The following is a 112,197-nucleotide window of genomic DNA, read 5'->3' as shown; positions in this document are numbered from 1 at the left end:
CTTCGCGGTCCACCGCTTGATGGGGTTATCGTCGCTCATCCTGTCCTCCTGATGACTGCACTATAGCCTGTGCAGCTCTGGAGGGGGTCACTTCACAAGAGCAGAGGCTTCACTCAGAAAAGGATTTTTATGATAACCCTTAAACAAAACTGTACTGCTCTTAATTTCAAAAATATGGAGAAGACGAAAGAGAATTTCACTCTTCTCATGTACGGGACTATCGAGAAAGAAAGGATCGATCAAGAGATTCAGAATAACCAAGAAATGGTTGATGGCGGTCATAATTCTACCGGTCACGCACAAAGCCAGCTGGATTACTTAAAAAGGCTTAAATCTGATCAAAGCTATCAAAATGGAAGCCTTCCAAGAGGCATCGAGAAAATCATCCTTCAAATTATGGAGAGCTATACATTTTGGCACTCTATAAACGAAATTGATTCTAATTTCTTCTTAGTCCAAGATAATTACATTCACAACCTTATAAATGCCAGCCTTACATTCATGGTTAGTTGTGAGCTGGCAAAACTATTCAATAACAAGCCTGATGATTTTTCTCTAAATAATATTTGGCAACATGATGCTGAATCAATCAAGAATGCCAATATAGCAAGCGCAGATGAAATAGATTATATAACCGACCAGTTTTCGCGAAATGAATCTACAAGAGATCAAGCAATTAAGCGGTTCTTGGACTTTCGCAATAAGTCGGTCGCGCATAATACAAACAACACTGGCATGCAGTGGTCTGATTTTGTCAGTACTATGAATTTCATTATCAGGGTTTGGGGGATTATCGATGAGTTTTACAGCCCAAACTGTTTTCCAAGATCTATTCAGTTATCTGATCAGCTCTATACGCCTTTGCAGCCTCATTTTACTTCTTTACAAATTAGAGAAATGAAAGAAGCTAGACTAAAGCTCATGCAAGATATTTTTGTAGCAGCCTCAACCAATCTGGTTACTGGAGACAAGGATGCAATCAAACCATTTGGAGACTTGAAAGTTACAGTAAAAATAGAGTCTGTTACCGGAGTGGGTGGTTGATTACATGCAGTCGAGAAAAACACATAGCAAGGCGCTTCTGTCGGACAAATTTTCCGCAGCGCTCCAAATTTGCCGCAGAGCGCGGCGTTAGTTGCAAAATAAATGGATTGTTCGGAGAGAATAAATCGTGTCTAGAAAGGATGTGACAGAAGTTTTTACACCGCGCATGAGTGAGGTCAATAGTACTATGTATGTGCATAGACCCGCTCATGAAAAATCTTTAAATAGAGCCATTAAGAGGAATTCTCACACTCTGATTTTTGGTGATAGCGGGAACGGTAAGTCTTGGCTTTATAAAAGTTTACTTGACGAGATGAAAGTTCCCTATGTAATCGCAAATTGCGCAAATGCATCGAGAATGGGGTCTCTCACGAATGAAATTTGCAATACTTTGATTGAGCCTGGAACAGTAAAGAAGCTTGGTTTTAGTGAAGAAAAGGCTGCTGAGATAGGAGCGTATTTTGCAAAAGGAGGTTTGAAACATACTGGAAACTACGAAGTTGCTTCCGACGAACCCCTGCTCGAAGCATTTAAGTTATTCAATGATGCCCGTCCGGATAAGAAGATTCTGGTACTTGATAATCTAGAGTCAATTTTTCAATCAGACGATCTTATGACTGAGTTGGCTGATATTATAATTCTGCTAGATGACTCAAGGTATGCCGCTTGTAATATAAATATATTAATCGTAGGTATTCCTAATGGCGTTCTTCAGTATTTTCGAGAAACAAAAAACGCTGAATCAGTTGCCAACAGAATAACAGAGATAAATAAAGTTTCAGGGTTGGATTCTGGACAAGTTAAATCTATTGTGTCCAAGGGGTTTTCCCAACTTAAGGTTCCATTGACAGGGTCTTCTATTACGGAAATAGCTGATCATGTCTGGCATGTCACTTTGGGGACTGCTCAAAGAGTACATGAATATTGTGAGTTGCTTGCTTATGAGATTGAAGATAATGGCTGGAAATACGAGGCCAGGCTTCTAAAAAAAGCTGACAAAGAATGGCTTTTACAAGGGTTGCGACATAGTTACCAAGTGGTAGAGGGGCATCTCAACAGTAGAGAGACGTCTGTGGCGAGAAGGAATCAGGTTATCTTTTGTATTTCAAAGATTAGAGTTCATCAATTTGATTCTAATATCATCGATAAGCAAATACAAAAAGATTTTCCGGATACCATTCCGGAAACGAATATGGGTGTTGGAGCTATCTTGAATGATTTGTCAAAAGGTGAGCCTCCTTTGCTAAACAAGAACTCTAAGGCAAATACATTTTCAGTCAGAGATCCACGTTACTTAATGTGCATCAGGTTGATGTTGTATCGCGACCCAGATACATCAAAGGTTGTTAAGAAAAACTTCACGCGGTGACGCAACTAACCAGCGGCTCTACGGCGACCGTCTTTACGGCGCTGCGCGCCTCCAAGCCGGCGCGTAAGCCTTATCGTTATACATCAAGAGGGGTTCATAGTGTTCCTTGTGTTTAGCGATGGAGAACAGGTGAAATTTGCGGATGCTGAATTTTCCTATCTCAAAGAATTGCTTGATTCCATTGATGTGACTCTGGCTAGAACAAATGCACAAATAATTAAATTGGATGTGTGGGATAGGGGCACCCTGTGTGACAAGGGTGAATATTTTATCGGCGTAGGGTTCTGCGCCATGCAGCAATACCTATTCAATACTCTTCGTGATGTGGAAATTGATCCCGGGCTCGCAAGAGAGTTGGGCCCTAAAAGTAAAAAAGGGGACGCAGTAGCAAAATTGATCCACTCTGCGGCCAATTATTGGAAACATGAACCTGAGTGGCATTACTGGCTTTCAGAACTTCAGGCTAGGTCCCAAAAAACAGTAGACACCATTCTCCATGGTAGGGATTCGGCTGATCACCCACTATCAGATCTGCTTGCTGACTTGTGTGGCGAAAATGAGTTCTTGCTGGTTAATTGTCTGCCTTACTTGAGCGAATGGCGTTTAGCAGTTTGGGAGAAAGTTTCAAAAAATTTATAATACCTGTCATGCACTAGGGAGGAAGTCTGTTGAAAGGCGTAAGTTTTATGGTTTTTGTAGCACCAATAATTGTGCTGTTCATCGCTATCGTTTGGATTGGTGTTGCTATCGTTGGAAAAAATTTTAATGCCAAAGACTTGGTGTTTTCTTACACAGCACTAGCTGCGGCATTCGTGATGTTTTCTCTCAACCTAGGGTTTTCGTTAAAAAATGAAGAGAGCACCCATGTGGTTCAGCCACATTTGATACTTACTCAGAATTGCGTTGATGTCTACTCGGAGTTGAAGACGAAATCCGACTTTGTTGTATTTAATCGAAAAAAACTGAGTTCATCACTGAATCTTAAGGAAGCTAGTGACAAAGCCGGCCTCCCTCAATTTTTTGACGATGAAAGCGCGATCTTCAACAAGAAACTCGTTGAATTCTTGAGAGTGTCGGTGGTTGGACATTTGCTGTCCGAATACTCCGACTGGAATCCAGATGTAAAGACTTTCAGGGGAAAGAAGCAAGTCCAGTTCAATAACTCTGAGGAAGGCGCTGGACAAAACTCTTATTACTCTTTTCCGCAGCTGGAAAACGCTCTGAGTATAGAAGTAGAGGATTTCGATATCTCTAAAGTTGTCGGCATTACTAATGGCCTAACATTACCGCCGAATACAGTGATTTCGAGTAGCGGTGAAAATCTAATTTTTGAGAACCCCCATGCCCGAATAGAAATAGATTTTGAGGTTGAAGATGGAATGATTTTTGCTGTTCCATCTTATACTGGCTCTACCCTGAGATTAGATCAGAGAGATCCGAGCCAAGTTGTTGTGAACATCCAAAGCAACATAAGAGTTTTGGTTTCTCAAAAAAAGCAAAGATCAGGTAGCCCTGAGCGTCCCAAGTACGAAGCATGGGCATCACAGATTGTGGACACCATTCGAGCGGGATTTTCGCCGGAAATTGCTCAAAATGCATAACCATCGCAGGCACGGCGACGCCCTTCTGTTGCGGCTTCGCCTCCACTACAAAGCCGCGCGTGCTGGCGGCGCTATAGCTTTAAGGAGTGGCAATGAAGGTATTTGGAATTTTTATATTAGGGATATTCTTGGTTGGATGTGCCACTACGACACCTAAAGTAGCTTGGGTTTCTACAACTAATACTGATGAATTTACAGATGTAAAAACATGCTCTGTGACAGTAGGGAGCTTGTACACAAGAAAGTCTGTTTTCACCTATAGCAACCATTACTACCCTTATATAGAAGTAGTGGACGGGGATCTCAGGGTTGGAATAAAAAGCGGAGGAAAACACTCAATACCTGTCGGGGATGTCCAGATGCGTATTGATGACAACAAAGCCTGGACTATCAGCTCGAGTGAAACACCGCTAGACTATATTCCAAAAGGCACTATCAACAACATGGAAGAATACACAAAAAATCTACCTGAAAAAAACCGGCAGCTAGTCGAAGCTACATACAAAAGATCTATGAAAACCGCAGCAAGAGCGATGTCCCCATTTACAGCGACTACAGGAAAAAAGGCAAAAAATATCCTCAGAGAGATGCTATCCGGAACAAAAATCAAATACCGAACTTTAGGATTAAACCAAGCTGCATCAACAACCGGCGAATATAGTCTTGACTCATCCTTAGAAGAATCTTTGGTGAAGTGCGGCATTCAGCTATAATAAAGCTCTGTTGCCGAACAGTTTCCACCGCTTTGCAGCCCCAACATTGCCGCAAAACTTCGCGTTAACACCTCTCCCCTAACGAATGCCATTCACATCATTCGCAAGCCAAGCCTTGGTCAGGGATTGGTACGTGGGTTCCTCAGAACTCCCGTTCTTCCGCGCAGACATCCACACACCTCCTCGGTATGCCACGCGACGCTAGGCATGGCGGCGGTGCTTCGATATGCTGCAAGACGTGAAACTCAGGGCTGCTCACGAGGCGGCTCCATAACAACACACTGCAAATTCCGTAGAGAGCTTTCCATGAAAAAACTGCTGACCATCACCCTTCTCGGTAGCGCCCTGCTGGCAGGCAGCGCCTTCGCTCAGGACACCTTGCGTATCGGTGTCGACGTGCCTTACGAGCCGATGGAATACCGCACGGCCGACGGTGAGCTCACCGGCTTCGACATCGAGCTGGGCAATGCACTATGTGCCGAGATCGACAGGAAGTGCGAGTGGGTCGTGCAAGCGTGGGACGGCATCATTCCGGGCCTGATGGCGCGCAAGTACGATGCGATCATGTCGTCGATGACCATCAACGAAGCGCGCGAGAAGACCGTGCTCTTCTCCAACCCGTACTTCAAGCCGCCCTCCGCGTGGTTCGCGCCGAGCAGCAGCAATATCGACTTCCCGGCCAAGCAGACACTCGAAGGCAAGACCATCGGCGTGCAACGCGGCACCTTGCAGGACAATTACGCCACCGACATGTTCGGCGATGTCGCGGACATCAATCGCTATACCACGGCGGATGATCTCGTGCTCGACATGGACGCCGGACGCGTGGATATCGCCTTCCTCGACTTCCCGGTGGGCAAGTCCACCCTTCTGGACAGCGAAGAAGGGAACTACAAGGTGGTCGGCAGCATGATCACCAAGCCTGAAAAGTACTTTGGCGAAGGCTTCGGCATTGCCTTCCGCAAGCGTGACGAGGAACTCGCGAAGCAGTTCAACGAGGCGCTGGCGACCTTGAAGGAAAATGGTACTTACCAGAAGCTCTACAACAAGTATTTCGCTGAAGGCTCCAAGTAAGACAACGTCGGGTAAACCGACGCTAGACGCCATGGGGGCGGCCTTCGGGCCGCCCCTTTGCGTGACGGCAAGTACTCAAAACGTCTCTTTCACGGGCGGGGCAAAGCGTGCGATGAAGCGTGCCATCGCCGGCCCCACCAGTACCACCGTGAACAAACGCAACGTTTGAAGGGCCACCACTAGCCCCACGTCGGCATGGGTGTCGATGGCGATGATGGTCATCGAATCCAATCCGCCGGGGCTGGTTGCCAAATACGCGGTGATAAAGCTCGTGTCCATGAGCCCCACCATCAATAGCGCGGACAACGCGCAGAGGGCGATCAGCACCAGCGAGGCGAGGACCATCTTGCCCAGCGAGCGCGCGACGGTCGCCAAGGCGGCGCGGTCGAAGCGCAGCCCCACATACACACCGATGAAGCCATAAGCCAGCATCAGCAACGGCGCGGGCATCGACAACGTCGCCCAACCGGCGAGATGCAGCACTGTGCCGATGAGCATCGGCCCCAGCAAGGCCCCTGCGGGCATGCGGCGATCGCACAACCACACCCCACCGCCGACGACCGCCAAGGTGATGGCCAGATCGATCGCCGCGGCCAGATCCTCGGGAAAGCCACTCCCGCCCCGCGCTGGCGCACCGCTCACCCCCAGCCAATGGCTCACCAGGGCCCCCACGAGCACCACGCAGACCACCCGCACGTATTGCATCGCCGCCACGATACGCGGGTCGGTATCTTCGCGCTCCTCGGCCATCGCGACCATCGCCGCCGCTGCGCCCGGTGTGGTGCCCCAAGCCGCGGTACTGCCGGGCAGCCCGCCGTAACGTACCAGTACGATCCCCACCAGCAGGCTGAGCAGCAGGGTAATGGCCGTGGCCAGCACCATCACCAGCCAGCCGTCGAGGATCGTCATCAGCACGCTCATCGTCATGGTGTGCGCGATCAACACGCCGACCGTGCCCTGGCCAAGCTTGAAGCAGCGTCTCGGCAGACGCAGACCGCTGCCGCTGATGCCGAACGCAATGCCCACCAGCATCGGACCGATGAAGCCACCCGCCGGCATGTGCCAATGATTGAGCACGCCACTCGCTACGCAGCACGCCGCGAACAGCGCCAGCCACAGCCCGGCACGATGTAGGCGGGGAGACGACGGTCGAGAAGACTCGGGGGGCAAGGAAGGGGCCAAGAAAATGCTCCACAAAAGAGACGCATTATAGCAGGCTAAGGACTTTCCGCAGTATTTCTCGCTGCAGCTACCGCGAGCGCATCGCCGCGTATATCACTACCGAATCCGGCGAGTCCGGCGCCGCGAGCACGTTACACTGATAGCGTTATCGCTTCGAGGAATCCCCATCATGCTGCTCGACCCCGACCGCTGCCGCGTGGCCCGTCTGTCGCGGGATGCTCGCTTCGATGGGCGCTTCTTCGTTGGCGTGACCACGACCGGCATCTACTGCCGGCCGATCTGTCCCGCCCGGCCGCCGCGTGATGACAATGTGCGTTATTTCCCCAGCGCTGTAAGCGCCGCCCAGGCGGGATTTCGCCCTTGTCTGCGCTGCCGCCCCGACAGCGCGCCCGAATCGCCCGCTTGGCATGGCAACCACACCACGCTACGCCGCGCCGTGCGGCTGATCGACGAAGGCGCTTTGAGCCACGCCTCCCTGGGCGCGCTCTGCGAGCGCCTCGGCATCGGCGAGCGCTACCTGCGCCTGCTTTTTCAGCAGCACCTGGGCGTCTCGCCCAAGGCCTACGCCCTGCATCGCCAGTGCCTGTTCGCCAAGCAGTTGCTGCACCAGAGCACGTTGCCGGTGGCCGATATCGCCTACGCCAGCGGCTTCACCAGCCTGCGGCGCTTCAACGATGCGTTCCGTCGCCAAGTGGGACACGCACCGCGCGAGTTGCGGCGCACGCCTCGGCCACCCAGCGAGAATCTCACGCTGACGCTGGCCTATCGCCCGCCGTACGCCTGGGAATGGCTGCGCGACTTCCTCGCCACGCGTCGCGTCGACAAGCTGGAGTGGGGAGACGCGCATCGCTACGGTCGTTACATTCAGTGGGGGTCGGCACGTGGCCATTTCACGGCCGAACACCTGCCCGACCAGCATTGTTTTCGTGTCACGCTGAATCTCGATGACCTCGGGGCACTCTCGCCGGTGGTACGCAACATCCGCCGTGTGCTCGACCTGGACGCCGACACGGCCCTGATCGAGGCCCAACTGCAAAAGATGCTCCCGGAGACGTTTTCGCTCGTCGAGGGGCTGCGCCTGCCCGGTCTGTGGAGTCCTTTTGAGGCCGGCATTCGCGCGGTTCTCGGCCAGCAAGTTTCTGTCTCGGCGGCGCGCGGACATACGACTCGTCTGGTCGAGGCGCTCGGCGAACCCACCGCCGAGGACGGTCGCTACTTCCCCACGGCCACGCGCATCGCCGCCAGCGATCTCACGTTTCTGCGCATGCCTCAGGCGCGCCGCGACTGTCTTCGCGGCCTGGCGCACGCCGCATGCGAGCAGCGCCTCGACGACGACCCTCGCTGCTGGACCACACTCAAAGGCATCGGCCCCTGGAGTGCCGATTACGCCGCTCTGCGGGGCACCAGCCATCCTGATATCTGGCTGGGCGGCGACCTGGGCGTCAAGCGGGCCCTGACGTCTCTGGACGCGATCGAGCCGGATCTTGCCGCGCCGTGGCGCAGTTATCTCACCCTACAACTCTGGAGTCGCTGATATGGCATCCCACGCCTACGCTCTCGATTACCTCACGCCCGAACCGACCTCGCCGCTGGGCATGCTACGCATCCTCGCCAGCGAGCACGGGATTCGCGAGATCGCCTTCGTCGACAGTGCCGAGACACCGGCAGCGCCCTCGCCGCTCACCGATATCTGCCGCGAACAGCTAAGCGCCTACCTCAAGGGAGAATTGCGCGATTTCGACGTGCCGCTCGACCCCCAAGGCACGCCCTTTCAGCAGCGCGTATGGCAGGCACTAGCACGTATTCCATTCGGGGAGACGCGCAGCTACGCGGAGATCGCCCGAGACATCGACAACCTCAAGGCGGTGCGCGCGGTGGGTGCCGCCAACGGCCGCAATCCATTGCCCATCGTGGTGCCTTGTCACCGCGTGATCGGGCGTGATGGTACGCTCACCGGGTACGCTGGCGGGCTCGAGCGCAAGGCCTGGTTGCTCGAGCTCGAGCGCACGCACATCAGACACCATCCAATGCGTTAATCGCATCCAATCAACGGGGGTGAGCCATGACGCAAGATTTCGAACAGGCCCGGCAAGTGCTGGATTTCTGGTTCGTGGAAGCAGGGCCCAAGCAGTGGTTCAACAAGAGCGCGTCGTTCGATCAGGCGCTCACCGAACGTTTCGGGGCACTCCATGATGCGGCGTGTCGCTGCGAGCTTTATGCCTGGCGGCAAAGCAGCCACGGCGCCTTGGCGGAAATACTGCTGCTGGATCAGTTCTCGCGCAATATCTACCGCGATCAGGCCTCGGCCTTCGCTCAGGACCCGCTGGCGCTGAGCCTCGCCCAGCATCTGGTCGCTCAAGGGGGCGACCAGGAACTGCCGCCGGAACAGCGTGCGTTCGTCTACATGCCGTACATGCACAGCGAATCGCCGCTGATTCACCAGGAAGCGCTACGGCTTTTCGATCAGCCGGGGCTGGAGCGCCATCTGGACTTCGAACAGCGCCATTGGGCGATCATCGAGCGCTTCGGCCGTTATCCGCATCGCAATGCGATTCTGGGCCGGGAGTCGACGCCGGAAGAACGCGACTTTTTACGCCAGCCAGGTTCGTCCTTTTAAGACTGATGACGCTGTACGTGCGATCAGGCGCCGCGAGCAACCGGATAACGCCCCGCCAGCGGGGCCGTCAGCGTGCCGAGCAGGCGCCAGCTCAAATAGAGAAAGCCCAGCGGAAATAGAATCGTCTGGACGATGAACACCGCCGACAAGGCCACCACGTTCTCGGTCATGCTATCCAGACGTGTCAGCAAATCGCGCACCGGATGGCCCACGGCGCTTTCCCATTTATCCTTGAGCTGTTGCCATACGCCTTCGTCTTCTTCTTCACGAATGCCGGCCTGCGTCTCGGCGACGTCCTGGAACACCGCGCGATCCTGATCCAGCGCCGTGTAAAGCCCCTCACGTTGGTCGCCGATCAGCGCATCGCCCATCCAGGTGCTGGCCAGCGCCGCGATGAGCACCGCGAAACGTAGAAATGCCATCAGCAAGAACGCCCGGCGGGCCCATTCATGCCAGACGCCACGCCCCCAGACGAGCGACACCGCCAGCAACAGGCAACTCAACGAAAACAGCGCCTTGATGACCGCGTGGCCGGCCATCTGGATCAACACCTTCTGCATGGCCAGCGAGGCCGTGGAGGCGAACATGATCCACGAGAAACGCTCGACGAGATCGTTGGCAGGGTCCAGCGCCTGACCGAACTGCACCTGAAAGATCATGGCATCGGCGGTGGCGCTCTGCATCACCGAAATGGCCGCGTTGAGCGCCTTGGCCAAGGCAAAGCTCTGGAACGCCGTGGACAGAGCGTCATCCAGCGTGGCCATCGCCACGTCGTGCGTGACACTGAGCCACGACACCAGCGCCAATATGAGTAATGCCGCCACCGCCCAACGGTGGTGCGGCATGCGAGAAGACAGCGACATGACGAAAGCTCCCGGGACAATGCCCAGACCCTACCTCCTCGGCAGACGGAGCGCCATCGTCATCAAGCCATCAGTTGATAACTCAACGCCGAGACCAGCAAGGTGGCGGAGCCCATCGCGGAGACGATAAGGGCATGGCGCAGGATATCCAGCTTCAAGATGCGCATGGGGCGACCTCGCGTGACAGTGACTCGGACCCTCTTGATAAGCAATTGTGCCGGCGTGCTCAATACGCCTTTGGACTAAGACATCAAGCCAAGCCACTCGATAGCCCGCGATGCGTCTTCAAGCTACCGATCCCGGACACCAAGATGGTATCGTCTGCTCGTTCATTCGCATGCATTCAAGAGGTCATCCATGTCCAGCAAGGTCTATTGCACCGCCCAGTTCAAGCCCAAGCCCGGCAAAGAAGAGAGCGTCTTCCAGGCGTTGCAGGCGCTCGAACCCAACGCGCATCGCGAAGACGCCTGCATCCAGTACACCGTGACCCGGAAGATCGACAACCCGTTCGCCGATGGCACCAGCTATCCCATCGTTTTCCATGAGATCTGGGCCGACCGTGCCTCCTTCGAAGCCCATTGCCAGCGCCGTGAAGTGCAGGCCTTCTTCGCCGAATACGTCGAAGCCGAGGACGGCGATGTCGAAGACGCCAATGTCTGCGTGTACACCGATGAGCCGGTCGATTTCGACGCGCCCAAGCTGTAACGCGCCGCACCGACGGATGAGCGCCCCCGCCATTGCCCCCGCACCTCGCGAGGCATCATGAAAAGCCGCTGGGACGATCTCGAGGCACTGCTCGCCGTGGTCGATGCCGGTGGCTTCACCGCCGCCGCCGAACGCCTGGGCACCAGCACCGCGCGGCTCTCGCGGGCCGTCTCGCGCCTTGAGCAGCGGCTCGAGACGACCCTCGTGCACCGCACCACGCGACGCCTGGACATCACCGAGGAAGGCGAGGCGTTCATCGCCCAGGCCCGCCAGGCATTGGGCACCCTGGAAACCGCCGAGGAAGCGCTCACCGTGCGTCGTCGCGAGCCGGCCGGGCGCCTGCGCGTGGATGCCGCCACCCCGTTTCTGCTGCATCAGATCGTGCCCCACCTCGCCGACTTCCATGCCGCCTATCCCAAGGTCCGCCTGGAATTGACCACCCACGAGACCAATATCGATCTGATCGAGCAACGCACCGATGTCGCCATTCGCATCGGGCGCCTGGAAGACTCCACCCTGCATGCGCGACCACTCGGTCATAGTAGGCGTCGCCTGGTGGCGAGCCCCGCCTACCTGGAGCGCTACGGTACGCCGCGCCATGTCGAGGAGCTCGCGCATCACGTGCTGCTGGGCTTCACGCATCTGACACAGCTCAACCGCTGGCCCATCGGCGACGGGCGTACCATCCAGCCCACCCTCGCCTCGAGCAGCGGCGAAGCGTTGCTGCAAATGGCCGAGGCCGACGTGGGCATCGCCTGCCTGGCGGATTTCCTGACGCGCGGCGCCCGCCAAGCTGGACGCCTGAGGGTAGTGCTCGACGACGCTACCCACGAGCGCCACGAACCCATTCAAGCGGTCTACTATCGCAATACGGCGCTCCATGGCCGCATCAATGCCTTCCTGGATTTTTTCGCTGGCCGCCTGACGCTCTGACTCCACCACGCCGTCACATGTGCGCGGCATCTTTTGCGTTTATCGCAAGAATGTTTTGCAATTAGGTGCCTTTATCGCAAGGCCGCGACTCGGCAGACTGCCCCACCTTTTGCATTCACATGCCTACGAAAGTGGTAACGACACCATGAAGATTCTGCTGATCAACGGCGCCAAGGCCTTCGCGCATTCCGGCGGCCGTTATAACGACACCCTGCACGAGGTGGCACGCGGCGAACTCGCCGAAATGGGCCACGAGATCCGCGAGACCCGCGTCGACGACGGTTACGATACCGACGCCGAAGTCGAGAAATTCCTGTGGGCCGATGTCATCGTCTACCAGATGCCTGGCTGGTGGATGGGTACCCCGTGGACGGTCAAGCGCTATATCGACGAAGTCTTCACCGCCGGCCACGGATCGCTATACGCCAGCGACGGACGCTCACGCAAGGACCCCAGCCTTCAGTACGGCAGCGGCGGCTTGCTGCAGGGACGGCGCTACATGCTCTCGCTGACCTGGAATGCTCCGGTCGAGGCCTTCGACGAGCCCGGCAACTTCTTCGAGGGGCACGGCGTCGACGGGGTGTACTTCCCGTTCCACAAATCCCAAGAATTCATCGGCCTGGACGCCATGCCGACCTACATCGCCAACGACGTCATCAAGGCGCCCGACATCGAAGGCCATACCGACGCCTATCGCGCCCACCTGCGCGAACACTTTTCCAACACCTGAACGAGGCCAACGCCTGAAACGGCCTACGGGCGGCCGCCGCGTCACGGCGGCGGCCCCTGCGAGACCTGCCCCGTCCTCCTCCCGGCCTTTCATCTTTCAGTCACGGCAGGCTTTTCAACGAGATGCTAAGATAGCGCGCCCGTTCGAGAGGAAGACTTTGTCCATGTCCGCGCGTTCCGTTTCCCCCACCGCTCCCCTGCCTGCTGCCTTATGGCTCGTCGCCTTCGCGCTGGCGGCGATCAATTTGCGCGCCCCCATCGTGGTGGTGGGACCGGTACTGGAATCGATCATGCAGACACTGGCTATCGGCGCCGGCGTCGCCAGCCTGTTCACCACCGGGATGATCCTGTGCTTCGGTGTGCTCTCGCCGCTGGCGCCTAGCGTTGCCGCACGTCTGGGGCTGGATCGCGCCATCGCCCTGGCACTCGGCGCCATCGCGCTCGGTGGGCTGCTGCGGGGCATCGAAAGCCTGCCGGTGATGCTCATCGGAACATTCTTCGCCGGCCTTGGAATCGCTTTCGGCAACGTCTTCATGCCCAGCCTGGTCAAACGCGACCGTCCCGAGCGCATCGGTCAGACCATGGGGCTCTACACCGTGGTAATGGGGATCGGCGCCACCCTCGGTGCGGGGACTGCCGTGCCGTTGATGAATCTCAGCGGCTCCTGGTCGGTGCCCATCCTGATGTGGTCGGGCATTGGCGTAGCGACGACGGCACTCTGGATCTGGATGGCCTGGCGGCGGCCCAAGGCAAGCGACGACGGACAATCGACACGGATCACGCGGCTGTTCAAGAGCCGCACCGCCTGGACCCTGACGCTGTTCATGGGCATGCAGTCGCTGGGCTTCTACACCCTGCAGACCTGGGTGCCCGCCGTGGCCTCGGCCGCAGGCGTTCCCAGCGCCGCCGCAGGGGGCATGCTATCGATCATCAATTTGACCACCATTCCCGCGAGTTACGTGATCGCGCGCCTCGCCGCGCGGCTGCATCACCACAGCCTGCTGGTACTGGGACTTTGCACGTTGATCGCGCTGGGGCTTGTCGGCTTGTGGCTGGCGCCCACAGTGTCGCCCACGCTATGGGCGATCCTGCTCGGCGCCGGCCAGGGCGGCTGCTTCAGCTTCGCCCTGACCATGATCGTGATGCGCACCCGACGCGCCAACCACGCCGCCATGCTCTCCGGCATGGCCCAGAGCCTCGGCTACCTCATGGCCGCCGGCGGTCCGCTGGTATTCGGCGCCCTGCACGGCGTCACCGGCGATTGGCGGCTCTCGCTATGGCTGCTGATGGCCCTGCTCAGCGTGCAGACCGTCGCCGGGGTGATGATCGGCCGGCCCAAACTGGTCACGGTGCGCGAGGGTTGACTCGCTACGCTTGTGACTAATCTGCGTCTATAGCAGCCTATACTTGCTCTTCAAGAAGAAAGGCATCGATTATACGGGACACGGTAGTTAGCCCATGGGAGGCGCCATGTTACTTGAGGACCTACATCATCAGAAGGCAGCCATCGATAACATGGCCCGTCAGTACGGGGCTCGCCGAATCCGGGTGTTCGGGTCGGTCGCCCGCAAGCAGGAAAAGCCGGAAAGTGATGTCGACTTTCTCGTCGACTTTCCGCCGGGATACGATCTGTTCACCCAGCGCCTGCCTTTGGCGGAACGCTTGGCGGCCTTGGTCGGGCGCCGGGTCGATCTTGTGCCCGAGCATGAACTGAACCGTCATTTCCGCCAGCAGATACTGAACGAGGCGGTAGAGCTATGAACAAGCCTTGGCAGTCCTATGCCCAGCATATCCTCGATAACATTGTCAAGCTAAGGCGTATCCAGTCACGCGGCAACCTGGCGCACGACGAAATTCTGTACGACGCCGCACTGCGAAACCTGCAGACATTATCCGAAGCCACCCAAATGCTGCCCGATGATTTAAAGCAGGAATACCCGCAGATACCTTGGCGAGAAATTAGCGGCTTCCGCAATATTCTGGTGCATAACTATCTGGGTAACATCGATCCGTTAACGGTCATCAAGGTTATGGACCAGCACTTGTATCCTCTGGAGGACTGCCTCAAGGACATGCTCGACAAAAGGTCGGAGTCTTGAACTACCGGGCCGATACCTTGCGGCATGGTCGGCGGCGCGGCTAGCAGTAGCTAACTCAGGCTGTGGTGGCATCCAACCGCCGGCTCATGACGGTCACAGACTCACCACGGTAGCTCAGCATTTCGCGATCCTCCCATCCTAGGCGGCGATACAGCGCCTGTTGATCGGGCGTGTAGAGGTGGAAGTGGCGGATGCCGTGGGCCAGGGCTTCCGCCTCGACCCGTCGCACCAGAGACGAGGCGATACCATAACCGCGCCATCCCGGCGTCACGAAGACCGAGGCCAGCCAAGGCGTCAGCTCGCGGCGAATATCCATGTCCTCGGCGACCAGACTGGCCGTGCCCACCGGCGACGCCCCGTGCATCGCCACGAACACCGAGGGCACGCCACCCTCGCCGCACTGCGCATAGAATGCCCGACGATACTCCACCGCCGAGGTACCGGGATGCAGATGCCCCCAGGCGTCATGGGTCCAGCCCGCCACAGTTCTGGCGTGAGGTGAGTCGGCTTGAAGCCTGACGATAGCGATACTCTCGATCACGCACATGCTCCTAATCGTTATCAGCGAGACTCAGCCCTACCTGGCATCGCCCGCGTAGACTCATCCCAACTGAAACGGGTACACCGCGCCGATGCCCAGTAGCTGCGTCAGCTCGTCGAGGGCGGTCAGCGATTCCTGGGCGAGTTGCGGGTCGGCGAGATCCTCGGGGGCCAGGCGATCACGATAATGTCGCTCGACCCAGGCCGTCAGGTCGCCATGCACCGCCTCGTCGAGCAACACGCGGCCGCCGAGTGCTTGGCGTTCGGCTGACGAGAGTGCTACCCGCAGGCGCAGACACGCCGGGCCACCGCCGTTGCGCATGCTCTGCTTGACATCCTTGACCAGTACCTCGCTGATCGGGTTGTACCCCGCCAGCAGCAGATCCTGAATCGTACGCCATACGGTCTCGTTCTCCTGACACTCGCCGGGCACGACCAGCGTCATGCTGCCGTCGGGGTTGGAGAGCAACTGCGAGTTGAAGAGATACGTCGACACCGCCTCCTCGAGGCTGACCGCCTCGCTCGGCACGCGCACCGGGATCAATGGCGTCGACATGCGGGCGCGCAGGGCGTCCAGTGTGGCGTCTTCATCGCGAAACGCCATGTCGTGATAAAGCAGCACCGGGCCATTGCCGACGGCGATGACGTCGTTATGGAAGACCCCGGCGTCGATGGCGTCGGGGTTTTGCTGAGCGAACACCGTCTGCGCGTCGCTCAAGCCATGCTGTCGGGCGATCGCCTGACTCGCCTCCAGCGTCTGACGTGCGGGATAACGCGTGGGGCCGTGTTGCCCACCGAATGCCTGACGGCCGTAGACGAATAGGTGCACGCCGGGCTCACCATGCGCGCCGCTCAGTCGGGTGTGATTGGCCGCACCCTCGTCGGAGAAGGCGGGCGTCGCCGGCAGCACCGGATGATGCGCGAAGCGCGCTGAATCATGGAACATCGCCGCCAGCACGCGCGCGGTAGTACGCGGTTCGAGATAGCGATGAAAGCTCGATTGCAGGTTCGCGGCAGTGAAATGGACGCGGCCATCCGGGGCGTCCGCACTCGGCGTCACGGTCGCGGCGTTGGCCGTCCACATCGATGAGGCCGAGCACACCGCGCGCAAGAGCTGCGGTGCCTCCTCGGCCGCCCGCGCCAGCACGTTCGCGTCGTCGCCAGTGAAGCCGAGATCGCGCAGCGCGCCCAGGTCGGGGCGTTGCTGGGGCGGCAACACGCCTTGTGCGTAGCCGGCCTCCATCAACGACTTCATCTTGTCGAGCCCTTGCAACGCCGCCTCGCGCGGGTTGGCCGTGAGCCCGCCGTGGCGCATCGAGGCCACGTTGCCATGCGCCAGTCCGGCATAGTTGTGGGTCGGCCCCACCAGGCCGTCGAAATTGACCTCGCGTACCGCTTCGCTCATAGCACCACCCCCGGCGGCAGCGTATCGGGCAAACTGAGCGTCTCGGTTTCCATCGAGGCCACCGGATACGCGCAGTAATCGGCGGCGTAATAGGCGCTCGGGCGATGGTTGCCGCTGTCGCCGATGCCACCGAAGGGCGCGTCGCTGGAGGCGCCGGTGGTCTGGCGGTTCCAGTTGACGATGCCGGCACGGATGCGCAGCAGAAAGTCGTCCCAGTCGGCTTGCTCACCGCCGATCAGGCCCGCCGACAGTCCATAACGCGTGTCGTTGGCCAGGGCAATGGCCTCGTCCCAGTCGTGATAACGATGCACCTTGAGCAACGGCCCGAAATGCTCCTCGTCGGGCACCTCGCAGCCGGTAACGTCGATCAGCCCCGGGGACAACAGGCTGGTGCCCTCTTCCAGGCGGCGCATACGGCTCAATATCCGGCCGCCGCGTGCAACGAAATCGTCCTGGGCGGCCAGCAGGCCATCCGCCGCCTCGACGCTGGCCAATCCGGCATAGAACGGCGCGGGCTCGCTGAACGGCCCCGCGACACGCAGCGCGCCAATGGCACGCACCAAGGCGTCGAGCAGCGCATCGCCCGCCGCGCCATGCGGCACGATCAGGCGGCGCGCACAGGTGCAACGCTGCCCGCCGGAGGCGAACACCGACTGCAGGATCGACAATACCGCCGCGTCTTGATCCGGCACATCCTTGACCACCAGCGGATTGTTGCCGCCCAGTTCCAGCGCCAGGATCTTGTCGACCTGACCGCCGAACTGGCGATGCAGCAGCCCGCCGACCTTGGCGCTGCCGGTGAACAGCAAGCCGTCGATGTCGGCGTTGCCGGCCAATGCCTGGCCGACCTCGGCCGCGCCCTGCACCAGATTGATCACGCCGGCGGGCAGGCCCGCCTCGAGCCAGCATTGCAACGTCAGATCGGCGGTCATCGGTGTCTGCTCGCTGGGCTTGAAGACCACCGCGTTGCCGGCCAGCAGTGCCGGGACGATATGCCCGTTGGGCAGATGCCCGGGGAAATTGTACGGGCCGTACACCACCAGCACGCCGTGCGGGCGATGGCGCAACACCGCGCGGCTGCCACCGACATCCCGCGAACGTTCGCCGGTGCGCTCGTGATACGCGGTAATCGAGATGGCGACCTTGCCGATCATCGCGCCGATCTCGGTACGCGCTTCCCAGAGCGGCTTGCCGGTTTCATGCGCAATGCTCGTCGCCAGTGCCTCACGGTTGGCTTCCAGGCGCTCGCGGAAACGCTCGACCACGGCCTGACGTTCCTCGAAGCTGTGACGCGCCCAGGCCGGGAACGCCCGCCGTGCGCTGGCTACCGCCGCGTCGACCTGGGCCGCGCTGGCCGCGCTGGCACTCCATAGCGTCTCGCCGGAAACGGGGTCGGTCTTATCGAAACGCGCGGCGTCACCCTCGACCCAGGCGCCGTCGATCAGCAATTGCTGTTTGGCGTGCATAGTTCGCTCCTGATTCATTTGTAAGCTACGAGCTACGAGCTACGAGCTACGAAAAGCAGTATTCGGCTACGCTGAAAGTTCGCCATCCTTTTCCCGAAGCCCAAAGCCCGATGCCCGTCGCTTACAGCTTATGACTTCCCACTACCGGCGCAGCCGGGTTACGTCTCGAGCAGGCGCAGGCGGTCGCCCGCAGCGACGCCGAGACGCCGGGCTTCATCCACGGTCAATGTGAGCACGCCGTCTGCGCTGGGCCCACGCCCGATCCAGGCCGCACGAAAGTCGCTCATATTCGCCGTCGCCACCAGCCAGGTCGGGCGTTCAACGCTGGCGGCCTCGTCCACGATTTCCACGGCATAGGACACCGAGTCGCGGACCGCACGCACATCGTCGATATAAGCCTCCACCGTGGGGCCACCGTCGAAGATGTCGATGTAGCCTTCCCAGCGCAGCCCTTCCTTCTTGAGCATTTCCAGCGCCGGGCGCGTGTGTTCGTGGACCGCGCCGATGCAGGCCCGCGCTTCTTCGGAAAGAAACGGCGTGTAGATCGGGAACTTGGGCATCAACTCGCCGATGAAGCTCTTCTGCCCGAGGCCGGTGAGACGGTCGGCTTCGTTGAAATTCATGGGGAAGAAGTGGCTGCCCAGGCACTCCCAGAACGCGCTGGTGCCGTTCTCGTCGAAGCGCCCGCGCATCTCGGCGAGTACCTTGTCAGGGAAACGATCGCGAAACTCGGCGATGAACAGCCAGCGCGCCTTGGACAACAAGGCGCCGTTGCGATCGCACCGGTATTCGGGACGCAGATACAGCGAGCAGACTTCGGCATCGCCGGTATGATCGGAACTGAGAAACAGCGTATCGATGGTGCGATGCAGGTCGAGCTGGACCGACGAATGGGCCAGGGTGCCCAGACGGTAATTATAGAACGGCACCTCGCGGCCGACCTGCGCCTCGATGGCGCAACATCCGGCCAGCTCGCCGTTGGTATCGTCTTCGAGCACGAAGAAATACAGCCGATCATCGATGGCGCTGCGCTCCTCGAAGGCACTGACCGCATGTTCGATCTTGGCGGCTAGAAAGTCGCGATTGTCGGGCAGCGACGTGAACCCCACGCCGGTCTGCCACGCCAAGGACTGCAGACTATCGATATCACGGCGTTCGATGGGTCGAATGCGCATCAGGTTTCTCCCTCGTCGAACTCATCCAGGACGCTGGGCAACGCCAATGGTGCAGCCAGGACCGCGCGGCCTTCCTCGACCCCCAGCAACGCGGCATGCTCGGGCGTGAGCATCAACTGCCCGGTGGGCGACAGCGCGTAGCGCGCCACCAGGCAGCGAAAGCCGCCCAGTTGCTGATTGGCGATCAATGCCGGTTCGGCATCCGGCAGCACGTTGCCCGGACGCAAGCGCACCGGATGCCAACTGGCCTGGGATACGCTCTGCAGGCGGTCGCGCTCACCACGCACTACCGGCCCACCATCGAAGATGTCCACATGCCGTGAGCGCACGAAACCTTCGCCCAGCATCTCCTCGAGCGCCCCTTCGTGATCGGGGTGCTCGCGACCGATGGCGGCGCGCGCCTGGGGCGTGAGCAAGGGCAGATAGAGCGGGAACTGCGGCATGACCTCGGCGATGAAGCTCTTCGAGCGCACCCCGGCCAGCAGGTTGATCTCCTGAAAGCCCCGCGCGAAGAAGTGCCGCCCGACGCTGTTCCAGAACGGCGATTCTCCCTCGGCGTCGAGGTAACCGGGAAAGGCCACGGCCAGAATCGACGCGAAGCGCTCGGGATACTGCGCGATGAACATCAACCGTGCGCGACGCAACAGGCTCTCGGCGCTGGTGCCCTTGTAACGGGCATCCAGCGACAGCGCGCACAGCAGCGTGGTCTCGGAGGTCTCGTGGGACAGCGACAAGGTCTGCACCTCGCGGCGCACATTGAGCTGCTGCGAGGCGTGAATCAGCGTTTCCTGACGATAAGTGTAATACGCATCCATGGCGCCCGCCTGGGCGCGAATGCTGGCGGTCCCCACCACCTCGCCAAGCTCGAGATCTTCGAGCACGAAGGTATAGGCCTCGTCGTCGGGAAAATCGACCTCGCGCGCCAGGGCCCGTGTGGAGCGCGCGATACGCTCCTCGAGGCGGTCGCGATGCGCCGGCAGATTGGTCAGGCGCGGCGTGGCACTCCCCGCCAGGCGTTCCAGGGCCGGCAAGTCGCGGGGTTGAACGGGGCGAACGACAAGCATGGCAATGTCTCTCGGTTGCGGGTTCATGCGCCCTGCACGAAGCGCGCCACGGCGCGTTCCAGGCGGGCCATCCCTTCACGCACTTCCGCGTCGGAGATCACCAGCGACGGCGCCATGCGCAGCACATTGGGGCCGGCGACCAGTGCCATCAGCCCTTCGTCCATCGCCAGCGGCAGAATCTCCTTGGCACGCCCTTCGTAGGCCGGTGCCATCTCGGCCCCCAGCAACAGCCCCAAGCCGCGAACTTCCTTGAAGATGCCGTACTCGCGATTGATCGCCTCGAGGTGCTCCTTGAACAGCGCATGGCGATGCATGACGCCTTCCAGCACCTCGGGCGTGTCGATGGTTTCCAACGCCGCCAGCGCCACCGCGCAGGCCAGCGGATTGCCACCATAGGTGGAGCCATGGGTGCCCACCGCCAACGACGGTGCCACACGATCGGTGGTCAGCATGGCGCCAACCGGGAAACCACCGCCGAGCGCCTTGGCGCTGGTCAGGATGTCGGGGGTCACGCCGTAATGCATGTACGCATAGAGGTGCCCACTGCGGCCCACGCCGCATTGCACTTCGTCGAACACCAACAGCGCCTGATGCTCATCGCATAGCGTGCGCAAGCCGCTCAGGAAGTCGGAATCGGCCGGCACCACACCGCCCTCGCCCTGCATTGGCTCGACCACCACCGCACAGGTCTCGTCGTCGATCAGCGCGCGGACACTGTCGAGGTCGTTGTACACGGCATGCTCGATACGCCCGGGGATCGGCCCGAAGCCTTCGGAATATTTGGGCTGGCCACCGACGCTGACCGTGAAAAGAGTGCGCCCATGGAACGACTGGCGGAAAGAGACGATCTTGTCCTTGTGCGCACCAACGTTGTCGTACGCCCAGCGCCGGGCCAGCTTGAAGGCGGCCTCGTTGGCTTCACCGCCGGACGAACAGAAGTACGCCTTGTCGGCGAAGGTACGCTCGACCAGCGACTTGGCCAGCGCCAGCGCCGGCTCGTTGGTGTAGACGTTGGACAGATGCCAGAGCTTGTCGGCCTGCGCCTTGAGCGCCGAGACCAGCGCGGGATGACAATGCCCCAGCGCGTTGACCGCGATGCCGCCGGCGAAATCGATGTATTCGCGTCCGTCCTGGTCCCACAGACGGCTACCCTCGCCGCGCACCGGAATCGTCCGCTGCGGGGAATAATTGGGCACCATGTAGCGGTCGAAATCATCGCGGGTCGGTGACTGGGACATCGTGTCGGTCCTCCTGGTGGGTCAACGAATACGGCAGGTTGGCATTGAGTATACGAGGCGGAACGGTCTCGGGTCTTTCAGCGATGTGACGACGAATTATGAAAAGAGGTTGAGTTTTGTCGTCTGCGCCCCGACTCATTTCTTTGCAGGCTCATGGTCGCATTACCACGACGCAAAGAGCCACTTCGGACATATGAGGCGCTACAAGGAGACGCATCATGCAGATCGATCTCAGCGGTAAATCCGCCATCGTCACCGGCTCCACTGCCGGCATTGGCTTCGCCATCGCCCAAGGATTGGCCGAGGCCGGCGCCGAGGTCACGCTCACTGGCCGTACCCAGGCCCGCGTCGACGGCGCGGTGCAATCGCTGAAGGCCGATGTCCCGGGGGCTCAGGTTTCCGGCGTCGCCGCTGACCTGGGCACCCCCGGAGGCTGCCAGGCGCTGATCGACGCACGCGCGGACACCGATATCCTGATCAACAACGTGGGGATTTTCGGGCCGCAGGATTTTTTCGATACCGACGACGAAACCTGGGAGCAGTTTTTCCAGGTCAATGTGATGAGCGGCGTGCGGCTATCGCGCCATTACGCCCAGGGCATGAAGTCGCGCGGCTGGGGACGCATTCAGTTTCTGTCCAGTGAATCGGCGCTCAACATTCCCGCCGAGATGGTTCACTACGGCATGACCAAGTCCGCCGTGCAGTCGATCTCGCGCGGGCTGGCCAAGGTGCTGGCCGGCACCGGTGTCACCGTCAACGCGGTACTGCCGGGCCCGACGCGCTCCGAAGGGGTGGTCGACATGATCGCCAAGATGGCCGAGCAGGAAGGCGTGTCTCAGGAAGAAATGGAAGCGCGCTTCGTCAAGGAGAACCGCCCCAGCTCGATCATCGGCCGTCTCGCTACGCCCGAGGAAGTCGCCCACATGTGCGTCTACGCCGCCTCGCCGCAGGCCAGCGCCACCACCGGCGCGCCCCTGCGCGTGGAAGGCGGTATCGTCGACAGCATGGCCTGAGCACCGACGCGTCAGAGGGCCCGGCCGGACGCCGGACCCTCGTCCCACCTTGCCACAACGTCACATGGACGCCCCGCCGGCAACGTGCTAAGACGACGTTATGCCCTTGCCGGAGCGCCATGTCATGCTCAACACGACCGCCTGGAACCGTCTGCGCTATTCGCTTTACGCGCCGGTCTACGACTTGGTGGCCGCGCGTACGTTCCGACGCGCGCGCCGCCTCGCGCTGGAGGCCGTGCATTGGCGCCAGGGCCAGCGCGTTCTGTTGGTGGGCGCCGGCACGGGGCTCGATTTGCCATGCCTGCCACGCGACATCGAAGTGCATGCCATCGATATCTCGCCGGTGATGATTGCGCGTCTCGAGGCGCGTGCCGAGCGCTACGGCCTGGACGTCATCGCCGCAACGATGGACGCCGCACGACTGGCCTATCCCGATGCGCATTTTGATGTCGTCGTGATGCACTTGGTCGTCGCCGTCATGCCCGACCCCGAGGCCGGACTACGCGAGGCACATCGCGTGTTGGGGGAAGACGGCCAACTATGCGTGATGGACAAGTTCCAGAGCGATGCTCACCCCGCCGGCTGGGGCAGACGCCTGGCGAACATGGTGACCTCTTTCCTGGCCACCGACATTACACGCCAGGCGCGGCCGCTTCTGGAGGGCAGCGGCTTCGTCATCGAGCACGACACGCCGGTGATGATGGGCGCGCTGTTTCGCGCGCTGCTGGCTCGCAAGGCGTGATCAGAACACACGCCCGCTTGTCATGTGCGGCGTTCAAAGCGCCTTGCTGAGGCGAACGCGAGGAATGCGCTCGCCGGCGCGGTCGACCCAGTCTTCTCCCTCGTGGCGCCAGTCACGGCGTACCAGGGCATCCGCCAGCACCAGACTGGCCTCGATCCGCATGCACGTCACGCCGCGTTGGTGCATCTCGTCCTCGGCGAGCTCCAGTAAGCGACTCCCCAATCCCCGCCCGACCAGCGAAGGCCACACGTAAAGCGTTTCGATGCGCCCTGCGCCGGGGTCGAGCTCGCAGAACCCCACGCAGCGCCCATCGCAGACCGCCACCAGCGTCGGATAGAGTACTTGGCGCGCCGCCCAGGCCTCGGCATCGCGTGGCAGCGCCATGACCCATGCCTCGCGTTGCGCCAGCGTGTAATAACCGGCGGCCCCCTGCATCACGGCATGGTGAAACACTTCCGCCTGATCGGCGGCATCGCGCGGCGTTGCGCCGCGATAGACGATTCGTTCAGTCACCGTTGCCTCCTGAAAATGGCATGCCTGGCGGGCCATTCCGCAAGCGCCCAGATCCGACATGGTGAGGGGCAGCGCGCCACCACACAAGGCTCACCAGCATGTCTCGTCGTACAGGCCGGTCTTGGGCATAATAGCGTCATGACCGATTGCGACTTCTCTTCTTCCCAGGCACCGAGCGCGTTCACGCTCACGCCCATCGGGCGTATCGCCAGCGACTACCCCGACAAATTTGGCATTCCCCGCCAACCGGGGCTGGCCAGTGCCGCGCGGGCGACGCTCACGCTAACGCCGCCGTTCGATGATCCGCTCAGCGTGCGTGGCCTGGATACGTTCAGTCATCTTTGGCTGACCTTCGTCTTCCACCACAGCCCCGCGCGCTGGACGCCGCTGGTGCGCCCACCGCGCCTGGGGGGCAATGCCAAACAGGGTGTCTTCGCCACGCGCAGCACGCACCGTCCCAACCGTCTGGGGCTGTCGCTGGTCGAACTGGTCGAGGTCGATACCCGCCGGGGCGTGACACTGCACCTGCGCAGTCACGACCTCGTCGACGGCACCCCCGTGCTCGACATCAAGCCGTACCTGGCCTGGGCGGAGTCGCGTCCCGAGGCCCGCAGCGGCTTCGCACCAGCCCCGCCCGCGTCATTGCCGGTGACGTTTTCCGCCGCCGCCGAGGCGACCCTGCTCACGCGCGAGGATGGGGACTCGCTGCGCGATCTAATCCGCCAGGTGCTGGCCCAGGACCCGCGCCCCGCCTACCACAAGAACGCGCCGGGCACATCCGAGCGCCGTTACGGCGTGCACCTGCGTGACGTCGACGTGCGCTTCTACCCGCGCACGACCGACGCCATCGACGCGATGCACGTGGAAGACATCGTCGCGGCGTCTGCGCCCGCGTGAACGACTGCGGGGCGCTCTTGAGCGCCCCGCTGGAGTAGGCCGACGATGCGCAGCGATCAGAACGTGATGCCGATCCGCCGTCCGACTTCTTCATACGCTTCGATGACGCCACCCAAGCCCTGACGGAAGCGGTCCTTGTCCATCTTCTCGCGGGTGTTGGCATCCCACAGGCGGCAGCCGTCCGGCGAAAACTCGTCGCCCAGCGTCACCTGGCCGTCGAAGAGGCCGAACTCGAGCTTGTAATCGACCAGCAGCATGTCACCGTCGAGAAACAGCTGCTTGAGGACGTCGTTGACCTGGAAGGTCAGCGTCTTCATGGTCGCCAATTGCTCAGGCGTCGCCCAGCCGAACGTCTCGGCCAGCGACTCATTGATCATCGGGTCGCCGTTGGCATCGTCCTTGAGGAACAGCTCGAAGGTCGGCGGCGTCAGCGCCTGGCCTTCCTCGACGCCGAGACGGCGTACCAGCCCACCGGCCGCGACATTGCGTACCACGCACTCGACGGGAATCATCTCGAGATTCTTGACCACGCATTCATCGTCGGAGAGCAGCGTCTCGAAGTGCGTCGGAATGCCCGCGGCCTGGAGCTTTTCCATGATGAAGGCATTGAACTTGTTGTTGACCATGCCCTTGCGCGCCAGCGATTCCTTCTTCTTGCCGTCGAAGGCACTGGTATCGTCGCGAAAATGCAGGATCAAACGCTGCGGATCATCGGTGCGGTAGACGGACTTGGCCTTGCCCGCGTACAGCTCATCACGTTTTTGCATGGGATCTCCACAATGGCCCCACCGGGCCGGCTGGCTCTTGTCTGAGCGCGGATCGCAGGATCCGCGACGTTTTCATGGACTACTAAGGTGTCTCTACGCTGCCCACGACGCGCGCGCCTTCGACTCAAGCAATGCTCTGCCAGGCGAAGCCGTGGTCCTGCGCCGATACCAGCAATCGCGATGCATCGCCGGACAACAGAGGCGTCAACGCCTCCAGCGCCAATTCGGGATGATTGTTCTCCATTGAAATGTGCGAACACACGATACGCTGCAGCCGATCCAGCCCCAGCCGTGGCAGAAGCTCGGCGGCCTGGACATTGGCCAGGTGCCCCCAGTGACCGCCTACGCGCCGCTTGAGATTGCGTGGATAGGGGCCGACATCGAGCATGTGGCGATCGTGATTGCACTCCAGAATCAACGCATCACAGCCGCGGAACGCATCGATGACGTGCTCACTGGGATGGCCGAGATCGGTAAGCACGCCCAGATGGCGGCCATGCGCTCGAAACCGGAACTGCACCGGCTCGCGCGCATCGTGCGGCACCGTCACCGCGTCGATCTCCAACCCCTTGATCGCGAAGCGTGACTGGGGCACCACCCACTCGTGACGTGGCACTTCGCCCAGGCGCCCCGAGAGCCAGGTCCCGACGGTCAGGTAGACGGGCAGAGCGTAGCGTCGCGCCAGGGGGCCCACGCCGCGAATGTGATCGCCATGCTCGTGGGTGAGCAGAACGGCATCGAGCTGGCGGGGATGCAACCCGAACTGCGCAAGACGACGCTCCGCCTCGCGCATGCCGAAGCCGCAATCCACCAGCACATGCGTTTCCCCATCGCTGACCAACGTCGCGTTGCCCTTGCTGCCGCTGCCCAGCGATGCAAAACGCAGCGCCAGCGACGCCTGAGGCCGATCCGTCATGCTACCCAGCATCTCAGCGCAAGGTCGCCGCCACGGCGTCGAGCACTTCACGGGCGTCGCCGGCATCCACCGGACCACCGTCTTCGCCACTGACACGCACCTGCGTGGCATTGTCGCCATTGGCACTGACATTCAGGCGATAGCGCTGGGTCGCAGCGTCGTCGCCGAACCAGTCGAGCCAATCGAACCACCCGGCATCGTCATCGCGGACGGCGTAGTCGATCACGAACTGACCGGCGCTACGATTCTGGTCGACCAGTGTGCCGCGTTCGCTCTCGAAGTCGTTTTCCAACTGATAGCGCAGTTCAGGCCAGGCACGCTCGAGGTTCAGCGCCAGCTCGAGCTGCCACTCGCCACTCTGGTTCACCAACTGCACACGGTCGTCGCGGGCAAGCGGCTGCGCCGCTAATGAAACACCGACCTGATCGCCAGCATTAGCGGCCAGATAGCGCTGCAAGGCGTCGAGGCAGCGAACCTGATTGACACTGTCCATACAGCGCACCTCACTGGTACCGCTACGCAACCCTTGGCGAACGCGCAACGTTCCCATATCAGTCTCGAGACGCCCGCTATCGACATCGGCGCGCTCGACATTCAGCCCCTGCGCAGCGGCGAAGCCCTGCAGCATCGGCCAGACAGCCCCCGGCGCCGCATTGACGACCAACCAACGCTCATCACCGGCTTCGCGGGACTCAACGAATGTCGCATCGGCTGCCTGGCTAGCCACCAGAGGACGGGGCCGCGGGACGTTGAAATCGCCTTCCGTGGATGCGAAATCACTTTCGGCGTCGGGCACCGGCATGGCGTTCTGGTAACGTGATGGATCGCGCGATTCCGGCAGCGTTAGCGGTTCGACCATCTCGGCATCGACATACTCAGTGTTACGGTCGTAATAAAAACCGGAACGACTACAGCCACTTACGACCAGAGTAGCGCCAATGATCAGCGGCATCCATTTAAGGACGGGTTTCATGCATCCACCTTATTTATGCGTTGGTCGACGTCGCAGAGGGCCGTCAACGCCGAACAGCGCTCAGGCTCCCTTGACGCCTCTCGACGGTTTGTCAGCCTTCGGTCACACCCGCGAGCTGCAATGCTTCGCTCACCGTGGAGTGATACTTATCGGATAGCCAGGTCATCGGTAGACGAATGCCCTGCTCCGCCAGCCCCATGCGATGCAGCGCCCATTTCACGGGGATCGGATTGGCTTCGACGCCCAGCACGGTATGCAATGGCATCAACCGCGTGTTGATCTGATGCGCGCGCTCGTCGTCCCCGGCCACGGCGGCCTTGCACAGCTCATGCATGGCGCGGGGCGCGACGTTGGCACACACCGAGATGTCGCCATGGCCACCCATCAGCATGAAATCGCACGCCGTGGGGTCGTCGCCGGAATACAAGGCGAAACCGGTGCCTTTCAAGCGCTCGACCAATTCCTCGGCGCGCTCCAGATTGCCGGTGGCATCCTTGAGTCCCACGATGTTCTCGAGCTCGGCGAGACGGAACACGGTCTCGTTGTAGATATCCGAGCACGTGCGCCCTGGCACGTTATAGAGAATGACGGGCAGCCCGCCGCCTTCGGCGACGGCTTTGAAATGCTGATAAAGCCCTTCCTGGGTGGGCTTGTTGTAGTAAGGGGCCACCGACAAGCAGAGGTCCGCGCCTACTTCACGTGCGTAACGCGCCAGCTCGACCGCCTCCGAGGTGGCGTTGGCGCCAGTACCGGCGATGACCGGGATACGGCCGTCGACCTCCTCGACGACACAGCGAATGACGTCGAAATGTTCGGCGAACGACATGGTGGTCGGCTCACCAGTGGTTCCCGCCGCGACGATGGCATCGGTACCGTTGTCGAGATGGAACCCCACCAGGCGACGCAGCGCGTCCCAGTCGATATCGCCACTGACCTTCATCGGTGTCGCCAAGGCGACGATGCTGCCTGTGATCATGCTGCAGTGCTCTCCTGTGAATCGGGCCAGCGTGCCACCGGCATGCGCGGGCGATAAAAATGAACGTATCGCCAACCGGGCGTTTCAAGCGCCGGACCGGCCTATTTCGTCATGATGTCGATCAGCATCAAATGGTACTCAGCCAGCTTCATCCTGTACAGAAGCGGCATGCTTTGACACGCGCGCATGGCTGACATGTAATCTTGTCCATCCGCGTTCAGACAACCACAGCGTTCGCATCATCACTCGAGGAGATCATCATGAGCGTCAGCATCGGCCAACACGTACCCGACTTCACCGCCACGGCAACGGGCGATACGCAGATCACGCTGTCCGACCTTCGAGGTCGCCAGGTCGTGATCTATTTCTACCCCAAGGATAGTACGCCGGGATGCACCACCGAAGGCGGCGATTTTCGTGACCATAAGCCCGACTTCGATGCTGCCAACACCGTTATCCTGGGGGTTTCGCGAGACGGGTTGCGTGCTCATGAGAACTTCAAGGCCAAGCAGGGGTTCAATTTCGAGCTGATTTCCGACAAGGACGAGTCGCTGTGCCGCCAGTTCGACGTCATCAAGCTCAAGAAGCTCTACGGCAAGGAGCACTTGGGGATAGAACGCAGCACTTTCCTGATCGATGCCGAGGGCAAGCTGGCCCGCGAATGGCGCAAGGTGAAGGTCAAGGGCCACGTCGAGGCAGTGCTCGACGCCGCCCGCGAACTCAATGCGGCCTCCTGATCACTGCACCGCTGGCGGAGAGTGCAGGTCCGGGTCGCGCACACCGCGCGGCCAGGCATATACCAGCGCCTTGAGCAAAGTGGCCAACGGAATCGCGAAGAACACGCCCCAGAACCCCCAGATGCCGCCGAAGAACAACACCGCAAGGATGATCGACACCGGATGCAGGTTGACCGCTTCGGAGAACAGGATCGGCACCAGCACGTTGCCATCCAATGCCTGCAGGATGGCGTAGGCGATCAGGACATAGGCCAATTGCTCGCTGATACCGAAGTGAAAGCCCGCCACCGCCGCTACCGGCAGAGTCGCCACCGCCGCGCCGATGTAAGGCACCAGCACTGACAAACCGACGATCAGCGCCAGCAAGGTGGAGTAGGGCAAGCCGAACGACCAGAAGGTAATGAATGCCACCACGCCCACGATCAGTATCTCGATCGCCTTGCCGCGAATGTAGTTGGCAATCTGGTCGTCCATTTCATGCCAGATGCGCGTCATCAGGATGCGCTTCCTGGGCAATAGGGAAAGCAGGTACTGGGTCAAGCGTTCACGGTCCTTGAGGAGGAAGAACACCAGGATCGGTACCAGCACCAGGTAAACGATCATGCCCAGTAAATTACCCAGCGATGCCAGCGACAGTGTCAAGGCTCGTTGCCCGAGCTGGGTCGCCTCGCGTCCGGCAGTGGCGATCCAGTCTTCGATCTGATTCGGCGTGATCAGGGTCGGATAGCGTGACTGCAAGCCATCCAGCCACGCCTGGCTACTCGCGAACATGCGTGGCGCCTCCTGCACTAGCTCTACCATCTGGTTCCAGACCAGCGGCATGATGATCAACGCCAGAGCCAATAACGCGCCCAGAAAGAACAGGAAGACGACCAGCACCGACAGAAGGCGTGGCAGGCCGCGCCGTTCCAGCCACGACACCACGCCCTCCAGGAGAAAGGCCAACACCAGTGCGGTGAAGAACGGTGCCAGCATCCGGCCCAGGCAGATGACGGCGGCGAAGCCCAGCACCAGCACGATGAGCAAGACAACCGCTTCCTCGTCCGAGAAATAGCGCTCCACCCACCCCTTGAAGAGGCTTTTCATCGTCATGCAGTGCTTCCCCGTTCACCCTTGCGTAGCCAATAATGGTAGATACCGCCTTTTTCTTCACGCGCTTCTAGCTGGTGAACGCCCTGTGCGGCAAAGCTCTCGAAGTCCTGCCACGAGCCCGCATCGGTCGCCTGAACCTCGAGCAGCGCGCCTACTTCGAGCGTCGACAAGGCCTGCTTGGCCTTGAGCAGCGGCAACGGACAATGCAGGCCACACGCATCGAGCACGTGATCGGGTTGCAACGCCATCTGCGTCTCCCAGTGGTTCGATAGTTGAAAACGCCACGATTTAAAGGCACTTTGCCAGTCAGTTCAATGTCTAAGATGACGATAGCATGGCGTGCATCACGCCGTCGGCCTACCTCCTCCGTCACGCCATTCAAGAGGAAGCCCATGCCACGTCGCTGGATGCTTTTTCCTGTTTTATGCCTGGCTCTGACCTTCTGCGCGCCTGCGTCGAATGTCCTGGCACAAGACGATTACGATCTTCCCGAACTGGGGGGCGCCAGCGCTACCGTCTCCAGCGGTGAGGAACACCGCCTGGGACGCGCCTGGCTACGCCAGTTCCGCGCCCAGACCGACGTGTGGCAAGACCCCATCGCCAAGGATTACATGCATGGCCTGGTGGCGCGCCTGTTGCCTTATACCGGGGTCAACGATGACATCGTCATCACGCTGGTGGACAGCCGATTGCTCAATGCCTTCGCCGTACCGGGCGGCATCGTCGGCGTCAACAGCGGCCTGTTCAGTTTCACCGCGAGTGAGGATGCCCTGGCGTCGGTGATCGCCCACGAACTCGGCCACCTGTCCCAGCACCACTTCGCCCGCCGCATGCAGCGTGTGGAAGAAACCCAGCTCCCCACCATGGGGGCCATGTTGATTGGCATGGTGCTGGCCGCCGGCGGCGCGGGCGATGCCGGCCTGGCGACCATGGTCGGGTCCCAGGCGGCCTTCATTCAGGACCAGCTCGCTTACTCGCGCCGCTTCGAACAGGAGGCCGACCGCATCGGCCTGGACGCACTGGCCGATGCCGGCTTCGACCCGCAGGCCATGCCGGACATGTTTCGCGCCATGCAGCGTCGGGCCAGTCTACAAGGCGGCAATCCACCGGAGTTCCTGCTCACGCACCCGGTCACCGAATCGCGTATCAGCGATACCCAGGCACGCGCCAACCAGTTGCCCTCGCCCGAGCCGCACGCCAGCTTGGCCTTCTCCCTGGTTCGCGCACGCGCCCTGCTGGCGCTCCACCGCGACAACCCCGAGCAGGCCATGACCCAGCTGCGCCAGGACGCCCCGCCTGACGCTGCCGTACGCTATCTGCAGGCGCTGACCAATGCCCAGACCGGCCATACCGACCAGGCACTCGCGACGCTCGACCAATTGAGCGCAGCACACCCCAATATGTCGATGCTGCCGGCCAGCGCCGCCGAGATCGCCCTTGACGCCGGTCAACGCGACGACGCCCTGCGCCGTGCCCGGCGCATTCTCCGCCTGCAACCGGACTACCGTCCGGCGCAACTTGTCGAGGCCAAGGTGCTGCTGCAGCAAGCACCGCGCCAGGCTTTTGATGTCCTGCGTCGCATGAGCGATCAATACCCCGAGGATCCACAAGTCTTCACCCTTCTCGCGGAAGCCGCCGGTCGCAGCGGCCACAATCTGTGGGGAATGCTCGCCCGCGCCGAGCAATTGCAACTGACCGGTCACATCGATCGCGCCATCAAGCAGCTCGACATCGCCGAAGAGACAGCACGCGAGCAAGGCGACTTCGTCATGGCCAACCGCTTGGCTGAACGCCGCAAGGCCTACCTGGGGTACCGACGGGCACTCCAGGACTTCTAGCGCGTGTGCGCAGGCGACCGTCAATGACGCGGAATGCGCTCATCGCGCGGGCTGATACCGAAATGATTGCGATAGGCCGTGGAGAAGTGTGCCCCGGAGGAAAACCCCGTGGATAGGGCGATGTCGCCGACCGCCTGCTCGCTATCACGCAGCAGTTGGCGGGCTTTTTGAAGACGCAACTCCAAGTAGTAACGGCTCGGCACCGCTTGCAGGTACTTCTTGAACAGCCGCTCCAGCTGCCGCCGTGAGATCCCCAGATGTTCCGCCAGCTCGTGAGTGGTCAACGGCTCTTCGATGTTGGCCTCCATCAGCGTCACCGCGTCGACCAGGCTTTGCGGGGCGTGGGCAAGTCGCGCGCGCAACGGTACGTGCTGAGGCTCGTCGGCCATGCGGATACGCTCGCAGACGAAATGCTCGGAAACGCGCTCGGCCAGCCGATTGCCGTGCTGCTGGGCGATCAGCGTCATCATCATGTCCATCGACGCCGTGCCGCCACCGCAGGTCAACCGGTCACGATCGATCTCGAACAACTGATGCGAGACATGCACGCCGGGAAAGTCCCGCATGAACGCTTCGGCCCCGGCGACGTGCAACGTGACGCGATAGCCCTCCAGCACGCCGGCGCGCGCCAGCACCTGAGTCCCCCCTGCGATGCCGCCCAGCATGACCCCGCGTGACGCCAGCCGTTGCAGCCAGTCGTGCAGTTCCGGACATTCACTCGCCGGCGACGGGCTGACGCCGCACACCACGAGCATATCCAGCGGCTGGGCATCATTGCCGGCCACGCTTTCCGGCGTCAGCACCAACTCCGCAGCACTTTTCACTGCGCGCCCATCCAACCCGAAGGTCCGGGGCACATAGAGACGACGTTCGGCGAGCAGATTGGCGACGTGCAACGGCTCCATGGCGCAGGCCTGCGCCAGCAGCGAAAATCCCGGCAACAGCAAAAACCCCACCTGGCGTGGTGCGTCGCGGCGCTCTTCACTCCCTGGCATCAAGCAGCGCCTCCACCAACGCGTTCGTCGGTCGACCGACGCCAGCCATGCGGCTCACAACTGCACGACGTCGAACTCCGCCACGGGATCGACGTCCGCCTCGTAATCGACATCCTCACGTTCGAAGCCGAACAGCTTGAGAAAGTCGTGCTTGTAACCGGCGTAATCGGTCAGCGTGAAGAGATTGTCGGTGGTCACCTGCGACCATAGCTCCTTGCACGGTTGCTGCACGTCGTCGCGTAGCTCCCAATCGTCGAGACGCAGGCGCCCCGCTTCGTCGGTATCCTGCTCTTGTGATGAATACAGACGCTCGGCATACAAGCGGTTGAGCTGATCGATGGTGCCCTCATGCAGGCCCTTCTCCTTCATGACCTTGTAGACCATCGAGATATAAAGCGGCATCACCGGGATCGCCGCGCTGGCCTGGGTCACCACTGACTTGAGTACTGCCACATTGGCACTGCCGCCCTCTTGGGACAGACGCGCGTCGATCTCGCCGGCAGCGCGGTCCAAGTCTTCCTTGGCCTTGCCCAGCGCGCCATGCCAATAGATCGGCCAGGTGATCTCGGTGCCGATGTAGCTGAACGCCACGCTGCGTGCGCCCGGCGCCAACACACCCGCCTCGTCCAGCGCGTCGATCCACAGCTCCCAGTCCTCGCCACCCATGACGGTGATGGTATCGGCGATTTCCTGCTCGGTGGCCGGCTCCACGGACGCCTCGGTGATGGCATCCTTGTTGGTGTCGATGGCCGTGGCGGTATAGGTCTCGCCGATGGGCTTGAGGGCGGAGCGCTTGAGTTCGCCGCTGTCAGGCATCTTGCGTACCGGCGAAGCCAGCGAGTACACCACCAGATCGACCTGGCCCAGGTCCTGCTTGATCAACTCGATGGCCTTGGTGCGCGCTTCATGCGAGAACGCATCGCCATTGATTGCCTTGCTGTAAAGGCCTTCTTCCTTGGCGAACTTGTCGAACGCCGCCGCGTTATACCAGCCCGCCGTGCCTGGCTTCTTCTCGGTGCCCGGCTTCTCGAAGAACACCCCCAGGGTCGACGCGCCGTAACCGAAGGCCGCTGTAATACGCGCGGCCAAGCCATAGCCGCTGGAGGCACCGATCACCAAGACCTTCTTGGGGCCTTTTTCTTGCTCGCTTTGCGGAATATTCGCACGCGTGGTGGCGATCTGCTCGGCAACGTTGCGCTCGCAGCCCTTGGGATGCGTCGTGGTGCAGATGAAGCCACGAACCTTGGGTTTGATGATCACAGAGGGAACCTCTTTGCTGACGTCATTCATTGATCGCGGTGGAAACCGCCACGGGGAAACACGCGCCAATGCACGGCTTCACTATTGTGGGGCATTCTAGCGGGAGATGGCGTCCATGTCCGCACCCCCTTGCTCGCCATGGCCGAGTGTCCGAAGATGCCCCCTCACAGCGAAGGCCCAAAAACATGCACGACCCTACTGATCTCGAAGCCCTGCTGGAACGCCGTGGCGCCTTGTGGCTAGCGCTTTCGCCGCTGTGGCTCGAGCGCGAACCCCGTGAACATGAATACGCCCGCATGCTCGAGGTCATCGAGGCACAAGGCCACACCCCTCAGGAGCTGGAAATGATCTATCGGCTGGAGATGGCACCGGTCATGGCGCGCCATCAGATGTCAGTGGCCGGGGAATGGCGCGCTTTCGACGAGGACCGGCTGCTGCTTGATTTGGCACGCCACACACGTCGCCTGCAAGGCTGGCGAAAAGGCTTCTGGTTGCTGTTTTCAGGCCTGACCACGATGATGAGTCGGCCGCGCTTCAATGTCTTGATCGAGCGCCTGCAAGTCACCGCGTCATGAGTGGCACAGGTGTCATGCCGAAAATGGAATATCCAGCGCCCGCTCGATATCCGCCGTCAATCGGCGTGGCGAGACACGTGGCGCAAAGCGCCGAATCACATGGCCATCTCGCCCCACCAGGAACTTGGTGAAATTCCATTTGATGGGCGTGCTGCCCAATATGCCCGGCGCTTGGCGGCGCAACAGCACGAACAGCGGGTGGGCATCGCGCCCGTTGACGTGCACCTTCTCCATCACCGGAAAGCTGACCCGGTACTCTCGCGCACAGAAGTCACCAAACCTCTCGGCCGACTCCGGGGCCTGACGACCGAACTGGTTGCAGGGAAACGCCAGCACGGTAAACCCCTGATCGTGGTAACGGCGATACAGCCATTCGAGTTCCTTGAGCTGTGGCGTATAACCGCAGCGGCTGGCGACATTGACGATGAGCAACACCTGCCCGCGCAAGGCACGCAGGTTGAAAGGCTCCATTCGGTTGGTGTGACAATCCTGACTATATAACGTCATCGCCATCACGCATCGTCCTCAACACTTCCGTATTGTCATCCGCCCGGTACGGGGCTTCAATCGTCTTGCGCCCTCAACCAGCCTTGGGCAAGCATGTGCGTCAGTGCGATGCGGCTATCCGGCGTGGCATCCTGCAGAGAAAGCGCCGCCTCCACGGTCAACCAATGAGCGTCGGCCACCTCGTCCTGCTGCAGGACCAGCGGCCCGTCATAGTCGGTCATGAAGGCACTACCATGAATGAAGTTACCGCCATCGGTGTAACGAAACGTGAAACACGGCGTCAACGTGACGCCCTCGATACCCAACTCCTCCGCCAATTCTCGGCGTGCGGCAACGTGCTCCGCCTCACCCGCACCGACCACGCCGCCGGTAGCCAAATCATGATAGCCGGGAAAGACTTCCTTGGTCAGCGTGCGACGCTGCACGCATAGCTCACCCCGGCCATTGCGCACGAACACATACGTCGCGCGATGCCAGAAGCGAAAGCGTCGCATCAACCTGCGCGAGGCACTGCCGCAAGGCCGATTACGCGCGTCCACCAGTTGAATGCGTTCATCCTTGATGAACGGCTGCGGCAGCGCCCCAGGCGCTGCGGAAGACGACGGCGTGGCCATGGCGGGTCCTGTGCGAGTCGATGCGCGAAAATGTCAGCATGCCAGAGCCGGGGCATCGCGTCATGTCGAATACACTAATGGACATGCAGAAGGTCTCCACCAGGGCGCGTGGAGACACGCCTCAAGCCGGGCTATCGCAGGCATGGCCACGACGTGGGCGCGGGCGCTGGATCGCCCAGACGCTAGCGCGCGGCGACGCAAGCGACTAACCCCACCAGGGTCTCATTGACCTCATGGCAGGCGCTGACCATGCTCCAGAGACGCTATTGCGCCCACTGGCCACGGGAGTCACGTCATGCCGGATCATGCCGCTCGCACGCATCTCGTCACGCACGAGGTCATCAACCAGCCCCTGCCCGGTGGTGACCGCGACCTTCTGGACGAAGACAAGGCCCTGCGCGAGGCGCTGGCCCGCGAGGCGCCGGCCTGGGTAGCCGAGCGTCTCGCCCCACTCGCCCGTGACGCCGGCAGGGAATGCTGGCAAGCCATCGCCGACGAGGCCAACCGTCATTCTCCCGAGCTACGCTTGTTCGATCGCCACGGGCGCCGTCTCGACGAGGTGCACTACACTGAGTCGTATCACCGCTTGATGCATCTGGCTTGCGACGGCGGCTGGCAGGCCGTGGCCTGGGAAGAGGAAGGCAACGGCGGTCATCAAGCGCATGTCGCCGCGCTGTATCTATTGACTCAGGTCGAGCCGGGGTTCTGCTGCCCCATCACCATGACGCACGCCGCCTATCCCGTGCTACGTCACGACAACACCATCCTCGAGACCTGGGGGCCGCGTCTGCTGGCGCATGACTATGACTCGCGCGCCCTGCCCGCCGGGGACAAGCGTGCGGCAACCTTCGGCATGGCGATGACCGAGAAACAAGGCGGCAGCGATGTGCGCCGCAACACCACTCAGGCGACACGCCAAGCGGATGGCAGCGTGCGGCTGACCGGCCACAAATGGTTCTGCAGCGCCCCGATGTCGGATGCCTTCCTGACCCTCGCCCAGGATGACGACGGCATCGGTTGCTTCCTGGTGCCACGCTTTCGTCCCGATGGCGAACGCAACGGCATTCAATTGCAGCGCCTCAAGGACAAGTGTGGCAATCGCGCCAACGCCTCGGCGGAAATCGAGTATACCGATGCCTGGGCGCACCCCATCGGCGAGCCTGGACGCGGCGTCGCCACCATTCTCGAGATGGTTCAACAGACGCGGCTCGATGCCGCCACCGCCCCCGCCGGCATGATGCGCCAGGCAACGCTGGAGGCCTGGCGCCATGTCAAGGGGCGCGAAGCGTTCGGCAAACGCCTCGCCGATCAGCCCCTGATGCGCCGGGTAATCGCCGACCTGACCCTGGAAACCGAGGCGAGCCTGGCCTTGTGCCTGCGCACGGCCCGTGCCTTCGACGGCGCCGCCAACGATGATCACGAACGCGCCCTGGCGCGGCTGCTTCCGGCACTGGCCAAGTTCTGGCACAACAAGCGCGGGCCAGCGTTCATGGCCGAAGCCATGGAATGTCTCGGCGGTATCGGCTACGTCGAGGAAGCACCGCTCGCGCGGCTTTACCGCGAGGCGCCGGTGAACTCGATCTGGGAAGGCTCGGGCAATGTCATGTGTCTGGACGTGATACGAGTACTGGCCCGTCATCCGGAAAGCATCGCCGCCCTGCGTCGGGAGCTCGCGCTGGCACGCGGCGCTCACCCCGATTTCGACCGGGCGCTCGAGACCCTCGAACGCCGCCTCAAGGCCACGCCGGACGTACTGGAAGCGCAGGCACGCTGGCTGACCCAACGCCTCGCGCAATGCCTGCAAGCCGCGCTGCTGTTGCGCCATGCGCCCGCCGCCATCGGCGAGACCTTCTGTGCGGCGCGTCTCGGCGAAGAGGCCTCACCGCTGTTCGGCGTCTTGCCGTCACACGCACCGCTGGACGCTATCCTTGAGCGAATCGCGCCCTGACGGTGGTTGCTACGCCCCCCATCAACCGATGACGATGCGCAGCGCCAACCCCAGCAGCAAGAGCCCTGTTGCCCGGTTGATCCAATGCGCACGCGCCTGAAGCCAGGGCAACACCACCGAATGCGAGAGCGCCAGGGCCACCAGCACGTACCAGCCGGCGTCGATCAACGACGCCGTCGCCACGATCGTCGCCTTGGCGGCTGCGCTCATGTCAGCGCTGACGAACTGGCTCAACAAGGCCACGAAGAATAGAATCAGCTTGGGATTGGCCAGCGCCACCAGTACGCCGTCTCGCGCAGCCGCGCCAGGGCGGCTCGCCACCCCGCCTGTCTCCAGGGCACCGCCTCGGCCGGCGCGCAGCGCCTTCACGCCAAGCCACGCCAGATAAGCAGCCCCACCCCAGGTGACCGCCTTGAACACGACCGGCTGATGAACGATGACGGCGCCCAACCCCCACACGGTCAACGCTGCGTAGAAGCCCACGCCCGCCGCATGACAAACGCTTGCGAGAACACCCGCGATGCGCCCGCCACCTAGCGTGTGGCGCAGCACCATCGCCAGGCTCGGCCCCGGCGACATTGCGCCCATGGCACAGACCGCCGCCAGCGACAGCCACAAGCTAAGCGACATCACACAAACCCCGTCATGAAATGAGCACCGCACCCACCCATGACTTGGCAGATGCGACTACAAAGGCTGCAGCGACAAAAAAGAGAAAGAGCGTCGCTTACTTATCCACCTGACAATCACGCGCGAGGATGTCGCGCTCGGCCTCACCGTTCTCACGGTACAACATGCCCTCGCCCTCCTGAGCATGCCAGACGTAAGCGAGCTGTTCGTCGTCGCTAACATAGCGTGCTCCAGAGCCCGAGGCCACCTGGTGCATGGGAATGGAATCGTGCTCGTAGCCCAGCATGGCACGATCGATATCACCAGCGTACCGAAAATAAGTCACCGACAGCGAGGTTTCGCCCGCACACTGGTAGATTTGGGTATGCTGCTCGGCACGATCCTTGTCGCCGCCTTGCAGGGCACACCCGCTCATCAACGTGGCAAGCGCCAACAGGGTAAGATTCGCGGTTTTCATCGGAACTCCTTTCCAGACACGTCAGGGTGAAAGCACGAATACGCCGCGCTGTTTTCAAGAGCGCATCGATGCTGTTTTATGATCATATAACACTGTTACCGACACTTTATCTTAAACGACGCGTGCCGCGCTCAGCACGCACCGGAATATCGGGCATCATGATGGTGCTCTCAGCCCATCACACGGAGATCAGGCATGACGACGCATTGCGCGCGAACCGACCATCACTGTCAACGTTGCGAAGGTCCCTTGCCGTTCGACTTCAGCATGGCGTTCCAGCCCATCGTCAACGTCGCGACACAACGCATCATCGCCCACGAAGCCCTGGTTCGCGGCGTCAATGGCGAATCGGCCTATCAGATATTGTCACAGGTCTCGGACACGCTTCTCTACCGTTTCGATCAGGCCTGTCGCGTCAAGGCCATCGAACTGGCCGCACAACTCGAGATACCAAGCGCGCTCTCGATCAACTTCCTGCCCAATGCCGTCTATGAACCCGAGGCCTGCATACAGGCGACGCTCGCGATCTCAAAGCAGGTCGGATGGCCCGCCGAGCGACTGGTGTTCGAGATCACCGAAACCGAAAGCGTCACCGACCGGTCCCACCTGCGCTCGATCATCGACGCCTACCGCCAGATGGGTTTTACCACCGCCCTGGACGATTTCGGCACGGGTTACGCCAACCTCGACCTGCTCACCGAGTTGCGCCCGGACAAGCTCAAGATCGACCGTGATCTGGTAATGAACTGCCATCGCGATACGCGTCGCCAGATCCTGCTCAAGTCGGTGGCAGACATCGCCTCCCAGCTCGACATCGAGACGGTCGCCGAAGGCATCGAGTGCCGGGAGGAAGCGCGCTGGCTGCATGAAGAAGCCGGTATCGTGCAACATCAGGGCTTCTATTACGCGCGCCCCGCGTTCGAAGCGTTGCCGGTGGTCGCGGATTTTTCAGATACCGCCGACATCTTGAGCGACTGATCGAACGTGACGTGGTCAAGCATCTTGGCCACGGGCAGTCGAACATTCAAGTACGGCAGAGAGTGCCACCTACCCACGAGACCGCGATGCACCCTCAGGCGGATCGCGATGACACATGGCTGACATGACCATCAGGGAAAAGCAGACAAAACCAAGCGAGGAAGGGACATGCTGAGTGCTTGATCTTGAGTTGGTGCCCGGGGTCGGACTCGAACCGACACGGTGTCGCCACCGGCGGATTTTGAATCCGCTGCGTCTACCAATTTCGCCACCCGGGCAGCGGAGACGTATTATACGGAGCAGATTGGCGACGTCAATCATTCGGGCCTGACTTCGTCGTGCGTCTCGATTATCATGGGCCACTTTCGTCGAGCGCACGCCGCGCGTGCCTCATTTCCGATGTCCGTTTTCCGATCCTAGGTCGTTCTCTCCAACGCCATGCAGCGCGCCGATTTCCATTTCGATCTTCCCGATGAGTTGATCGCCCGTTACCCGTCCGAGAAGCGCAGCGACTGTCGTCTGCTGTGTGTGGACGACACCAGCGGCGAGATTCAACATCGCCGTTTCACCGACTTGCTGACGCACCTCGAGCCCGGCGATCTGCTCGTTTTCAACGACACTCGCGTGATTCCTGCTCGGCTATTCGGCCAAAAGGCCAGCGGCGGACGCATAGAGATGCTCCTCGAACGTCCGCTGGATGCACACCGCGGCCTGGCGCACTTGCGCGCCAGCAAGGCACCCCGGCCCGGGACCGAGTTGATCTTCGAAGGCGACATCCACGCAGTGGTCGAGGAACGCCACGAGGCCTTGTTCGAGCTTCGCTTTTTAGGTGAGACGCCGATGATCGAATTGCTCGAACGCCACGGGCATATGCCGTTGCCGCCTTACATCGACCGCGACGACGAACTCGACGACCGCGAGCGCTACCAGACCGTTTACGCACGACGCGAAGGGGCGGTCGCCGCGCCCACTGCAGGCCTGCACTTCGATACGCCATTGCTCGAAGCGTTGCGCGAGCGTGGTGTGGAAATGGGCTATGTCACCCTGCATGTGGGCGCGGGCACCTTTCAGCCGGTGCGCGTGGACGATATTCGCGAGCACCACATGCACAGCGAATGGCTTGAAGTCGACGAGACGCTATGTCGCCAGGTCGAGGCCACCCAGGCACGCGGCAAACGCGTCATCGCCGTGGGCACGACCAGCGTGCGCTGCCTGGAAACCGCCAGCCAGGGCCGCGATGACGGCTGCATCACACCTTACCGCGGCGATACCGATATCTTCATCTATCCCGGGTATGCCTGGCGTTGCGTCGATGCGTTGATCACCAACTTCCACTTGCCCGAATCGACCCTGCTGATGCTGGTCTCGGCGTTTGCCGGCTATCGCCAGGTAATGCATGCCTACCGCGAAGCCGTCGCCGAGCGCTACGCCTTCTTCAGTTATGGCGATGCCATGTTCCTCAGCCGAGCTGAGACGTCACACCCCTTCCCCGAGACTTCCCATGCGTAACGACAGTTTCATGCGCTTCGAGCGCCTCGCCGAGGATGGCATGGCACGACGCGGCCGTTTGAGCTTCCCTCGCGGCACCGTGGAAACGCCCGCCTTCATGCCTGTCGGCACCTACGGCACGGTCAAGGGCATGACGCCCGAGTCGGTCGAGCAGATCGGCGCCGACATCATCCTCGGCAACACCTTTCACCTCTGGTTGCGGCCGGGTACCGAGGTCATCGAGACGCACGGCGACCTGCATGACTTCGCCCAATGGCAAAAGCCGATCCTCACCGACTCCGGCGGCTTTCAGGTCTTTTCGCTGGGCGACATGCGCAAGATCACCGAAGAAGGCGTGCATTTCCGCTCGCCCGTGGATGGCGCCAAGGTCTTCATGGGCCCCGAGGAATCGATGGCCGTGCAGCGCTCGCTGGGCTCGGACATCGTGATGATCTTCGATGAATGCACTCCCTATCCCGCCACCGAAGAAGAAGCCAAGCGTTCGATGGAGATGTCGCTGCGCTGGGCCCAACGCTCGCGCATCGCGCATGGCGACTCGCCCTCGGCGCTGTTCGGCATCATCCAAGGTGGCATGCATCCCGCGCTTCGCGAGCGCTCCCTGAAGGGGCTGCTGGACATCGGCTTCGACGGGCTCGCCATCGGCGGTTTGTCGGTGGGCGAACCCAAGGACGAGATGCTCAAGGTGCTCGACTATTTGCCGGGCTGGATGCCGGACGACAAACCCCGCTACCTGATGGGCGTCGGCAAGCCGGAGGATCTGGTCGAGGGCGTGCGGCGCGGAGTGGACATGTTCGACTGCGTGATGCCCACGCGCAACGCGCGCAATGGCCATTTGTTCATCGCTGCAGGCACCGTCAAGATCCGTAATGCCCAGCATCGCCACTCCACGCAGGCACTCGAAGCAGGGTGCGATTGTCATACGTGTCGGCACTTCACGCGCAGCTATCTGCATCATCTCGATCGTTGCGGTGAAATGCTCGGCGCGATGCTCAACACCATACACAATCTGCGCTATTACCAACGGGTCATGGCTGGTTTGCGCACGGCCATTGAAGCGGGTACATTGACTGCCTTTGTCGAGGATTTCTACGCTCGGCGCGGCATGCCGGTGCCACCGCTGTCTGCGTAATCAAATGCCAGCCGGGTCACGCGCCCGGCCATAGATTCACCCCACTACCATCCGGAGATAACAATCCATGCTGGAGTTTTTCATTCCCGCAGCTCATGCGCAGGATGCTTCATCCGCGGGCGGCGGCATTGCCCAAATCGTCATGCTGGTCGGCTTCGTACTGATCTTCTACTTCCTGCTCTGGCGCCCGCAATCCAAGCGTGCCAAGCAGCACAAACAATTGATCAGCAACCTTGCCAAGGGCGATGAGATTGTCATCGGGGGCGGCCTGATGGGACGCGTCACCAAAGTGGGCGACGATTTCATCAGCCTGGAGATCGCCGAAGGCACCGAGGTGAACGTGCAGAAGAACTCCGTCGCCGCGGTACTGCCCAAGGGCACCCTGAAGTCCATCTGATCCCCTATCAGGAGGGGCGTAACCGCTCCTCCTCATCGCCACCGGCCTCGGGTCGGTGGTTGTCTTCTGCGTCAGCAACAAGGACAGGGCTTCCATGCTCAACCGTTATCCCCTGTGGAAGTATCTGCTGATACTCATCGTACTCATCGTCGGCGTCATCTACGCATTACCCAATCTTTACCCCGCCGACCCTGCCGTTCAGATCAGCAGTACCGCCAGCGGTTCCGCACTCGATCAAGAGCGTCTCGATCGCTTGACCCAAGCGCTCAGGGACGAAGGCATCGACATCAAGAGCAGCGAACTGAATGGCAATAGTGCGCTGATTCGCCTCGAAGAGGCCGGTCAGCAAATCCCCGCGCGCGACATCATCGATCAGCGTCTCGGCGATGACTACACGGTGGCACTCAATCTGGCCGACGCGACACCCGACTGGCTGGCCGCCCTTTCCGCCACGCCCATGAAGCTGGGCCTCGATCTCCAGGGCGGGATACACTTCCTGCTGCAGGTCGACATGCAAGCCGCGATCCAGCAGCGCCTGGAGGCCAATGCCAGCGCTGTTCGCGATACGCTGCGCGAGGAACGCATACGCTATCGCGATACCACGATCAACGATCGGACGATCACCTTCCAGTTCGCCAACGAGCAGGAACGCAATGCTGCACGCGAGGTCATCAGCGGCCAGTTCCCGGATTTCGAGTACAGCACGCCCGACATTCAGAGCGGCGCGGCCCTGGCGATGACCTTCACCGAGCAAGCCGTTCAGGACTTGCAGGACTATGCCGTCAATCAAAACCTGACGACCATTCGCAACCGCGTCAACGAGCTCGGTGTTTCGGAGCCGCTGGTACAGCGCCAAGGTCCCGACCGCATCGTGGTCGAACTGCCCGGTGTACAGGATACCGCTGCCGCCAAGCGCATCGTGGGATCTACGGCCAACCTGGAATTTCGCCTGGAAGCGCGTCCGGACACACCCGAGCGCGAGATCGAAACCTTCCACTTCCGCAACAACGAAAACCGCACCGCCGACCTGATGCGTGACGTCATCGTCACCGGTGACCATGTTTCCAGCGCCAGCCGTAGCTTCGATCAAAACAACCGTCCGCAGGTCAACATCAGCCTCGATGGCACAGGGGGCTCGATGATGAACCGCGCCACACGTTCCAATATCGGACGTAACATGGCGGTCGTCTTCATCGAACACAAGACGCGTACCTATACCGTGATGGAAGACGGCAAGCAGGTCGAAAAGCGCGACACTTACACCAAACGCGGCATCATCAGCCTGGCGACCATCCAAAGCGCCTTGAGCAACCGTTTCCGTATCACCGGCCTCGACTCCTCGGCCGAGGCAGCGGACCTGGCATTGCTGCTGCGCTCCGGGTCCCTGGCGGCACCGATCTATTTTGCCCAGGAGCGTACCATCGGGCCCAGCTTGGGCGCCCAAAACATCAACCAAGGCATCATGTCGGTGGTAGTCGGCCTGTTGCTCGTGGTGCTGTTCATGCTGGCGCGCTACAAGGCGTTCGGGATAGTCGCCAACGTCGCATTGGGGCTGAATCTGGTGCTGCTGGTCGCCGCCATGTCGATGCTCGGCGCCACGCTGACACTCCCCGGGATCGCCGGGATCGTGCTGACCCTGGGCATGGCGGTGGATGCCAACGTCTTGATATTCGAACGAATACGTGAAGAGATCCGAGCCAAGATGCCTGTACAGCAGGCCATACACGCGGGTTTCGAGCGCGCTTTCACCTCGATCGTCGACGCCAATATCACCACGCTGCTGGTGGCGGTCATCCTGTTCTCGATCGGCACCGGGCCGGTCAAAGGCTTCGCCGTCACGCTGTCGCTGGGCATTCTGACCTCGATGTTTACCGCCATCATGGTCTCGCGTGCCCTGATCAACCTCACCATCGGCGGACGCCCGCTGAAGAAAATCTGGATCTGAGGAGAGCGAGCGATGCGACAGTTAGACTTCATGGGCAAGCGCCGCATAGCCTTCGCCGTTTCCGTGCTGCTCACGGTCATTGCGATTGGCGCCCTGGCGTTCAAAGGTCTCAATCTGGGCCTGGACTTCACCGGCGGCACACTGGTGGAGGTTCGCTATGAGCAAGCACCAGAGCTTGACGAGCTGCGTGGTAAACTCGAGGCCCAAGGCTTCGAGGATGCCCAGGTGCAAACCTTCGGCACCGCCAGCGACATCCTCGTACGCCTGCAGAAAACGTTCGACAACGACGTCGGTCAGCAGGTCGTCGACATCCTGAATAGCGATGCGAATCAGGTGAACCTGGTGCGCGCCGAATTCGTCGGCGCACAGGTCGGCGACCAACTGCGCGATCAGAGCGGTATGGGCATGTTGCTGGCCTTGGCGGTCGTCATGGTATATGTAGCGTTCCGCTTCCAGTACAAGTTCGCGCTCGGCGCCCTGATCTCCCTGGGTCATGACGTGGTGATCATACTCGGCATCTTCGCGCTGTTCGGGCTGGATTTCGACTTGACGGTACTCGCCGCCATCCTGGCGGTGATCGGTTACTCACTCAACGACACCATCATCGTCTATGACCGAATACGCGAGAATATCCGCAAGTCTCAAATCGACGACATGCCGAAGATATTCAACGAGGCAATCAACCAGACCCTCGCGCGTACCATGGCAACCTCGGGGACCACACTCCTGGTGCTGCTGGCACTGTTCTTCCTCGGTGGAGACATGATCCACAACTTCTCGATCGCCTTGATCCTGGGCGTCGTCGCAGGGACGTTCTCGTCAGTCTACGTCGCCGCGGCGTTGCTGCTCGTGGTCAAGCTGGAGCGCCAGGACCTGATCCCGACGCAGAAGGAAGGCGATGAGGAAGAGGAACTGCCCTGAGCCAGCGTCGGCCTAGCCTTCGATATCCGATACGCCTCCCCTCGGGAGGCGTATCGCGTTGAGGCATGGCACTATCTTCAACCCATGACGCTGCCCCGAACGGCTCTGTTATTCTCAAGCTTTTCCATCTTCATCAGGCGGCATGTTTCCATGACTGGTAGCTCCCACAAACGACGCCCCTACCAGGTGGCAGAAACCATCAAGCGCTGGATCGTCGAAAGGCAGCTCAAGCCTGGTGATCGACTGCCCGGCGAGTCGGAACTGATGGAGCGGCTGGAGGTGTCGAAAGGTACCGTACGGGAGAGCACCCGAGTACTAGAGGCTCAAGGGCTGGTGGAGACGCGTACCGGCCCCGGTGGCGGCGCCTTCGTACGTGCCATGAGCGAATCCAGGGCGATCTCGTTGCTGAGTCATTACCTGTTCTTTCAGGATATCTCTATACGCGATATCTATCAGATCCGTCAGGCACTGGAACCGGAGCTAGCTGCATCGTTGGCCGGCCAAGTCGGTCCGGCGGACATGGCAAGGCTTCGCGCCAGCCTGGAAAGCTATGCTGATACCGCCCGCGATGATGAGGAGGAGCGTCAGCAGCACCTCGACTCACTGAACTTCCACTTGATGCTCGCCGAATTGTCAGGCGATAACCCCCTACTCTGCTTCATCATCCGCTTTACCATTCAAGTGCTGTCGGATCTTACCATCTATCGACGGCTCTACGAGCACGCCACACATGACCTCGGCCAGACTGGGTGCCGCTTTCATGCCGAGTTGCTCGATGCCATCGAAGCCAGCGACGCCGAGCGGGCCAGACAGATCATGCACGAGCATATGCTATCCGCCCAAGCAGTGATGAATGCTCAGGAAGCCCAAGTTCGTCGTGACTTCCTATCCGAAGCCTGAGTCACGCTAGCTCCGCTCGTCGAACCCGCGCAGGAAGGCCATCATTACCCGCGTGGCCGCCTCGGCATCCTCGGCAGTGATGGCTTCGTCGGGATGGTGGCTCAAGCCACCGCGACAGCGCACGAACAGCATGCCGATGTCGGTCACGTCATGCATCGCAAGCCCATCGTGACCGGCACCGCTGAACAATCGTTCAGCAGGCTGGCCACATTCCTCGCTAGCCGCTTCAAGTGCCTCTATCATCCAGTCGGCGCAGTCCACTGCCTCGGCGCTATAGGTCTGCTGCATGTCGAGTACCAGGCCGCGGGCTTCGGCGATATTGGCAAAAGCGCTGAGCAGTTGCTCGCGTCCGACTCGGCGCCCCCGAGGGTCGGGCGAGCGAAGCTCCAGAGTGAAGGTCGCTTCGGCAGGAATCACATTCACGGCATTGGGTCGCACGTCCAGCTTGCCGATCACACCGACCAGTTCTTGGGTGGCATTGAGCACTCGGTCGGCTTCCATCACCATTTCCGCGGCACCGACCAGGGCATCGTGACGCCCCGGCATCGGAGTGGTACCGGCATGCCCTGCCTTGCCTGTGAGCGTGATCCGATGCCGCTCGATGCCAGTCAGCGCCGTCACCACGCCCACGGCGTGGTCCCGATGCTCTAGCACGGGCCCCTGCTCGATATGTACCTCGCAGAAACCCAGCACCTGCTCGGGCGCGCGTGCCAGGGAGGAAATGGCGCCGGGGTCACCGCCGAAGTCGCGTAACGCTTCGCCAAGGCTCACGCCATCGGCATCGCGCGCCTCCAGGCTGGCGGGATCGAAGGTCCCGGCCAGCGCGCGACTGCCGATCAGGGTCGACTGGAAGCGAGTGCCTTCCTCGTCGCCGAAGGCCACCACCTCGATCCCGTAGGGCAGTTCGATGCCCTCGTCCTTAAGCGCCTGCAGGGCCTGCAGCGGCAGCGCCACGCCCAGCATGCCGTCATACTTGCCGCCCTCGACCACGGTGTCCTGATGGGAGCCGAGAATCAGCGTTCTTTCGCCGGCCAGCGCCCGGTCGTTGCGGCCCACCAGGTTGCCCGAGGCATCGAGTTCGGGGGTCAGGCCGGCCTGGCGCATCCAGTCGCCGATCAACGTCAGTACCCGGCGATGTTCCTCGGAACAGAACAGTCGCGTGACGCCTCCGCCGGGCAGTGAACATCGCGCGGCCTCGTCCAGACGCGTCATCAGTTGCTGGCCCAAACTTAACGGGTGCTTGGAATCGTTCATGGTGCCTCCTGGCATCATCGGCGGGGCAGCGAGGCGAGGAATTCGGCGAAGTCCAGTGCGCGCACGCGTCCCGCGAGTGAGCGAAGCGCCTCGACGGGACGTTCGTCCCAGTCCACGCGCAGGTCGATGGGCGCGGCGTCGAAGGATTCGATCCGCAGGGCGACCGAGCGCGTGCCGCGCCGGTCGCCACCGGCGTCTAGCGCGGCGTCCAGGGCCTCGATCAGGGTCTCGAGAAGCCGCGATTCGTAGTCGTCGCGGTAGCGCGGCGCGGCGTTGCGCGCCCAGGCTTCGTGGGGGTTGTCGCAGGTCAGGGTCAGAAAGCGCTGCAGCAGCGTCGCGACGACCCGGTCGCCGGCCAGCATGTTGCCGGCCGCGGCGACCGTCGGGCGCAGCTCGGCGGCGACCACCGGCAGGTTGGCCTCGCCGCTATGCACTTCGGCCCGGCCGCCGGCGTCCATCACCAGGCACTGGCGTCGCGCCGCGCCGTCGTCCTGGCTCGTTACCTGGTCAAGGGCCTGGCGGGCGGTGCGTCCCTGGGTCAGCGCGTGACGAACGTCTTCCGGGTACCAGGGGTTGGTCGCCAGCCCCTGGGTGGCGCAGGCGCCCAGGCCGCGCCAGGCATGATGGACGTAACCGCCCACCGCCACGCCAGCGGTGGCGGTCAGCGCGGCGACCGTCCCGCTGGCCGGTTGCACGTGGATCAGCGACAAGGTCATGGCGGGGCTCAGTAACCGACGTAGTGGCCGATCGTCAGACCGACCCAGGCGAGCATGTAGACCAGTACCATGAAGGGCAGGATGGCCTTCAGCCACTTCTCGTAGGAGACCCGCCCCAACGCCAGCATGGCCAGGGTGCCGCCTGAGGTGGGCACGATCAGGTTGGTCAGGCCATCGCCGACCTGGAAGGCGGTGATCATCAGCTGGCGGCTCATGCCGATCAGGTCGGCCACCGGGATCAGGATCGGCATGGTAACCAACGCCTGGCCCGAGCCCGAGGGCACGAAGAGGTTGATCGCGCCCTGCACCACGCTCGCCATGATCGCCGCCAGCGCGCTCGGGATGCCCTGGATGAGGCCGCTGAGCGCATGCACGATGGTATCGATGATCTGGGCCTGTTCGAGCAGCACTTGGATGGAGGCGGCCAGCCCGATCACCAGCGCCCCGGCAGTGACCCTGGAAGCGCCCTCCATCATCTGCCTGACGATCTCGTTGGCCGAGAGCCGGTTGACGACGCCGATCACGATGGCAATCAGCAGGAACATCCCGGCGATCTCGTTGATGTACCAACCGAGCGTGAAAACGCCCACCAACATCGCTGCCAAGCCCAAGACAAACACCGCCAGGGTCATCTTGTCACGCCGGGAGATTCGGTACTCGTGCAGTGCCTTGCTCATCATCTTGGTGTCATCGGGCTCCTCGAAGTCCATCTTGACCACCCACTTGCAGATATAGAGCGACAGCAGTGCCAGCGACGAAACCACCATCAGGGTACGCAGCCAAGCACCCGAAAACGTCGGCAAGTCGGCGATGCCCTGGGCCACGCCCACGGTATAAGGGTTGATGGGCGAGAGCGCAAAACCGATCCCGATACCGCCCACGGCCATGGTGGTACCGACCAGGCTGGAACAGCCGATCGCGCCGGCGATCAGCACCGCGATCGGCACCAAGGCAATGTTGTTCTCGAAGCCCACGGCCACGCCAAAGAAGCCGTAGATGAAAGTGCCTAGGGTAATGATGAGATTGCGCCGTTCGACCCCGACCCGGTTGACCGCCACCCCGATGGCGTTCTCGAGTGCTCCGGTGCGCTGCAGGATGTGGAACAGTCCGCCGGCGATGAACACGATGAACAGATAAAGCGACGCCTCGTTGAGGCCACGTGGCACGGCGACAAAGATATCGAAGGGCGAGATGGGGCTTACGTCGCTGAGGTATTCGAAGGAGCCAGGAACGACCCGTGTGCGGCCATCCGCCTCGACCCGCTGATACTCGCCGGCGGGCACCACGAAGGTGAGCGCATAGGTGGCCAGCAGGATCATGAAGATCAGCACCATGGGGTCGGGGACCGTTCGGTACCACTTCTTTTTGCGCTGTACCGGCGCCTGTTGATGAGTACTCATGGCATTGTCCTTGTTATGGTCATGGATCAAGTATCATCGTCAATTTATCATTATAAATTGGCAGGTCAAGACACGCTCTCTTGCGAAGCCCCTTTCGGGAGACGGACAGGAATTGCCGATCAGGCGAGCGTCCCAAAACACAAGACGCCGAGCTGATCGGGGGCGGGGCATGCACTCCACTGTATGCCGGCTTTGCGTCCGGCGGTGGCATAGAGCATTTTAGGATGATGGCTTGATGGTCAGACCATGCCGGCGTAGCTTGCGCACCACGCTGGGCTGGCTGATGCCCAGGCGCTCCGCGATCGCGTAGGTGCTCGGCAGGCGTGCGGCCAGGTCGGCGAGGATCTCGGCCTCGACGGACGCCAGCGCCTCGCGGAGGGTGCGCCCTTCCACCAGCGGACTCCCCGCACCATGAGCCGTCGCCGCCGTGCTTGCGGGGGCCGACAGGCCGGTATCGCCTTCATGGCTCTCGTCGACCGGGGCGCCGATCACGCCGCCCTCGGCCGAGAGCCAGGCGCGCTCGAGCCAGTTCTCCAGCTCGCGCACGTTGCCCTGCCAATCGCCGCCCATCAGTTCCGGCCAGACACGCGGGTGCAGGACCTTGTCCATGCCATAACGCTGATTGAGCCGGGCCAGCTGGCGCTCCGCCAGGCCGGGAATATCCTCGCGGCGCTCGCGCAGCGGCGGCAGGGTCACGGGGATCACGTTCAGGCGATAGTAGAGATCGAGACGGAAACGCCCCTCCTCCACGCAGCGTGCGAGATCCTGATTGGTGGCGACCACCAGGCGAAAGTCGACGCGCCGCGAACGGGTATCGCCCAGCCGCGTCAGATAGCCGTCCTGAATGACGTTGAGCAGCTTGCTCTGCATGGCCAGGGGCAGCTCGCCGATCTCATCGAGAAACAGCGTGCCCTTGTGGGCCTGTTCGAGCAACCCCGCCTTGCCCATGCGCGCGGCGCCGCTGAAGGCCCCGGGCTGATACCCGAACATCTCGGATTCGAACAGCGATTCGGGAATGGCCGCGCAGTTGACGTCCACGAAAGCGCCCTCGCAACGGCGACTCCAGCGGTGCAGTTGGCGCGCGAAGGCCGTCTTGCCGACCCCCGACTCGCCGAGCATCAGTACCGTGGCGTCGGTCGGCGCCACACGCTTGAGCAGTTGGGCCACCTCGTGCATGACCTGACTGCGCACCTCGAGGGACTCCAGCTCCAGCGCCTCTCCCGCCGTGGGACTGCCGCCGCGCTTGAGGTGCTCGTTGAAGCGCCGCTGGAGCAGCGCATACTCGTCCTGCAGCAACCGCAGATCGGTCATGTCCATCGAGCGGCTGATGACCCGCACCAGCCGGCCCCCCGCATAGACTGGGTGCGCCTCGGCGATCACCTGGCGCCCCGTCCCGGTACGTTGCATGACCTGCGCCGGCTGTCCCGTGCGTATCACTTCCAGCGATACCGACGGCGACAGCACGCCGCGCGCTTCCAGCTCGTACACCGTGGTCTCGCACAGCGCCTCGCGGCTCATGCCGTACACCGCGGCACTGCCAGGGCTGACATCCAGCACCTGGCCGTCGGCATCGACGATGAACACATGGTCGTGTCCGGTATGCACCAGCGCCTTTAGAGTCTGGGCTTCGATATCGTGGTCAGGCATGCCGCTCCTTGATTCACTATTGCATCGCAATTCAATTCTGAATCACCCAAGGCACGATAACAATACATCTTTGCATCACCTTCTGCGCTAACCCATTGATTTTTCGTTGGAGAGACTTGGCATGTTTCGTGCAACTTCAAGATGGAGTACAGGCAAGTGCCACAAAAAACCGCGCTGACTGCCAGGAGAGATGCATGAGCGAGCACGACACCCCACGTTTCAACCAACCGCTAGGTGGCAACGAGATGCCCCGTTTCGGCGGCCCCGCCTCCATGATGCGCCTCCCCACCCAGGCAAGTGCCGAAGGGCTCGATGCCGCCTTCGTGGGCATCCCCATGGACATCGGCACCTCGAACCGGCCCGGCACCCGCCTGGGACCGCGTCAGATCCGCGACGAGTCGCGCATGCTGCGGCCCTACAACATGGCCACCCGGGCTGCGCCGTTCGACAGCTTGCAAGTGGCGGATACCGGCGATGTGGCGATCAATACGTTCGACCTGAAGAAAAGCGTCGAAATCATTCGCCAGCACTATCGTGAGCTGCTTAGCCACGACGCCGTACCGTTGACACTCGGCGGCGACCACACCCTGACCTGGCCGATACTGCAGGCGATCGCCGAGAAGCACGGCCCGGTAGGACTGATCCATATCGACGCCCACGCCGATATCAATCCACACATGTTCGGCGAAGAAGTCGCCCATGGCTGTCCGATTCGCCGCGCCCAGGAAGAAGGCCTGCTGGATAGCCAGCGCGTGATTCAGATCGGGCTACGCGGCACCGGCTACGCCGCCGACGATTTCGACTGGTGCCGCGACCAAGGCTTTCGCGTCGTGACCGCTGAACAGTGCTGGTACAAGTCGCTGGAACCGTTGATGGCCGACGTCCGTGAGCAGATGGGCGACCGCCCCGTGTACATCACCTTCGACATCGATGCCCTCGACCCCTCGGTGGCACCCGGCACCGGCACCGCCGAAGCGGCCGGCCTGGCCATGTCGCAAGGCCTCGAGATCGTCCGCGGCGCCTGGGGGCTCAATATCGTCGGCGGCGATCTGGTCGAGGTCGCGCCGCCCTACGACACCAGCGGCAACACGGCGCTGATGGGCGCCACCCTGCTCTACGAAATGCTCTGCGTGCTGCCCGGCGTCACACGCCGCTGAGCCCATGCCCCCGCGGCCGGGGGCCATACAACAACAAGTGGTGACATCTATGTCCGCATCCCTCGATTCCACCGCCACTGGCGGCGGCAACCCCGATAACACGCGGCTGACCCCGCGCGGGCTGCTGAAATTCCTGATTCCCTCGCTGATCGGCATCGGCATGTTTCTGGTGCCTTTCTCGACGGGAGACACCATCAATATCGGCATGGGACTGCTCGCCGACGGCCTCAAGGCGTTGCTCGGCGACGCCCTGCCCGCCATCGCCGTCGCCGTACTATGCGCTTCGGCATTGCTGACCCTGGTCGTCAAGTCCACCCACCCCTCTTGGGCCCGTGATAATGCCTTGGGTGAACTGTTCGACGTGGCGCCTTTATGGGCCGTGATGCGCATGCTGGGGGCGCTGTTCGCGCTGATGACCTATTTTCAGGTCGGCCCCGGATTCGTGACCGCTTCCTTCACCGGCGGCGTCATGCTCAACGATCTCGCGCCGGTACTGCTGACATTCTTCTTCTTCGCCGCCATCCTGCTGCCGTTCCTGGTCGACTTCGGTTTCATGGAATTCATCGGCAGCCTGGTCCGCACGCCCTTCCGCAAGATCTTCGGTCTGCCGGGACGTAGCGCCATCGACGCCACCGCATCGTGGATGGGATCGGGTACCGTGGGGGTACTGATCACCACGCAGCAATATGAGCAGGGCTACTACAATCGACGTGAGGCCTCGGCCATTGCCACGAACTTTTCGATTGTCTCGATCGCCTTTGCCCTGCTGGTGACCAGCTTCATCGGCATCAACCACCTGTTCGTGCCTTTCTATCTCACCGTGGTCGTGGCCGGCTTGATCGCCGCCGTGATCGTGCCGCGCCTGCCGCCACTCTCGCGCAAGCCGAATACTTACTACGAACCGGTGGGGTGCCGCCTCGCCGAGGAACGCAGCGGCACTCAAGGCCTGTTTCGCTATAGTCTGGGCATGGCTGTGGCGCGCGCCAGCAAGGCGCCGGGACCGCGTCAGTTATTGCGTCATGCGCTGATTAACGTGGCCGACATCTTCTTCGGGTTGCTGCCGCTGGTCATCGCCATCGGCACCGTAGCGTTGATCCTGGCCGAGTTCACGCCGCTGTTCACCTGGCTGTCCTACCCCATGGTGCCGGTGCTCGAGTGGATGCATGTCCCGGAAGCCGCTGCGGCCGCCCCGGCGACCCTGGTGGGTTTCGCCGACATGTTCCTGCCCGCCGTGCTGGCCAGCGACATCGAGAGCGAACTGACCCGCTTCGTGATCGCCTGCCTGTCGCTGACGCAGTTGATCTACATGTCGGAAATCGGCGCCTTGCTGCTCAAGTCCAAGATCCCGCTCAAGCTCTGGGAGCTGGTGGTCATCTTCCTGCTGCGCACCGCCATCACCCTGCCGATCATCGTCGTGATGGGCCACTGGCTGGTCGCCTAAGGAGCGCTCCATGACACGCGAGACACTCGCCTCGTCTTCTCCCCAGATCGGCTGCGCCGAGGCCCTGGTCCGGCTGCTGCGTGACCGCTACGCCGTGGACACCGTCTTCGGAATCCCCGGCGTGCATACCGTGCCGCTCTATCGCGGGCTGGAGGCAGGCGGCCTGCGTCATGTCACCCCGCGCCATGAGCAGGGCGCGGGCTTCATGGCGGACGGCTACGCCCGCGCCAGCGGCAAGCCCGGGGTGTGTTTCATCATCACCGGTCCAGGCATGACCAATATCGCCACCGCCATGGGCCAGGCGCTCGCCGACTCGGTGCCCATGCTGGTGATTTCCAGCGTCAATCGTCGCGACACCCTGGGACGCGGCCAGGGTCGCCTGCACGAGCTGCCCAGCCAGCAGAACGTGCTGGCGGGCGTCAGCCGTTTCAGCCACACCCTGCTCGACCCGAGCGCCTTGCCGGAGGTGCTCGCTCGCGCCTTTGCGGTGTTCCAGTCGGCGCGCCCCGGACCGGTTCACATCGAGATCCCCATCGATCTCTTCGAGGCCCCCATCGACCTCCCCGACACGACCTCGCCGGCGCGGCTGTACCGTGCCGGCGCGCACCCCGAAGGCATCGCCCTGGCGGCCGAATGGCTGCGCCAGGCGCAGGCGCCGCTGGTGCTGCTGGGCGGGGGTTGCGCGGAGGCGCCGGCAGCGGCACGCACCCTGGTCGAGCATCTCGACGCGCCGACCGTGACCACGATCAATGCCAAGGGTGTGCTTGGACGTGGGCATCCCCTCGACCTCGGCGCCAACGCCACCTGGCCCGAGGTACGCGCCCTGGCACGCGATGCCGACGTCATCCTCGCCGTGGGCACGGAGCTCGGCGAAACCGATTACGACGTGGTGTTCGACGACGGCTTCACCTTGACCGGTCGCCTCATCCGCATCGACCTGGAGGCCGAGCAACTGGTGCGCAACCAGGCGACGGCCCTGGGGCTGGTCAGCGACGCCCAGGCCGCGCTGGCGGCACTGGCGGCGCATTTCCCTGCGCCGCTCGCGCGCCAGGGAGCGGCCCGCGTGCGCGCCGTGCACGAGGCGCTGGCCCTGCCGCAACGCCCGGACATGGCGCCTTTCGTGCCGCTTTACACGGCCCTCGACAAGGCACTGCCGGAGGCCATTCTCGTCGGCGACTCCACGGCGCCGGTCTATGCCGGCAATCACCTCGTCGAGCGCGCGGCGCCGCGGCGTTACTTCAACGCCTCGACCGGTTACGGAACCCTGGGATACGGCTTGCCGGCGGCGCTGGGCGCCCAGCTCGCCGCTCCCGGCACGCCGGTCGTGGCCCTGGTCGGCGACGGCGGCGCGATGTTCACCCTGAGCGAGCTGGCCACGGCCGTCGACGAAGGCCTGCCGGTCGTCGTGGTGCTCTGGAACAACAGCGGCTACGAGGAGATCCGCCGCTACATGGACATGCATGGCGTCGCGCGCGTCGGCGTCGACCCCACGCCGCCTGATTTCCAGCGCCTGGCCGACGGGTTCGGCCTCGCCTCGCATCGGGTCGAATCGCCCATCGCGCTTGATCTCGCGCTCAGCAAGGTCTCGCGCACCTCGCCGACGTTGATCGAGATCGACGCCGAACGCTGGCAAGCGGCACTCGACTGAGGCGCCAACCGCGACCCGAGCGCCGTCTCGGAAACAACGGTTTTCCAAAACACTACAAGGACAACACCATGGCTTTCTTCCATCGTCTGCTCGGTCAGGACACCCTCGACGACCACCAGCACAAGAGCCTCGGGGCATTCGGCACTGTCGCCCTGTGGCTCGGCGCCAACGTCGTGGTCACCACCATCCTCACCGGCATGCTCCTGGTGCCCGATCTGCCCTTCGCGACCGCCATGGGCAGCGTGCTGATCGGCTCGTTGATCGGCGCCATTCCGCTCCTGCTGGTCGGGCTGATGGGCCAGCGCACCGGCCTGCCCTCCATGGCGTTGACCCGGCGCGCGTACGGCCCACTCGGTAGCCGGCTGATCTCGCTGGTCAACATGGGGGTACTGATCGCCTGGAGCTGGATCCAGGCCCTGCTCGCCGGCATGAGTCTCGACTACGCCATCCAGGCGACCACCGGTTACTCCAACCTGCCCTTGATGACCATCCTCTGCGAGACCGTGGTGGTCCTCATCGTGCTGCGTGGCCACCTGGGCATCGAGCGGGTCGAACGCTGGGCGGCGATGGCCATGGTGGCGCTGGCCGCCGTGGTGCTCTACCAGCTGAACCTCCACTACGATGTCTCGACCCTGCTGGACATGCCGGTGGAGGCACGTAACGGCATCACCCTGGGCATCGCCTTCGACATCGTCATCGCCACCGCCTTCTCCTGGATCTCGTCCTCGGCGGATTACAATCGCAACTGCAAGAGCGGCGCCATCGCCGTCTGGGGCACCTACCTTGGCTACGTGATGGCCGCCATGATCGCCATGGGACTGGGCGCCGCCGTTTCCGGACTGTCGGTCATGAACGGCATGGAGCAGACCTACGACCCGACCCGGCTGCTCTCCGGTTTCGGCTTCGGCCTGCCCGCGGCCCTGGTCATCTTCTTCTCCGTGATGACCACCAATGTCATGGCCGTCTACAGCGCCACCCTGTCCTGCATGAACGTGTCGCCCGGCATGGCCTTCTGGAAGCCGGCGCTGATCATCGGAATCGTGACCGTCTTCGGCGCCCTGATTCCCGGCATCCTGGACCAGTTCCAGAACTTTCTGCTATTGATAGGCGCGCTGTTCATCCCGGCCTTCTCGGTGATCATCGTCGATTACTACCTGGTCGGTCGCGAGGGTTACAGCCCCGAACTGCTCAAGGCGCGTCACCAGCTGGGACGCCCCACCGCGCCGGTGGCCATCGGTGCCTACGTGATCGGCGCCGGGCTGGCCGCCTACTGGTCGCTGGTCGCGCCGCTGGCCTTCGGCGCCTCGCTGCCGGTCTTCGTCATCACCGGCGGCCTCTACTGGCTCGGCGCCATGCTGTTGACCAAGTCCCGCGCCAACGCTTCAAAGACCGCAGGAGAGTGACACCGATGAGACTGATGCTGGCGCAGACCGATCCCGTGTGCGGCGACGTGGCCGCCAACCTGGCGTCTCTTGCGCGCCAGTGCCAGCAGGCGGTGGCGGCCGGTGCGGACCTGCTGGTCCTCCCCGAGCTCGCCCTGAGCGGCTACAACATCTTCGAACGACTGGAGGAACTCGCCGAGCCGGTGGGCGGCCCGATCGCCCAGCGGGCCGCCGAGCTCGCTGCCGAGCACGAGCTGTTCCTGCTCTTCGGCCTGGCCGAGCGGCAAGCCGACGGACGCCTGACCAATTCCGCCTTGCTGATCGATGGCCGGGGCGAGCGTATCGCTACCTACCACAAGCGCCAGCTGTGGGATCGCGAACATGCCTTCTTCGCCGCCGGCGAGGACTGCTGCGTGGTGGAGACGCGCCTCGGCCGCCTCGGGCTGATGATCTGCTATGACAACGAGTTTCCCGAGGTGGCCAGGGCGCTCGCCACTCAGGGGGCTCAGGTCATCCTCTCGCCCACCGCCAACATGGTGCCCAATGCCGTACGCCAGGCGCTGCAGACCCGGGCCCGGGCCCTCGACAACCAGTGCTTCGTCGCCTGCATCAACCGGGCCGGCGAGGAAGCCGAGCTACATTATTGCGGCAACAGCCTGATAGCGGGGCCGGATGGCGAGGTTCTGGGGCGCCTCGGTGACGCGGCGGGCAGCCTGGTGGTCGACATCGACCTGAGCCGCATCGACGCAAGCCGCGCCCATCAGGACTATCTCCAGGACCTCAGGCCGATACCGGAGACAAGCGCATGAGCCGTTTTTCGCTTCCTCGAGGCGATGCCGAGAACTGGTATCGCACCACGTCGCTCGATGACGGGATCACGCGGATCGACGAGCCCGCCATCAAACCGTTCTACCGCTGCAATATCTGGCACGTCCGGGGCCGGGAGAGAGACTTGCTGGTGGACTTCGGGCTGGGTGCCGTGCCGCTGCGCCGGCAGGTCCCGCTGCTCAGCGAACGCGACCTGATCGCGGTGGCGAGCCACACCCACTTCGATCATATCGGTAGCGCGCACGAGTTCGACTGCTGCCATGTGCACGCCGCCGAGGCCGATATCCTGGCCGATCCGGACAATGCGCGCACCCTGGCCGACGCCTTTCTCGACGACGCCATGTTCGATGCCCTGCCGCCGGCCCCCTTCGAGCATCACCGCTACCGTATCGCCCCGCCGACGCGTATCGCCACGCTCGAGGACGGCGAGATCATCGACCTCGGCGACCGCCGTTTCGAGGTCATCCATACACCGGGGCACTCCCCCGGCGGCATCGCGCTCTGGGAGGCCGCCAGCGGTATCCTGATCTCGGGCGATCTCATCTACGACGGGCCACTGATCGAGGATGTCTATCACAGTAACGCCCGCGATTACGCCGCCAGCATGCGCCGTCTGCGCGAGTTGCCCGCGCGCGTCGTTCACGGCGGTCATTTTCCCAGTTTTTCCGGGGCACGCCTGCACGCCATGATCGATGACTGGCTGCGCGACCACGCCCTCTGAAGGAGCCACCATGCAAGCACTCGACCATCAATTCATCGATAACCGCTGGGTCAAAAGCCACGGTACTCGACGCCTGGCGGTGATGGACCCGTATCACGAGCGCCAGATCGCCGAGGTCACGGCCGGCGATGCCCGCGACGTCGAGGAGGCCGTCGAGGCGGCACGCCGCGCGCTACCCGGATGGCATGCCCTGGGCGGCGAACGACGCGGCGCCTATCTGACTGCGCTGGCCGACGCCCTGACGGCACGCCGCGAAGCTCTGATGGAGCTGTCCGCGACCAACAACGGCAAGGCGCTCGCCGAGGCCGGCATCGATCTCGACGACGCCATCGCCTGCTATCGCTACTACGCACGCCAGGCCGGCGACCTGGAAGCACGCCAGGGACGCCGCATCACCCACGACATCGAGGGCGTCGACGCCCACTGCTACGAAGATCCCGCCGGCGTGATCGGCCTGATCACGCCGTGGAACTTCCCGCTGGTGACCAGCGCCTGGAAGATCGCGCCGGCCTTGGCGGCGGGCTGCACGGTGGTCTTCAAGCCCTCCGAGGTCACGCCGCTGCCGGAACAGGCCCTCGCCGAGATCGCCCTGGAGATCGCGTTGCCGCCGGGCGTGCTCAACCTGCTGCATGGCGATGGCGACGGCATCGGCATACCGCTGACGCATCATCGCGGCATCGACAAGCTGTCGTTCACCGGCAGCAACGCCGTGGGCGAGCGCGTCATGCAGGCCGCCGCCGAGGGAAGCCGTGGCGTGTCGCTGGAACTCGGCGGCAAGTCGCCGATCCTGGTACTCGAGGATGCCGAGGTCGAACAGGCCGCCGACTGGGTCATGGCCGGCATCTATTTCAACAGCGGGCAGATTTGCTCGGCGACCTCGCGACTGATCGTGCACGAGACTCTGGCCGAGGCGCTGTACGCGGCACTGGCCACGCGCATCGACGCCATACGCCTGGGCGACCCGCTGGGCGAGGAAACCGACATGGGACCGATGACCAGCCAGCGCCAGCGCGACCGGGTCCGCGACTACCTGGCCGTCGCCGAGCGCGAGGGCCTGGAGGCGGTGCGCGACACCCGCCATCGCCCGTTGCCGTCGCAGGGCTATTTCATCGCCCCGACGCTGTATCGCGACGTGCCCACCGACAGCCGCCTGTGGTGCGAGGAGATCTTCGGTCCGGTGCTGTGTGCACGCAGCGTCGCCTCCGATGACGATGCCCTCGCCCTGGCCAACGACAACGAGTTCGGCCTGGCCGCCACGGTCATCAGCGGCGATCCGCGACGCGCCCAGCGGGTCGGCCGCGCATTGCGCGCCGGCAACATCTGGTACAACAGCGAACAGATCGTCATGCCCGAGGCCAGCTGGGGCGGCTTCGGACGCAGCGGCATCGGCCGCGAGCTCGGTCCCTGGGGGCTGTCCGCCTATCTGGAAGTCAAGCACTTGATCGGGCCGGCATAACCGGCACCGCGCTCGACACGCACGTCGGCCGGCCCCTTTGGAAGCCGGCCGATACGCCAGACGCCCCCGCCGGCATGAGCCGACGGGGGCGTCTTTGTGTGGCGAGTCAAGCGTCGCCGGGGCGGTGTTACACGCGCGTCTTGAGCTGTTGCACCAGATTCTTGTAGAGGCGCGGAGTGGCAGCCATGAGATTCTGTTCGAGGCCGACCGTAGGGCTGCCGTCCAGGCCACCCATCAGGGCGCCGGCCTCCTTGAGCAGGAGACTGCCGACGAGCTGATCCTGCTCTTCGAGCCCCAGCACGAAGGCGGTATCGACACGTCCGGCAGCCAGTTGTGCGAGATCCAGGAGGCCGCTGCCCGTGCTGAGGAAGCTTTCGACCTGCGGCCCCAGCGCCTGGGTCAGGGTCAAGTAGACGGGCAGATGGCGTGTACGCAGCCAGGTCTCCGGCAAGCCGACGGCGACGCGCGCGCCTTCGACGTTGATGTGACTGGGCACGCGGATGCGACGACCGTTGAGCTGTGCGCCGCGTCCACGGCTGACGAGATACTCATCGTCGTTGAAGGGGCACACGATCACCGCATGCTCGGGCCGCCCCTTGACCAGACAGACCAGCGAGATGGCAAAGCTGGGCGACGCCACCGCCAGATTGGAATAGCCGTGGAACGGCTCGATGCGCCAATGGAAGTCGGCACCCTCGCCTTCGCCGTCACGGTGTTTCGTATAACGGCCGGAAATGCCGTGCTGCGGGTAGCTGCGCCGAAACTGCGAGTCGATGAGCGTTTCGGCATTACGCGCAGTATCTTCCAGCAGCTTGTCGAGCTGCTGGTCGCCACGCGCGACTTCGATGCGGTCGCGAGCGCGCACGAACTGCTCGGCGGCACTACGCGCGGCGCGCAGTGCGAATTGAACCATGGGATGCATGATACGGGCCTGAATCTCGGAAACTGTTAAAGAACGCCGCGCATCCTAGCAGAAGGCGTCCACAACGGGAAGTTTCGCGACCTCAAGCCATGATAGACTCGCCTTTCGTTTCTCAGCCGCGCCCCTATCACCATGCTCGACAAACTTCGTATCGTCCTCATCGGCACCAGCCACCCCGGCAACATCGGCGGCACCGCCCGCGCCATGCACAACATGGGACTCGCCGACCTCGCCCTCGTCGCGCCGCGCTGCGAAGTGTACGGCTCGGAATCCCATGCACGTGCCTCCGGCGCCGATGCGCTGGTGAGCAGCGCACGCGTGCATGCCAGCCTCGAGGAAGCCGTCAGCGATTGCACCTTCGTGGTCGGCGCCAGCGCCCGCGTGCGTCATCTGCCCTGGCCCATGCTCACCCCCCGCGCGCTCGGCGAGCGCCTGCCCCGGGAATGCACACCGGAGAACGCACGGGCCGCGCTGGTCTTCGGCCGCGAGGACAGCGGCATGACCAACGGCGAGCTGCAACGCTGTCATGCGCATGTGCACATTCCCACCAACCCCGACTTCAGCTCGCTCAATCTGGCCGCCGCCGTCCAGGTGCTGGCCTATGAATGTCGGCTGGCGGCGCTGGGCGCAGACGACGCCCCGGACATGCCGTTCGGGGTCGAATGGGACAACCCGCCGGCCACGCACGACGACCTGGAGCGTTTCTTCGAGCACCTGGAGCGCACCCTGATCGATATCGACTTCCACGACCCGGATAATCCACGTCAGTTGATGGCGCGCCTGCGCAGGCTCTTCATGCGCAGCCACATCGACAGCATGGAAATGAACATCCTGCGCGGCATCCTCGGGGCGGTAAACAAGCAGCGCCGGGCATCGAGCCGCCAGGAATACCACGACGGGAATGGTTGACCGCGTTACTGGGTTTTCCCATAATACGGACACGTTTCAGGCACACAGTCCCCATGGATTGCATGTCCTGCCTGGTCAATCGCTTCATCACCGACGCCCGATTACCTCGACTTATGCGCTTGACGACCAAGGGACGCTACGCCGTCACTGCGATGCTGGATTTAGCGCTGCATGAAGATGCCGGCCCCATCAGCCTCGCCGACATTTCCAAACGCCAGGCGATCTCGCTGTCCTATCTGGAACAGCTCTTCGCCAGGCTCAAGCGTGCCGAACTGGTCAATAGCGTACGAGGACCGGGTGGCGGTTATTTGCTCGCGCATGCGTCCAGCACCATTTCGGTAGCGTCGGTCATCGGTGCGGTGGACGAGTCGGTGGACGCCACGCGTTGTCAGGGGCTCTCGGACTGCCAGCAAGGCGATACCTGCCTGACGCATCACTTGTGGTGCGATTTGTCGAAAAAGATTCATGGCTTCCTCGATGCCATCACGCTCGCCGAGCTGGTGGAACGTGAAGAAGTCCGCGATATCGCCGCACGCCAGCATCAGCGCGTGGCAACGGAAACGATCAGCACCGACACCATCAGCATCGCCCCGCAGTGACCCTGCGTGGCGACAGGCGTCAGCGCCATCAGCGATACGAGCCGTCATGACCTCACCCGTGTACCTCGATTATGCCGCCACCACGCCCGTCGACCCGCGGGTCGCCGAATTGATGGCGCGTCACCTGACACTCGACGGCGTCTACGCCAACCCCGCCTCGCGCAGCCACATGCCCGGCTGGCTGGCCGAACAGGCGGTGGAAAGCGCCCGGCGTCAGGTCGCCGACCTGATCGCCGCCGACCCGCGAGAAATCGTCTGGACCAGCGGCGCCACGGAGGCCGACAATCTCGCCCTGACCGGTTTCATGCGGGCCAACCGCGCACGCGGCCGGCATCTGGTGACCTCGCGCATCGAGCACAAGGCCGTCGTCGATACCGCCACGGCGCTCGAGGCCGAAGGCTTCGACGTCACCTGGCTGACGCCCGGCGCAGATGGCCGCGTGACGCCGACACAGCTCAATGACGCGATGCGCGAGGACACCGTGCTGGTCTCGTTGATGGCCGTCAACAATGAGCTGGGCAGCATCCACGACCTGGCCGCACTCGCCGAGGTGATTCATGCCGGTGGCGCGGTCCTGCATGTCGATGCCGCCCAGGCCACCGGCAAGATTGCGCTCGACGTCAACGCCATGGGCATCGACCTGATGTCGATGTCGGCCCACAAGACCTATGGCCCCAAGGGCGTGGGCGCGCTTTACGTCCGGCGCAGCCCCGACATCCGCCTCGAGGCCTTGATTCATGGCGGCGGGCATGAGCGCGGCATGCGTTCGGGCACTCTGCCCACGCACCAGATCGCCGGCATGGGCGCGGCCTTCGCCCTGGCGGGCGACGAACGCGAAGCCGATCATGCCCACGGCCTGGCCATGCGCCAGCGCTTCCTCGATGGCCTCGAGGCGTGCGCAGGCGTGCACTGCAACACGGCGCTCGACGTCTCGGTGCCGACGATCGTCAACCTGGCTTTCGACGATGTCGACGGCGAATCGCTGCTGATGGCCCTGCGTGCGCTGGCGGTCTCGACCGGGTCGGCGTGCAACTCGGCAAGCGTCGAGCCATCCTATGTATTGAAGGCCATCGGCATCGATCGCATTCGCGCCCTGGCGTCCATACGCTTCAGCTTCGGCCGCTTCACCACCGAAGCCGATATCGACACCGCAAGCGCCGAGCTCAGACACGCACTCGGTGCCCTGCGCCAATGATTCGAGGCCGTCGCACCGACTGCGCGGCGGCTCATGCAAGGAGGTCAACATGGCTAACATCAGTATCAGTTCCGCCGCCGCCGAACAGATCCAACATGTGCTCGCCGAGCGCGGCAATGGCCTCGGCCTGCGCGTGGCGGTCAAGCCCAGCGGCTGCTCCGGCTATAGCTACGTACTCGACATCGCCGACGAAATCGGCGCCAATGACGTGCCCTTCGAGGACCATGGCGTCAAGGTACTCGTCGACAAGGAAGCCTTGACCATGCTCGATGGCACCGAAGTGGACTACGTCAGCGAAGGGCTCAATCGCTACTTCCGCTTCAACAACCCCAATGCCACCGACCAATGCGGCTGCGGGGAAAGCTTCAGCGTCTAAAGATGCCCACATGCCAAGGCGTGCGCCACGCTTGGCGACACGCTACAATGGCACGCTTTTTTCGACATCCGTCGAGTTTCACGCCACGCGTCGTCTCGAGCGACGCGTTGGCGTATCGATCAAGACCCTCGATTTCAGTCACGGAGACATTGACCTCATGGCCAACGAACGCACCCTGTCCATCATCAAGCCCGACGCCGTCGCCAAGAACGTCATCGGCGAGATCGAAAGCCGCTTCGAGAAGGCCGGCCTCAAGATCGTCGCCGCCAAGATGCTCCAGCTTTCCCAGGCGCAGGCCGAAGGCTTCTACGCCGAGCACAAGGAACGCTCCTTCTTCGGCGATCTGGTCGGCTTCATGACCTCCGGCCCGGTGATCGTGCAGGTATTGGAAGGCGATAACGCCATCGCCGCCAACCGTGACCTGATGGGCGCGACCAATCCCAAGGAAGCCGAGGCCGGCACCATCCGTGCCGATTTCGCGCAGTCCATCGACGCCAATGCCGTGCACGGCTCCGACTCGCCGGAATCCGCCGAGCGCGAGATCGGCTATTTCTTCGGCAGCGAAGAGATCTGCGCACGCTGATCGCTTCCCGCGGGGGCCAGTCGGCCCTCGCACCGCCATCCACCGAGCGTACGACCCACCATGACCCTCGATACCGCCACGCCCCGCACCAACCTTCTCGGCCTTACGCGCGAGGAGATGGAAGCCTTCTTCGTCTCATTGGGCGAGAAGAAATTTCGCGCCGCCCAGGTGATGAAGTGGATCCATCACGAAGGCTGCGACGACTTCGCGTCGATGACCAACCTCTCGAAGGCACTACGCACGCGCCTCGAGGAAGTCGCCGAGGTGCGTGGTCCACGCGTGGTCTACGAAGGCGCCTCGCAGGATGGCACGCGCAAATGGGTCCTCGAGGTGGAGGACGGCAGCTATGTGGAAACCGTGCTGATTCCCGCCGAGGGCGGCAAGCGCCGCACGCTCTGCGTGTCGTCTCAGGTAGGCTGCTCGCTGGACTGCAGTTTCTGCTCCACCGGCAAGCAGGGATTTCAGCGCAACCTCACCAGCGCCGAGGTCATCGGTCAGGTGTGGGTGGCCAGCAACAGCTTCGGTGCGCGTCGAGACAGCACCAACCGCCCGGTCACCAACGTGGTGATGATGGGGATGGGCGAGCCGCTGATGAACTACAATGCCGTCGTGCCGGCCATGAAACTCATGCTCGACGACAATGGCTATGGCCTGTCCAAGCGCCGCGTCACGCTCTCCACCTCCGGTGTGGTGCCGATGATCGACAAGCTAGGCGACGAACTCGACGTGAGCCTGGCGGTCTCGCTGCATGCCGCCAACGACGAGCTACGCAACGAGCTGGTGCCACTGAATCGTAAGTACGACATTGCCACGCTACTCGATGCTTGCCGCCGCTACATGGCCAAATGCGACGACACGCGCATGCTGACCATCGAGTACACGCTGATCAAGGACGTCAACGATCAGCAACGTCATGCCCAGGAGTTGGCAACGCTACTCGGTGATCTGCCGTGCAAGATCAACCTGATTCCCTTCAATCCGTTCCCGCACTCGGGCTACGAGAAACCGTCACGCAACCAGGTCATGCGCTTTCAGCAATGGCTCGAGGAACTCGGCCATACCGCCCCCGTGCGCATGACACGCGGCGATGATATCGATGCGGCCTGCGGACAACTGGTGGGACGCGTCAAGGACCGCACCAAGCGTCACGAGCGTTACATTCAGTCCATCCAGCTCGACGCCGATTGAGCGTCGTCTTGACTTCACCGAGATGCGGCGCTTTGATGGGAGTCTTTCAGACGACGAACAGCGTCTCATCGCAACGCCTGACGCCATTGTTTCGAGAGGGTTCCATGACGCGCCGCCATCGACCACCTTCGATCCGCTCGTTGAGTGCCGCGATGTCGCTCGTCCTGCTACTGAGCGGTTGCGCCGTTCAAGTCGAGCGCGAGTCGACCTACGCGCCGCCGGACACCGGTGAAGCGGTGGATGCCTACGTCGATCTCGGGCTGGCCTATCTCAAACGCGACACCCTGTCACGCGCTCGCGATGCACTCGAACATGCCCTGGAACTGGGTCCCCACGATCCGAAGGCGCTAGAGGGCATGGCGCTCCTTTATCAACGTCAACAGCAGCCGGCCCTCGCCGAGGAATTCTTCAAGCGTGCGCTGGATGCCAACGGCGCTTATACTCGCGCGCGCAACAACTATGCTGCTTTTCTGTACGATCAGGGCCGCATCGCGGCCGCCTGTCAGCAACTGCAGCGAGCAGCACGAGACACCACGTATAACAATCGTGCCCAGTTGCTTGCCAATCTGGGCCAATGCCGGTTCGAGCAAGGCAAGCTCGACGCCGCGCGACGCCCGTTGGAACAGGCTGTCGCGTCCAACCCGCGCGACGCACAAAGCCTGTTACTACTGGCGAGACTCGACCATACGCAGGGTCATGATGAACGTGCCTGGGAACGTCTGCAGCGTTTCTTCACCTTGACCGAGGCCACTCCGGAAAGTCTCGAACTGGCGAGCGAGATTGCTCGCGCCCGGGGCGACGAGGATGCCGCGGCCTTTTATCATCGGCAGCATGACGCTTCCTGAGGCATGATCCGACCACACGAATTCGAGAAGGATGCTCTGGTATGAGCGACACTCACGAACAACACGTTTCCCCCTCTCCCAGCGAAGGTCACGAGCCCCCGGGCACTCGGCTGAGGCGCGAGCGCGAGCGGCAGGGGTTGTCGCTTGAAGAAGTGGCCGAGCAGCTCAATCTCAGGCCCGCCGTGGTCACCGGCCTGGAAGAAGATCGCTTCGATCAGGTCCCCATCGCCACCTATCGACGCGGCTACCTGCGCGCCTACGCCAAGCTCTTGGGGGTCGACGACAAGCTAGTGGCGCAGGACTACGACGCCCTGCATGGTCGCGACGACCTTGACCGTAAAGTCGCGCCTCCGGCATACCGTTCACAACCGCCCTCACGCATCGGCGCCTGGCTCTTCAAGCTGGTCACGCTGCTCATCATCGTCGGGCTGATCGGCCTCACGCTACTGTGGTGGCAGAGTCGTGAAGGCAATGACTTATTCGGGCTCGGCGATAAGCCCGCCGCCTCCATGGACAGCATCGATAACGGTGGCGGCAGCACCGAAGGCAGTGCACAAGCCGCCAGCATGGCAGACGATGCTTCCTCCGGCGACAGCGTGTCCACACAACGGTCCAGCCGCTCCGACGCAGCCTCCGGCGTCGACGCACAGGACAGCCTGCCGTCCGTGCCCGACGAGAGCGACGACCTGGGCCTCGTCGATAACGACGCCGCACGGATTGATGAGGTGCCGACCACTACCACTGACACCTCGGCAAGCAACGAATCCGTCACGTCCACTGCGCAAGGCAATGCAACGAGCACGGACAGTGCCGCCGCCAGTACCTCGGCGAATGACGACACCGCCACGCAAGACGACGAGGCCAACACGGCAGCCGCGAATGCCAATCAACTGACACTGACCTTCAACGAACAGTCATGGACCGAGATCTATGATGCCGACGACCAACGCCTGATGGTGGGCCTGCAAGACCCGGGTACCAGTACCGAGCTGCAAGGCACGCCACCGTTTCGCCTGACGATCGGCAACGCCTCCGGTGTCGATCTCCGCTATCAGGGCGAGAGCGTTGACCTGAGCCAGTATACCGGCGGCAACAACGTCGCCCGCTTCACCTTGGGAGAGTGATACGCTGATGCATATGCAATCTCCGATTCAACGGCGCCAGTCTCGCCAGATTCACGTCGGGAATGTCCCCGTCGGCGGCGGGGCCCCCATCGCCGTGCAAAGCATGACCAACACCGACACGCTGGATGTCGCCGCCACCGTGGCACAGATTCGCCAACTCGAGGCAGCCGGCGCGGACATCGTGCGTGTCTCGGTACCCACCATGGAAGCCGCCGAGACCTTCGGCCAGATCAAACGTCAGGTCTCGGTTCCGCTGGTGGCCGACATCCACTTCGATTACAAGATCGCCCTGCGGGTGGCCGAGCTGGGCGTCGATTGCCTACGTATCAACCCTGGCAACATCGGTCGCGAGGATCGGGTGCGGGCGGTGGTCGATGCCGCGCGTCATCACGGCATTCCCATCCGCATCGGCGTCAACGCCGGGTCGCTGGAAAAGGACCTGCAGAAGAAATACGGTGAACCCACGCCGGAGGCACTGGTCGAATCCGCCATGCGCCATATCGAGCATCTCGACCGCCTCGATTTCCAAGACTTCAAGGTCAGCGTCAAGGCCTCCGACGTGTTCATGGCGGTGGCCGCCTATCGTCAGCTCGCCCAGCGCATCGATCAGCCCCTGCACCTCGGCATTACCGAAGCCGGTGGCCTGCGTTCGGGGACCGTGAAGTCGTCGATCGGGCTCGGCATGCTGCTGATGGAAGGCATCGGCGACACCATCCGTGTCTCGCTGGCCGCCGACCCCGTCGAGGAAATCAAGGTCGGCTATGACATGCTCAAGAGCCTGCGCCTGCGCTCCAAGGGCATCAATTTCATCGCCTGCCCGAGTTGCTCGCGCCAGAACTTCGACGTCATCGGTACCATGAACGCCCTCGAGGAACGCCTCGACGACATCATGACCCCACTCGATGTCTCGGTCATCGGCTGCGTGGTCAATGGCCCCGGCGAAGCCAAGGAGAGCGATATCGGCCTCACCGGCGGCGACCCGGCCAACCTCGTCTATATCGACGGCAAGCCGGCCAGCAAGCTTCGCAACGACCACTTGGTCGACGACCTGGAAGCGCTGATCCGCGATAAGGTCCGCGAAAAAGAAGCTCGCGAACGCGATACCATCGCCCGCGAGGCATAATGCGCCGCTCGCGCGCCCCGTACCGGTTCAGGAGTCAGCATTGAGCAACAAGATCCAGGCCATCCGTGGCATGAACGATCTGCTACCGGAGCAGTCGCCTGTTTGGCAATACTTCGAGCGTCAGATCCAGCATCTCATGCAGCGCTATGGGTATAGTGAAATCCGCACGCCCATCATCGAACAGACGGCGTTGTTCAAACGCTCGATCGGCGAAGTGACCGATATCGTCGAGAAAGAGATGTACACCTTCGAGGATCGCAACGGTGACAGCCTTACCTTGCGGCCGGAAGGAACCGCCAGCTGCGTACGCGCGGCGCTGGAGAACGGCCTGCTGTACAACCAGACGCAGCGCCTGTGGTATCAGGGGCCGATGTTCCGCCATGAGCGCCCGCAAAAGGGCCGCTATCGTCAGTTTCATCAGGTCGGTGTGGAAGCCTATGGCATGTACGGGCCGGACATCGACGTCGAAATGATCCTGCTCAGCGCCCGCCTGTGGGAGGCGCTCGGCCTGATGCCCCACGTGCAGCTGGAGCTCAACTCGCTGGGCTCCAACGAGGCCCGTGCCGCCTACCGCGATGCCCTGGTCGCCCACTTCGAGGCCCATGCCGATGTCCTCGACGAGGATTCCCGGCGCCGCCTGAGTACCAACCCGCTGCGCATCCTGGACTCCAAGAATCCCGACATGGCCGAGATGCTCGAAGCCGCACCGCGCCTGATGGATCATCTCGACGACGACTCGCGTGCGCATTTCGCCGAACTTACCGCCATGCTCGACGCAGCCGGTATCGAGTACGTCATCAACCCGCGCCTGGTGCGGGGGCTGGACTATTACAGCCGAACCGTGTTCGAGTGGACGACCCAAGCACTGGGCAGCCAGGGCACGGTGTGTGCCGGGGGACGCTACGACGGCCTGGTCGAACAGCTCGGCGGCAAACCGACGCCCGGCGTCGGGTTCGCCATGGGGGTCGAGCGCCTGATCCTGCTGCTCGAGACGCTCGACCTGGTCCCCCAGGCCGCACGGCCGCGCACCGATGTCTATCTGACGGCCATGGGCGATGCCGCCAGCCGCGAAGCGATGCTGCTGGGCGAACGCCTGCGTGAAGCGCTGCCCGACATGCATTTGCAGGTGCATTGCGGCGGCGGCAGTTTCAAGAGCCAGATCAAGAAAGCCGACAAGAGCGGGGCTCGCATGGCGCTGTTGCTGGGCGAAGATGAACTGGCCAGCGACCGGGTAGGAATCAAGTTCCTGCGCGAAGATCGCGATCAGGAAAGCGTGGCCCTCGATGCGCTCGCGGCACGTCTCCAGATGCTTCTCGCGGAGGCTTGAAGAACCAAGCGCCGTTTCGTACGAACAGCCATTGAAGGAGAGCCCCCGTGGCGGAGCTTATTACTAGCGAAGAAGAACAGCTTGAGACGCTCAAGCGCTGGTGGAAAGAATATGGCAAGGCGGTCATTGCCGGCATCGTGCTTGCCGGCGCGGGCATTTTCGCCTGGTATGCCTGGCAGGATTATCAAGTCTCTCAGGCGACAGCCGCGTCACAACGCTACCAGCAGCTCACGCTGCTGATGCAGCAACCGCAGATGAACGCCGAGCAGCGTCAGCAAGCAACGTCCATGATCGAGGGACTCAAGAGCGAACACGGCGGTACGCTGTATGCTGAGCTCGCCGAACTGATGCGCGCCCGCCTGGCGGTCGATGCCAATCATCTGGAAAGCGCGCGCGACACCCTGTCAGCATTCATCGACGGCAGTGAGCATGCCTACCTCGACGGACTCGCACGCCTCAACCTGGCGCGCGTGCAGATCGCCCTGGACAATGCCGAGGGCGCACTGACGACGCTTGGGAACGACATCCCCGCCTCGCTCGACGCACAAGTCGCCAACACGCGTGGCGATGCGTACGTGGCGCTCGATCAGCCAGACCAGGCGCGCCAGGCCTACCAGGACGCGCTCGCCCTTGCCAAGGAGCAGGATCTACCGCTCTTCGGCGTGCAGCTCAAGCTCGACAATCTCGGTGTAAAGGACGCCAGCTGATGAAATTCAACCACTTGCTGTTACCGGCCGCGTTCACCCTGTCCACCTTGCTGGCGGGCTGCGCCGGCAACGTCGAGCCGCAGTACCCTCCCAAGGACCTCAAGGACATTGCAACGTCGGTGACACTCGACGAGCGCTGGTCCACTTCGGTCGGCGACGGCCTGGGACGAGCACGCTATCCCTTGAACCCTCTGCTCGCCGACGGCACCCTCTATACGACCAGCGAAGATGGCCTGTTGCGCGCGCTCGATGCCGACAGCGGCGAGACCAAGTGGGAAGTACGCCTCGATACACCGCTCTCCAGCGGCCTATCCAGTGATGGCACCCGACTTTACGCGGGAACGCGCAACGGCGCCGTCGTTGCCATCGACCGCACCGATGGCAGCATAGCGTGGCGCTCCGAGGTCTCCAGCGAAGTGTTGGCCACCCCCCAGCTCAACAGCAAGCTGATCGTGGTCCAGAGTGTCGACGGTACGGTCACCGCCCTCAATCGCAGCACCGGCCAGGAAGAGTGGACCTACAGCAGCAACCGGCCTTCCTTGACCTTGCGCGGTACGGGCACGCCACGTGTCATTGAGCCTGTCACGTTCGTCGGCTTCGCCAATGGCCGGCTGGTGACGCTCGACAACCGTAGCGGCCAACCGCTATGGGACATGCGCGTCGCGGTCCCCAGGGGACGCACCGAAGTGGAACGACTCGTCGATCTCGACGGTCAGCCGGTGCTCTCCCGAGACGGCCGTCTGTTCGTGACCAGCTACAATGGCCGCGTGATGGCGCTGGAAGCCACCAGTGGCGAAGTCATCTGGTCGCGCGACGAATCCAGCTACCTGACCCCGTTGCGCGTCGGCAATTATCTCTTCACCGTCAACGCGGCCAGTCATGTCCTGGCACTCGACGTCGATACCGGCAGTGTGCTGTGGGAATCCGATGCACTCGAGGGCCGCGACCTGACCGCTCCCACCTTCATCGACGGCAAGCTGGCGCTGGGCGATTATCAAGGCTATGTCCATCTGCTCGACGCCACCAGCGGCGAGATCGTGGGTCGCACGGAACTCGGCGGCGGCGGCATCGACCTGCCCCTGCTGGCCGACGGCAAGCGGCTTTACACCCTCACCAACGACGGCGAACTGGCCGCCTACGATATCGACGAAAAAAGCGACTAGCGGGAGCGTCTCAATCGTTTGTGAGCGGGCACCTCGCGTCGAGGTGCCCGTGCCATTTGTGGGCCCTTAGCGCTCAGCAATGCTAGAATCACGCCACACCATGCGACATCCGCGTAGCGTCTCCTTGTATAACGACCACGTCGCATGTCCAGCCTCACTCAACGCTTTTGTGCGCCGGTTTACGAGACAACATGAATCCCGTCATCGCCCTGGTAGGCCGACCCAACGTCGGCAAATCGACCCTTTTCAATCGCCTGACGCGCACACGTGACGCGCTGGTCGCCGATTTCGCCGGCCTTACCCGTGACCGCAAGTACGGCAACGGCGCGCTCGGTGACAAGACCTACACCGTCATCGATACCGGCGGCATCAGCGGCCATGAAGAAGGCATCGACGCCGCCATGGCCGAGCAATCGCTGCTGGCCATCGACGAAGCCGATATCGTGCTGTTCATGGTCGACGGGCGCAGCGGTTTGATTGCTGCCGACGAGGCCATTGCCAATCACCTGCGCGTCAATCAGAAAAAAACCTGGCTGGTGGTCAACAAGACCGACGGACTCGAAGAGCACACGGCATCGGCCGACTTCTGGCAACTCGGCCTGGGTGACCCGCACCCGATTGCCGCCGCGCATGGGCGCAACGTGACCGCCTTGATCGATGAAGTGCTGGCGCCCTTTCCGCCACGTGAGCACAATGCCGCGCCACCCGATATCAGCAACGGTATTCGCATCGGGGTCATCGGCCGCCCCAATGTCGGCAAGTCGACGCTGGTCAACCGTCTACTCGGCGAAGAACGGGTCGTCGTCTTTGACGAGGCCGGCACCACTCGAGATGCCATCGAGATTCCCTTCGAGCGCCGCGGCAAACCCTATGTACTGGTCGACACCGCCGGCGTACGGCGCCGCAAGAACGTCAAGGAAACCGCCGAGAAATTCTCGATCATCAAGACGCTCGAAGCGATCAAGGATTGCCATGTGGCCGTCATGGTCCTCGATGCGCGCAGCGGCCTGGTCGAACAGGATCTGCACCTGCTCGACTATGTCCTGAGCAGCGGGCGCGCGCTGGTCCTGGCGGTCAACAAATGGGACGGTCTCGAGCAAGAGGCGAAGGACAAGATGCGCACGGAAATCAAGCGGCGCCTGGGCTTCGCCGACTATGCCGAGATGCATTTCATCTCCGCGCTGCACGGCACTGCGGTGGGCGACCTCTATCCTTCCATCACGCGCGCCTTCGACTCGGCCAACAGTCACTGGTCGACCAACCGTCTGACCACGCTCTTGCAGGATGCGGTGAGCGAGCATCAGCCGCCGCTGGTCCATGGTCGCCGCATCAAGTTGCGCATGGCCCACCAGGGCGGCAGCAATCCACCGATCATCGTGGTGCACGGTAATCAGACCGGTGCTTTGCCCGAAGCGTACAAGCGGTATCTGATCAACACCTTCCGCAAGGTACTCAAGGTACGCGGTACGCCGATGCGCTTCGAGTTCCGTTCGGGCAACAACCCCTACGACGACAATGCCGGTGCCAGCGACCGCGAGAAGGCCAAGAAACGCGAACTGAACCGCACGCGCGAGGCACGCAAGAAGCGCCGCTAAAAGGGGTCACTCGTCACTCTTGCCCATCGCCCATCACACGATGGCGTCCCGCCAGTTTGGCGCTGGGCGCGTCGTGCAGGCCCGTCACCCCAGCGCAAAGCGTCACGCCTGACTCGCCCGACGCCTGGACCGTGCGGGGCTGCGACTGAAACTGCAGGCGATGACATATTCGTGACACGCATATTCCAACGTGCTCAAGGCCTCGCCCAGCGCGCAACGCCATCGCGGCTCATCGTCGAGCAAGGCGAGTCGCAGCTCGCTTTCTGGCATGCCGTCCTCCCCTGACTGTATGACCGTCTCGCCTTCAAGCACGTTACGACTCTTGCGCCTCATGCCTAGCGCCTACCCACTGGCAAGCAAACTGCCAGGCGGCGCGCCCGCTTCTCACTCCACGCAAGGTAGCGAAACGCACCGCGTCCTCGCGGGCCGCATCGTTCCAGGCGTCATCCCCACCCAGGTAGTGCACCCAATGCTCGCATGCGGTCAGGTAGGCATTCTGGTTGAAAGGATGAAAGGCCAGCCACAGCCCGAACCGATCGGAAAGCGAGATACGTTCCTCCACCGCATCGCCATGATGAAGTTCGCCGTCGACCAAGCGCGTGTCCTGGTTATCGGCGAGTGACTCGGGCAGCAAGTGGCGTCGGTTGGACGTCGCGTACAGCAGCACGTTTTCAGGCGGTCCGGTCAAGGTACCGTCGAGCACGCTCTTGAGCGCTTTGTAGGCGTCGTCGTGGCCTTCGAAGGAGAGATCATCGCAGTACACGATGAAGCGATGCGTCGAGTCGCGTAACCGTTGCACCAGTCCTGGCAGGCCAACCAGATCGTGGCGGTCGACCTGAATCAAGCGCAAGCCTTCCGGCGCCAGGGTGTTGAGCAAGGCCCGGACCAGCGACGACTTACCACTGCCACGGGCGCCCCAAAGCAGCGCATGATTCGCCGGGCGCCCGTGCAAGAAAGCGCGCGTGTTGCGCAAAAGCGCCGTCTTCTGGCGCTCGATGCCGACCAGGTCGTCCATGCCGACGCCATCGCGTGCGGCTACCGGGATCAAGTGGCCGCCCAGCGCATTACGCTGCCAGATCGCCGCCACGTCACGTGACCAGTCGACGGCTGCGGGCTCCGGCGGCAACCACGCCTCGACTCGATCAAGCACCTTGTGTAGACGTTGCGCTAGCTCGGCGTCCATCCTTCCCCTCCTGTCACTGTTGATTCCAGAATCCCGCCTGTGCATCGCTGGTTGACCCAACGCAGCATCGGGGTATCTTGGAGCCGTTTGGTTGTCGGGTCCAGAACCTATCAGGAGTTCCTCATGCAAAGGACGTTGCTATCCCGCCTACGTACCCCGCTGGCCATTGGGGTCGTGGGCATCACCCTGGCCGCTTGCAGCACCTCGCCGCTAGGACGTAGCCAGTTGGCTTTCTATCCGGACGATCAACTCGAACAGATGGGTAAGCAAAGTTTCGCTCAGTATCAGCAAAAGCTGCCGGAGATTGGCGGCGCCACGTATGAGTATGTGCAGTGCGTCGCCCATGCCATCACCGACGAGGTGCCTGCCGACGCCGGTATTGCCAACTGGGAGGTCAAGGTCTTCAAGGACGACACGGCCAACGCCTTCGCGCTGCCGGGTGGTTATATCGGAGTCAACAGCGGATTGCTCGACGTTACCCAGAACCAGGACCAATTGGCCGCCGTCATCGGTCACGAGGTGGGCCACGTTCTCGCCCACCACGCCAACGAACGTGTCTCGACCCAAGCCGCCACGCAGACCGGGCTGTCGATCCTGCAAGCGGCGGCAGGACTGGACGGCGCTGCCGGTGAGCAGCTCATGGGGCTCCTCGGTGCGGGCGCTCAGTACGGCGTGATCCTGCCCTTCTCGCGCAAGCAAGAGTCGGAAGCCGACAAGATCGGCCTGGACTTGATGGCGCAGGCCGGCTTCAACCCCCGCGCCAGCATCGAGCTGTGGCAGAACATGGCCGCGCAAAGCCAGGGCGCGCCCCCGGAATGGCTCTCCACCCACCCCAGCGACCAATCGCGCATTCAAGGTTTGCAGGCACGCATGGATCAAGCCGTACCGCTCTACCAGCAGGCCCAAGCCAACGGCGAACGCCCCCAATGTCAGCGCTGATCGCCTTCTGAAAAGCCAACGGGAGGGAGCTTGTTCCCGATTGGCCAAGGCCTCTGCCTTGCCGGGGTTGTGGGAGGGAGAATGGATTCGCTCCCACACCAGCGCCTGACCCCAGGTGCCTGCGGAACGTCAAAGTTCGTGGCGTAACGTATCGCGTACCGGCCCAGTATCGGGGCGCACCTGGCGCCACAGAAAGAACGCCTCGGCGGCCTGCTCGATCAACATGCCCAGGCCATCGATGGTGCGCGCGCCGCGCGCCCCCGCCCATTGCAGGAAAACGGTCTGATCGGCGGCGTACATCATGTCGTAGGCCACGCCCGTATCGGCGAGCAACGTGTCGGGCAAGGGGGGCAGATCACCGGCCAGCGAGGCACTGGTGCCATTGATGACGACATCGTAAGCGCCTTCCAGGGCATCATAGCCGCCCCCCGTCACGCTTGCCTGCTGCCCACGTTCTTGCGCGTGAACGTCAGCCGCCAGACCCACGGCCTTCTCGGCGGTGCGATTGGCAATATGCAGTGCGCGTGGCCCCGCCGCCAGCAACGGATCGAGTACGCCGCGTACGGCCCCCCCCGCCCCGAGAACGAGAATCCGTGCGTCGTAAAGCGCCACACCGTGCCACTCGAGGTCACGCACTAGCCCCACGCCATCGGTGGTATCGGCATAGGTGCGCCCGTCACGGCCGTGTACCAGCGTATTGACGGCCCCGGCACGGCGGGCACGCTGGCTGAGCACATCCGCCACGCGATACGCCTCTTCCTTGAACGGCACGGTGACATTGGCACCGCATCCGCCGGCGGCCATGAACGCGTGCCAGGCGCCGGCGAAGTCCTCGCGCGGCGCCTCGATGGCCTCGTAGGTCATGGCCTGGCCACACTGCTCGGCGAATAGCGCATGAATGCGCGGTGAGCGCGAATGCGCGATGGGATGGCCGAAGACACAGTAACGATCGCTCATGCCTCGGCCTCCTCGAGCCATTCGCGCGGGTGCAGGAATTCATCGGCCAGACGTGCCTCCTCGCTATCCGGCTCGGGCGCCCAGCAGTACTGCCATTGCGCCAGCGGCGGCATCGACATCAGGATCGACTCGGTGCGCCCGCCACTTTGAAGGCCGAACAGGGTGCCGCGGTCCCAGACCAGGTTGAACTCGACGTAGCGCCCGCGTCGGAAGGCCTGGAAATCACGTTCACGCTCACCGTAGGGTGTCTCGCGCCGCCGCCTTACGATGGGCAGATAGGCATCGAGAAAGGCATCGCCCACCGCCTGCTGGAACGCGAAGCAGCGCTCGAACTCCCATTCGTTGAGATCGTCGAAGAACAGCCCACCGACGCCACGCGTTTCGCCGCGATGATGCAGGGTAAAATAATCGTCGCACCACTGCTTGAAGCGCGGGTAGACCTCCTCGCCGAACGGCGCGCAGGTATCGCGGGCCACGCGGTGCCAATGGACCACGTCCTCGAACACCGGATAGAACGGCGTCAGATCGAAACCGCCACCGAACCACCACACGGGCTCGGCACCGTCTTTTTCGGCGATGAAGAAACGCACATTGCCATGCGCGGTGGGCACGTGCGGGTTATGCGGATGCAGCACCCAGGACACACCCACGGCATGGAAGCTGCGCCCGGCCAATTCGGGCCGCGCGGCCGAGGCCGAGGCCGGCAGGCGTTCGCCGAAGACATGCGAGAAGTTGACGCCGCCCTTCTCGAACACCTTACCGTCTTCGATCACCCGCGAGCGACCGCCCCCTCCCGACTCACGTGTCCAGCTGTCTTCACGAAAGGCCGTGCCATCCTCGGCGGCCAAGCCTTCACAGAGACGTTCCTGCAAGTCGAGTAGATACTCCTTCACCTTGTCGAGATGGGGGTGCGCCACGTCGCTCTCCTCGGGTTGTCGGTTGGTTTGACTCATGTAGCGCTCGGCCATGACGTAAAACGTACGCCACCCTGCTACGCCTCAATCGCGCAGGACCTCGCCGCTCGTCAGATCACGGATCGTGCTCGGCCGTTCATATCCGCCCAGCGGTCCATCGACGAGCGTCACCGCCTCGCCGAAGGTCGCGCGTATGTCGTCGGCACTCATGGCAGGCGGCGAACCGGCACGATTGGCCGAGGTCGAGACCAGCGGGCCGCCGAAGGCGTTGCACAGTGCCTTGACCAAAGGATGATCGCTGACGCGCACCGCCAGGGTGGCGTGTTCGCCGCGCAGCAGTGGACGTGCCCGGCCGTTGTCGGGTACCAGCCAAGTATGGGGGCCCGGCCAGCTTGCGGCCAAGCGCGCACGTTGCGACGCATCGCGCCCCACCAGCCAAGGCTCGAGCTGGTCCATGTCAGCGGCGATCAGGATCAAACCCTTGGCGGGATCGCGCTGCTTGAGTTCGATCAGCCGCGCCAGCGCGGCATCGTCATCGGGATCGCAGCCCAGTCCCCACACCGCTTCGGTGGGATAGGCCACAATCGCACCGCGGCGCAATGCCGCCACGGCATGACTGAGAGTGTCGGAGGTCTCTGACATGGCGAAGGATTTCACTTCACGGCGATACAAGAGGCAGCCATCTTATCACGCACGTGGGGCAGGATGCCGTGCCACGCTGTCGCAGGTGTTCAGTGAGTGGCGCGGCGCACCCAGCCCCCGCTAACCTGCGCGGCCTGGCCGGCGAGTTCCAGTTCCAACAGGCGCATCTGACAACCACCGACATCCAGCGCGCTGCGCTCGACGAGCACGTCCAGCGGCGTGGGAACCGTGTCCAACAACGCCAGTAACGGATCCTGGGGCACATCGGAGGGCGCCGGTGCCTCTGTACGCGCTGGTGGTGTCGCCGTGTCGGCGTCGGGCGTCGCCGCGTTCAACGCCTGCCAATGGCCGAGCTGCTCGAGGATGTCGTCACGCCCGCATACCAGGCAAGCACCGTCGCGGATCAACCCCAGGTTGCCGCGCGCCTGCACATTGTGCAGCGAGCCGGGAAGCGCAAACACCTCGCGGTTCTGCTCCATCGCCAGCCGCGCACTGACCAGCGAGCCGCTTTTCTCGGCCGCCTCGACGACCAGAACGCCCAGCGACAAGCCGGTGATGATGCGATTGCGGCGCGGGAAATAGCGCGCATGGGCGCGCGTCTCGGCAGGGTGCTCCGAGAGCAGTAGACCGCCTTCGTCGAGCAGACGACGATACAGGCCGGCATGGCGGGGCGGGTAGATCACGTCCACACCGCAACCGAGTACCGCCACGCTGCGACCGCCGACATCCAGCGCCGCCCGCTGGGCGACGCCGTCGACTCCCAATGCCATGCCGCTGATGATGCCGAAGCCGGCGACCACGAGTTCACGGGCGAAAAAGGCCGCGTTGTCGCTGCCTTCGCGGGTCGGGCGCCGCGTACCGACCATGGCCAGTCCCGGCAGATCGAGGGTGGCCAAATCGCCCTTGGCCCATAACAGCGCCGGCGGATCGACGATTTCATCGAGCAGCGCGGGCCAGGCGGGATGGCCGGGATACAGCAGGTGGTGCGATGGCGCGCTGGCCTCCCAGGCCAATGCCTGGCTCACCGATGTCTCGAGGGGGCTCTTGGCTGGGTGCTCGAGCCAGTACCTGAGCGTCTCGCGCGGCCCGGCGGGCATCGCCGCGAGCCAGGCCTGGGGCCAGGCGTCATCGAGCCCTTGCGCGGCCAGCTCTCGGCGAATGACCGCCAAGCGCCGGGCACCGAGTTTGGGGAGATGCGCCAGGGCACACCACTCTCTCGCTGTGATCATGCGCGCCTTCCTCATCGTACGTCCAATGACGTCAGCACATGCCGCTCGGGCGTGCTCACGCCATCGCCCACCTCCAATGGCCGCGTGGCCTCCAGGATCAGCGCGTAGCTGACCCGCTCGAAGCTCTCGAACACCATCGCCAGGCCGCCAGGCGCACCCGCCAGGTGCAGCGTGTCGCCCTCGATCGGATCGGCCACCCGCACCGGCGCAGCATCCAGGGCGAGTACGGTCCCCGGCGTGATGCCATTCCTGCGTCCCAGGTCAAGCGCCACGATGGCGTGCCGACCGACGTAATTCATGCTTTCAGGCGCCCCCAGTATTTCGCCGTCGACGGCGTGCTCTGGAACCTGGAGGGGAAACGTCAGAGAGAGACGTTCTTCGCGATACGGCAGTAGTCGGTCACCGGGGCGCACTTCCCGACGCGCCTCGAGTACCTCGAACACTGCCAGATTACCTTCGCGCTTCACCCACCCCGCCTCGCCTACCGCGCGGAGCTCGATACCGAGTAGCGCGCCGCTTTCCGGATCACGGTAGACCGTCCCGGGACGGTAGATGACGCGCCGCGCATCACGCGAGAGCCCGGCGCCCTTGCCAGCACGGGCATAAAACCGGTCGCCGCTGCCGATCAGCTGCTGCCCGTCATCGCCCGCGACGACGTAGGACGTCTCCTTGAGCTTGGCGCGCGAGTCGAGGAGGCGATAGTCGTTCAGGAAAGGCGCTATCGTTCGACGCTTGATGCTAGGCGTCGCTTCGCTCGGCGGCACTTCACGTATACGCGGAGAGAGATGCACGACATCCTGCGGCCCATCGCGCTCCTCGGCGGCAGATGCCACACCCACAACGCCAACCAGCACCAGCACGAGTGCTACTAACCGACCGCCATAGCCTGCCCACATGATCGTCTCTTCTTCTGATCGTTCGTACGTCAAATCGTTACGGCGCCGACGCCCTCGGTCCTCGGCATGCGTCTGGACGCACTGCTATACTTGATACATCTTATGCCGCCACGCTTCGCCGCTACCGGCGGTACGCTGCCTGACCATCCGCTATCGGGGGCAGCGGCGTCCTCTCGGTTCCGTTCCCGACGATGGCGCATTACACTAGCGGACACATTTCACGTAACAGCATAACGGTTTTCTTAACGCCATGGCCAAGCTGACCATTCTCGAATTTCCCGACGAGCGCCTGCGTAAAAAGGCGGCGCCCGTCGAGACCGTCGACGACGAGATCCGTACGCTGGTCGACGACATGCTCGACACCATGTACGACGCCCAAGGCATCGGCCTGGCCGCGACTCAGGTCGACGTGCATCGCCGCGTCATCGTCATGGACGTCAGTGACGATCGCTCGCAGCCCCGCGTACTGATCAACCCTCAATACACGCCGCTGGGTGAGGAACGCGAACCCATGCAGGAAGGCTGCCTGTCGATCCCCGATCATTACGCCGAAGTACCGCGTGCGTTACGGGTCTCGCTCAAGGCGCTGGATCGCGACGGCACGCCCTACGAGCTGGAAGCCGACGGCCTGCTCGCCCACTGCATCCAGCATGAGTGCGATCACCTCGAGGGCACGTTGTTCGTCGACTATCTCTCGCCGCTCAAGCGCGACCGCATCATGAAAAAGATGCAGAAACGCCACAAGGCCATGCAGGACGCCTGAGGTCACGTCACCTTTCGTCTCGCTCCCGCCTCGCACTCGTCACGCGGGCCGGCACCTGCCGGCCCGTGACATTGAACGAACGCGCGCACCAGCGCCATGCGGCTTCTGCCATCGCCGCCGCATCCGCTATCATCCAGGCCTCGCACGCCGTTATGGAAGTTCACCCGATGTCCCAATCATTGCGCGTCGCATTCGCCGGCACGCCCGATTTCGCCGCCGCCAGCCTCGCGGCGTTGCTCGACAGCCGCCACGAAGTCGTCTCGGTGCATACCCAGCCCGACCGTGGCGCGGGACGCGGGCGCAAGCTCACGCCCAGCCCGGTCAAGGCACTGGCGCTCGAACACGCGCTGCCCATTCATCAGCCCACCACGCTCAAGGCGCCCGACGCCCAGCAGACGCTTGCCGCCTGCGACGCCGACGTGATGGTGGTGGTCGCCTATGGATTGATCCTGCCGCAAGCGGTGTTGGATACCCCGCGTCTGGGCTGCCTCAACGTGCATGCTTCGCTGTTGCCCCGTTGGCGCGGCGCGGCCCCCATTCAGCGCGCCATCGAAGCCGGCGACACGCGTAGCGGGGTGACCATCATGCAGATGGACGCCGGCCTCGATACCGGCGACATGCTGCTGGTGCGCGACACGCCGATCACCGCGACCACCACCGGCGGCGAGCTGCACGACCGTCTTGCCACGTTGGGCGGAAAGGCCATCGTCGAGGCACTCGACGCCCTGGCGACGGACGACCTGACGGCGACGCCCCAGCCGAGCGAGGGCGTCACCTACGCCACCAAACTCAGCAAGGCCGAGGCCGAGCTCGACTTCACGCGCCCTGCCGCCGAACTCGCCGCCCGCGTGCATGCCTTCAATCCCTGGCCGGTGGCCTGGACGCGCCTCGCCGGCGAGCCGTTGCGACTATGGCTGGCCGTACCTGGCCCCGACAACGGCACCGCCACGCCCCCCGGCACGCTGCTGGAGAACGCCCCGGACGCCCTGCGCATCGCCTGCGGCCCCGACGGCACTCAGGTGCTGCATATTACCCGCGCGCAGCTGCCCGGCGGCAAGCCGCTCGCGGTGCGCGATCTGCTCAATGCCCGTGGCGAGCGCTTTGCTCCGGGGCAGCGACTGGGTCAGGAGACCACCTCATGAGTACACCGGACATCCGCGCCGTCTGCGCCTCCGCCCTGGCCCCCGTGCTCGACGGCAAGGGGTCGCTGAACGCCCTCGACAGCACCTTGGAATCCGCGGGTATCGAAGGCCGCGATCGCGGCCTGGCCAAGGCGCTGTGCTTCGGTGTCTGCCGCACATTGCCGCGCCTTGAGGCGCTGTCCGGGGTCCTGCTGCGCCAGTCATTCAAGCGCCGCGACCAGGACATCCAGGCGCTGTTGCTGCTCGGCCTCTATCAGCTCTCGTACATGCGTGTCCCCGCGCATGCCGCCGTGGGGGAAACCGCCGGGGCCGCTCGGGCGCTGGGCAAGGGCTGGGCCACCCGCGTGCTCAATGGCTGCCTGCGCCGCTTTCAGCGCGATAGCCAGACGCTTCAAGCGCAGGTCGATCGCGACCCGAGCATCGCGCTGCTGCATCCCGAGTGGATGCTCACGCGTTGGCGCGAGGCCTGGCCCGACGACTGGCGTGGGCTGGCCGAGGCCAATAACCAACCCGGCCCCATGACCCTGCGCGTCAATCGTCGCCACGAAGATCGCGAAACGTACTTGGCCCGCTTGCGGGACGCCGGCCTCGCCGCCGACCCTACGCCGTACGCGCCGGATGGCGTAACCTTGCACGAAGCCTGTGACGTGCGCGCCCTGCCCGGCTTCAGTGAGGGCACGGTGAGCGTGCAGGACGAGGCCGCCCAGCTGACCGCACCATTACTCGAACCGGCCCTGGCCACGACGCCCGGCGCTCGCGTACTGGATGCCTGCAGCGCCCCCGGCGGCAAGACCGCGCACCTGCTCGAAGCCTTCGACCTGAAACTGACCGCCCTGGACAGCGACGCCGAGCGGCTCGGCCGCGTCGACGCCACCCTGACGCGCCTCGGGCTCGAGGCCACCACCGTGACTGCCGATGCCACTCGCCTCGGGTGGTGGGACGAACGAGCTTTCGATACCGTGCTGCTCGACGCGCCCTGCTCGGGCACCGGCGTCATTCGCCGCCACCCGGACATCAAGCGCCTGCGTCGTCCCCGCGACATCCGTGAGCTCGCCGCGCTGCAGGTCCGCCTGCTCGACACGCTGTGGACGACCCTGGCCCCCGGCGGCACACTGCTGTATGCCACCTGTTCGGTGATGCCCGAGGAAAACGCCGATCAGATCGCGGCCTTCCTCGCCCGCACCCCGGACGCCCGTGCCGACGAACTCGACGTCGACTGGGGCCGCCCCGCCGGCGCCGGACGCCAGCTCCTGCCGCGCATCGACGGCCACGATGGTTTCTTCTACGCACGCTTGCGCAAGCAGCCCGCGTAACCCGCCGCCACACACCGCCAGTCGTCGGCGTCCCTTGCCAGGGGCGCAGGAGACTTCGATACTGAGGGCATCGCACCCATGAGTGGAGCCCTCGTGTTGCAGGATGCCCTCGAGATCATCGATACGCGTTGCGCCCTGCTCGTCGTCGACGTGCAAGGCGACTTCATGCCCGGCGGCGCCCTGGCCTGCGCCGATGGCGATGCCATCCTGCCGGGGCTGAGCCAGTTGCTCAGCGAGCGACGTTTCGCACACGTCGTGGCCACCCAGGATTGGCATCCCGCCCGGCATGTCTCCTTCGCCAGCGAGCATGCGGGCTATCAACCCTTCGACACCCTCGATCTCTACGGCGAGCCGCAGACCCTATGGCCCGATCACTGCGTGCAGAACACGCCCGGCGCTCGCCTGCATCCCGAACTCGACTGGGCCCCGGTGGATCTGATCGTACGCAAGGGAGGCGACCCCCGCATCGATTCCTACAGCGCCTTTCGCAACAACCTGGGTCCCGATGGCACACGTCCCACCACGGGGTTGGCCGGCTGGCTACGCGAACGCGGCGTCGACAGTGTCTATCTCTGCGGCCTGGCGCGTGATGTATGCGTGCTGTGGAGCGCCGAGGATGCCATCGCCGCAGGTTTCGAGACACGCTTTCTATGGCCGCTGACCCGCCCGGTCACCCATGACACGGATGCCGCCACGCGGCAACGTCTCACCCGGCTCGGCGTCGAGATCATCGGCGCTTGAGCCCCCATCGCACGACAAGCGCAAGGAGAACGCCATGAGCGATCATGTCTACAAGCACATCGAACTGACCGGCTCCTCACCGAATGGTGTCGAAGATGCCGTGAACAACGCCCTGGAAAAAGCGCGCGAGACACTGCACGGCATGCGCTGGTTCGAGGTCATCGACATGCGCGGCCATCTCGAGGACGGTCGCGTGGGGCACTGGCAGGTCACCCTCAAGGTGGGGCTCTCCCTCGACTGATCGGGCTTGCGCCCGAGCACCATCGCGCCCCTGTCATTGGGGGCGCTGACTGGTTTATGCTACGCGCCAGTCACTGAGCGCGGATTCTCCCTCGCATGAAGATCATCATCCTCGGCGCCGGCCAGGTCGGCGGTACGCTGGCGGAACACCTGGCCAGCGAAGAAAACGACATCACCGTGGTGGATGTCGACACCAAGCGCCTGCGCGAACTCCACAACCGTCTGGATATCCGCACGGTGGTGGGCACGGCGTCCTATCCCATGGTGCTTCGCCAGGCGGGCGGCGAGGATGCGGACATGCTGATCGCGGTGACCAACTCCGACGAAGTCAACATGGTCGCCTGCCAGGTCGCGCATACGCTGTTTCGCACGCCGACCAAGATCGCCCGCGTGCGTGCCACCGCTTACCTGACGCGCAAGGGATTGTTCTCCCACGACGCGATTCCCATCGATGTGCTGATCAGTCCCGAGCAGGTGGTCACCGACCATATCCGCCGCCTGATCGAGTACCCCGGTGCCCTGCAGGTCCTCGACTTCGCCGGCAGTCTGGCCCAGTTGGTAGCCGTCAAGGCCTATTATGGCGGACCACTGGTGGGTCAGGAGCTCGGCTTCCTGCGGCGTCACATGCCCAACGTGGATACTCGCGTGGCGGCGATCTATCGCCGTAACCGCCCCCTGATCCCACGGGGCGACACGGTCATCGAGGCCGACGATGAAGTCTTCTTCATCGCCGCGCGCAAGGACATCCGCGCGGTCATGAGCGAGCTGCGCAAGGTCGATCGTGACTTCCGCCGGGTGATCATTGCCGGCGGCGGCAACATCGGCGAACGGCTCGCCGAGACGCTCGAACACAGCCACCAGGTCAAGATCATCGAGCATGAACTCGAGCGCTGCACGGTCCTGTCCGAGCGCCTCGACCGTACCGTGGTCCTGCACGGCAGCGCGACCAGCAAGCGCCTATTGCTGGAAGAAAACATCGAAGATTGCGATATCTTCTGTGCGCTGACCAACGACGACGAGGTCAACATCATGTCGTCGATGCTGGCCAAGCGCCTGGGGGCCAAGAAGGTGCTGACCCTGATCAACAACGCCGCCTACGTGGATCTCGTCCAGGGCGGCGAGATCGATATCGCCATCTCGCCGCAGCAGGCCACCATCGGCGGCCTGCTCACCCATGTGCGGCGCGGCGATATCGTCAACGTTCACTCGCTGCGACGCGGGGCCGCCGAGGCCATCGAGGCCATCGCCCACGGCGATTCACGCTCGTCCAAGGTGGTGGGACGCACCATCGACGAAATCGACCTGCCCAGTGGCACCACCATCGGTGCCATCGTGCGCGGCAAGGACGTCCTTATCGCCCACGACGACGTCGTCGTGGAAAGCGGCGATCACGTCATTCTGTTTGTCATCGACAAGCGCCGCATCCGGGAGGTCGAGCGTCTTTTCCAGGTAGGGCTGACGTTCTTCTGATGAGTATTCGGTCACGCAAAGCCCCTATCATGGCAAGGCGCCTACCATGAGTTTCCTGGTGATCATGCGGATCGTCGGGCTGTTGTTGATGATGTTCAGCCTGACCATGGTGCCACCGATCGTGATTTCGTTGATTTTCGAGGATGCCACTTGGGACGCCTTCGTCATCGGTCTGGGCATCTCGTTCACCACCGGGGCCCTGCTTTACTGGCCGACCCGTCATGCCCGACGTGAATTGCGCACTCGCGATGGTTTTCTGATCACCGTGATGTTCTGGAGCGTACTGGGGCTGTTCGGGTCGCTGCCACTCATGCTTGCCGCCGACCCGTCGCTGTCGTTCACCGACGCCGTGTTCGAGTCCTTCTCCGGCCTCACTACCACCGGTGCCACCATTCTCACCGGTATCGACCTGCTGCCCGAGTCGGTCCTTTTCTACCGCCAACAGTTGCAGTGGCTAGGCGGCATGGGGATCGTGGTCCTGGCGGTGGCAATCCTGCCGACGCTGGGCATCGGTGGCATGCAGCTCTACCGCACCGAGATTCCCGGGCCGCTGAAGGACTCCAAGCTGACCCCGCGTATCACCGAGACCGCCAAGGCGCTGTGGTATATCTACGCCGCCCTGACGCTGACATGTTTTTTGGCCTATTGGCTGGCGGGCATGAGCTGGTTCGACGCCATCGGGCATAGCTTCTCCACCGTCGCCATCGGCGGCTTCTCGACTCACGACGCCAGTATCGGCTATTTCGATAGCGCGGCCATCGAGCTGATCTGCGTGTTCTTCATGGTGATATCGTCATTGAGTTTCGGGCTGCACTTCGCGGTGTGGCGCGAGAAGCGCCTGCGCCATTATCTGGTCGATCCGGAATTCCGTTTTTTCATCATCTTTCTCGCGCTATTGGTCAGCATCACCATAGCCACGCTATTCATCAGTGGCACCTACGACGACACCCTGGGACTGCGCCACGGTTTGTTCGAGGCGGTCTCGATCGCCACTACCACCGGTTTCGGCGTCGCCGACTTCACCGTCTGGCCCGGTGTGTTGCCGTTCATGCTGTTCATTGGCGCTTTCGTCGGCGCCTGCTCGGGGTCCGCCGGCGGGGGCATGAAGGTGATCCGCATTCTATTGATTCTCAAGCAGGGCCTGCGCGAGATTCACCGCCTGATCCACCCCAACGCGGTGTTCTCGGTCAAGGTGGGCAAAATGCGCATCTCCAGTGGCGTCGCCGAAGCGGTGTGGGGATTCTTCTCCGCGTATATGCTGCTGTTCGTGCTGATGCTGTTGATTCTGCTCGCCTCCGGACTGGATCAGGTGACGGCCTGGTCGGCGGTGGGCTCGGCCCTCAACAACCTGGGCCCGGGGCTGGGTGGCGTGGCGGCGCACTACGGTGAAATGCCGGATCTCGCCAAGTGGACTCTGGTGGTCGCCATGATGTTCGGACGCCTGGAAATCTTCACCATCCTGGTGCTATTTACGCCGGCCTTCTGGCGTCGCTGAAGCGGCACGCGAAAATATTCTCTTCAAAAGCGCCTGGGTGCCTGCTTCATACTGGTGACCACGACTTTCACTTTCTCATTTCACTGAAGACAGAGACTTTTGAAGCCGTTTGCTCGGGTATCGCGATGGTGGCAATGCTACCATGCGCGCTTCCCGGCCCACCGCGACGGGCCTTCATCCGTTATTCAGACTCGAGAAAGCGTCATGTCCACCAGCCTTGCCAGCCCTGTACGCGCGATGGTTCGCCTAGGGCTCATTCCGCAAATCGTCATCGGTATCGTCCTCGGCATCGTCGTGGCCAGCGTATGGCCCGAGGCCGCCGCCTCGCTATCACTTCTGGGCCAAGTCTTCATCTCGGCCTTGAAAGCGGTGGCGCCGGTGCTGGTCTTCCTGCTGGTCATGGCGGCCATCGCCAATCACCGTCGCGGCCAACCCACGCATATGCGCGGCGTGCTGCTGCTGTACATGGTCGGCACCCTGTGCGCCGCTTTGGTGGCCGTCATCGCCAGCTTCGTGTTCCCGACATCGCTGGTCATCGACGCGCCCCAGGCAAGCGGCCAGCCACCAGGCGGCATCGCCGAGATCCTGCGCCATCTGCTGCTCAATGTCGTCGACAACCCCATCCATGCGCTGATGAACGCCAATTTCGTGGGCATACTGGCCTGGGCGATCGCGCTGGGCATCATGCTGCGCGGCGCTGCCGAGACCACGCTCGGCGTGCTCAATGCCTTCTCCGAGGCCGTCTCCAACATCGTGCGCCTGGTGATCCGCTTCGCACCGCTGGGCATCTTCGGGCTGGTCGCCGGCACCCTCGCGGATACCGGCATGACGGCACTGCTCGACTACGCCCATCTGCTGGCCGTCATCGTCGGCTGCATGCTGTGCGTGGCGCTGGTCACCAACCCCTTGATCGTATTCCTGGCGACACGGCGCAATCCGTACCCGCTGGTCTTCGCCTGTCTGCGCGGCAGCGCCATCACGGCATTCTTCACGCGCAGCAGTGCCGCCAACATTCCCGTCAACATGGCACTTTGCGAACGCCTGGAGCTGGACGCCGACACCTATTCGATTTCGATTCCGCTGGGCGCCACCATCAACATGGCCGGCGCCGCCATCACCATCTCGGTGATCACCCTGGCGACCGCGCATACCCTGGGCATCGGCGTGGACTTCGCCTCGGCCCTGTTGCTGTGTATCGTCGCCTCACTCGCTGCCTGCGGTGTTTCCGGGGTGGCCGGCGGCTCTCTGCTGCTCATCCCGATGGCCGCCAGTCTGTTCGGCATCTCCAATGAGGTGGCCATGCAGGTCGTTGCCATCGGCTTCGTCATCAGCGTCGTGCAAGATGCCACGGAAACGGCTCTCAACTCGTCTACCGATGTGTTGTTTACCGCTGCGGCGTGCCGCGCCAAGCACTGATTCGTGCGCTCGACGCCCCGTTCGTGGTCGCATCGAGCGGGGCCGGGTTTGGCCCGCCCCCGGCCATCGTGGATAATCGAGCTTTTCCGCCACCGAAGCGAAACGCCGCATGCCCGATACTACCGCCGGCCCTCGCCAGGTCATCGATCAGGGTGAGACCCGTTACACCCTTCTGGGTACCGCCCACGTCTCGCGCGCCAGCGCCGACGAGGTCCGCGAAATGATCCGTTCCGGCGACTTCGACGCCGTGGCCATCGAGTTGTGCCCCACTCGCTACCAGAGCGCCACCCAGCCCGACGCCATGGCCAAGATGGATCTCTTCCAGGTCCTGCGTCAGGGCAAGGCCGGCATGGTCGCCGCGAGTCTCGCGCTGGGCGCCTTCCAGCAACGCGTCGCCGAGCAGTCCGGCGTGACGCCGGGGGCCGAGATGCAAATGGCGATCAAGGAAACCAAGCGCGCGGACCTGCCGTTGTATCTCGTCGATCGCGACATTGGCGTGACCCTCAAGCGCATCTATCACAACGTGCCCTGGTGGCAGCGCATGAGCCTGATCTCAGGGCTGCTGGGCAGCGTGATGTCGCGCAAGAAAGTCTCCAGCGAAGAGATCGAGCGCCTCAAGGAAGGCGACGTGCTCGAATCGACCTTCGCCGAATTCGCCGAGCAATCCGAGTCGCTCTATGCCCCCTTGATTCGCGAGCGTGATCGCTACATGGCGCTGCGCCTGCGCGAGGAAATTGCCGGAAAAGCGCCACGGCATATTCTGGTCGTCGTCGGCGCCGGGCACATGAAAGGTCTCGGGGAACACCTGCAAGTGCTGGGGCAGCAACCACCCGGTGCCGAGGCCATCGACGAGGAACGGCGCTCACTGGAAGTCACCCCCCAGCGATCCAAGCTTTGGAAAGCTCTGCCGTGGGTCATCGTCGCGCTGGTACTGACCGGCTTCGCCATCGGCTTCTCCCGCGACACCGGGCTCGGCTGGTCACTGGTCGGCGAATGGTTCTTGATCAACGGCGCCCTCTCGGCACTGGGCAGTGCCATCGCGCTGGCGCATCCGCTGACCATCATCGCCACCTTCATCGCCGCGCCACTGACCTCACTCAACCCGACCATCGGCGCCGGTTTCGTCGCCGCGGGCGTGGAACTGGCCCTGCGCCGCCCCACCGTGGGGGATTTCTCACGCCTGCGCCATGACGTCAGCGCACCGCGCGGCTGGTGGAAGAACCGCGTCGCCCGCACGCTGCTGGTCTTCCTGCTCGCCACGCTGGGCTCCGCCGCCGGCACCTGGATCGCCGGGCTGCGTATCGCCGGGCAATTGTTCGGGTAGGCACCTCTTTTCATCCGCTTGCACATCTCCTGCGCACGCGCTCGAGCGGCCGATCATCGGCCGCTCGATCCATCGGCCCCGTTAGCTGCCGTAACGTTCCAGGCTTAGCCTACGAAAACGACGTTCCCTGCCGATAAAATGATTGGAGTCTCGTACGCAAGACAGGCACGCTCAGCCCTAAGAACGAAATCGGCGACGTTTTGCAGCATGCGATAGCCCCGTCGCCACGCAAGAACGTTTTACCGATGAGGGCAGCCCGTATGCCAGACAAGCGTTACATGCATCACAACGTGTATTCCATGCCGAACTGGCGCTTCTTTCGCTGGCTGCTCTGCAATGAACGCCTGCCCCTCAATATTCAGCGACGCTTGATCTCGGGACCCAACGTTCAGACAGCCACCATGTGGTCCGGCACGCTCTCGACCCTCCTGCTCACGTTGATCGGGCTTTATCGTCACCCAACCCCGTTATTCTGGCTCTGGTGTCTGATCACCCTCACGCTCACGATTTACCGTGTTGGACTGCATTATCAGATCCGGCAACAATGGCGCCGGCGCATCGCCAACCCCGCCGACCAGATTTACCTGGTCAACCTGCTCTGGTGTGCCACGACCGGGCTGGGTACCGCGCTTTGCCTGCTCAGCGGCGACGCCGTCCTGCAGGTACTGGTCATTCCCTCAATGGTGGTCTTTGCCTCCCTCGCCGCGTGCTATTCTCATGGCACGCCTCGCTATGCGATGTTGCAGGTCATGCTGCTGGATCTACCGCTCAAGCTCGCGGTGCCCTTCCAGCCCGAACCCTGGTTCTGGATATTCGTGCTGCAAGGTCCCTTCTTCTGGATGGGGCTATACAAGATCATTCGCGCTCTCGACGACCTGTCGATTCAAGCCCTGCTCGGCGAGTATCACAGTCAGCGACGAGCAAATCTCGACCCGCTGACCGAACTGCTCAACCGAGAGGGGTGGTATCGCGAGGCCCTGGCGATCCGTGGGCCAGGGCGCGCGCCACTTCCCGTCAGCCTGCTCTTTTCGGATCTCGACGGCTTCAAGCACATCAACGACACCTACGGCCACATGACCGGCGATGAGCTGCTTCGCGACATTGCCAATGCAATGAGCGAGGCATTGAGAAATGACGATATCCTCGCACGCTGGGGAGGCGATGAATTCGTGATCCTGCTACCGGGTACCAGCCCCGAGGCGAGTCGCAGCGTCGCTCAACGGCTGATCGACATCACGGCCGATACCGCTCACGCCTACCCGGGGATAGGGCTGAGCATCGGGCTCGTGCATTGCCAGGATTGGCGAGGCATGGATCGCGACCGTCTGGAGCGCCTGGTCGCCCAGGCGGATCAGTCCCTTTACCGAGCCAAGCGGCAAGGCAAGGGATGCTTTCAGGAACTGACCGAGCAGGTCTGACCCCGCAAGCATCTCCTGGCAGGGCGATGGGCCTTACTCGCCGATTCGCCTTGCCATAACGGGCCTGTCGACATCCTCAACGCGGGCATCGCTGTGCATCACCTAATCCACCAGACCAAGGAGCGAAATGTGGCCTCGTTCGAGCACACCATCCAGTCGCGTTATAGCTGTCGTGATTTCAGCCCGCAGGCGGTTCCTCGCGCACTCCTCGACAGACTGCTGAAGACCGCTCAGGGCATTACCCATGCCGATGGCAAACGCAGCGTGCCTTCGGCGAGTTCTCTCTACCCTCTCAAGCTATTAGCGATAGCCGGGCGCATTCGCGATTTGGACGCAGCGACCTACATCTTCGACCTCGAAAGCTGCAGGCTGAAAACGCACCTCGACCACGACATACGAGATGCACTCCAGCACGCGGCACTCGAGGAGCAACCCTGGATCGGTCAGGCAGCCGGCATTATCACGATCTGTGCCGACATGGGCGCCGCAACCCAAACATTCGCCGATCAACCGCCCTATGGATCACGCGGCCAGCGCTATGCTTGGATCGAGGCGGGCGCCGCGGCTCAGAACATGCAGTTGCAGGCAACGGCCGAAGGACTGGGCAGCGTGCTCGTCGCCGGCTTCCGCGACGAGGCCACGGCAGAAGCGCTGGCCCTCGAAGCGCCTATAACGCCGCTAATCCATTTGTGCTTCGGTTGGCCGGCTGCTACGCAGTAACGGGCCCCGACGGAATAAACGATGTCCGAGAGCCACTGACGGTTTTCCACCAAGGAAGGAGTGACCATGATCCGCGTCCCATTATTCTGCAGTGGCCTGATGGCGCTGATCATCGTGGTCATGACACAGGCGTTCCCGGGTGCGGTTACCTCCATCGACTGGCCGCTCCTGATCGGCGCGTCCGCGATCATGGCGCTGACGCCTGGCGCAAATCAGCTCTTATCGCTTTCCAATGGTTTCCATGTCGGTGTCGCGCCTGCCATGACGGCGGCCTGCGGACGCTTCGCAGCGTTCGCCTTGATGGTGGTCGGTGTCGCGGTGGGGCTCGGGCATTGGCTGGCAACCTCCGCGATGTTCTTCAGCGTGCTCAAGTGGATTGGCGTGGCGTATCTGTCATATCTCGGAGTGAGATCATTGCTCACGGCTTGGCGACCTAAAGCGGTAAGCCCGAGCGAGGGCATCGAGACTGCGCAGACCTGGCCGCTGCTACGCCGGGAAGCGCTGGTCGCATTCTCCAACCCCAAGGCATATGTGCTGTTTGCGCTCTTCCTGCCGCAGTTTTTGCATGCCGATAGCGTGTCGTTCGCACCGGCCATCATGCTGGCGGGGCTGGCTTATATCTTGATCGAGTTCGTTTGCGCGCTGCTCTATGCCGGCGCGGGACATCTACTCGGGCGCGGACGCATCAGTCTGAGCCGGCAACGCTGGCTGGATGGTATCAGCGGCTCGCTAATGGTTAGCCTGGCCGGGTGGTTGGCGTTGGCGAAACGCCAAGCTTAAGCCGAGAGATAGAGGATTCGATGCAACAAGTTATTCTAGGCTATTACGGTTCACGCTAATCTATACCTCGAATCCGCTCTAAAGAGACAGCTATCGTGGACTCGAAGATACGTATCGTCATACCGATCTATCCCGGCGTAACGCACCTGGATTTCACCGGGCCTCATCAATTCTTCTCGCGTGTGCCGCAAATCGACGTGGTGGTCGCATCCACCGACGGGGAGCCCGTTGACGTCCAAGGATTGACGTTTTCCAACCTGGACGACCTGACAGACATCGCGGCTTGCGACGTTCTCTGCGTTCCCGGTGGCCTGGGCTGCCTCGATGCGGCCGAGGACATCCGTTTTATCAATGCCATTCGACACTTGGCCGGCACCGCACAATTCGTGACCTCGGTATGCACCGGCTCATTGATTCTGGGAGCGGCGGGCCTCACGTTACCGCCAGGCGCAATACCTGGCCGAGCGTTACGCCACACGTCGCTAGCCTTGATGATCCCTCCGACCATATATAACGCATTGCGTCATATGCTGTTACGCGTTATTTAATTCGTATCAATGATCAGTGGCGAATTTGTTTTCGGTTCGAGAGCGGCAACGCTCATGATGCCGAAATCATCGATTATCACTGAGGGAGGTAAAACCATGACTGAAGAACGGCTCCCCAACATTCATCCCGGTGAGATTCTGCTGGAGGATTTTATCGGCCCGTTGGGCTTGACCAAGAATGCCCTAGCGACGGCTATCGGTGTGCCTGCCACGCGTATCGGTGAAATCACGCGCAGGGCAAGGTCGATCACGGCGGACACGGATCTGCGACTGTCAATTTACTTCGGCACCAGCCCGGGTTATTGGCTGCGGTTGCAGAACGCCTATGATCTGGAAGAGGCTCGTCGGCACGGCCATTTTGAGGGCATTCGCCCCAGGGTGGCGTAAGGCGATCCAAGCGATGCCATCGAGCAAGGCGGCGACATGAACCGCTGCCCCTCGATTGCCCGCCGCTCCCCTGACCCTTCACTTCGCCACGCCGCTCTCTTCCAGCACCTCGTCGATCAGCGCCACGAAGTCGTCGAAGGCGGGGTGCGTCAGGCTCGGAGAACGGTGCACTTCGATCACGGCGGGGGGCAACGACGGCAGGCCCTCCTCTTCCCCCAGCGCTCGCCAGTTCTCGGGTAGCGAGCGGCGATCGGTCACGGTCAGCGTCTGGCCCTGATTGACGATGACGCGCAAACCACTCGGACTCTGACTGGTGGAGTCGAGTTGCCAGTCGCGACCGATGCCGGCCAGCGCGGCCAGCGCCCGGCGCCGGTAAATGCACTGCTCCGGGAACAGCGCCAGCGGGATCGGCCGCCCGGGATCGAGCGCAAAACGCCGATGCGCCGCCCAGACCACGTCCTCCGTGGCCACGGGCCGCCCTCCACTGTCCGCGGCGTGCTGCACCGCCAGCACGATATCCAGCGAGCCTTTCTCCAATTGCTCCAGCAGTTCCGTCGACATGCGGCAGTGGATATGCACATGGACCTCGGGATGTTGAGCGCCGAAGCGTTCGAGCAGCGCCGGCAGCCAGGTGTCGGCGTAATCCTCGGGAAGGCCGAAGCGCAGCGTCACCGGCTGCGAACGCCCCAGCGCCGCGATCGCCTCGCGTTGCAGCTGCAGCAGGCGCCGCGCGTAGACGAGGAAGGTCTCGCCATCGCCGGTCAAGGTGAGCCGACGGCTGCCACGCTCGATCAGCAAGGTGTCGAGGCGCGACTCGAGCGTGCTGATGCGCAGACTGATGGTCGACTGCGTCTTGTGCAGGTAGCGCGCCGCAGCGGTGAAACCGCCGCTGTCGGCCACGGTGACGAAGGCCAGCAGCAGATCGCTGTCCAGCGCGGCCAGCGCCGTGCTATCGGTATTTCCGATGACTGCCATTGAAATGACTCGTTTTACTGATGAGAGGGTTCTGTCCAGCATAGAGGACATCGACGGGCCGCCCAACCTTCACGGCGGCAACGTCCTGTCACCCGACACCTTGCTGATCGAGAGGCCACCTGCCATGCCGACGACCGCCGCCGCGATCGACCCCGCCGTCGACGCCAAGCCGACCCAGCGCCGGCTCGCCGATGCCGAGCGCACCGACCTGAGCGAACTGGTCGACACCGACCGCTACCCGCTGCATGACGTCGACGATCCGCGCCTGCAGGCCGAGATCGCCCGGGTGCGCGAGGATCTGGATCGCGAGGGCTGCGCCGTGCTGCGCGGTTTCCTGCGCCCCGAGGCATTGGCGCAGGCCCGCGACGAGGGACGTGAACTCTCGGCCAAGAGCTATTACGCCAGCCGCCGCGTCAACGCCTGGTTCACCAGCGACGACGAAAGCCTCCCCGAGAGCGATCCCCGGCGGCATTTCATGGAGCGCACCAGCGGCTTCGTGACCCGCGACATGATTCCCGCCGATACGGTGATCCAGCAGCTTTACGTCTCGCCGGCGATGAAGCGCCTGGTGGCCGAGTGCCTGCAGGAAGACGAGGTCTATGAATATGCCGACCCGTTCGCCGGCCTGGTGCAGAACGTGCTTCCGCCGGGCACCGAGCAGCCCTGGCACTACGACACCAACGAATACATCGTCACCATGATGACCGATGCCCCGGAAACCGGCGGCGAGTTCCAGTATTGCCCCAACATCCGCACCCCGGCGGGCGAGAACTACGCCGGCGTCGGCGCGGTGATCCGCGGCGAGGACACCACCACACCCCGCACGCTGCTGCTGTGTCCCGGCGACCTGCAACTCTTCAAGGGCCGTTACTCGCTGCACCGCGTGACACGCGTCGGCGGCCAGCGCGAGCGTCACACCGCGATCTTCGCCTACTCGCAACAGCCGGGCGTGGTGGGACGTCTCGAGCGCACGCGCCAGCTCTACGGACGGGTCTCGGAAGCGCACATCGAGGCGGAGAGGCGCCGTGAAGCGCGTGCCGACGGACTGCTCGACTGATCGAAACGCCTGGAACGGGCTGCACTCGGCCATGCTGTGTTGGAAGTCGTCTCAAAATACTCATTTAGGAACCTAAACTCCGCTTTTTCGCCGACTTCCGCCTTGCCTGGCCATCGCTCGCCTGCGTTCCAGCGCGTTTCGATATTGCTGTCTAGATAAATCACGCTGATGCAACTTCCATAACTGGACCGACGACCATGACCCGCTTGTCATCCACACTGCCTTCCCTGCTGGAAGACACCGATATCCTGGCGCCGACGCACGACCCCGACGCGTGCGAGCCCACGCAGGCCGAGAGCCGCCAGATTTTGCTCGACCGCCTGGCCCGCACCCGCGCGGAGTTGAAGAAACGCGACATCGTCGCCGCCGTGCTGTTCGACCCGACCCATGTGCGCTACGCGACCGGCGCCCGCAACATGCAGATCTACTCGGCGCGCAACCCGGCACGTTACGCCTTCGTGCCGGCGGAAGGCCCGGTGGTGATGTTCGAATTCTCCGGCTGCAGTCACCTGACCGAAGGCTTGCCCGGCATCGACGAAACACGCCCGGCGACGGCGATCTCCTATTACTTCTGTGAAGATAATCTGCAGCAGACCACCGAGGCGTGGGCGGACGAGATCGACGAACTGGTACGCCAATGCGGCGGACAAAAAGGCGACAAGGTGGCCATCGAAAGCGCCACCTCGCAAGCGGCCTTCGCGCTGCTCGAACGCGGCTGGCAGATCTGCGACGCTCAGATCCCGCTGGAGCGGGCACGCGCCATCAAGGTGCCCAACGAAATCAAGATGGTGCGCAGCTCGCTGCGCGCGGTAGAGGATGGGGTCCGCAAGCTGGAAGCGGCGATTCGCCCCGGCGCCACGGAAAACGAAGTCTGGTCACAGCTGCACCAGCACATCATTGCTACCGACGCGGACTACGTCGAAACCCGGCTGATGAACTCCGGGCCACGCACCAATCCCTGGTTTCAGGAATGCTCCAATCGAGCGATGCAGGCCGGCGAGCTGGTGGCACTGGATACCGACGTGGTCGGCCGTTATGGCTATTATGCCGATTTCTCGCGCACCTTCCTGTGCGGCGACGGCGAGGCAACAGCGACCCAACGCGAGCTCTACCGCATGGCCTTCGACCAGGTGCGCCATAACATGGCCCTGATCGCGCCGGGCATGTCGTTCAAAGAATACGCCGAGAAGGCCTGGCAGATTCCCCAGCCCTACAAGGCGCGCCGCTATTTTGCGCTGGCCCATGGCGTCGGCATGACCGGCGAGTATCCGTATATCGTTCACCGCGAGGACATCGACGACAAGGGCTACGACGGCATCATGCAGCCGGGTATGACGCTCTGCGTGGAGAGCTACATCGGCCACGAAGGCGGTGGTGAAGGCGTCAAACTCGAGGAGCAGCTTTACATTCGCGACGATGGCCAGGTCGAATTGCTTTCCGACTATCATCTCGATGCGCGACTGCTGGCCGAGTGACACGCCAGCCAACGCCGCCGGACAACCGCTTCGTCCATCCGTCACAAGGGGATTCCATGCGCCAGACGCTGATTCCGCATATCGACCTGACGCCGTTGCTCGCCGACGCCCCGTCACACGACGAGACGCGCCAGGCCATCGTCGATGCCGCCTGCGACTCCGGCTTCATGACCGTGGGCATCGCGCTGGGGCAACTGGATCTGCCCGACGACATCCATGCACGGCTGCTGCGCTTCTTCGAGCTCGACGCAGCGTCCAAGCAACGCCTGGCGCGGCACAAGTTCGAACCGGCCAACCGCAATGTCTATCGCGGCTACTTTCCGCCCCAACACGAGGACCCGACCTGGAAAGAAGGCATCGACCTTGGTCCGGACGTAGCTCACCCAGAGCGAGCGGATATCCAGAGCGGCGATCCGCTGCGCGAACCCACGCCACAGCCGCCGGAATCCGAACTATCGGGTTGGTCGGCGGATGTCGCCGCCTATTACGCCGCCATGGAGTCGCTGGGCGGCGTGATCGCCGCGGCGCTGGCCGAAGGACTCGGTATGCCGCGCGAAACACTCACGCGGCCCTTCGATCATGGCAATTCGACATTGCGCCTGATCCATTATCCCGAGCGTCCGGCCGAGACGCTGGCCGCGATGCCGGCCGTCGACGGCAGCGGCGATGCACGGCGCTGGCTGGTCGGCGTACCGCATTGCGACAACGGCTTCATCACCCTGCTTTGGCAGGACCAGGTCGGCGGCCTGCAAGTGCAAACGCCCGATGGTGGCTGGGAAGACGTCGCACCGCGCGACAACGCCCTGGTGGTCAATTTCGGCCGTCTGCTGGCGGACTGGTCCGGCGGGCGGATCCAGGCCACGGAGCATCGCATCGTCGGCGGCACCCGCTCGCGGCACTCGATACCGTTCTTCTTCGAGCCCGCGGTGGATGCCCATATCGAGGCGCCCGACGCAGCCGGCGACGGTGGCTATGTCTACGGCGACCGGTTGTGGGAACGCATGCAAGCCTTCGTCGAGTTCCAGGGCCTGGAACGTGCGCCCGCCGCCCACACCAGTTCCTGAGCCCACACCAGCATCTGAAAATAGCGACGGTTTCATAAATTTATATAATACTGTGTTTTCAATTCACACAAGAAATGAGGGATAGCGTTATGAAAAAGGTTCTGCACACCCTGACTGCTGCGGCAATGCTCATGGCCGCGACAACGGCCCAGGCCGAGGACAAGACACTGGTGATCGGCACCAACAACTGGGCCGAGAACATCGCGGTCGCCAACATGTGGAAGCTCATCCTCGAGAACCGCTACGACTACGATATCGAGCTCTCCAACGTCAGCAAGAACGCGCTCTACAGCGGTCTTGCCAACGGTGATTTCGACCTCTCGCTCGAAATCTGGCTGCCCACCACTGATGCGCGCTATCTCGAGCCCTACAAGGACCAGCTCGAGGTCCATGAGGGGTGGTACGAAGGCACCGGTCTGGGGCTGGTGGTACCCAGCTATGCCGACATCGACACCATTCCCGAACTCAAGGCTCATGCCGAGGACTACGGATACCAGGGCAGTCCCAGCATTCTGGGCATCGACTCCGGCTCGGCGATCGCCGGCCTGACCGACGAGGCTATCGACGCCTACGGACTCCCGCTGGAACAGGTCAACAGCTCCGGGCCCGCGATGATGGCCGCGCTGGACGCGGCTTACCAGCAGAAAGAGCCGATCGTCGTGACGCTATGGAGCCCGCACTGGGCCTTTGCCGAGTACGACCTCAAGTACCTCGAGGATCCCAAGAACATCTACGGTGATAACGAAACCATCTACTGGTTCTCGCGTCAGAACTTCAGCGAGGACAATCCCTGGCTGACGCGGGTACTCAACGACTGGCAAATGGACGACGACAGCCTGGGCGGCCTGATGGCCGAGATCGAACAGGCCGGCGATCCGGTGGAAGGGGCCACGACCTGGATCGAGGACAATCAGGCGCTCGTCAACGAGTGGCTGGAGACCGGCGAGTAAGCTGCTCATCACTACCCTCGTCACTACGCCTCGCCTACACGACACCTCGTCCACAACGACAAGCGCCCCGGCATGCGATATGCCGGGGCGCTTGTCATGCCAGGCATCGACCGTCGATTACGACGCGACGATCCCCTGACGCTTGGCCATGGCTTGCGCGGCGCGTGGACCCAGCCACAGCGTCGGCAGCAGCACCAGCGACACCGGGATCGCGGTGATCACGATGAACTGCTGCAACACGCTGATCTGTCCCGCCCCCATATACAGCAGGATCGCCGCCATCAACGCCATGGCCACGCCCCAGAACGCGCGCAGCGCCGGCTGGGGATCATCATGCCCGGCATTGACCACGGAGATCGCGTAGCTCATGGAATCGCCGGTGGTCGCCACGAAGATCGTGGTCAGCACCAGCACCGCCAGCGCCATCAACTTCCCGCCCGGCAGCGCCTGGGCCACCGTCAGCGTGGCGACATCGAACTGGAAATTGTTGAGCGCTTCGCTGAGATCGATGGCGCCACTCATCTGGTAGAAGATCCCCGAGCCGCCCAACAGCGTGAACCACACCGAGGTGGCCACGGGCGCGAGCACGGCCACGGCCACGATCATCTGACGAATGGTGCGGCCCCGCGAGATACGCGCCACGAAGATCGCCATCAGCGGCGCATAGCCGATGAACCAGGCGAAGAAGAACACCGTCCACCACTTCATCCACCAGTCCGGCGCGGTCTGCGAGGTCATGGTGGCCATCTCGAAGAACGATCCCAGATAGGCTCCGAAGCCCTGGAACCAGCTATCGAACAGGAACTGCGTCGGCCCAAAAAGCAGGATCGCCGCGCCGATGAGCAACGCCAGCATGACGTTGAAACGGCTCAGCATCTGAATGCCGCGTTCGATGCCGGTGATCGCCGACGTCACGTAGACCCCGCCCAGCACGACGAGGATCACCAGCTGCGTGCCGTAGCCCTCGGCCACACCGAACAGCGTATGCAGGCCGAAACTCATCTGGGTCGCCAGAAAGCCGATGGGGCCCACGGTGCCGGCCACCACGGCGATGACGCAGACCGCATCCACCACCCCGCCAAAGACACCGCGCATGCGCGCCTCGCCCAGCAACGGGGTCAGCAGGGTACGCGGTTGCAGCGGCAGGCCTCGATCATAGTGATGATGCGACAGCACGATCGCCGCCAGAGTGCCGAGCACCGCCCAGGCTAGAAAGCCCCAGTGCATGAAGGACTGTGCCAGTGCATTGGGCACCGCTGCCGCTGTCCCCGGCTCGCTGGAAAATGCCGGCGGCGTGACCACGAAGTGATAGACCGGCTCACCGGCGGCAAAGAAGACGCCCCCCCCGGCCAGCAGCGTGCACAGGATGATCGACACCCACTTGAAAGTCCCCATGTCCGGGCGCTCGCGGTTACCGATGCGCGCACGCCCCGCCGGCGAGACGGCCACGCCCACGGCGATCAGGAAGGTCAGCAGCAGCAGGAGCTGGAAATAGGCGCCCAGCGTCTTCGCCGTCCAGGCGAACCCGGCGCCGATCACCGCCGTCATGGCGTCGGCATCGATCAGCGATAGCGCCACGAACAGCACGATGAAGCCAATCGTCAGCCCCATCACCGTCGGGTCGCCAAAACGCGTGCCCGAGCGCGTGGCACTCGCGTCGTGTTGAGTCATCTTTTCCGGTTCCGATAGTCGCGTGAGAGGCGCACCCTACCGACCTTCGTCGAACACGGCAAATCGAAATGCGCAACGTTCGGGCGCCGGCCTCCCTTCGATGCCTTCGCCATGCCGCGCCGTTCAGGCGCGCGCGATCTTCCAGTAGCGTGCGACGCGCTTGTTCAATGCCTTGGGCGATTCCGCGAACAGCCGACGCCCGAGCGCCTCGGCCTTGCTCTGCAGGACTTCCCGCCGGCGTTCGACGAGCCCATGCAAGGCCTCGCGTCGCGCGGGATCGACACGCTGCATGTCCTCGGCGTCGAGGGCGATGGCGAGCATCGCGAGGTCGTGGTCCTCCCCCAGCAGATCGGAAAGCCGGTGGGCCTGTTGCGCGCGCATCTTGAACGCGGCCGGCCACAACGGGCGCAACAACTCGCATTGATGACGGTGGTACTTCACGCGCTTGCGCCATTCGTGCAGCACAGCGGTGGACGGCGTGCGCCGCGCCTCGCCCAGGGCATCGCGTGCCTGGGCATAGCTGGTCACCCAACCGCCCGACACGGCAGCATGGCCCTGCGCCGCCAGCGTCCAGTCGGCGACCGCCTCGCGCGCCTCGGACAACGCCGATGCCAACCCCTCCCAGTCCGGGGTATCGGCCCCCTCCAGCGTGGCGTCACGGCGCACCACCAGCTTGCGGCGAATCGCCGTGTAACGACGTCGGTCGAGGTCCGCCTCGTGCAGGCTCATCAGGTGCTCGAACGTCTCGACGAGCACCTGATCGTCGCGGTTCCCGGCCACGCGACGCGCCAGGTCGCGAAAGCGCCGATTCTCCCGGCGGTAGCGCTTTTCGCCCAGCGCCGGACGCACCAGGCGCAACAGCGCCCGCAGCTTCTTGCAGCGCTGGCGTAACGCATGAATGGCGGTGACCGGGTCCGCCTCGCGATCGCGTAGCGCCGCCTGGGCGTGTTCGATCTGTTCGATGGCGATACGCTGAACGCTCGCCTCGGTCGGCTCCTGCATGGACACGCGATAGGACACGTCGCTCTCCTGAGTCGGGACGATATGCCCAGTCTAGACGCCGCCAAGCGCAACCGACCACGTGCGCGTCATCCGCGCCGCTCGAGCCCTATTGAAGCTTATATTTTCCAGCACTGAGACAAGCACTGCTGTAGAGCCAAAAAGTCGACCGTCCTCTACTAACATGCCAGACTGCTCTCTTAAACCCTCACTACTAGCAGAATACCGCTGAATGAAGCTAAAGCGCCTGACACTGGAGAACTTTCGCGCCAAGCCATCACTATCGGTGACGCTGGGGCCACGCCTCACCCTTCTGATGGGCGCCAATGGCACCGGCAAGACCACCTTGCTGGATGGCATCGCCATTGGGCTTGGTGAAATCCTCTCTTATCTGCCTAGTGTCGCAGGCATGACGTTCAAGAAACGGGGTGATCTCCACCAGCGTGGCAACCACTTTGCGCCCTATACGCGGATCACCCTGGAGACCTTTCAAAGGCTTTCCTGGGACCGGCTCCAGAGGCGCGACAATAGCAAGAAGACGGCCGGTGAGATCCCTCCAGGACAGGGGGTGAAGGCACTCAAACAGCATCTCGACAGCACCGTCATAAATCCCTGGGCAGCCGGTGAGCCCTTCGAACTGCCGGTGTTTGCCTATTACGGCGTCAGCCGCGCCTTGCTGGATCTCCCCCTCAGTCGCAAAGGGTTTCCCAAGTCCCACGAGCGTTTCGATGCCTTGGCCAATGCGCTGAACGCCGATACGCGTTTCAAATCGGCCTTCGTCTGGTTCTACAACAAAGAAAACGAGGAACATCGGCTACAAAAGCAGCACAAGAGCTTCGACGTAACGCTGCCGGAGCTGGACGCGGTGCGCCGCGCCATCACGCAGTTATTCCCTGACCTCTCCGAGCCACATATCGAACTCAATCCGCTTCGATTCGCAGTGAAGCAGCAAGGAGAGTGGCTGAATATCGCTCAGCTCAGCGATGGCTATCAGACCCTGCTGGGGGTGGTCATCGACCTCAGTTCGCGAATGGCCATGGCCAATCCGCACCTGGATGACCCACTGGCGGCTGAAGCGGTGGTGATGATCGACGAAATCGATCTACACCTACACCCCGAGTGGCAGCGGCGTGTAGTGGGAGATCTGCTAGTCACTTTTCCCAACGCCCAGTTCATCGCCACCACCCACAGCCCCTTTATCGTCGAGGCGCTCAACAACCACCTCAAGCGCAGCCAGCTCGATGGCCTCGAGATCACCAGTGAGGTCATCCAAGCACTACCGCCACTATCGCCGGAAGAGGTGGCCGCCTATCACGTGACGCCGGACGAGGCCCAGTCGCTGATGGATACTGACCTGGGGCTGCTCGATGACAAGCTGCTTAGCCACTTCAATGCCATCAATCGCCTCTATGACGAGATGCGGGACCTCGAGTGGGAGCATCGCGGGGCATGAATCTGGGCGCGTATCAGGACTGCGTGTGTCGGAGGATGGGCAACACCCAGGCGCTGTGCCGCGGGGAACTCACACTCGGTGAGCAGGGCAAGCAGATCCGCCTGACGCCCAAGGCGGGGGAGCGGGCTGTCGCCGTGGTGCTCGATGGCTGCGTGTTGCGCGACAACCAGCCGAAGTGCGACGGCCTCTTCCTCTGGCAGGGAAATCAACGTAATGCCGCCGTGCTCGTCGAACTCAAAGGCGCCGGTGATATCCCGCACGCTTTCGAACAGCTTGCCTACGTGAAGCGGCAGCGGCCGGAATATCGGGCATTGGTGGAATCCCTGCGTGCAGAAGCTGGCGCTAGCCGACGCGTGATGGAAAAGGCCGTGGTGATCACCAACGGCATGCTCTCCAAGCTAGATCAGGAGCGACTGGAAAATCATTATGGCATCCGTGTGATGGCCGTCCTGCATTGTGAAGCCAGCTCGCCAATTCCTGAGTTGCGAAACCATCTCTGAACGCATCGCCAGACACTTACATTAGACTTCATTGGTTTGTCGCCATGTTGCGCTGCTCAGTGACTACGAGCCACGCCGCTTGAGCAAGCGTTGCATCGCGCCGGAAGGCGCCTCGACGGGACGGTCACGCCGACTGGAGGCGTAGTTTTCGTTGAACACCTCGAAATAGTCGTCGAGGATCGCCGAGGCCTCGGCGTCGCCGCTGATGCGCAACAGCTCGGCGGCGACTTCGGCGGTGCATAGATGATCGCTGGAGGCGGCCTTGCGCAGCCGGTAGCGCGTCAGGCGTGATGTCTTGAGCGGTAGCACCGGGAGCGAGGCCAGGTACTCGCTACGCCGGAAGATCCGCCGCGCCTGGCGCCAGGTGCCGTCGAGGAGGATGAAGACCGGCGTGCGCGAGCCGGCCAGTGCCGCATCGACGGCCGCGGGGCCCACCACGCGCTCGGCGTAATCCGCCTGGTCGTCGGGAAAGACGACGAAGGGCGCAAAGCGGTCGTCCTCGAGTAGTGCCAGAAGCCGCGGATCGGGTTCGGTGCGATACCAGGTGAAGACTTCGGTTTCAGGCAGGATATGGCTAATCAAACGACCGGTATTGGTCGGCTTGTAGTGCTCGATGGGATGCGTCAAAAGCCAGAAGCGTACACGGCTCTCGGCTGTCACGCGGTACGGACACAAGCAGTTGAGCTTGGGCAGCCGGCACTCCGGGCAACGCGAGACGAAGCTACCGCGTGCATTGAACGGCTTGCGCGGCGCGTCGGGGTCATAACCGGACACCGCCGTGGCTGAATCGGCCGGCGCATCGTGGGATTCATGCATGAGACATCAGGCTGGGTCGAAAAGGCCGGGCATTCTAGCATGCCCGGCCGGGCGTTCATCCACGCGACGTCGACGCCGCCGGCGGCGCGTTCGACACATGGCGACGCTTCCAGTACCCCGCCAGCAGCGAACCGGACACGTTGTGCCACACCGAGAACAAGGCCCCGGGCAAGGCCGAGGTCGCGGTGAAGAATTGATTGGCCAGGGTCACCGCCAGCCCGGAGTTTTGCAGGCCGACCTCGAAGGCGATGGTGCGCGCAGTGCGCGTGTCGAAACGCAGCGCCCGCGCCAGACCGTACCCCGCCGCGAGGCCAATGCTGTTGTGCGCGATGACTGCCAATGCAACCACCGGCCCCAGGGTGCTCAAGCGTCCGGCATTGAGCGCCACCACGATGGCAATGATCAAGACGATGGACGCCATCGCCAGTGTGGCCAAAGCCGGTTCCACGCGCTGAATATGCGTCCCCAGCAGGTGATGGATCACCACGCCCAGCACGATGGGCGCGACCACCAACTGGGCGATGCTCAGCAACATGCCCAGCACCGGCACGTCGATGCTCTGACCCAGCAGCAATAGTGTGATCAACGGCGTGGCGACCACCGAGATCAATGTCGACACCATGGTCATCGACACCGACAGCGCCACATGGCCGCCGGCCAGCCAGGTCATCACGTTGGACGAGGTGCCGCCCGCCGTGGCACCCACCAGCACCATGCCGATGGTCAGCTCGGTCGACAGCCCCAAAACGCGCGAAACCAGCAGCGCCGCCAGCGGCATGATCAGAAACTGCAAGATGACGCCCACGGCGATGGGCTTGGGCGACTTCACCACACGCGCGAAGTCGCCCTTGGTGAGCGTCAGCCCCATGGCGAACATGATGATCACCAGCAGCGCTTTGATATAGCCGGCCAAGCCGGTAAACAGCTCCGGTACGAGCGCGGCGATGACCGCCAGCAAGATGGCCCAGACGGGAAACAGACGATTGATGCGTTCGAAGATCGACATGTGCGTGTCCTAGCGTTTGGCAATGGTGCTTCATGCACCTTTTTATGCATTCAAGATGAAGCACGTAGTGTGCCGTAAAACGTGACACAGGCGAAGTGCATCGGCTTCACACCCAGTCCGGCACCCACAGCTCGCCCATTTGCCGCCAGTGCTCGACCAGCGGCGGCACGCCCTGGCTCGCCGGTTGCGAAATGGCCCGCACGCCACGCGGCACGAGGGATTCCGCCTGGGGATCGACGAGCAGGCACGGGGCCTCGATGGGCGCCTGTTCGAGCAACAAGGCTGCCGGCATCACCGCCAGCGAGGTGCCCACCACCAGCACGAAATCCGCGTCGGCGACAACGTCGCAGGCCTGGGCGTAACGCGGTACCGGCTCGCCGAACCACACCACGTCCGGACGTAGTTGGCTGCCCTTGTCGCATAGCTCCCCCATCCGAATGCCCTGCCGCCCCACCGGGTAGCGCAAGCTAGGGTTGGCACTCGAACGCGCCATGAGAATCTCGCCATGCAGATGCAATACATCACGGGACCCTGCCCGCTCGTGCAGGTCATCGATGTTCTGCGTGATCACGCTGACCTGAAATCCGGCTCGTTCGAGTTCGGCCAGCGCACGGTGCGCGGCGTTGGGCGATGCCTGACGCGTTTGCTCGCGGCGTTCGTCATAGAAGCGCAGCACGCTTTCAGGGTCGCGCTTGAACGCCTCGGGCGTGGCGACATCCTCCACGCGATGGTTTTCCCACAGGCCGTCGCCGTCACGGAACGTCTTCAGGCCGCTTTCGGCACTGATGCCCGCCCCGGTGAGCACGACGAGATGCGGTTTGCGTTGTTCGCTCATGCCTACCTCCATGGTGTGTGGATCCACATCGCCATCGGCTGTACATCCCATGTGGCAAAGTCGACAATAGGCGCCCTTCGAGCGACCCGAAAGCCCCTTCATGACGTTGGAATTGCCCGTACTCTATCAGGACGAGCGCATGGTTGCCGTGCATAAGCCCTCGGGCATGCTTGTCCACCGCAGCGCGATCGCCGCCGATGCACAGGTATTCGCCCTGCAGACCCTGCGCAATCAGCTAGGGCGCCACGTCTATCCGGTACACCGGCTCGACCGGCCGACCTCGGGGCTATTGCTGTTCGCCCTCGACCCGGAGATGGCCAAGGCGCTGGGCGAGGAATTCACCGCGCACCGCGTCCATAAGCGGTACTTGGCGGTGGTCCGGGGCGTCGGCCCGGAGCAGGACGTGCTCGATTACGGCCTGCGCGAGGAAGACGGCAAACGCCCCAAGTCGGAAATGCCCGAGCTTGCCGCCTGGACCGCCGTGCGCCGCCTGGACAGCGTCGAACTGCCGGTACGCATCGACCGTTACCCCCAGGTGCGTTATTCCTTGATGGAGGCCCAACCCTGGACCGGCCGACGGCATCAGATTCGCCGCCACCTTTCGCGGCGTGGCTACCCGATCATCGGTGACGCCAAACACGGCAAGGGCGCCCACAACCGCTTCTTCCGCGAGCGACTGGATAGCCCGCGCCTGCTGCTCGCGGCCGTGGGCATGACGATCTGGCATCCCGAGCAAGCGCGCACGCTGCAACTCGATGCGCCCCTGGCCGACGACATGCGCACACTGTTCGCACGCTTCGGTTGGCAGGGCCACGCCCCGGCAACCCGCGTCGACTGGCACGAGGAGCGCCCTGTGTCGCTATGGCCCACCGGCCACGACAGGTAACGAGGAAACAACACATGCACGACGATTACGATTTCCGTTTCGGCGGCATCCGCCGACTGTACGGCGCCAAAGCCGCCGCGTTCTTCCGCCGTGCGCACGTGGTGGTCATCGGCGTGGGCGGCGTGGGCAGTTGGGCGGTGGAGGCCCTCGCCCGCGCCGGCATCGGCACCTTGACGTTGATCGATCTCGACGATGTCTGCGTGTCCAACGTCAATCGCCAGTTGCACGCGCTGGACGGCACCATCGGGCGGCCCAAGGTCGAGGTAATGGCCGAGCGCTGCCGCGCCATTCAGCCAGGCATCACCGTGCATGCGGACACCGCCTTCGTGACGCCGACCAATCTCGCCGAGCGCCTGCCCGAGGACGCCGACCACGTCATCGACGCCATCGACAGCGTCATCGCCAAGAGCGCCTTGATCGCCTGGTGCAAGCGCCGCAAGATCGGCCTGACCGTTACCGGCGCGGCGGGCGGCCAGACCGACCCCACGCGCATCCGTGTTGCTGACCTGACGCGCACCGAGCACGACCCGCTGCTGGCCAAGGTACGCGCACGCCTGCGGCGGGATTTCGGCTTCTCGCGCAATCCCAAGCGGCGCTTCAGCGTCGAATGCGTGTACTCCGACGAGCAGCTCGTCTACCCCGGCGCCGACGGCGAGGTCTGCCAGCAAAAACCCGGCAATGGCGAGTCCACGCGTCTCGACTGCGCTTCCGGCGTCGGTGCGGCGACCTTCGTCACCGGCAGCTTCGGCTTCGTGGCCGCCTCGCGCACGCTGGCACGGCTCGCCATCAAGGCCGAGCGCGAACCGGCCGATCCCCACGTTACGGAGACATCCCCATGAGCCATGAGACACGCCCGGTCCCCGGCATCTACCGTCATTACAAGGGCGCCAGCTATGAAGTGCTGGGCGTCGCCCACCACAGCGAGACCGAAGAGGCGCTGGTGGTCTATCGTGCGCTGTACGGCGACTACGGCCTCTGGGTACGCCCCCTGGCAATGTTCTGCGAAACCGTCGAGGTCGCCGGCGAGCCGGTGCCACGCTTCGAGCTCGAGGCCGCCTTCCGCTGAACGGCGTGCGTCGCTGAGCGAAGCCGCCAATGCTATAATGCCGCGCTTCTCGTTTCGCGCGGCGCCACGGCGTTGCCACAACCCGAAGGGGAGAAAGCATGAGCGCACTGGTTGGTGTCATCATGGGCTCGAAGTCCGACTGGGCGACCTTGTGCCATACCGTCGACACGCTCGAGGCACTCGGCATCGAACACGAAGTCAAAGTGGTCTCGGCGCATCGCACACCGGATTTACTGTTCGACTATGCCGCCAGCGCCGCCGATCGCGGCCTGGAAGTCATCATCGCCGGGGCCGGCGGCGCCGCACATCTGCCGGGCATGGCCGCCGCCAAGACGCCCCTGCCGGTGCTCGGTGTGCCCGTGCAATCGAGCATGCTCAGCGGGGTCGACTCGCTGCTCTCCATCGTCCAGATGCCCGCCGGCATTCCCACCGGCACCCTGGCCATCGGTCGGGCCGGCGCCATCAACGCCGCCCTGCTCGCCGCCGCCATGCTGGGCAACAAGTACCCGGTGATCCGCGACGCACTGGAAGCCTACCGCGATGCGCAGACACAAAAGGTGCTCGACGCGCCCGACCCGCGTCCCACCGACGACACGCAGGAGACATGAATGAATATCGGTATCGTAGGCGGCGGCCAACTGGGTCGAATGCTGGCGCAGGCAGGCGCGCCGCTGGACATGCGTTTTACCTTTCTCGACCCCTCGACCCAAGCATGCGCCGCCATCCATGGCGTCCATCTCTGTGCCGAGTGGGACGACGAGGAAGCCCACCAGGCCCTGATCGAAGCCAGTGATGTGATCACCTTCGAGTTCGAGAACGTCTCGACCATGGCGCTGACACAGCTCGCCGAACAGCGCCCGGCCTTCCCGCCGGCCAAGGCACTGGAAACCGCCCGCGACCGTGGCGCCGAGAAATCGCTGTTCCAGTCGCTGGACATCGCCATTGCCCCCATCGCGCTGATCGAGAGCCAGGACGACCTGGACCGCGCGGTGGCCGAGATCGGCCTGCCGGCGGTGCTCAAGACGCGCACCCTGGGCTACGACGGCAAGGGCCAGAAGGTACTGCGCAGCGCCGACGACGTGCCCGGCAGCGTCGCCGAGCTGGGCGACGTGCCCTTGATCCTGGAAGGCTTCATCGATTTCGATCATGAAGTCTCGGCCATCGCCGTGCGCGGCCGCGACGGCGAGGTGCGGGTGTGGCCGCTGTCACGCAACGAGCACCGCCAGGGCATCCTGCATCGTGCCGAACCGCAGCCCGACCACCCGCTGTACGCCCGCGCCGCCGACTACGCCACCCGCGTGCTCGACGCACTGGAGTACGTCGGGGTCATGGCCTTCGAGTTCTTCGTCACCCGCGACGGCGAGCTGCTCGCCAACGAAATCGCCCCCCGCGTGCACAACTCCGGGCACTGGAGCATCGAAGGCGCGACGACCAGCCAGTTCGAGAATCACCTGCGCGCCGTCGCCGGGCTGCCGCTGGGCGACACGACACGCCTCGTGCCCTGCGCCATGCTCAACATCATCGGCGCCTTCCCCGACCGCGACGCCGTGCTCAACATCGCCGGCGCACGCCTGCACGACTACGACAAGGCCCCCCGCCCCGGCCGCAAGATCGGCCATGTCACGGTCCTCGCCCCCGATGAGGCCACGCTGGCCGAGCGCGTCACCGCCGTCGAGGCCCTGCTGGTCAACGACCTGGGCTGAGCCCTCGCCGCGCCATCCGTCGTAACGCAAGATGCCCGCCAATGGGCGGGCATCTGGTATCGGCATGGCAGCGACGCGATCACTCGTCGTCGGCGCTCATCTGCTGCTGCAGGTAGTTCTGGATACCCACCTTGTCGATCAGGCCGAGTTCGGTCTCGATCGTGTCGATGTGTTCTTCTTCATCGTTGAGGATGCGGCGGAACAGGTCACGGCTGACGTAATCGCGCACTTCCTCGGAATAAGCGATGGCGTCGACCAGGTCCTGCCAGCCGGTCTTCTCGATGGCGAGATCGCACTCGAGCATTTCCTTGGTGTTCTCGCCGATGTGCAGCTTGCCCAGATCCTGCAGGTTGGGAATGCCCTCGAGGAACAGGATACGCTCGATCAGCTCGTCGGCATGGCGCATCTCTTCGATGGATTCGTCGTATTCCCACTTGGCCAGCTTGGCCAGCCCCCAGTCCTTGTACATCTTGGCGTGCAAGAAGTACTGGTTGATGGCGACCAGCTCATTGCCCAGTGCGGTGTTGAGGTACTGAACGACCTTGGCATCACCTTTCATCGTCACGTCTCCCTTGCAGATTAATGTGGTTGTACGGCGATGGCGACTCGCGAATCATAGCGCGCGATCGCCGTCATGGGATACAGGGAGTATCGACTATTTCGCCGAAAAAGTCGAATAAAGACAGGATCTTGCCGCGAAAACGGCGCATTTGTTAAGGATTGGAAATAACAGGCGAGAACGATTGCCACTCCGCTCTCGCCCCACGCACGCCGCAATGTAATGACCCCCTGGTTTCTGCACACCCTACGCAATTAATGCGGGGTGTGCTCGGGGTGCCACGTAGTCCAGAGACTGGTGTGGCCGTTCTTCG

The 112,197-nt window shown here is 62.9% G+C and carries 114 protein-coding genes and 1 tRNA gene; 75 read left to right on the top strand and 40 right to left on the bottom strand.

Annotated elements, in window-relative coordinates; genetic code table 11:
* Positions 1–207 precede the first annotated feature (207 nt).
* From C8E00_RS14810 to C8E00_RS14785, 6 genes are all read left to right on the top strand, one after another.
* The gene (locus C8E00_RS14810; protein WP_133698290.1) at positions 208–1,044 is read left to right on the top strand and encodes a hypothetical protein; all 837 of its coding nucleotides are present in this window, start codon (positions 208–210) and stop codon (positions 1,042–1,044) included.
* Positions 1,045–1,171: 127 nt separating this feature from the next.
* Positions 1,172–2,413, top strand: a complete 1,242-nt coding sequence (locus C8E00_RS14805) for an AAA family ATPase (RefSeq protein ID WP_208291945.1) — start codon at positions 1,172–1,174, stop codon at positions 2,411–2,413.
* 129 nt (positions 2,414–2,542) lie between these two features.
* On the top strand, positions 2,543–3,052 hold the full coding sequence (locus C8E00_RS14800; RefSeq protein ID WP_208291944.1) for a hypothetical protein: 510 nt from the start codon (positions 2,543–2,545) through the stop codon (positions 3,050–3,052).
* Between the two features lie 29 nt (positions 3,053–3,081).
* A complete protein-coding gene (locus C8E00_RS14795) occupies positions 3,082–4,014 on the top strand; it encodes a hypothetical protein (RefSeq protein ID WP_133698287.1) in 933 nt (310 codons plus the stop codon).
* Between the two features lie 92 nt (positions 4,015–4,106).
* The gene (locus C8E00_RS14790) at positions 4,107–4,727 is read left to right on the top strand and encodes a hypothetical protein (protein WP_133698286.1); all 621 of its coding nucleotides are present in this window, start codon (positions 4,107–4,109) and stop codon (positions 4,725–4,727) included.
* 306 nt (positions 4,728–5,033) lie between these two features.
* A complete protein-coding gene (locus tag C8E00_RS14785) occupies positions 5,034–5,801 on the top strand; it encodes an ABC transporter substrate-binding protein (protein ID WP_133698285.1) in 768 nt (255 codons plus the stop codon).
* 75 nt (positions 5,802–5,876) lie between these two features.
* Here C8E00_RS14785 and C8E00_RS14780 read toward each other — a convergent pair whose 3' ends face one another.
* Entirely contained in the window at positions 5,877–6,983 is a 1,107-nt protein-coding gene (locus C8E00_RS14780) for an AbrB family transcriptional regulator (protein WP_166638339.1), read from the bottom strand.
* Positions 6,984–7,152: 169 nt separating this feature from the next.
* On the opposite strand from C8E00_RS14780, the gene C8E00_RS14775 reads away from it, so the two are divergent.
* The 3 genes from C8E00_RS14775 to C8E00_RS14765 are packed head-to-tail and all read left to right on the top strand — an operon-like array spanning position 7,153 to position 9,600.
* The gene (locus tag C8E00_RS14775) at positions 7,153–8,517 is read left to right on the top strand and encodes a DNA-3-methyladenine glycosylase 2 family protein (protein WP_166638338.1); all 1,365 of its coding nucleotides are present in this window, start codon (positions 7,153–7,155) and stop codon (positions 8,515–8,517) included.
* A 1-nt stretch (position 8,518) separates the two neighbouring features.
* Entirely contained in the window at positions 8,519–9,019 is a 501-nt protein-coding gene (locus C8E00_RS14770) for a methylated-DNA--[protein]-cysteine S-methyltransferase (RefSeq protein ID WP_133698283.1), read from the top strand.
* Positions 9,020–9,045: 26 nt separating this feature from the next.
* Positions 9,046–9,600, top strand: coding sequence for a DUF924 family protein (locus C8E00_RS14765; protein ID WP_133698282.1), 555 nt, complete (start codon positions 9,046–9,048; stop codon positions 9,598–9,600).
* A gap of 23 nt (positions 9,601–9,623) precedes the next feature.
* Here C8E00_RS14765 and C8E00_RS14760 read toward each other — a convergent pair whose 3' ends face one another.
* Entirely contained in the window at positions 9,624–10,463 is an 840-nt protein-coding gene (locus tag C8E00_RS14760) for a hypothetical protein (RefSeq protein ID WP_133698281.1), read from the bottom strand.
* Positions 10,464–10,820: 357 nt separating this feature from the next.
* Between C8E00_RS14760 and C8E00_RS14755 the strand changes: the two genes are divergently transcribed.
* The 6 genes from C8E00_RS14755 (at position 10,821) to C8E00_RS14730 (ending at position 14,929) form a co-directional block, all read left to right on the top strand.
* Positions 10,821–11,168 (top strand): putative quinol monooxygenase, encoded by a 348-nt coding sequence (locus C8E00_RS14755; RefSeq protein ID WP_133698280.1) that lies wholly within the window; start codon positions 10,821–10,823, stop codon positions 11,166–11,168.
* A 57-nt stretch (positions 11,169–11,225) separates the two neighbouring features.
* Complete coding sequence (locus C8E00_RS14750; RefSeq protein WP_133698279.1) at positions 11,226–12,101, top strand: LysR family transcriptional regulator; 876 nt, start codon at positions 11,226–11,228, stop codon at positions 12,099–12,101.
* Between the two features lie 145 nt (positions 12,102–12,246).
* On the top strand, positions 12,247–12,831 hold the full coding sequence (locus C8E00_RS14745; protein ID WP_133698278.1) for an NAD(P)H-dependent oxidoreductase: 585 nt from the start codon (positions 12,247–12,249) through the stop codon (positions 12,829–12,831).
* 163 nt (positions 12,832–12,994) lie between these two features.
* Positions 12,995–14,194 carry a CynX/NimT family MFS transporter gene (locus C8E00_RS14740; RefSeq protein ID WP_133698277.1) on the top strand — a complete coding sequence of 400 codons (1,200 nt, stop codon included), beginning with the start codon at positions 12,995–12,997 and terminating at the stop codon, positions 14,192–14,194.
* Between the two features lie 106 nt (positions 14,195–14,300).
* The gene (locus C8E00_RS14735) at positions 14,301–14,591 is read left to right on the top strand and encodes a nucleotidyltransferase family protein (protein WP_075368260.1); all 291 of its coding nucleotides are present in this window, start codon (positions 14,301–14,303) and stop codon (positions 14,589–14,591) included.
* Positions 14,588–14,929 carry a HepT-like ribonuclease domain-containing protein gene (locus C8E00_RS14730; protein WP_133698276.1) on the top strand — a complete coding sequence of 114 codons (342 nt, stop codon included), beginning with the start codon at positions 14,588–14,590 and terminating at the stop codon, positions 14,927–14,929. Before C8E00_RS14735 ends, C8E00_RS14730 begins: the two co-directional genes overlap by 4 nt.
* A gap of 55 nt (positions 14,930–14,984) precedes the next feature.
* Here C8E00_RS14730 and C8E00_RS14725 read toward each other — a convergent pair whose 3' ends face one another.
* The 6 genes from C8E00_RS14725 to C8E00_RS14700 form a co-directional block, all read right to left on the bottom strand.
* The gene (locus C8E00_RS14725; RefSeq protein WP_133698275.1) at positions 14,985–15,470 is read right to left on the bottom strand and encodes a GNAT family N-acetyltransferase; all 486 of its coding nucleotides are present in this window, start codon (positions 15,468–15,470) and stop codon (positions 14,985–14,987) included.
* A gap of 60 nt (positions 15,471–15,530) precedes the next feature.
* Entirely contained in the window at positions 15,531–16,874 is a 1,344-nt protein-coding gene (gene astB, locus C8E00_RS14720) for an N-succinylarginine dihydrolase (RefSeq protein WP_133698274.1), read from the bottom strand.
* Positions 16,871–18,340, bottom strand: a complete 1,470-nt coding sequence (gene astD / locus C8E00_RS14715; protein ID WP_133698273.1) for a succinylglutamate-semialdehyde dehydrogenase — start codon at positions 18,338–18,340, stop codon at positions 16,871–16,873. The genes astB and astD overlap by 4 nt, the downstream gene beginning before the upstream one ends.
* Positions 18,341–18,498: 158 nt before the next feature.
* Positions 18,499–19,515, bottom strand: coding sequence for an arginine N-succinyltransferase (astA, locus tag C8E00_RS14710; protein WP_133698272.1), 1,017 nt, complete (start codon positions 19,513–19,515; stop codon positions 18,499–18,501).
* The gene (locus C8E00_RS14705) at positions 19,515–20,579 is read right to left on the bottom strand and encodes an arginine N-succinyltransferase (RefSeq protein ID WP_133698271.1); all 1,065 of its coding nucleotides are present in this window, start codon (positions 20,577–20,579) and stop codon (positions 19,515–19,517) included. Before C8E00_RS14705 ends, astA begins: the two co-directional genes overlap by 1 nt.
* 23 nt (positions 20,580–20,602) lie before the next feature.
* Positions 20,603–21,817 (bottom strand): aspartate aminotransferase family protein, encoded by a 1,215-nt coding sequence (locus tag C8E00_RS14700; protein ID WP_133698270.1) that lies wholly within the window; start codon positions 21,815–21,817, stop codon positions 20,603–20,605.
* 218 nt (positions 21,818–22,035) lie between these two features.
* On the opposite strand from C8E00_RS14700, the gene C8E00_RS14695 reads away from it, so the two are divergent.
* Together C8E00_RS14695 and C8E00_RS14690 are read left to right on the top strand one after the other, a co-directional pair.
* The gene (locus C8E00_RS14695) at positions 22,036–22,830 is read left to right on the top strand and encodes an SDR family NAD(P)-dependent oxidoreductase (protein WP_133698269.1); all 795 of its coding nucleotides are present in this window, start codon (positions 22,036–22,038) and stop codon (positions 22,828–22,830) included.
* A 124-nt stretch (positions 22,831–22,954) separates the two neighbouring features.
* Entirely contained in the window at positions 22,955–23,572 is a 618-nt protein-coding gene (locus tag C8E00_RS14690) for a class I SAM-dependent methyltransferase (protein ID WP_133698268.1), read from the top strand.
* Positions 23,573–23,605: 33 nt separating this feature from the next.
* On the opposite strand, the gene C8E00_RS14685 is transcribed toward C8E00_RS14690, so the two are convergent.
* Positions 23,606–24,121: a GNAT family N-acetyltransferase gene (locus C8E00_RS14685; protein WP_133698267.1), complete on the bottom strand. Its 516-nt coding sequence runs from the start codon at positions 24,119–24,121 to the stop codon at positions 23,606–23,608.
* A gap of 102 nt (positions 24,122–24,223) precedes the next feature.
* On the opposite strand from C8E00_RS14685, the gene tsaA reads away from it, so the two are divergent.
* Entirely contained in the window at positions 24,224–24,982 is a 759-nt protein-coding gene (tsaA, locus tag C8E00_RS14680) for a tRNA (N6-threonylcarbamoyladenosine(37)-N6)-methyltransferase TrmO (RefSeq protein WP_133698266.1), read from the top strand.
* 56 nt (positions 24,983–25,038) lie between these two features.
* Here the strand turns inward: tsaA and purC are convergent, their stop codons facing one another.
* The 4 genes from purC to dapA form a co-directional block, all read right to left on the bottom strand.
* Entirely contained in the window at positions 25,039–25,749 is a 711-nt protein-coding gene (gene purC, locus C8E00_RS14675; protein ID WP_133698265.1) for a phosphoribosylaminoimidazolesuccinocarboxamide synthase, read from the bottom strand.
* Between the two features lie 124 nt (positions 25,750–25,873).
* A complete protein-coding gene (locus tag C8E00_RS14670) occupies positions 25,874–26,665 on the bottom strand; it encodes an MBL fold metallo-hydrolase (RefSeq protein ID WP_133698264.1) in 792 nt (263 codons plus the stop codon).
* Between the two features lie 13 nt (positions 26,666–26,678).
* Positions 26,679–27,638, bottom strand: coding sequence for an outer membrane protein assembly factor BamC (locus C8E00_RS14665; protein WP_133698263.1), 960 nt, complete (start codon positions 27,636–27,638; stop codon positions 26,679–26,681).
* A 91-nt stretch (positions 27,639–27,729) separates the two neighbouring features.
* Positions 27,730–28,614, bottom strand: coding sequence for a 4-hydroxy-tetrahydrodipicolinate synthase (dapA, locus tag C8E00_RS14660; RefSeq protein WP_133698262.1), 885 nt, complete (start codon positions 28,612–28,614; stop codon positions 27,730–27,732).
* Between the two features lie 260 nt (positions 28,615–28,874).
* Between dapA and C8E00_RS14655 the strand changes: the two genes are divergently transcribed.
* Complete coding sequence (locus C8E00_RS14655; RefSeq protein WP_133698261.1) at positions 28,875–29,351, top strand: peroxiredoxin; 477 nt, start codon at positions 28,875–28,877, stop codon at positions 29,349–29,351.
* Here the strand turns inward: C8E00_RS14655 and C8E00_RS14650 are convergent, their stop codons facing one another.
* Positions 29,352–30,443 (bottom strand): AI-2E family transporter, encoded by a 1,092-nt coding sequence (locus tag C8E00_RS14650; RefSeq protein ID WP_133698260.1) that lies wholly within the window; start codon positions 30,441–30,443, stop codon positions 29,352–29,354.
* Positions 30,440–30,691, bottom strand: a complete 252-nt coding sequence (locus C8E00_RS14645; RefSeq protein WP_133698259.1) for a sulfurtransferase TusA family protein — start codon at positions 30,689–30,691, stop codon at positions 30,440–30,442. Before C8E00_RS14645 ends, C8E00_RS14650 begins: the two co-directional genes overlap by 4 nt.
* Before the next feature lie 144 nt (positions 30,692–30,835).
* On the opposite strand from C8E00_RS14645, the gene C8E00_RS14640 reads away from it, so the two are divergent.
* Complete coding sequence (locus C8E00_RS14640; RefSeq protein ID WP_133698258.1) at positions 30,836–32,281, top strand: M48 family metallopeptidase; 1,446 nt, start codon at positions 30,836–30,838, stop codon at positions 32,279–32,281.
* Positions 32,282–32,301: 20 nt separating this feature from the next.
* Here C8E00_RS14640 and C8E00_RS14635 read toward each other — a convergent pair whose 3' ends face one another.
* Positions 32,302–33,276 carry a GlxA family transcriptional regulator gene (locus tag C8E00_RS14635; protein ID WP_208291943.1) on the bottom strand — a complete coding sequence of 325 codons (975 nt, stop codon included), beginning with the start codon at positions 33,274–33,276 and terminating at the stop codon, positions 32,302–32,304.
* A 54-nt stretch (positions 33,277–33,330) separates the two neighbouring features.
* A complete protein-coding gene (fabV, locus tag C8E00_RS14630) occupies positions 33,331–34,536 on the bottom strand; it encodes an enoyl-ACP reductase FabV (protein ID WP_133698257.1) in 1,206 nt (401 codons plus the stop codon).
* 185 nt (positions 34,537–34,721) lie between these two features.
* On the opposite strand from fabV, the gene C8E00_RS14625 reads away from it, so the two are divergent.
* The gene (locus C8E00_RS14625) at positions 34,722–35,111 is read left to right on the top strand and encodes a DUF7079 family protein (protein ID WP_133698256.1); all 390 of its coding nucleotides are present in this window, start codon (positions 34,722–34,724) and stop codon (positions 35,109–35,111) included.
* A gap of 12 nt (positions 35,112–35,123) precedes the next feature.
* Here C8E00_RS14625 and C8E00_RS14620 read toward each other — a convergent pair whose 3' ends face one another.
* Both C8E00_RS14620 and C8E00_RS14615 read right to left on the bottom strand, forming a co-directional pair.
* Positions 35,124–35,618: a glutathione peroxidase gene (locus C8E00_RS14620; RefSeq protein WP_133698300.1), complete on the bottom strand. Its 495-nt coding sequence runs from the start codon at positions 35,616–35,618 to the stop codon at positions 35,124–35,126.
* A gap of 56 nt (positions 35,619–35,674) precedes the next feature.
* Positions 35,675–36,232 (bottom strand): NUDIX hydrolase, encoded by a 558-nt coding sequence (locus tag C8E00_RS14615; RefSeq protein ID WP_133698255.1) that lies wholly within the window; start codon positions 36,230–36,232, stop codon positions 35,675–35,677.
* Positions 36,233–36,527: 295 nt separating this feature from the next.
* Here C8E00_RS14615 and C8E00_RS14610 point away from each other — a divergent pair, with 295 nt between their 5' ends.
* Positions 36,528–38,180 carry an acyl-CoA dehydrogenase family protein gene (locus tag C8E00_RS14610; protein ID WP_133698254.1) on the top strand — a complete coding sequence of 551 codons (1,653 nt, stop codon included), beginning with the start codon at positions 36,528–36,530 and terminating at the stop codon, positions 38,178–38,180.
* Positions 38,181–38,201: 21 nt separating this feature from the next.
* On the opposite strand, the gene C8E00_RS14605 is transcribed toward C8E00_RS14610, so the two are convergent.
* Both C8E00_RS14605 and C8E00_RS14600 read right to left on the bottom strand, forming a co-directional pair.
* Entirely contained in the window at positions 38,202–38,810 is a 609-nt protein-coding gene (locus C8E00_RS14605; protein WP_133698253.1) for a LysE family translocator, read from the bottom strand.
* Between the two features lie 97 nt (positions 38,811–38,907).
* Positions 38,908–39,267, bottom strand: a complete 360-nt coding sequence (locus C8E00_RS14600; protein ID WP_133698252.1) for an MliC family protein — start codon at positions 39,265–39,267, stop codon at positions 38,908–38,910.
* Between the two features lie 195 nt (positions 39,268–39,462).
* On the opposite strand from C8E00_RS14600, the gene C8E00_RS14595 reads away from it, so the two are divergent.
* Complete coding sequence (locus C8E00_RS14595; protein WP_133698251.1) at positions 39,463–40,245, top strand: EAL domain-containing protein; 783 nt, start codon at positions 39,463–39,465, stop codon at positions 40,243–40,245.
* 191 nt (positions 40,246–40,436) lie between these two features.
* Here C8E00_RS14595 and C8E00_RS14590 read toward each other — a convergent pair.
* Positions 40,437–40,523 (bottom strand) — tRNA-Leu (locus C8E00_RS14590).
* Between the two features lie 160 nt (positions 40,524–40,683).
* On the opposite strand from C8E00_RS14590, the gene queA reads away from it, so the two are divergent.
* The 6 genes from queA to C8E00_RS14560 all read left to right on the top strand — a co-directional run bounded on the left by queA (position 40,684) and on the right by C8E00_RS14560 (position 47,046).
* Positions 40,684–41,754, top strand: coding sequence for a tRNA preQ1(34) S-adenosylmethionine ribosyltransferase-isomerase QueA (gene queA / locus C8E00_RS14585; RefSeq protein WP_133698250.1), 1,071 nt, complete (start codon positions 40,684–40,686; stop codon positions 41,752–41,754).
* 10 nt (positions 41,755–41,764) lie between these two features.
* Entirely contained in the window at positions 41,765–42,883 is a 1,119-nt protein-coding gene (gene tgt, locus C8E00_RS14580; protein ID WP_133698299.1) for a tRNA guanosine(34) transglycosylase Tgt, read from the top strand.
* 67 nt (positions 42,884–42,950) lie between these two features.
* Positions 42,951–43,280, top strand: coding sequence for a preprotein translocase subunit YajC (gene yajC / locus C8E00_RS14575; RefSeq protein WP_133698249.1), 330 nt, complete (start codon positions 42,951–42,953; stop codon positions 43,278–43,280).
* A gap of 94 nt (positions 43,281–43,374) precedes the next feature.
* Complete coding sequence (gene secD, locus C8E00_RS14570) at positions 43,375–45,225, top strand: protein translocase subunit SecD (protein ID WP_133698248.1); 1,851 nt, start codon at positions 43,375–43,377, stop codon at positions 45,223–45,225.
* 12 nt (positions 45,226–45,237) lie between these two features.
* Entirely contained in the window at positions 45,238–46,146 is a 909-nt protein-coding gene (secF, locus tag C8E00_RS14565) for a protein translocase subunit SecF (protein ID WP_133698247.1), read from the top strand.
* Between the two features lie 150 nt (positions 46,147–46,296).
* Positions 46,297–47,046: a FadR/GntR family transcriptional regulator gene (locus tag C8E00_RS14560; protein WP_133698246.1), complete on the top strand. Its 750-nt coding sequence runs from the start codon at positions 46,297–46,299 to the stop codon at positions 47,044–47,046.
* 6 nt (positions 47,047–47,052) lie between these two features.
* Here C8E00_RS14560 and C8E00_RS14555 read toward each other — a convergent pair whose 3' ends face one another.
* From C8E00_RS14555 to C8E00_RS14540, 4 genes are all read right to left on the bottom strand, one after another.
* A complete protein-coding gene (locus C8E00_RS14555) occupies positions 47,053–48,300 on the bottom strand; it encodes a M20 family metallo-hydrolase (RefSeq protein WP_208291942.1) in 1,248 nt (415 codons plus the stop codon).
* A 14-nt stretch (positions 48,301–48,314) separates the two neighbouring features.
* Positions 48,315–49,112 carry a DUF1028 domain-containing protein gene (locus C8E00_RS14550; protein ID WP_208291941.1) on the bottom strand — a complete coding sequence of 266 codons (798 nt, stop codon included), beginning with the start codon at positions 49,110–49,112 and terminating at the stop codon, positions 48,315–48,317.
* Positions 49,025–50,416 carry a YfcC family protein gene (locus C8E00_RS14545; protein WP_133698245.1) on the bottom strand — a complete coding sequence of 464 codons (1,392 nt, stop codon included), beginning with the start codon at positions 50,414–50,416 and terminating at the stop codon, positions 49,025–49,027. The genes C8E00_RS14550 and C8E00_RS14545 overlap by 88 nt, the downstream gene beginning before the upstream one ends.
* Before the next feature lie 219 nt (positions 50,417–50,635).
* Entirely contained in the window at positions 50,636–52,063 is a 1,428-nt protein-coding gene (locus tag C8E00_RS14540; protein WP_133698244.1) for a sigma-54 interaction domain-containing protein, read from the bottom strand.
* A gap of 194 nt (positions 52,064–52,257) precedes the next feature.
* Here C8E00_RS14540 and speB point away from each other — a divergent pair, with 194 nt between their 5' ends.
* The 7 genes from speB to C8E00_RS14505 all read left to right on the top strand — a co-directional run bounded on the left by speB (position 52,258) and on the right by C8E00_RS14505 (position 60,696).
* Complete coding sequence (gene speB, locus C8E00_RS14535) at positions 52,258–53,220, top strand: agmatinase (RefSeq protein WP_133698243.1); 963 nt, start codon at positions 52,258–52,260, stop codon at positions 53,218–53,220.
* 49 nt (positions 53,221–53,269) lie between these two features.
* Complete coding sequence (locus C8E00_RS14530; protein WP_243833205.1) at positions 53,270–54,661, top strand: YjiH family protein; 1,392 nt, start codon at positions 53,270–53,272, stop codon at positions 54,659–54,661.
* A 10-nt stretch (positions 54,662–54,671) separates the two neighbouring features.
* On the top strand, positions 54,672–56,309 hold the full coding sequence (locus C8E00_RS14525; RefSeq protein ID WP_133698242.1) for a 5-guanidino-2-oxopentanoate decarboxylase: 1,638 nt from the start codon (positions 54,672–54,674) through the stop codon (positions 56,307–56,309).
* Between the two features lie 68 nt (positions 56,310–56,377).
* A complete protein-coding gene (locus C8E00_RS14520) occupies positions 56,378–57,712 on the top strand; it encodes a purine-cytosine permease family protein (protein ID WP_133698241.1) in 1,335 nt (444 codons plus the stop codon).
* A gap of 5 nt (positions 57,713–57,717) precedes the next feature.
* Positions 57,718–58,500 carry a carbon-nitrogen hydrolase family protein gene (locus tag C8E00_RS14515; RefSeq protein ID WP_133698240.1) on the top strand — a complete coding sequence of 261 codons (783 nt, stop codon included), beginning with the start codon at positions 57,718–57,720 and terminating at the stop codon, positions 58,498–58,500.
* Positions 58,497–59,240, top strand: a complete 744-nt coding sequence (locus C8E00_RS14510) for an MBL fold metallo-hydrolase (RefSeq protein ID WP_133698239.1) — start codon at positions 58,497–58,499, stop codon at positions 59,238–59,240. Before C8E00_RS14515 ends, C8E00_RS14510 begins: the two co-directional genes overlap by 4 nt.
* A gap of 10 nt (positions 59,241–59,250) precedes the next feature.
* Entirely contained in the window at positions 59,251–60,696 is a 1,446-nt protein-coding gene (locus C8E00_RS14505; protein ID WP_133698238.1) for an aldehyde dehydrogenase family protein, read from the top strand.
* 127 nt (positions 60,697–60,823) lie between these two features.
* Here the strand turns inward: C8E00_RS14505 and C8E00_RS14500 are convergent, their stop codons facing one another.
* Positions 60,824–61,618, bottom strand: a complete 795-nt coding sequence (locus C8E00_RS14500; RefSeq protein WP_133698237.1) for an inositol monophosphatase family protein — start codon at positions 61,616–61,618, stop codon at positions 60,824–60,826.
* A gap of 132 nt (positions 61,619–61,750) precedes the next feature.
* Here C8E00_RS14500 and C8E00_RS14495 point away from each other — a divergent pair, with 132 nt between their 5' ends.
* The 13 genes from C8E00_RS14495 (at position 61,751) to der (ending at position 74,352) form a co-directional block, all read left to right on the top strand.
* Positions 61,751–62,527, top strand: a complete 777-nt coding sequence (locus tag C8E00_RS14495; protein WP_133698236.1) for an RNA methyltransferase — start codon at positions 61,751–61,753, stop codon at positions 62,525–62,527.
* Positions 62,528–62,640: 113 nt separating this feature from the next.
* Positions 62,641–63,126: a Fe-S cluster assembly transcriptional regulator IscR gene (gene iscR / locus C8E00_RS14490; protein ID WP_133698295.1), complete on the top strand. Its 486-nt coding sequence runs from the start codon at positions 62,641–62,643 to the stop codon at positions 63,124–63,126.
* Positions 63,127–63,172: 46 nt separating this feature from the next.
* Complete coding sequence (locus tag C8E00_RS14485) at positions 63,173–64,321, top strand: aminotransferase class V-fold PLP-dependent enzyme (protein ID WP_133698235.1); 1,149 nt, start codon at positions 63,173–63,175, stop codon at positions 64,319–64,321.
* A 49-nt stretch (positions 64,322–64,370) separates the two neighbouring features.
* Positions 64,371–64,697: a HesB/IscA family protein gene (locus tag C8E00_RS14480; RefSeq protein ID WP_133698234.1), complete on the top strand. Its 327-nt coding sequence runs from the start codon at positions 64,371–64,373 to the stop codon at positions 64,695–64,697.
* A gap of 157 nt (positions 64,698–64,854) precedes the next feature.
* Positions 64,855–65,280: a nucleoside-diphosphate kinase gene (gene ndk / locus C8E00_RS14475; RefSeq protein WP_133698294.1), complete on the top strand. Its 426-nt coding sequence runs from the start codon at positions 64,855–64,857 to the stop codon at positions 65,278–65,280.
* Between the two features lie 60 nt (positions 65,281–65,340).
* Complete coding sequence (gene rlmN, locus C8E00_RS14470) at positions 65,341–66,468, top strand: dual-specificity RNA methyltransferase RlmN (RefSeq protein ID WP_133698233.1); 1,128 nt, start codon at positions 65,341–65,343, stop codon at positions 66,466–66,468.
* Between the two features lie 104 nt (positions 66,469–66,572).
* Positions 66,573–67,313 carry a type IV pilus biogenesis/stability protein PilW gene (pilW, locus tag C8E00_RS14465; protein WP_133698232.1) on the top strand — a complete coding sequence of 247 codons (741 nt, stop codon included), beginning with the start codon at positions 66,573–66,575 and terminating at the stop codon, positions 67,311–67,313.
* A gap of 41 nt (positions 67,314–67,354) precedes the next feature.
* On the top strand, positions 67,355–68,437 hold the full coding sequence (locus C8E00_RS14460) for a RodZ domain-containing protein (protein ID WP_133698231.1): 1,083 nt from the start codon (positions 67,355–67,357) through the stop codon (positions 68,435–68,437).
* 7 nt (positions 68,438–68,444) lie between these two features.
* Positions 68,445–69,560, top strand: a complete 1,116-nt coding sequence (gene ispG / locus C8E00_RS14455; RefSeq protein WP_133698230.1) for a flavodoxin-dependent (E)-4-hydroxy-3-methylbut-2-enyl-diphosphate synthase — start codon at positions 68,445–68,447, stop codon at positions 69,558–69,560.
* Between the two features lie 40 nt (positions 69,561–69,600).
* The gene (gene hisS / locus C8E00_RS14450) at positions 69,601–70,887 is read left to right on the top strand and encodes a histidine--tRNA ligase (RefSeq protein WP_133698229.1); all 1,287 of its coding nucleotides are present in this window, start codon (positions 69,601–69,603) and stop codon (positions 70,885–70,887) included.
* A 47-nt stretch (positions 70,888–70,934) separates the two neighbouring features.
* Entirely contained in the window at positions 70,935–71,594 is a 660-nt protein-coding gene (locus C8E00_RS14445; RefSeq protein ID WP_133698228.1) for a YfgM family protein, read from the top strand.
* The gene (gene bamB, locus C8E00_RS14440) at positions 71,594–72,757 is read left to right on the top strand and encodes an outer membrane protein assembly factor BamB (RefSeq protein WP_133698227.1); all 1,164 of its coding nucleotides are present in this window, start codon (positions 71,594–71,596) and stop codon (positions 72,755–72,757) included. The genes C8E00_RS14445 and bamB overlap by 1 nt, the downstream gene beginning before the upstream one ends.
* A 191-nt stretch (positions 72,758–72,948) precedes the next feature.
* Positions 72,949–74,352, top strand: a complete 1,404-nt coding sequence (der, locus tag C8E00_RS14435) for a ribosome biogenesis GTPase Der (RefSeq protein ID WP_133698226.1) — start codon at positions 72,949–72,951, stop codon at positions 74,350–74,352.
* A 313-nt stretch (positions 74,353–74,665) separates the two neighbouring features.
* Here der and C8E00_RS14430 read toward each other — a convergent pair whose 3' ends face one another.
* A complete protein-coding gene (locus C8E00_RS14430; RefSeq protein WP_133698225.1) occupies positions 74,666–75,535 on the bottom strand; it encodes an ATP-binding protein in 870 nt (289 codons plus the stop codon).
* A 123-nt stretch (positions 75,536–75,658) separates the two neighbouring features.
* Between C8E00_RS14430 and C8E00_RS14425 the strand changes: the two genes are divergently transcribed.
* Positions 75,659–76,474, top strand: a complete 816-nt coding sequence (locus C8E00_RS14425; protein ID WP_133698224.1) for a M48 family metallopeptidase — start codon at positions 75,659–75,661, stop codon at positions 76,472–76,474.
* Between the two features lie 129 nt (positions 76,475–76,603).
* On the opposite strand, the gene aroE is transcribed toward C8E00_RS14425, so the two are convergent.
* From aroE to C8E00_RS14400, 5 genes are all read right to left on the bottom strand, one after another.
* Positions 76,604–77,431 carry a shikimate dehydrogenase gene (gene aroE / locus C8E00_RS14420; RefSeq protein WP_133698223.1) on the bottom strand — a complete coding sequence of 276 codons (828 nt, stop codon included), beginning with the start codon at positions 77,429–77,431 and terminating at the stop codon, positions 76,604–76,606.
* Entirely contained in the window at positions 77,428–78,348 is a 921-nt protein-coding gene (hemF, locus tag C8E00_RS14415) for an oxygen-dependent coproporphyrinogen oxidase (RefSeq protein ID WP_133698293.1), read from the bottom strand. Before hemF ends, aroE begins: the two co-directional genes overlap by 4 nt.
* Positions 78,349–78,429: 81 nt before the next feature.
* Complete coding sequence (gene tsaC, locus C8E00_RS14410) at positions 78,430–78,987, bottom strand: L-threonylcarbamoyladenylate synthase type 1 TsaC (protein WP_133698222.1); 558 nt, start codon at positions 78,985–78,987, stop codon at positions 78,430–78,432.
* 89 nt (positions 78,988–79,076) lie between these two features.
* Positions 79,077–80,216 carry a DNA-processing protein DprA gene (dprA, locus tag C8E00_RS14405; protein WP_133698221.1) on the bottom strand — a complete coding sequence of 380 codons (1,140 nt, stop codon included), beginning with the start codon at positions 80,214–80,216 and terminating at the stop codon, positions 79,077–79,079.
* A gap of 11 nt (positions 80,217–80,227) precedes the next feature.
* Complete coding sequence (locus C8E00_RS14400; RefSeq protein WP_133698220.1) at positions 80,228–81,112, bottom strand: hypothetical protein; 885 nt, start codon at positions 81,110–81,112, stop codon at positions 80,228–80,230.
* A 250-nt stretch (positions 81,113–81,362) separates the two neighbouring features.
* Here C8E00_RS14400 and def point away from each other — a divergent pair, with 250 nt between their 5' ends.
* The 14 genes from def to C8E00_RS14325 all read left to right on the top strand — a co-directional run bounded on the left by def (position 81,363) and on the right by C8E00_RS14325 (position 94,869).
* The gene (gene def, locus C8E00_RS14395; protein ID WP_133698219.1) at positions 81,363–81,875 is read left to right on the top strand and encodes a peptide deformylase; all 513 of its coding nucleotides are present in this window, start codon (positions 81,363–81,365) and stop codon (positions 81,873–81,875) included.
* A 167-nt stretch (positions 81,876–82,042) separates the two neighbouring features.
* Positions 82,043–83,017: a methionyl-tRNA formyltransferase gene (fmt, locus tag C8E00_RS14390; protein WP_133698218.1), complete on the top strand. Its 975-nt coding sequence runs from the start codon at positions 82,043–82,045 to the stop codon at positions 83,015–83,017.
* Positions 83,014–84,330: a 16S rRNA (cytosine(967)-C(5))-methyltransferase RsmB gene (gene rsmB / locus C8E00_RS14385; protein WP_133698217.1), complete on the top strand. Its 1,317-nt coding sequence runs from the start codon at positions 83,014–83,016 to the stop codon at positions 84,328–84,330. Before fmt ends, rsmB begins: the two co-directional genes overlap by 4 nt.
* Before the next feature lie 78 nt (positions 84,331–84,408).
* The gene (gene pncA, locus C8E00_RS14380; protein ID WP_133698216.1) at positions 84,409–85,071 is read left to right on the top strand and encodes a bifunctional nicotinamidase/pyrazinamidase; all 663 of its coding nucleotides are present in this window, start codon (positions 84,409–84,411) and stop codon (positions 85,069–85,071) included.
* 34 nt (positions 85,072–85,105) lie between these two features.
* Entirely contained in the window at positions 85,106–85,312 is a 207-nt protein-coding gene (locus C8E00_RS14375) for a dodecin (protein WP_133698215.1), read from the top strand.
* Positions 85,313–85,407: 95 nt separating this feature from the next.
* Positions 85,408–86,781 (top strand): Trk system potassium transporter TrkA, encoded by a 1,374-nt coding sequence (gene trkA / locus C8E00_RS14370; RefSeq protein WP_133698214.1) that lies wholly within the window; start codon positions 85,408–85,410, stop codon positions 86,779–86,781.
* Positions 86,782–86,827: 46 nt separating this feature from the next.
* A complete protein-coding gene (locus tag C8E00_RS14365) occupies positions 86,828–88,276 on the top strand; it encodes a TrkH family potassium uptake protein (RefSeq protein ID WP_133698213.1) in 1,449 nt (482 codons plus the stop codon).
* Between the two features lie 204 nt (positions 88,277–88,480).
* The gene (gene sstT / locus C8E00_RS14360) at positions 88,481–89,692 is read left to right on the top strand and encodes a serine/threonine transporter SstT (protein ID WP_133698212.1); all 1,212 of its coding nucleotides are present in this window, start codon (positions 88,481–88,483) and stop codon (positions 89,690–89,692) included.
* A gap of 109 nt (positions 89,693–89,801) precedes the next feature.
* Positions 89,802–91,016, top strand: coding sequence for a TraB/GumN family protein (locus C8E00_RS14355; protein WP_133698211.1), 1,215 nt, complete (start codon positions 89,802–89,804; stop codon positions 91,014–91,016).
* A 260-nt stretch (positions 91,017–91,276) separates the two neighbouring features.
* A complete protein-coding gene (locus tag C8E00_RS14350; RefSeq protein ID WP_166638336.1) occupies positions 91,277–92,434 on the top strand; it encodes a GGDEF domain-containing protein in 1,158 nt (385 codons plus the stop codon).
* A gap of 129 nt (positions 92,435–92,563) precedes the next feature.
* Complete coding sequence (locus C8E00_RS14345) at positions 92,564–93,154, top strand: SagB/ThcOx family dehydrogenase (RefSeq protein ID WP_166638335.1); 591 nt, start codon at positions 92,564–92,566, stop codon at positions 93,152–93,154.
* 66 nt (positions 93,155–93,220) lie between these two features.
* Positions 93,221–93,934 carry a LysE family translocator gene (locus C8E00_RS14340; protein ID WP_133698208.1) on the top strand — a complete coding sequence of 238 codons (714 nt, stop codon included), beginning with the start codon at positions 93,221–93,223 and terminating at the stop codon, positions 93,932–93,934.
* Positions 93,935–94,029: 95 nt separating this feature from the next.
* Complete coding sequence (locus C8E00_RS14335; RefSeq protein WP_133698207.1) at positions 94,030–94,482, top strand: DJ-1/PfpI family protein; 453 nt, start codon at positions 94,030–94,032, stop codon at positions 94,480–94,482.
* 96 nt (positions 94,483–94,578) lie between these two features.
* Positions 94,579–94,869 carry a HigA family addiction module antitoxin gene (locus tag C8E00_RS14325; RefSeq protein ID WP_133698206.1) on the top strand — a complete coding sequence of 97 codons (291 nt, stop codon included), beginning with the start codon at positions 94,579–94,581 and terminating at the stop codon, positions 94,867–94,869.
* 78 nt (positions 94,870–94,947) lie between these two features.
* Here C8E00_RS14325 and C8E00_RS14320 read toward each other — a convergent pair whose 3' ends face one another.
* Positions 94,948–95,844: a LysR family transcriptional regulator gene (locus tag C8E00_RS14320; protein WP_166638334.1), complete on the bottom strand. Its 897-nt coding sequence runs from the start codon at positions 95,842–95,844 to the stop codon at positions 94,948–94,950.
* A 4-nt stretch (positions 95,845–95,848) separates the two neighbouring features.
* Here C8E00_RS14320 and C8E00_RS14315 point away from each other — a divergent pair, with 4 nt between their 5' ends.
* The 4 genes from C8E00_RS14315 to C8E00_RS14300 all read left to right on the top strand — a co-directional run bounded on the left by C8E00_RS14315 (position 95,849) and on the right by C8E00_RS14300 (position 100,390).
* A complete protein-coding gene (locus C8E00_RS14315) occupies positions 95,849–96,901 on the top strand; it encodes a HalD/BesD family halogenase (RefSeq protein WP_424948553.1) in 1,053 nt (350 codons plus the stop codon).
* A gap of 197 nt (positions 96,902–97,098) precedes the next feature.
* Entirely contained in the window at positions 97,099–98,376 is a 1,278-nt protein-coding gene (locus C8E00_RS14310) for a M24 family metallopeptidase (RefSeq protein WP_208291940.1), read from the top strand.
* A 56-nt stretch (positions 98,377–98,432) separates the two neighbouring features.
* Complete coding sequence (locus tag C8E00_RS14305; protein ID WP_133698203.1) at positions 98,433–99,440, top strand: 2OG-Fe(II) oxygenase family protein; 1,008 nt, start codon at positions 98,433–98,435, stop codon at positions 99,438–99,440.
* A gap of 89 nt (positions 99,441–99,529) precedes the next feature.
* A complete protein-coding gene (locus C8E00_RS14300; RefSeq protein WP_133698202.1) occupies positions 99,530–100,390 on the top strand; it encodes a glycine betaine ABC transporter substrate-binding protein in 861 nt (286 codons plus the stop codon).
* 117 nt (positions 100,391–100,507) lie between these two features.
* On the opposite strand, the gene C8E00_RS14295 is transcribed toward C8E00_RS14300, so the two are convergent.
* Both C8E00_RS14295 and C8E00_RS14290 read right to left on the bottom strand, forming a co-directional pair.
* Complete coding sequence (locus C8E00_RS14295) at positions 100,508–102,061, bottom strand: BCCT family transporter (RefSeq protein WP_133698201.1); 1,554 nt, start codon at positions 102,059–102,061, stop codon at positions 100,508–100,510.
* Positions 102,062–102,184: 123 nt separating this feature from the next.
* Positions 102,185–103,081 carry a CHAD domain-containing protein gene (locus tag C8E00_RS14290; protein WP_133698200.1) on the bottom strand — a complete coding sequence of 299 codons (897 nt, stop codon included), beginning with the start codon at positions 103,079–103,081 and terminating at the stop codon, positions 102,185–102,187.
* A 211-nt stretch (positions 103,082–103,292) separates the two neighbouring features.
* Between C8E00_RS14290 and C8E00_RS14285 the strand changes: the two genes are divergently transcribed.
* Both C8E00_RS14285 and C8E00_RS14280 read left to right on the top strand, forming a co-directional pair.
* Positions 103,293–104,513, top strand: a complete 1,221-nt coding sequence (locus tag C8E00_RS14285; RefSeq protein ID WP_133698199.1) for an AAA family ATPase — start codon at positions 103,293–103,295, stop codon at positions 104,511–104,513.
* Positions 104,510–105,013 carry a hypothetical protein gene (locus tag C8E00_RS14280; RefSeq protein ID WP_208291939.1) on the top strand — a complete coding sequence of 168 codons (504 nt, stop codon included), beginning with the start codon at positions 104,510–104,512 and terminating at the stop codon, positions 105,011–105,013. Before C8E00_RS14285 ends, C8E00_RS14280 begins: the two co-directional genes overlap by 4 nt.
* A 63-nt stretch (positions 105,014–105,076) precedes the next feature.
* Here the strand turns inward: C8E00_RS14280 and C8E00_RS14275 are convergent, their stop codons facing one another.
* From C8E00_RS14275 to C8E00_RS14265, 3 genes are all read right to left on the bottom strand, one after another.
* Positions 105,077–105,829: a tRNA-uridine aminocarboxypropyltransferase gene (locus C8E00_RS14275; protein ID WP_133698198.1), complete on the bottom strand. Its 753-nt coding sequence runs from the start codon at positions 105,827–105,829 to the stop codon at positions 105,077–105,079.
* Between the two features lie 55 nt (positions 105,830–105,884).
* Positions 105,885–106,835 carry a bile acid:sodium symporter family protein gene (locus C8E00_RS14270; protein WP_133698197.1) on the bottom strand — a complete coding sequence of 317 codons (951 nt, stop codon included), beginning with the start codon at positions 106,833–106,835 and terminating at the stop codon, positions 105,885–105,887.
* Positions 106,836–106,941: 106 nt separating this feature from the next.
* Complete coding sequence (locus tag C8E00_RS14265; protein WP_133698196.1) at positions 106,942–107,670, bottom strand: SIR2 family NAD-dependent protein deacylase; 729 nt, start codon at positions 107,668–107,670, stop codon at positions 106,942–106,944.
* A gap of 100 nt (positions 107,671–107,770) precedes the next feature.
* On the opposite strand from C8E00_RS14265, the gene C8E00_RS14260 reads away from it, so the two are divergent.
* The 5 genes from C8E00_RS14260 (at position 107,771) to C8E00_RS14240 (ending at position 111,325) form a co-directional block, all read left to right on the top strand.
* A complete protein-coding gene (locus tag C8E00_RS14260) occupies positions 107,771–108,556 on the top strand; it encodes a pseudouridine synthase (RefSeq protein WP_133698195.1) in 786 nt (261 codons plus the stop codon).
* Positions 108,557–108,570: 14 nt separating this feature from the next.
* Positions 108,571–109,395: a tRNA cyclic N6-threonylcarbamoyladenosine(37) synthase TcdA gene (gene tcdA, locus C8E00_RS14255; protein ID WP_133698194.1), complete on the top strand. Its 825-nt coding sequence runs from the start codon at positions 108,571–108,573 to the stop codon at positions 109,393–109,395.
* The gene (locus C8E00_RS14250) at positions 109,392–109,622 is read left to right on the top strand and encodes a DUF1653 domain-containing protein (RefSeq protein ID WP_133698193.1); all 231 of its coding nucleotides are present in this window, start codon (positions 109,392–109,394) and stop codon (positions 109,620–109,622) included. Before tcdA ends, C8E00_RS14250 begins: the two co-directional genes overlap by 4 nt.
* A gap of 98 nt (positions 109,623–109,720) precedes the next feature.
* On the top strand, positions 109,721–110,230 hold the full coding sequence (purE, locus tag C8E00_RS14245) for a 5-(carboxyamino)imidazole ribonucleotide mutase (protein ID WP_133698192.1): 510 nt from the start codon (positions 109,721–109,723) through the stop codon (positions 110,228–110,230).
* Positions 110,231–111,325: a 5-(carboxyamino)imidazole ribonucleotide synthase gene (locus C8E00_RS14240; RefSeq protein ID WP_133698191.1), complete on the top strand. Its 1,095-nt coding sequence runs from the start codon at positions 110,231–110,233 to the stop codon at positions 111,323–111,325. It abuts the gene before it with no gap.
* A gap of 79 nt (positions 111,326–111,404) precedes the next feature.
* On the opposite strand, the gene bfr is transcribed toward C8E00_RS14240, so the two are convergent.
* Positions 111,405–111,884, bottom strand: coding sequence for a bacterioferritin (gene bfr, locus C8E00_RS14235; RefSeq protein ID WP_133698190.1), 480 nt, complete (start codon positions 111,882–111,884; stop codon positions 111,405–111,407).
* Positions 111,885–112,197: the final 313 nt, after the last annotated feature.

Source organism: Chromohalobacter marismortui (genome assembly GCF_004364315.1).
In the GTDB taxonomy this organism is placed as follows: domain Bacteria; phylum Pseudomonadota; class Gammaproteobacteria; order Pseudomonadales; family Halomonadaceae; genus Chromohalobacter; species Chromohalobacter marismortui.
The sequence above is the reverse complement of the archived record's forward strand: the minus strand, read 5'-3'. Positions and strand labels throughout refer to the sequence as shown.

Coding starts and splice junctions, on each gene's coding strand:
- C8E00_RS14750 (WP_133698279.1), top strand. CDS start 11,226: ATGAAAAGCCGCTGGGACGATCTCGAGGCACTGCTCGCCGTGGTCGAT.
- tcdA (WP_133698194.1), top strand. CDS start 108,571: ATGCACGACGATTACGATTTCCGTTTCGGCGGCATCCGCCGACTGTAC.
- C8E00_RS14790 (WP_133698286.1), top strand. CDS start 4,107: ATGAAGGTATTTGGAATTTTTATATTAGGGATATTCTTGGTTGGATGT.
- secD (WP_133698248.1), top strand. CDS start 43,375: ATGCTCAACCGTTATCCCCTGTGGAAGTATCTGCTGATACTCATCGTA.
- bfr (WP_133698190.1), bottom strand. CDS start 111,884: ATGAAAGGTGATGCCAAGGTCGTTCAGTACCTCAACACCGCACTGGGC.
- C8E00_RS14605 (WP_133698253.1), bottom strand. CDS start 38,810: ATGTCGCTTAGCTTGTGGCTGTCGCTGGCGGCGGTCTGTGCCATGGGC.
- C8E00_RS14770 (WP_133698283.1), top strand. CDS start 8,519: ATGGCATCCCACGCCTACGCTCTCGATTACCTCACGCCCGAACCGACC.
- C8E00_RS14355 (WP_133698211.1), top strand. CDS start 89,802: ATGCCCGATACTACCGCCGGCCCTCGCCAGGTCATCGATCAGGGTGAG.
- yajC (WP_133698249.1), top strand. CDS start 42,951: ATGCTGGAGTTTTTCATTCCCGCAGCTCATGCGCAGGATGCTTCATCC.
- C8E00_RS14510 (WP_133698239.1), top strand. CDS start 58,497: ATGAGCCGTTTTTCGCTTCCTCGAGGCGATGCCGAGAACTGGTATCGC.
- C8E00_RS14240 (WP_133698191.1), top strand. CDS start 110,231: ATGAATATCGGTATCGTAGGCGGCGGCCAACTGGGTCGAATGCTGGCG.
- C8E00_RS14600 (WP_133698252.1), bottom strand. CDS start 39,267: ATGAAAACCGCGAATCTTACCCTGTTGGCGCTTGCCACGTTGATGAGC.
- rsmB (WP_133698217.1), top strand. CDS start 83,014: ATGAGTACACCGGACATCCGCGCCGTCTGCGCCTCCGCCCTGGCCCCC.
- def (WP_133698219.1), top strand. CDS start 81,363: ATGGCCAAGCTGACCATTCTCGAATTTCCCGACGAGCGCCTGCGTAAA.
- dapA (WP_133698262.1), bottom strand. CDS start 28,614: ATGATCACAGGCAGCATCGTCGCCTTGGCGACACCGATGAAGGTCAGT.
- C8E00_RS14485 (WP_133698235.1), top strand. CDS start 63,173: ATGACCTCACCCGTGTACCTCGATTATGCCGCCACCACGCCCGTCGAC.
- astB (WP_133698274.1), bottom strand. CDS start 16,874: ATGAGCGAAGCGGTACGCGAGGTCAATTTCGACGGCCTGGTGGGGCCG.
- C8E00_RS14320 (WP_166638334.1), bottom strand. CDS start 95,844: ATGGCAGTCATCGGAAATACCGATAGCACGGCGCTGGCCGCGCTGGAC.
- C8E00_RS14495 (WP_133698236.1), top strand. CDS start 61,751: ATGCTCGACAAACTTCGTATCGTCCTCATCGGCACCAGCCACCCCGGC.
- C8E00_RS14425 (WP_133698224.1), top strand. CDS start 75,659: ATGCAAAGGACGTTGCTATCCCGCCTACGTACCCCGCTGGCCATTGGG.
- dprA (WP_133698221.1), bottom strand. CDS start 80,216: ATGATCACAGCGAGAGAGTGGTGTGCCCTGGCGCATCTCCCCAAACTC.
- ndk (WP_133698294.1), top strand. CDS start 64,855: ATGGCCAACGAACGCACCCTGTCCATCATCAAGCCCGACGCCGTCGCC.
- C8E00_RS14275 (WP_133698198.1), bottom strand. CDS start 105,829: ATGCATGAATCCCACGATGCGCCGGCCGATTCAGCCACGGCGGTGTCC.
- C8E00_RS14810 (WP_133698290.1), top strand. CDS start 208: ATGTACGGGACTATCGAGAAAGAAAGGATCGATCAAGAGATTCAGAAT.
- C8E00_RS14280 (WP_208291939.1), top strand. CDS start 104,510: ATGAATCTGGGCGCGTATCAGGACTGCGTGTGTCGGAGGATGGGCAAC.
- C8E00_RS14625 (WP_133698256.1), top strand. CDS start 34,722: ATGCACGACCCTACTGATCTCGAAGCCCTGCTGGAACGCCGTGGCGCC.
- C8E00_RS14655 (WP_133698261.1), top strand. CDS start 28,875: ATGAGCGTCAGCATCGGCCAACACGTACCCGACTTCACCGCCACGGCA.
- C8E00_RS14695 (WP_133698269.1), top strand. CDS start 22,036: ATGCAGATCGATCTCAGCGGTAAATCCGCCATCGTCACCGGCTCCACT.
- C8E00_RS14740 (WP_133698277.1), top strand. CDS start 12,995: ATGTCCGCGCGTTCCGTTTCCCCCACCGCTCCCCTGCCTGCTGCCTTA.
- C8E00_RS14705 (WP_133698271.1), bottom strand. CDS start 20,579: ATGCTTGTCGTTCGCCCCGTTCAACCCCGCGACTTGCCGGCCCTGGAA.
- C8E00_RS14645 (WP_133698259.1), bottom strand. CDS start 30,691: ATGGCGTTGCAACCCGATCACGTGCTCGATGCGTGTGGCCTGCATTGT.
- C8E00_RS14515 (WP_133698240.1), top strand. CDS start 57,718: ATGAGACTGATGCTGGCGCAGACCGATCCCGTGTGCGGCGACGTGGCC.
- C8E00_RS14760 (WP_133698281.1), bottom strand. CDS start 10,463: ATGTCGCTGTCTTCTCGCATGCCGCACCACCGTTGGGCGGTGGCGGCA.
- trkA (WP_133698214.1), top strand. CDS start 85,408: ATGAAGATCATCATCCTCGGCGCCGGCCAGGTCGGCGGTACGCTGGCG.
- C8E00_RS14690 (WP_133698268.1), top strand. CDS start 22,955: ATGCTCAACACGACCGCCTGGAACCGTCTGCGCTATTCGCTTTACGCG.
- tsaA (WP_133698266.1), top strand. CDS start 24,224: ATGACCGATTGCGACTTCTCTTCTTCCCAGGCACCGAGCGCGTTCACG.
- iscR (WP_133698295.1), top strand. CDS start 62,641: ATGCGCTTGACGACCAAGGGACGCTACGCCGTCACTGCGATGCTGGAT.
- C8E00_RS14735 (WP_075368260.1), top strand. CDS start 14,301: ATGTTACTTGAGGACCTACATCATCAGAAGGCAGCCATCGATAACATG.
- secF (WP_133698247.1), top strand. CDS start 45,238: ATGCGACAGTTAGACTTCATGGGCAAGCGCCGCATAGCCTTCGCCGTT.
- bamB (WP_133698227.1), top strand. CDS start 71,594: ATGAAATTCAACCACTTGCTGTTACCGGCCGCGTTCACCCTGTCCACC.
- C8E00_RS14310 (WP_208291940.1), top strand. CDS start 97,099: ATGACCCGCTTGTCATCCACACTGCCTTCCCTGCTGGAAGACACCGAT.
- C8E00_RS14530 (WP_243833205.1), top strand. CDS start 53,270: ATGTCCGCATCCCTCGATTCCACCGCCACTGGCGGCGGCAACCCCGAT.
- C8E00_RS14610 (WP_133698254.1), top strand. CDS start 36,528: ATGCCGGATCATGCCGCTCGCACGCATCTCGTCACGCACGAGGTCATC.
- C8E00_RS14400 (WP_133698220.1), bottom strand. CDS start 81,112: ATGTGGGCAGGCTATGGCGGTCGGTTAGTAGCACTCGTGCTGGTGCTG.
- astA (WP_133698272.1), bottom strand. CDS start 19,515: ATGCGCATTCGACCCATCGAACGCCGTGATATCGATAGTCTGCAGTCC.
- C8E00_RS14775 (WP_166638338.1), top strand. CDS start 7,153: ATGCTGCTCGACCCCGACCGCTGCCGCGTGGCCCGTCTGTCGCGGGAT.
- C8E00_RS14260 (WP_133698195.1), top strand. CDS start 107,771: ATGACGTTGGAATTGCCCGTACTCTATCAGGACGAGCGCATGGTTGCC.
- pilW (WP_133698232.1), top strand. CDS start 66,573: ATGACGCGCCGCCATCGACCACCTTCGATCCGCTCGTTGAGTGCCGCG.
- C8E00_RS14755 (WP_133698280.1), top strand. CDS start 10,821: ATGTCCAGCAAGGTCTATTGCACCGCCCAGTTCAAGCCCAAGCCCGGC.
- C8E00_RS14265 (WP_133698196.1), bottom strand. CDS start 107,670: ATGAGCGAACAACGCAAACCGCATCTCGTCGTGCTCACCGGGGCGGGC.
- queA (WP_133698250.1), top strand. CDS start 40,684: ATGCAGCGCGCCGATTTCCATTTCGATCTTCCCGATGAGTTGATCGCC.
- C8E00_RS14350 (WP_166638336.1), top strand. CDS start 91,277: ATGCCAGACAAGCGTTACATGCATCACAACGTGTATTCCATGCCGAAC.
- C8E00_RS14500 (WP_133698237.1), bottom strand. CDS start 61,618: ATGCATCCCATGGTTCAATTCGCACTGCGCGCCGCGCGTAGTGCCGCC.
- C8E00_RS14520 (WP_133698241.1), top strand. CDS start 56,378: ATGGCTTTCTTCCATCGTCTGCTCGGTCAGGACACCCTCGACGACCAC.
- C8E00_RS14325 (WP_133698206.1), top strand. CDS start 94,579: ATGACTGAAGAACGGCTCCCCAACATTCATCCCGGTGAGATTCTGCTG.
- C8E00_RS14285 (WP_133698199.1), top strand. CDS start 103,293: ATGAAGCTAAAGCGCCTGACACTGGAGAACTTTCGCGCCAAGCCATCA.
- tgt (WP_133698299.1), top strand. CDS start 41,765: ATGCGCTTCGAGCGCCTCGCCGAGGATGGCATGGCACGACGCGGCCGT.
- C8E00_RS14270 (WP_133698197.1), bottom strand. CDS start 106,835: ATGTCGATCTTCGAACGCATCAATCGTCTGTTTCCCGTCTGGGCCATC.
- C8E00_RS14305 (WP_133698203.1), top strand. CDS start 98,433: ATGCGCCAGACGCTGATTCCGCATATCGACCTGACGCCGTTGCTCGCC.
- C8E00_RS14315 (WP_424948553.1), top strand. CDS start 95,849: ATGACTCGTTTTACTGATGAGAGGGTTCTGTCCAGCATAGAGGACATC.
- C8E00_RS14560 (WP_133698246.1), top strand. CDS start 46,297: ATGACTGGTAGCTCCCACAAACGACGCCCCTACCAGGTGGCAGAAACC.
- C8E00_RS14340 (WP_133698208.1), top strand. CDS start 93,221: ATGATCCGCGTCCCATTATTCTGCAGTGGCCTGATGGCGCTGATCATC.
- ispG (WP_133698230.1), top strand. CDS start 68,445: ATGCATATGCAATCTCCGATTCAACGGCGCCAGTCTCGCCAGATTCAC.
- C8E00_RS14785 (WP_133698285.1), top strand. CDS start 5,034: ATGAAAAAACTGCTGACCATCACCCTTCTCGGTAGCGCCCTGCTGGCA.
- C8E00_RS14300 (WP_133698202.1), top strand. CDS start 99,530: ATGAAAAAGGTTCTGCACACCCTGACTGCTGCGGCAATGCTCATGGCC.
- C8E00_RS14365 (WP_133698213.1), top strand. CDS start 86,828: ATGAGTTTCCTGGTGATCATGCGGATCGTCGGGCTGTTGTTGATGATG.
- C8E00_RS14505 (WP_133698238.1), top strand. CDS start 59,251: ATGCAAGCACTCGACCATCAATTCATCGATAACCGCTGGGTCAAAAGC.
- tsaC (WP_133698222.1), bottom strand. CDS start 78,987: ATGTCAGAGACCTCCGACACTCTCAGTCATGCCGTGGCGGCATTGCGC.
- C8E00_RS14480 (WP_133698234.1), top strand. CDS start 64,371: ATGGCTAACATCAGTATCAGTTCCGCCGCCGCCGAACAGATCCAACAT.
- pncA (WP_133698216.1), top strand. CDS start 84,409: ATGAGTGGAGCCCTCGTGTTGCAGGATGCCCTCGAGATCATCGATACG.
- C8E00_RS14615 (WP_133698255.1), bottom strand. CDS start 36,232: ATGGCCACGCCGTCGTCTTCCGCAGCGCCTGGGGCGCTGCCGCAGCCG.
- C8E00_RS14295 (WP_133698201.1), bottom strand. CDS start 102,061: ATGACTCAACACGACGCGAGTGCCACGCGCTCGGGCACGCGTTTTGGC.
- C8E00_RS14555 (WP_208291942.1), bottom strand. CDS start 48,300: ATGAACGATTCCAAGCACCCGTTAAGTTTGGGCCAGCAACTGATGACG.
- astD (WP_133698273.1), bottom strand. CDS start 18,340: ATGCACGCCAAACAGCAATTGCTGATCGACGGCGCCTGGGTCGAGGGT.
- C8E00_RS14595 (WP_133698251.1), top strand. CDS start 39,463: ATGACGACGCATTGCGCGCGAACCGACCATCACTGTCAACGTTGCGAA.
- C8E00_RS14765 (WP_133698282.1), top strand. CDS start 9,046: ATGACGCAAGATTTCGAACAGGCCCGGCAAGTGCTGGATTTCTGGTTC.
- fmt (WP_133698218.1), top strand. CDS start 82,043: ATGTCCCAATCATTGCGCGTCGCATTCGCCGGCACGCCCGATTTCGCC.
- C8E00_RS14375 (WP_133698215.1), top strand. CDS start 85,106: ATGAGCGATCATGTCTACAAGCACATCGAACTGACCGGCTCCTCACCG.
- der (WP_133698226.1), top strand. CDS start 72,949: ATGAATCCCGTCATCGCCCTGGTAGGCCGACCCAACGTCGGCAAATCG.
- C8E00_RS14640 (WP_133698258.1), top strand. CDS start 30,836: ATGCCACGTCGCTGGATGCTTTTTCCTGTTTTATGCCTGGCTCTGACC.
- C8E00_RS14430 (WP_133698225.1), bottom strand. CDS start 75,535: ATGGACGCCGAGCTAGCGCAACGTCTACACAAGGTGCTTGATCGAGTC.
- C8E00_RS14670 (WP_133698264.1), bottom strand. CDS start 26,665: ATGACGGATCGGCCTCAGGCGTCGCTGGCGCTGCGTTTTGCATCGCTG.
- C8E00_RS14665 (WP_133698263.1), bottom strand. CDS start 27,638: ATGAAACCCGTCCTTAAATGGATGCCGCTGATCATTGGCGCTACTCTG.
- C8E00_RS14545 (WP_133698245.1), bottom strand. CDS start 50,416: ATGAGTACTCATCAACAGGCGCCGGTACAGCGCAAAAAGAAGTGGTAC.
- purC (WP_133698265.1), bottom strand. CDS start 25,749: ATGCAAAAACGTGATGAGCTGTACGCGGGCAAGGCCAAGTCCGTCTAC.
- C8E00_RS14650 (WP_133698260.1), bottom strand. CDS start 30,443: ATGACGATGAAAAGCCTCTTCAAGGGGTGGGTGGAGCGCTATTTCTCG.
- C8E00_RS14685 (WP_133698267.1), bottom strand. CDS start 24,121: ATGGCCCGCCAGGCATGCCATTTTCAGGAGGCAACGGTGACTGAACGA.
- C8E00_RS14540 (WP_133698244.1), bottom strand. CDS start 52,063: ATGCCTGACCACGATATCGAAGCCCAGACTCTAAAGGCGCTGGTGCAT.
- C8E00_RS14525 (WP_133698242.1), top strand. CDS start 54,672: ATGACACGCGAGACACTCGCCTCGTCTTCTCCCCAGATCGGCTGCGCC.
- C8E00_RS14635 (WP_208291943.1), bottom strand. CDS start 33,276: ATGCCAGGGAGTGAAGAGCGCCGCGACGCACCACGCCAGGTGGGGTTT.
- C8E00_RS14730 (WP_133698276.1), top strand. CDS start 14,588: ATGAACAAGCCTTGGCAGTCCTATGCCCAGCATATCCTCGATAACATT.
- sstT (WP_133698212.1), top strand. CDS start 88,481: ATGTCCACCAGCCTTGCCAGCCCTGTACGCGCGATGGTTCGCCTAGGG.
- rlmN (WP_133698233.1), top strand. CDS start 65,341: ATGACCCTCGATACCGCCACGCCCCGCACCAACCTTCTCGGCCTTACG.
- C8E00_RS14620 (WP_133698300.1), bottom strand. CDS start 35,618: ATGACGTTATATAGTCAGGATTGTCACACCAACCGAATGGAGCCTTTC.
- C8E00_RS14250 (WP_133698193.1), top strand. CDS start 109,392: ATGAGCCATGAGACACGCCCGGTCCCCGGCATCTACCGTCATTACAAG.
- C8E00_RS14460 (WP_133698231.1), top strand. CDS start 67,355: ATGAGCGACACTCACGAACAACACGTTTCCCCCTCTCCCAGCGAAGGT.
- speB (WP_133698243.1), top strand. CDS start 52,258: ATGAGCGAGCACGACACCCCACGTTTCAACCAACCGCTAGGTGGCAAC.
- C8E00_RS14745 (WP_133698278.1), top strand. CDS start 12,247: ATGAAGATTCTGCTGATCAACGGCGCCAAGGCCTTCGCGCATTCCGGC.
- aroE (WP_133698223.1), bottom strand. CDS start 77,431: ATGAGCGATCGTTACTGTGTCTTCGGCCATCCCATCGCGCATTCGCGC.
- C8E00_RS14700 (WP_133698270.1), bottom strand. CDS start 21,817: ATGTCCCAGTCACCGACCCGCGATGATTTCGACCGCTACATGGTGCCC.
- purE (WP_133698192.1), top strand. CDS start 109,721: ATGAGCGCACTGGTTGGTGTCATCATGGGCTCGAAGTCCGACTGGGCG.